113 protein-coding genes and 1 pseudogene (1 of these 114 only partly in view) are annotated in these 113,094 nt (G+C 68.9%); 41 read left to right on the top strand and 73 right to left on the bottom strand.

The features are described 5' to 3' along the window. Nucleotides 1–586, top strand: the 3' portion of a protein-coding gene (locus DL991_RS02760) for a glycosyltransferase (protein WP_125780605.1). Its footprint begins 323 nt before the window's first position; 586 of the gene's 909 nt are visible here — the last part of the coding sequence; its start codon lies off the left edge, out of view; its stop codon occupies nt 584–586. 88 nt (nt 587–674) lie between these two features. On the opposite strand, the gene DL991_RS02755 is transcribed toward DL991_RS02760, so the two are convergent. From DL991_RS02755 to DL991_RS02740, 4 genes are all read right to left on the bottom strand, one after another. After that, complete coding sequence (locus DL991_RS02755; RefSeq protein ID WP_125780604.1) at nt 675–2,132, bottom strand: hypothetical protein; 1,458 nt, start codon at nt 2,130–2,132, stop codon at nt 675–677. A 9-nt stretch (nt 2,133–2,141) separates the two neighbouring features. Then, entirely contained in the window at nt 2,142–2,693 is a 552-nt protein-coding gene (locus DL991_RS02750) for a DUF3558 domain-containing protein (RefSeq protein ID WP_125780603.1), read from the bottom strand. A 6-nt stretch (nt 2,694–2,699) separates the two neighbouring features. Beyond that, on the bottom strand, nt 2,700–3,176 hold the full coding sequence (locus DL991_RS02745) for a hypothetical protein (protein ID WP_233598648.1): 477 nt from the start codon (nt 3,174–3,176) through the stop codon (nt 2,700–2,702). Nucleotides 3,177–3,315: 139 nt separating this feature from the next. Then, the gene (locus DL991_RS02740; protein WP_199753796.1) at nt 3,316–4,080 is read right to left on the bottom strand and encodes an ESX secretion-associated protein EspG; all 765 of its coding nucleotides are present in this window, start codon (nt 4,078–4,080) and stop codon (nt 3,316–3,318) included. Nucleotides 4,081–4,195: 115 nt separating this feature from the next. On the opposite strand from DL991_RS02740, the gene DL991_RS02735 reads away from it, so the two are divergent. Then, the gene (locus tag DL991_RS02735) at nt 4,196–4,438 is read left to right on the top strand and encodes a hypothetical protein (protein WP_016330689.1); all 243 of its coding nucleotides are present in this window, start codon (nt 4,196–4,198) and stop codon (nt 4,436–4,438) included. On the opposite strand, the gene DL991_RS02730 is transcribed toward DL991_RS02735, so the two are convergent. The 3 genes from DL991_RS02730 to DL991_RS02720 all read right to left on the bottom strand — a co-directional run bounded on the left by DL991_RS02730 (nt 4,435) and on the right by DL991_RS02720 (nt 8,120). Continuing rightward, the gene (locus DL991_RS02730; protein WP_125780600.1) at nt 4,435–5,448 is read right to left on the bottom strand and encodes an acyl-CoA dehydrogenase family protein; all 1,014 of its coding nucleotides are present in this window, start codon (nt 5,446–5,448) and stop codon (nt 4,435–4,437) included. The two genes, DL991_RS02735 and DL991_RS02730, sit on opposite strands and share 4 nt — an antisense overlap. A 257-nt stretch (nt 5,449–5,705) precedes the next feature. After that, nucleotides 5,706–7,631, bottom strand: coding sequence for a glycosyltransferase (locus DL991_RS02725; protein WP_125780599.1), 1,926 nt, complete (start codon nt 7,629–7,631; stop codon nt 5,706–5,708). Nucleotides 7,632–7,637: 6 nt separating this feature from the next. Continuing rightward, nucleotides 7,638–8,120, bottom strand: a complete 483-nt coding sequence (locus DL991_RS02720) for a GtrA family protein (protein ID WP_125780598.1) — start codon at nt 8,118–8,120, stop codon at nt 7,638–7,640. Nucleotides 8,121–8,221: 101 nt separating this feature from the next. Between DL991_RS02720 and DL991_RS02715 the strand changes: the two genes are divergently transcribed. The 6 genes from DL991_RS02715 to DL991_RS02690 all read left to right on the top strand — a co-directional run bounded on the left by DL991_RS02715 (nt 8,222) and on the right by DL991_RS02690 (nt 13,678). Further along, the gene (locus DL991_RS02715; protein WP_125780596.1) at nt 8,222–9,592 is read left to right on the top strand and encodes an FAD-binding oxidoreductase; all 1,371 of its coding nucleotides are present in this window, start codon (nt 8,222–8,224) and stop codon (nt 9,590–9,592) included. Continuing rightward, nucleotides 9,589–10,344 (top strand): decaprenylphospho-beta-D-erythro-pentofuranosid-2-ulose 2-reductase, encoded by a 756-nt coding sequence (locus tag DL991_RS02710; RefSeq protein WP_125780594.1) that lies wholly within the window; start codon nt 9,589–9,591, stop codon nt 10,342–10,344. Before DL991_RS02715 ends, DL991_RS02710 begins: the two co-directional genes overlap by 4 nt. Before the next feature lie 70 nt (nt 10,345–10,414). Then, nucleotides 10,415–10,897 carry a YbaB/EbfC family nucleoid-associated protein gene (locus DL991_RS02705; protein WP_125780592.1) on the top strand — a complete coding sequence of 161 codons (483 nt, stop codon included), beginning with the start codon at nt 10,415–10,417 and terminating at the stop codon, nt 10,895–10,897. Continuing rightward, nucleotides 10,894–12,384, top strand: coding sequence for a WXG100 family type VII secretion target (locus tag DL991_RS02700; protein WP_125780590.1), 1,491 nt, complete (start codon nt 10,894–10,896; stop codon nt 12,382–12,384). The genes DL991_RS02705 and DL991_RS02700 overlap by 4 nt, the downstream gene beginning before the upstream one ends. Next, on the top strand, nt 12,381–13,091 hold the full coding sequence (locus DL991_RS02695) for a hypothetical protein (protein ID WP_125780588.1): 711 nt from the start codon (nt 12,381–12,383) through the stop codon (nt 13,089–13,091). The genes DL991_RS02700 and DL991_RS02695 overlap by 4 nt, the downstream gene beginning before the upstream one ends. Continuing rightward, nucleotides 13,091–13,678 carry a hypothetical protein gene (locus tag DL991_RS02690; protein ID WP_125780586.1) on the top strand — a complete coding sequence of 196 codons (588 nt, stop codon included), beginning with the start codon at nt 13,091–13,093 and terminating at the stop codon, nt 13,676–13,678. The genes DL991_RS02695 and DL991_RS02690 overlap by 1 nt, the downstream gene beginning before the upstream one ends. 75 nt (nt 13,679–13,753) lie before the next feature. On the opposite strand, the gene DL991_RS02685 is transcribed toward DL991_RS02690, so the two are convergent. The 5 genes from DL991_RS02685 to glf form a co-directional block, all read right to left on the bottom strand. After that, complete coding sequence (locus DL991_RS02685) at nt 13,754–15,259, bottom strand: hypothetical protein (RefSeq protein WP_199746216.1); 1,506 nt, start codon at nt 15,257–15,259, stop codon at nt 13,754–13,756. Between the two features lie 38 nt (nt 15,260–15,297). Beyond that, nucleotides 15,298–15,666, bottom strand: coding sequence for a hypothetical protein (locus DL991_RS02680; RefSeq protein ID WP_125780582.1), 369 nt, complete (start codon nt 15,664–15,666; stop codon nt 15,298–15,300). 98 nt (nt 15,667–15,764) lie between these two features. Next, entirely contained in the window at nt 15,765–16,724 is a 960-nt protein-coding gene (locus DL991_RS02675) for a decaprenyl-phosphate phosphoribosyltransferase (protein WP_125780580.1), read from the bottom strand. Further along, entirely contained in the window at nt 16,721–17,236 is a 516-nt protein-coding gene (locus DL991_RS02670; protein ID WP_125780578.1) for a phosphatase PAP2 family protein, read from the bottom strand. Before DL991_RS02670 ends, DL991_RS02675 begins: the two co-directional genes overlap by 4 nt. Next, nucleotides 17,229–18,455: a UDP-galactopyranose mutase gene (glf, locus tag DL991_RS02665; RefSeq protein WP_125780576.1), complete on the bottom strand. Its 1,227-nt coding sequence runs from the start codon at nt 18,453–18,455 to the stop codon at nt 17,229–17,231. Before glf ends, DL991_RS02670 begins: the two co-directional genes overlap by 8 nt. 81 nt (nt 18,456–18,536) lie before the next feature. Here glf and DL991_RS02660 point away from each other — a divergent pair, with 81 nt between their 5' ends. Then, a complete protein-coding gene (locus DL991_RS02660; RefSeq protein ID WP_125780574.1) occupies nt 18,537–20,546 on the top strand; it encodes a DUF6541 family protein in 2,010 nt (669 codons plus the stop codon). Between the two features lie 324 nt (nt 20,547–20,870). On the opposite strand, the gene DL991_RS02655 is transcribed toward DL991_RS02660, so the two are convergent. Continuing rightward, nucleotides 20,871–21,764 carry an LLM class flavin-dependent oxidoreductase gene (locus DL991_RS02655; RefSeq protein WP_125780572.1) on the bottom strand — a complete coding sequence of 298 codons (894 nt, stop codon included), beginning with the start codon at nt 21,762–21,764 and terminating at the stop codon, nt 20,871–20,873. 79 nt (nt 21,765–21,843) lie between these two features. Here DL991_RS02655 and DL991_RS02650 point away from each other — a divergent pair, with 79 nt between their 5' ends. After that, the gene (locus DL991_RS02650; RefSeq protein ID WP_199753802.1) at nt 21,844–22,644 is read left to right on the top strand and encodes an HAD family hydrolase; all 801 of its coding nucleotides are present in this window, start codon (nt 21,844–21,846) and stop codon (nt 22,642–22,644) included. A 94-nt stretch (nt 22,645–22,738) separates the two neighbouring features. On the opposite strand, the gene DL991_RS02645 is transcribed toward DL991_RS02650, so the two are convergent. From DL991_RS02645 to DL991_RS02635, 3 genes are all read right to left on the bottom strand, one after another. Next, a complete protein-coding gene (locus DL991_RS02645) occupies nt 22,739–23,473 on the bottom strand; it encodes a 1-acyl-sn-glycerol-3-phosphate acyltransferase (RefSeq protein WP_125780570.1) in 735 nt (244 codons plus the stop codon). 53 nt (nt 23,474–23,526) lie between these two features. Beyond that, a complete protein-coding gene (locus tag DL991_RS02640) occupies nt 23,527–24,897 on the bottom strand; it encodes a hypothetical protein (protein WP_370305395.1) in 1,371 nt (456 codons plus the stop codon). A 71-nt stretch (nt 24,898–24,968) separates the two neighbouring features. Next, nucleotides 24,969–26,579 carry a hypothetical protein gene (locus DL991_RS02635; protein WP_125780568.1) on the bottom strand — a complete coding sequence of 537 codons (1,611 nt, stop codon included), beginning with the start codon at nt 26,577–26,579 and terminating at the stop codon, nt 24,969–24,971. A gap of 262 nt (nt 26,580–26,841) precedes the next feature. Between DL991_RS02635 and DL991_RS02630 the strand changes: the two genes are divergently transcribed. Together DL991_RS02630 and DL991_RS02625 are read left to right on the top strand one after the other, a co-directional pair. Beyond that, nucleotides 26,842–28,785 carry a DUF6541 family protein gene (locus DL991_RS02630; RefSeq protein WP_125780567.1) on the top strand — a complete coding sequence of 648 codons (1,944 nt, stop codon included), beginning with the start codon at nt 26,842–26,844 and terminating at the stop codon, nt 28,783–28,785. A 48-nt stretch (nt 28,786–28,833) separates the two neighbouring features. Then, nucleotides 28,834–29,160 carry a hypothetical protein gene (locus DL991_RS02625; protein WP_125780564.1) on the top strand — a complete coding sequence of 109 codons (327 nt, stop codon included), beginning with the start codon at nt 28,834–28,836 and terminating at the stop codon, nt 29,158–29,160. Nucleotides 29,161–29,255: 95 nt separating this feature from the next. Here the strand turns inward: DL991_RS02625 and DL991_RS02620 are convergent, their stop codons facing one another. The 7 genes from DL991_RS02620 to DL991_RS02590 are packed head-to-tail and all read right to left on the bottom strand — an operon-like array spanning nt 29,256 to nt 35,653. Next, nucleotides 29,256–30,224, bottom strand: coding sequence for a lysylphosphatidylglycerol synthase transmembrane domain-containing protein (locus DL991_RS02620; protein ID WP_125780562.1), 969 nt, complete (start codon nt 30,222–30,224; stop codon nt 29,256–29,258). A 35-nt stretch (nt 30,225–30,259) separates the two neighbouring features. Continuing rightward, complete coding sequence (locus DL991_RS02615; protein ID WP_125780560.1) at nt 30,260–31,504, bottom strand: acyl-CoA reductase; 1,245 nt, start codon at nt 31,502–31,504, stop codon at nt 30,260–30,262. Continuing rightward, entirely contained in the window at nt 31,501–32,553 is a 1,053-nt protein-coding gene (locus DL991_RS02610; protein WP_125780558.1) for an acyl-protein synthetase, read from the bottom strand. Before DL991_RS02610 ends, DL991_RS02615 begins: the two co-directional genes overlap by 4 nt. Further along, nucleotides 32,550–33,947 (bottom strand): AMP-binding protein, encoded by a 1,398-nt coding sequence (locus DL991_RS02605; RefSeq protein WP_125780556.1) that lies wholly within the window; start codon nt 33,945–33,947, stop codon nt 32,550–32,552. Before DL991_RS02605 ends, DL991_RS02610 begins: the two co-directional genes overlap by 4 nt. After that, nucleotides 33,947–34,672, bottom strand: a complete 726-nt coding sequence (locus tag DL991_RS02600) for an SDR family NAD(P)-dependent oxidoreductase (protein ID WP_199753794.1) — start codon at nt 34,670–34,672, stop codon at nt 33,947–33,949. Before DL991_RS02600 ends, DL991_RS02605 begins: the two co-directional genes overlap by 1 nt. Next, nucleotides 34,672–34,911 (bottom strand): acyl carrier protein, encoded by a 240-nt coding sequence (locus DL991_RS02595; protein ID WP_061980346.1) that lies wholly within the window; start codon nt 34,909–34,911, stop codon nt 34,672–34,674. The genes DL991_RS02600 and DL991_RS02595 overlap by 1 nt, the downstream gene beginning before the upstream one ends. Nucleotides 34,912–34,927: 16 nt before the next feature. Continuing rightward, nucleotides 34,928–35,653: a UDP-N-acetylglucosamine acyltransferase gene (locus DL991_RS02590; RefSeq protein WP_125780552.1), complete on the bottom strand. Its 726-nt coding sequence runs from the start codon at nt 35,651–35,653 to the stop codon at nt 34,928–34,930. Nucleotides 35,654–35,810: 157 nt separating this feature from the next. On the opposite strand from DL991_RS02590, the gene DL991_RS02585 reads away from it, so the two are divergent. Continuing rightward, nucleotides 35,811–36,917 carry a DegT/DnrJ/EryC1/StrS aminotransferase family protein gene (locus tag DL991_RS02585; RefSeq protein ID WP_125780550.1) on the top strand — a complete coding sequence of 369 codons (1,107 nt, stop codon included), beginning with the start codon at nt 35,811–35,813 and terminating at the stop codon, nt 36,915–36,917. Then, the gene (locus DL991_RS02580; protein WP_125780548.1) at nt 36,914–37,873 is read left to right on the top strand and encodes a Gfo/Idh/MocA family protein; all 960 of its coding nucleotides are present in this window, start codon (nt 36,914–36,916) and stop codon (nt 37,871–37,873) included. The genes DL991_RS02585 and DL991_RS02580 overlap by 4 nt, the downstream gene beginning before the upstream one ends. A 72-nt stretch (nt 37,874–37,945) precedes the next feature. Here DL991_RS02580 and DL991_RS43930 read toward each other — a convergent pair whose 3' ends face one another. From DL991_RS43930 to DL991_RS02540, 9 genes are all read right to left on the bottom strand, one after another. Further along, nucleotides 37,946–38,332, bottom strand: coding sequence for a hypothetical protein (locus tag DL991_RS43930; RefSeq protein ID WP_370305389.1), 387 nt, complete (start codon nt 38,330–38,332; stop codon nt 37,946–37,948). A gap of 4 nt (nt 38,333–38,336) precedes the next feature. Continuing rightward, nucleotides 38,337–38,615, bottom strand: a complete 279-nt coding sequence (locus tag DL991_RS43925) for a hypothetical protein (RefSeq protein ID WP_370305387.1) — start codon at nt 38,613–38,615, stop codon at nt 38,337–38,339. After that, nucleotides 38,612–39,121 (bottom strand): SigE family RNA polymerase sigma factor, encoded by a 510-nt coding sequence (locus tag DL991_RS02570; protein WP_125780546.1) that lies wholly within the window; start codon nt 39,119–39,121, stop codon nt 38,612–38,614. Before DL991_RS02570 ends, DL991_RS43925 begins: the two co-directional genes overlap by 4 nt. A 71-nt stretch (nt 39,122–39,192) precedes the next feature. Then, nucleotides 39,193–39,756 (bottom strand): copper resistance CopC family protein, encoded by a 564-nt coding sequence (locus DL991_RS02565; RefSeq protein WP_125780544.1) that lies wholly within the window; start codon nt 39,754–39,756, stop codon nt 39,193–39,195. A 129-nt stretch (nt 39,757–39,885) separates the two neighbouring features. Continuing rightward, entirely contained in the window at nt 39,886–40,206 is a 321-nt protein-coding gene (locus DL991_RS02560) for a Uma2 family endonuclease (RefSeq protein ID WP_233598647.1), read from the bottom strand. Between the two features lie 90 nt (nt 40,207–40,296). Further along, nucleotides 40,297–40,923 carry a DapH/DapD/GlmU-related protein gene (locus DL991_RS02555; RefSeq protein ID WP_076164038.1) on the bottom strand — a complete coding sequence of 209 codons (627 nt, stop codon included), beginning with the start codon at nt 40,921–40,923 and terminating at the stop codon, nt 40,297–40,299. Beyond that, entirely contained in the window at nt 40,910–42,106 is a 1,197-nt protein-coding gene (locus DL991_RS02550; RefSeq protein ID WP_125780542.1) for a glycosyltransferase family 4 protein, read from the bottom strand. The genes DL991_RS02555 and DL991_RS02550 overlap by 14 nt, the downstream gene beginning before the upstream one ends. A gap of 64 nt (nt 42,107–42,170) precedes the next feature. Beyond that, nucleotides 42,171–43,103: an NAD-dependent epimerase/dehydratase family protein gene (locus tag DL991_RS02545; protein WP_125780540.1), complete on the bottom strand. Its 933-nt coding sequence runs from the start codon at nt 43,101–43,103 to the stop codon at nt 42,171–42,173. A 7-nt stretch (nt 43,104–43,110) separates the two neighbouring features. Further along, entirely contained in the window at nt 43,111–44,241 is a 1,131-nt protein-coding gene (locus DL991_RS02540; RefSeq protein ID WP_125780538.1) for a DegT/DnrJ/EryC1/StrS aminotransferase family protein, read from the bottom strand. 104 nt (nt 44,242–44,345) lie between these two features. On the opposite strand from DL991_RS02540, the gene DL991_RS02535 reads away from it, so the two are divergent. Next, nucleotides 44,346–47,468, top strand: coding sequence for a BTAD domain-containing putative transcriptional regulator (locus DL991_RS02535; RefSeq protein ID WP_125780536.1), 3,123 nt, complete (start codon nt 44,346–44,348; stop codon nt 47,466–47,468). 16 nt (nt 47,469–47,484) lie between these two features. Here the strand turns inward: DL991_RS02535 and DL991_RS02530 are convergent, their stop codons facing one another. After that, complete coding sequence (locus DL991_RS02530) at nt 47,485–48,153, bottom strand: hypothetical protein (RefSeq protein WP_125780534.1); 669 nt, start codon at nt 48,151–48,153, stop codon at nt 47,485–47,487. After that, nucleotides 48,150–48,368, bottom strand: coding sequence for a hypothetical protein (locus tag DL991_RS02525; protein WP_125780532.1), 219 nt, complete (start codon nt 48,366–48,368; stop codon nt 48,150–48,152). Before DL991_RS02525 ends, DL991_RS02530 begins: the two co-directional genes overlap by 4 nt. 154 nt (nt 48,369–48,522) lie before the next feature. Here DL991_RS02525 and DL991_RS02520 point away from each other — a divergent pair, with 154 nt between their 5' ends. Together DL991_RS02520 and DL991_RS02515 are read left to right on the top strand one after the other, a co-directional pair. Next, complete coding sequence (locus DL991_RS02520) at nt 48,523–49,620, top strand: C45 family peptidase (protein ID WP_125780530.1); 1,098 nt, start codon at nt 48,523–48,525, stop codon at nt 49,618–49,620. A gap of 8 nt (nt 49,621–49,628) precedes the next feature. Beyond that, nucleotides 49,629–51,176, top strand: coding sequence for an MFS transporter (locus DL991_RS02515; RefSeq protein WP_125780528.1), 1,548 nt, complete (start codon nt 49,629–49,631; stop codon nt 51,174–51,176). 61 nt (nt 51,177–51,237) lie between these two features. On the opposite strand, the gene DL991_RS02510 is transcribed toward DL991_RS02515, so the two are convergent. Both DL991_RS02510 and DL991_RS02505 read right to left on the bottom strand, forming a co-directional pair. Further along, nucleotides 51,238–51,726: a nuclear transport factor 2 family protein gene (locus DL991_RS02510; protein WP_125780526.1), complete on the bottom strand. Its 489-nt coding sequence runs from the start codon at nt 51,724–51,726 to the stop codon at nt 51,238–51,240. Further along, entirely contained in the window at nt 51,723–52,319 is a 597-nt protein-coding gene (locus tag DL991_RS02505; protein WP_125780524.1) for a TetR/AcrR family transcriptional regulator, read from the bottom strand. The genes DL991_RS02510 and DL991_RS02505 overlap by 4 nt, the downstream gene beginning before the upstream one ends. An 80-nt stretch (nt 52,320–52,399) precedes the next feature. On the opposite strand from DL991_RS02505, the gene lhgO reads away from it, so the two are divergent. After that, on the top strand, nt 52,400–53,584 hold the full coding sequence (lhgO, locus tag DL991_RS02500; RefSeq protein WP_125780522.1) for an L-2-hydroxyglutarate oxidase: 1,185 nt from the start codon (nt 52,400–52,402) through the stop codon (nt 53,582–53,584). A gap of 205 nt (nt 53,585–53,789) precedes the next feature. Here the strand turns inward: lhgO and DL991_RS02495 are convergent, their stop codons facing one another. From DL991_RS02495 to serS, 3 genes are read right to left on the bottom strand one after another with little or no spacing between them, the layout of a single operon-like run. After that, nucleotides 53,790–54,794 (bottom strand): DUF3558 family protein, encoded by a 1,005-nt coding sequence (locus DL991_RS02495; protein WP_125780520.1) that lies wholly within the window; start codon nt 54,792–54,794, stop codon nt 53,790–53,792. 47 nt (nt 54,795–54,841) lie between these two features. Beyond that, entirely contained in the window at nt 54,842–55,852 is a 1,011-nt protein-coding gene (locus tag DL991_RS02490) for a DUF3558 family protein (protein ID WP_125780518.1), read from the bottom strand. A gap of 2 nt (nt 55,853–55,854) precedes the next feature. Then, complete coding sequence (gene serS / locus DL991_RS02485) at nt 55,855–57,123, bottom strand: serine--tRNA ligase (RefSeq protein WP_125780516.1); 1,269 nt, start codon at nt 57,121–57,123, stop codon at nt 55,855–55,857. A 133-nt stretch (nt 57,124–57,256) separates the two neighbouring features. Here serS and DL991_RS02480 point away from each other — a divergent pair, with 133 nt between their 5' ends. Next, nucleotides 57,257–58,540 carry an aspartate aminotransferase family protein gene (locus DL991_RS02480; protein WP_125780514.1) on the top strand — a complete coding sequence of 428 codons (1,284 nt, stop codon included), beginning with the start codon at nt 57,257–57,259 and terminating at the stop codon, nt 58,538–58,540. Nucleotides 58,541–58,664: 124 nt separating this feature from the next. Here DL991_RS02480 and DL991_RS02475 read toward each other — a convergent pair whose 3' ends face one another. From DL991_RS02475 to DL991_RS02460, 4 genes are read right to left on the bottom strand one after another with little or no spacing between them, the layout of a single operon-like run. After that, nucleotides 58,665–59,570, bottom strand: a complete 906-nt coding sequence (locus tag DL991_RS02475; protein WP_125780512.1) for a haloalkane dehalogenase — start codon at nt 59,568–59,570, stop codon at nt 58,665–58,667. Nucleotides 59,571–59,625: 55 nt separating this feature from the next. Continuing rightward, the gene (locus DL991_RS02470) at nt 59,626–60,078 is read right to left on the bottom strand and encodes a DUF350 domain-containing protein (protein WP_101611747.1); all 453 of its coding nucleotides are present in this window, start codon (nt 60,076–60,078) and stop codon (nt 59,626–59,628) included. Nucleotides 60,079–60,126: 48 nt separating this feature from the next. Further along, entirely contained in the window at nt 60,127–61,293 is a 1,167-nt protein-coding gene (locus DL991_RS02465; RefSeq protein ID WP_125780510.1) for a glutathionylspermidine synthase family protein, read from the bottom strand. Beyond that, a complete protein-coding gene (locus DL991_RS02460) occupies nt 61,294–61,896 on the bottom strand; it encodes a hypothetical protein (RefSeq protein WP_233598646.1) in 603 nt (200 codons plus the stop codon). It lies immediately after the preceding gene. 94 nt (nt 61,897–61,990) lie between these two features. Here DL991_RS02460 and DL991_RS02455 point away from each other — a divergent pair, with 94 nt between their 5' ends. The 4 genes from DL991_RS02455 (at nt 61,991) to DL991_RS02440 (ending at nt 65,322) form a co-directional block, all read left to right on the top strand. Next, nucleotides 61,991–62,995, top strand: a complete 1,005-nt coding sequence (locus DL991_RS02455) for a septum formation family protein (RefSeq protein ID WP_125780508.1) — start codon at nt 61,991–61,993, stop codon at nt 62,993–62,995. A gap of 4 nt (nt 62,996–62,999) precedes the next feature. After that, nucleotides 63,000–63,350 (top strand): metallopeptidase family protein, encoded by a 351-nt coding sequence (locus DL991_RS02450; protein ID WP_007030570.1) that lies wholly within the window; start codon nt 63,000–63,002, stop codon nt 63,348–63,350. Between the two features lie 214 nt (nt 63,351–63,564). Further along, nucleotides 63,565–64,824, top strand: coding sequence for an MFS transporter (locus DL991_RS02445; RefSeq protein WP_125780506.1), 1,260 nt, complete (start codon nt 63,565–63,567; stop codon nt 64,822–64,824). Between the two features lie 60 nt (nt 64,825–64,884). Then, nucleotides 64,885–65,322 carry a hypothetical protein gene (locus DL991_RS02440; protein ID WP_125780504.1) on the top strand — a complete coding sequence of 146 codons (438 nt, stop codon included), beginning with the start codon at nt 64,885–64,887 and terminating at the stop codon, nt 65,320–65,322. Nucleotides 65,323–65,418: 96 nt separating this feature from the next. Here the strand turns inward: DL991_RS02440 and DL991_RS02435 are convergent, their stop codons facing one another. The 3 genes from DL991_RS02435 to pheA all read right to left on the bottom strand — a co-directional run bounded on the left by DL991_RS02435 (nt 65,419) and on the right by pheA (nt 67,749). Continuing rightward, on the bottom strand, nt 65,419–66,069 hold the full coding sequence (locus tag DL991_RS02435; RefSeq protein ID WP_125780502.1) for a DUF4232 domain-containing protein: 651 nt from the start codon (nt 66,067–66,069) through the stop codon (nt 65,419–65,421). A 154-nt stretch (nt 66,070–66,223) separates the two neighbouring features. Next, the gene (locus tag DL991_RS02430) at nt 66,224–66,844 is read right to left on the bottom strand and encodes a histidine phosphatase family protein (RefSeq protein ID WP_125780500.1); all 621 of its coding nucleotides are present in this window, start codon (nt 66,842–66,844) and stop codon (nt 66,224–66,226) included. After that, nucleotides 66,841–67,749 carry a prephenate dehydratase gene (gene pheA, locus DL991_RS02425; protein WP_125780498.1) on the bottom strand — a complete coding sequence of 303 codons (909 nt, stop codon included), beginning with the start codon at nt 67,747–67,749 and terminating at the stop codon, nt 66,841–66,843. Before pheA ends, DL991_RS02430 begins: the two co-directional genes overlap by 4 nt. 97 nt (nt 67,750–67,846) lie before the next feature. On the opposite strand from pheA, the gene DL991_RS02420 reads away from it, so the two are divergent. From DL991_RS02420 to DL991_RS42855, 3 genes are all read left to right on the top strand, one after another. Further along, nucleotides 67,847–68,488 carry a macro domain-containing protein gene (locus tag DL991_RS02420; protein ID WP_125780496.1) on the top strand — a complete coding sequence of 214 codons (642 nt, stop codon included), beginning with the start codon at nt 67,847–67,849 and terminating at the stop codon, nt 68,486–68,488. Between the two features lie 157 nt (nt 68,489–68,645). Continuing rightward, nucleotides 68,646–69,578: a type I pantothenate kinase gene (gene coaA, locus DL991_RS02415; protein ID WP_125780494.1), complete on the top strand. Its 933-nt coding sequence runs from the start codon at nt 68,646–68,648 to the stop codon at nt 69,576–69,578. A 707-nt stretch (nt 69,579–70,285) separates the two neighbouring features. Continuing rightward, nucleotides 70,286–70,456 (top strand): hypothetical protein, encoded by a 171-nt coding sequence (locus DL991_RS42855; protein ID WP_199746198.1) that lies wholly within the window; start codon nt 70,286–70,288, stop codon nt 70,454–70,456. 18 nt (nt 70,457–70,474) lie between these two features. Here DL991_RS42855 and DL991_RS02410 read toward each other — a convergent pair whose 3' ends face one another. From DL991_RS02410 to DL991_RS02390, 5 genes are all read right to left on the bottom strand, one after another. Then, nucleotides 70,475–70,891, bottom strand: coding sequence for a type II toxin-antitoxin system VapC family toxin (locus tag DL991_RS02410; RefSeq protein WP_125780493.1), 417 nt, complete (start codon nt 70,889–70,891; stop codon nt 70,475–70,477). Next, nucleotides 70,888–71,187, bottom strand: coding sequence for a type II toxin-antitoxin system Phd/YefM family antitoxin (locus DL991_RS02405; RefSeq protein ID WP_233598645.1), 300 nt, complete (start codon nt 71,185–71,187; stop codon nt 70,888–70,890). Before DL991_RS02405 ends, DL991_RS02410 begins: the two co-directional genes overlap by 4 nt. Before the next feature lie 59 nt (nt 71,188–71,246). Further along, a complete protein-coding gene (locus DL991_RS02400) occupies nt 71,247–72,803 on the bottom strand; it encodes a DUF1841 family protein (protein WP_125780491.1) in 1,557 nt (518 codons plus the stop codon). Nucleotides 72,804–72,992: 189 nt separating this feature from the next. Continuing rightward, nucleotides 72,993–74,306, bottom strand: a complete 1,314-nt coding sequence (locus DL991_RS02395) for a hypothetical protein (RefSeq protein WP_125780489.1) — start codon at nt 74,304–74,306, stop codon at nt 72,993–72,995. Beyond that, on the bottom strand, nt 74,303–75,196 hold the full coding sequence (locus DL991_RS02390) for a nitrate- and nitrite sensing domain-containing protein (protein WP_125780487.1): 894 nt from the start codon (nt 75,194–75,196) through the stop codon (nt 74,303–74,305). The genes DL991_RS02395 and DL991_RS02390 overlap by 4 nt, the downstream gene beginning before the upstream one ends. A gap of 151 nt (nt 75,197–75,347) precedes the next feature. On the opposite strand from DL991_RS02390, the gene DL991_RS02385 reads away from it, so the two are divergent. The 4 genes from DL991_RS02385 (at nt 75,348) to DL991_RS02370 (ending at nt 80,539) form a co-directional block, all read left to right on the top strand. Beyond that, nucleotides 75,348–75,665, top strand: coding sequence for a nucleotide pyrophosphohydrolase (locus DL991_RS02385; protein WP_125780485.1), 318 nt, complete (start codon nt 75,348–75,350; stop codon nt 75,663–75,665). Between the two features lie 68 nt (nt 75,666–75,733). Further along, nucleotides 75,734–78,256, top strand: coding sequence for a M14 family zinc carboxypeptidase (locus DL991_RS02380; RefSeq protein ID WP_125780483.1), 2,523 nt, complete (start codon nt 75,734–75,736; stop codon nt 78,254–78,256). A gap of 9 nt (nt 78,257–78,265) precedes the next feature. Continuing rightward, nucleotides 78,266–78,892 carry a response regulator transcription factor gene (locus DL991_RS02375; protein ID WP_016330621.1) on the top strand — a complete coding sequence of 209 codons (627 nt, stop codon included), beginning with the start codon at nt 78,266–78,268 and terminating at the stop codon, nt 78,890–78,892. A gap of 135 nt (nt 78,893–79,027) precedes the next feature. Further along, nucleotides 79,028–80,539: a hypothetical protein gene (locus tag DL991_RS02370; RefSeq protein WP_233598644.1), complete on the top strand. Its 1,512-nt coding sequence runs from the start codon at nt 79,028–79,030 to the stop codon at nt 80,537–80,539. Here DL991_RS02370 and DL991_RS02365 read toward each other — a convergent pair. From DL991_RS02365 to DL991_RS02320, 10 genes are all read right to left on the bottom strand, one after another. Further along, nucleotides 80,499–82,697 (bottom strand): tetratricopeptide repeat protein, encoded by a 2,199-nt coding sequence (locus DL991_RS02365; RefSeq protein WP_125780479.1) that lies wholly within the window; start codon nt 82,695–82,697, stop codon nt 80,499–80,501. The two genes, DL991_RS02370 and DL991_RS02365, sit on opposite strands and share 41 nt — an antisense overlap. Nucleotides 82,698–82,770: 73 nt before the next feature. Further along, nucleotides 82,771–84,045 (bottom strand): HAD family hydrolase, encoded by a 1,275-nt coding sequence (locus tag DL991_RS02360; protein WP_125780477.1) that lies wholly within the window; start codon nt 84,043–84,045, stop codon nt 82,771–82,773. Nucleotides 84,046–84,087: 42 nt separating this feature from the next. Next, nucleotides 84,088–84,696, bottom strand: coding sequence for a histidine phosphatase family protein (locus DL991_RS02355; protein ID WP_125780475.1), 609 nt, complete (start codon nt 84,694–84,696; stop codon nt 84,088–84,090). Between the two features lie 9 nt (nt 84,697–84,705). Then, entirely contained in the window at nt 84,706–85,326 is a 621-nt protein-coding gene (locus DL991_RS02350) for a class F sortase (RefSeq protein ID WP_125780473.1), read from the bottom strand. Next, nucleotides 85,323–85,931, bottom strand: coding sequence for an excalibur calcium-binding domain-containing protein (locus tag DL991_RS02345; protein ID WP_125780471.1), 609 nt, complete (start codon nt 85,929–85,931; stop codon nt 85,323–85,325). Before DL991_RS02345 ends, DL991_RS02350 begins: the two co-directional genes overlap by 4 nt. Nucleotides 85,932–86,058: 127 nt before the next feature. Then, nucleotides 86,059–87,210 carry a GAF domain-containing sensor histidine kinase gene (locus DL991_RS02340; protein ID WP_125780469.1) on the bottom strand — a complete coding sequence of 384 codons (1,152 nt, stop codon included), beginning with the start codon at nt 87,208–87,210 and terminating at the stop codon, nt 86,059–86,061. A gap of 14 nt (nt 87,211–87,224) precedes the next feature. Next, nucleotides 87,225–90,476 (bottom strand): thiol reductant ABC exporter subunit CydC, encoded by a 3,252-nt coding sequence (cydC, locus tag DL991_RS02335; protein ID WP_125780467.1) that lies wholly within the window; start codon nt 90,474–90,476, stop codon nt 87,225–87,227. Beyond that, nucleotides 90,473–91,480: a cytochrome d ubiquinol oxidase subunit II gene (cydB, locus tag DL991_RS02330; protein ID WP_125780769.1), complete on the bottom strand. Its 1,008-nt coding sequence runs from the start codon at nt 91,478–91,480 to the stop codon at nt 90,473–90,475. The genes cydC and cydB overlap by 4 nt, the downstream gene beginning before the upstream one ends. 300 nt (nt 91,481–91,780) lie before the next feature. Next, complete coding sequence (locus DL991_RS02325) at nt 91,781–93,292, bottom strand: cytochrome ubiquinol oxidase subunit I (RefSeq protein ID WP_125780465.1); 1,512 nt, start codon at nt 93,290–93,292, stop codon at nt 91,781–91,783. Between the two features lie 81 nt (nt 93,293–93,373). Beyond that, complete coding sequence (locus DL991_RS02320) at nt 93,374–93,826, bottom strand: hypothetical protein (RefSeq protein WP_233598643.1); 453 nt, start codon at nt 93,824–93,826, stop codon at nt 93,374–93,376. Between the two features lie 188 nt (nt 93,827–94,014). Between DL991_RS02320 and DL991_RS02315 the strand changes: the two genes are divergently transcribed. Then, nucleotides 94,015–94,602 (top strand): TMEM165/GDT1 family protein, encoded by a 588-nt coding sequence (locus DL991_RS02315; protein ID WP_125780766.1) that lies wholly within the window; start codon nt 94,015–94,017, stop codon nt 94,600–94,602. 88 nt (nt 94,603–94,690) lie between these two features. After that, nucleotides 94,691–95,362: a DUF998 domain-containing protein gene (locus DL991_RS02310; protein WP_125780463.1), complete on the top strand. Its 672-nt coding sequence runs from the start codon at nt 94,691–94,693 to the stop codon at nt 95,360–95,362. A 13-nt stretch (nt 95,363–95,375) separates the two neighbouring features. Here the strand turns inward: DL991_RS02310 and DL991_RS02305 are convergent, their stop codons facing one another. Then, complete coding sequence (locus tag DL991_RS02305; RefSeq protein ID WP_125780461.1) at nt 95,376–96,014, bottom strand: IclR family transcriptional regulator; 639 nt, start codon at nt 96,012–96,014, stop codon at nt 95,376–95,378. 253 nt (nt 96,015–96,267) lie between these two features. Next, entirely contained in the window at nt 96,268–97,125 is an 858-nt protein-coding gene (locus tag DL991_RS02300; protein ID WP_305016678.1) for a hypothetical protein, read from the bottom strand. Nucleotides 97,126–97,210: 85 nt separating this feature from the next. Between DL991_RS02300 and DL991_RS02295 the strand changes: the two genes are divergently transcribed. From DL991_RS02295 to DL991_RS02285, 3 genes are all read left to right on the top strand, one after another. Continuing rightward, nucleotides 97,211–98,386, top strand: coding sequence for a homogentisate 1,2-dioxygenase (locus DL991_RS02295; RefSeq protein ID WP_125780459.1), 1,176 nt, complete (start codon nt 97,211–97,213; stop codon nt 98,384–98,386). Between the two features lie 189 nt (nt 98,387–98,575). Continuing rightward, nucleotides 98,576–100,393, top strand: coding sequence for a substrate-binding and VWA domain-containing protein (locus DL991_RS02290; RefSeq protein ID WP_125780457.1), 1,818 nt, complete (start codon nt 98,576–98,578; stop codon nt 100,391–100,393). Nucleotides 100,394–100,404: 11 nt separating this feature from the next. Continuing rightward, on the top strand, nt 100,405–101,145 hold the full coding sequence (locus DL991_RS02285) for a hypothetical protein (RefSeq protein ID WP_125780455.1): 741 nt from the start codon (nt 100,405–100,407) through the stop codon (nt 101,143–101,145). Nucleotides 101,146–101,200: 55 nt separating this feature from the next. On the opposite strand, the gene DL991_RS02280 is transcribed toward DL991_RS02285, so the two are convergent. Further along, nucleotides 101,201–102,211: a hypothetical protein gene (locus DL991_RS02280; protein WP_125780453.1), complete on the bottom strand. Its 1,011-nt coding sequence runs from the start codon at nt 102,209–102,211 to the stop codon at nt 101,201–101,203. Between the two features lie 94 nt (nt 102,212–102,305). Here DL991_RS02280 and DL991_RS02275 point away from each other — a divergent pair, with 94 nt between their 5' ends. Then, on the top strand, nt 102,306–103,097 hold the full coding sequence (locus tag DL991_RS02275; protein ID WP_125780451.1) for a DUF2470 domain-containing protein: 792 nt from the start codon (nt 102,306–102,308) through the stop codon (nt 103,095–103,097). Here the strand turns inward: DL991_RS02275 and DL991_RS02270 are convergent. Then, nucleotides 103,094–103,555, bottom strand: coding sequence for a PPOX class F420-dependent oxidoreductase (locus tag DL991_RS02270; RefSeq protein WP_125780449.1), 462 nt, complete (start codon nt 103,553–103,555; stop codon nt 103,094–103,096). The genes DL991_RS02275 and DL991_RS02270 overlap by 4 nt on opposite strands. 92 nt (nt 103,556–103,647) lie before the next feature. Here DL991_RS02270 and DL991_RS02265 point away from each other — a divergent pair, with 92 nt between their 5' ends. From DL991_RS02265 to DL991_RS02255, 3 genes are all read left to right on the top strand, one after another. Beyond that, nucleotides 103,648–104,445: a CPBP family intramembrane glutamic endopeptidase gene (locus tag DL991_RS02265; RefSeq protein ID WP_125780447.1), complete on the top strand. Its 798-nt coding sequence runs from the start codon at nt 103,648–103,650 to the stop codon at nt 104,443–104,445. A gap of 13 nt (nt 104,446–104,458) precedes the next feature. After that, complete coding sequence (locus DL991_RS02260; protein ID WP_125780445.1) at nt 104,459–105,670, top strand: arginine deiminase; 1,212 nt, start codon at nt 104,459–104,461, stop codon at nt 105,668–105,670. Nucleotides 105,671–105,826: 156 nt separating this feature from the next. After that, complete coding sequence (locus tag DL991_RS02255; RefSeq protein ID WP_125780443.1) at nt 105,827–106,378, top strand: ferritin; 552 nt, start codon at nt 105,827–105,829, stop codon at nt 106,376–106,378. Nucleotides 106,379–106,459: 81 nt separating this feature from the next. Here DL991_RS02255 and DL991_RS02250 read toward each other — a convergent pair whose 3' ends face one another. The 4 genes from DL991_RS02250 to DL991_RS02235 form a co-directional block, all read right to left on the bottom strand. Next, the gene (locus DL991_RS02250) at nt 106,460–107,305 is read right to left on the bottom strand and encodes a hypothetical protein (RefSeq protein WP_125780441.1); all 846 of its coding nucleotides are present in this window, start codon (nt 107,303–107,305) and stop codon (nt 106,460–106,462) included. Next, the gene (locus DL991_RS02245; protein ID WP_125780762.1) at nt 107,302–107,814 is read right to left on the bottom strand and encodes a SigE family RNA polymerase sigma factor; all 513 of its coding nucleotides are present in this window, start codon (nt 107,812–107,814) and stop codon (nt 107,302–107,304) included. Before DL991_RS02245 ends, DL991_RS02250 begins: the two co-directional genes overlap by 4 nt. 205 nt (nt 107,815–108,019) lie before the next feature. Further along, nucleotides 108,020–108,373 carry a DUF952 domain-containing protein gene (locus DL991_RS02240; RefSeq protein WP_125780440.1) on the bottom strand — a complete coding sequence of 118 codons (354 nt, stop codon included), beginning with the start codon at nt 108,371–108,373 and terminating at the stop codon, nt 108,020–108,022. Nucleotides 108,374–108,461: 88 nt separating this feature from the next. Then, nucleotides 108,462–109,346 (bottom strand): DUF5926 family protein, encoded by an 885-nt coding sequence (locus DL991_RS02235; RefSeq protein WP_125780438.1) that lies wholly within the window; start codon nt 109,344–109,346, stop codon nt 108,462–108,464. A 290-nt stretch (nt 109,347–109,636) separates the two neighbouring features. On the opposite strand from DL991_RS02235, the gene DL991_RS02230 reads away from it, so the two are divergent. Both DL991_RS02230 and DL991_RS02225 read left to right on the top strand, forming a co-directional pair. Further along, a complete protein-coding gene (locus DL991_RS02230) occupies nt 109,637–109,849 on the top strand; it encodes a hypothetical protein (RefSeq protein ID WP_125780436.1) in 213 nt (70 codons plus the stop codon). A 49-nt stretch (nt 109,850–109,898) separates the two neighbouring features. Next, nucleotides 109,899–111,068 carry a cytochrome P450 gene (locus DL991_RS02225; protein ID WP_125780434.1) on the top strand — a complete coding sequence of 390 codons (1,170 nt, stop codon included), beginning with the start codon at nt 109,899–109,901 and terminating at the stop codon, nt 111,066–111,068. Here the strand turns inward: DL991_RS02225 and DL991_RS02220 are convergent. From DL991_RS02220 to DL991_RS02205, 4 genes and pseudogenes are all read right to left on the bottom strand, one after another. Then, a complete protein-coding gene (locus DL991_RS02220; protein WP_125780432.1) occupies nt 111,065–111,373 on the bottom strand; it encodes an antibiotic biosynthesis monooxygenase in 309 nt (102 codons plus the stop codon). The genes DL991_RS02225 and DL991_RS02220 overlap by 4 nt on opposite strands. A 179-nt stretch (nt 111,374–111,552) precedes the next feature. Then, nucleotides 111,553–112,455 carry a DUF4328 domain-containing protein gene (locus DL991_RS02215; protein WP_233598642.1) on the bottom strand — a complete coding sequence of 301 codons (903 nt, stop codon included), beginning with the start codon at nt 112,453–112,455 and terminating at the stop codon, nt 111,553–111,555. Nucleotides 112,456–112,523: 68 nt separating this feature from the next. Next, nucleotides 112,524–112,874 carry a rhodanese-like domain-containing protein gene (locus tag DL991_RS02210; protein ID WP_125780430.1) on the bottom strand — a complete coding sequence of 117 codons (351 nt, stop codon included), beginning with the start codon at nt 112,872–112,874 and terminating at the stop codon, nt 112,524–112,526. Between the two features lie 47 nt (nt 112,875–112,921). Continuing rightward, nucleotides 112,922–113,094: pseudogene (locus DL991_RS02205) on the bottom strand (cation acetate symporter); the annotation flags it as partial.

Raw genomic sequence — 113,094 nt, 5'->3', positions numbered from 1 at the left:
CGTCCTCGCGATCCTGCTGGACGAGGCCGAAAAGCGGGATCTGGCCGAGATCTCCCCCGTGGTGACCAACATCGACGCGCCGGACAAGCTCGCTTTCCCGTTGCGGCGAGGGCTGACCTGGAAGCGTTCGTCGGCGGAACTGGGCACCGACTTCCTGCCCGGTATCGCCTCGCTGATGAACGGCGCGTTGTTCCGCGCGTCCACTTTGGACGTTGTCGGCGTGCCCGATCTGCGGCTGTTCTTCCGCGGCGACGAGGTCGAACTGCACCGGCGCCTGGTGCGTTCGGGGCTGCCGTTCGGCACCTCGCTCAAGACCGCGTACCTGCACCCGGACGGCTCGGACGAGTTCAAGCCGATGCTGGGCGGCCGGTTCCACGCGCAGGACCCGGAGAACGAGGTCAAGCGCTACTACACCTACCGCAACCGCGGATATCTGCTGTCGCAGCCGGGTATGCGCAAGATCGGCGCGCTCGAAGTGGTGCGGTTCGGGCTGTACTTCATCGGGGTCAAACGGGACCCGAAGGCGTTCCTGCAGTGGCTCAAACTGGTGCGCCAGGGCCGCGCGGAGAAGTTCTACCGCTACTGAGGCGGTCCCCCACTTGAGATGAAAGGCCCCTTCATTGCAAATTTTGCAATGAAGGGGCCTTTCATCTCACTTCCGTCGAGGCGCTGCCCTATTCGCCGATGACCGGCGGCGCGGTGCGCATGTCGGTCCCGAAGACCTCGTCCGGGTCGCCCTCGACGAGGTACGTCGGACGCTGGTGCTCGGTGTCCTCGTCCCCGTCGGCCTGCTGACCGCGGCCACCCATGCCGCCGCCCATCCCGGGTCCGCCACGACCGGCGGCGCCACCGCCGAGGCCACCCATCCCGCGGCCTGCCGCCGATTCGGCCGCGCCGACACCACCGGGCCGGGCCGCGCCGGACGCGGAACCCGAACCGGGCGTGGAACCCGCGCCGCTACCGGGACCGAACCCGCCTCCGCCGCCACCACGGCCGCTTCGGCTGTTGTACTCCGAGTCGCCCATGCCGCCGCCCATCATGGGCGGCGCCATCGGCATGGGGCTCATCGGCATCGCGGTGTTGTTGTTGGGGCCGGGTGTGGTGATCGGCGCCGGCCCGTTCTGGAAGCCGGACGGCGTCGTACCCGACGGCAGGCTGCCGGACCCCGTGGTGCTGCCCGGACCAGGCAGGTTGGAGCCGTAGCCGCCGCCACCGCCGCCACCACCGCCGCTACCCCCGCCACCGCTGCCGGGCGGGATGTAGGTGTTGCCGGGGTTGTTGGAGCCGGGCGTGTTCGAGCCGGGCGGAACCTGGTACGGCTGCCGCTTGCCCGGGTCGTCGATACCGCCACCGCCGCCCTCGCCGAACTTCGGCGGCTCGGCGAACGCCGGCTGCTTCGACGCGGCCTCGTACAAGGACTTGTCGTAGCTGTTCATGGCGGAGGCCGCCTGGGTGTGCGCCTCCTGGCTGTCCTTCTGCTTCTGGATGGACTTGTCGATGTTGTCACCGAGATTGAACGGGTTCGACGTCATCCACCCCCCGACCTCGTCCTTCCAGTCGAAGGGGATCGGTTTGGGCATCGTGTTCTTCACCGTGGAAGCCGCGGTGCCCTGGTCGTAGATCGTTTCGGAGGCGAGCTTCGCGTTCTGGGAGTTCGACTCCGACCACTTGCTGAGGCTCTTGAAATAGCCCTGCGCGTTGCCGGCCGCGTCACCTTCCCAGGTGCCCTGGGAGGCGGTGACGGCCTGGTCCATCGTCCTCGAGAACGTGTCGAAGGCCTTGTGGATGTCGTGGTACGCGGTCGAGACCTCGGAGACCTGTTCGACGTTCAGGTTGCTGTTGACGAACTGTTCGAGCTTCTGGTGGTCGTAGCCGAGGTAGTCGCCGTTGGGCGGCTCGAGCCCCTCGACGTACTTGACGTCCTTGTTCTTGGTCAGCTCGTCGACGGTCTTGTCCCCGACGTTTTCGGAATGCTGCTGGGCTTTGCCCTGAGCGATCAACCGCTGGAAGATCGCGAACGGACCGTCGCCTGCCTCTCCGCTCGCCTTGTCCTGGTAGTACTGATCCCGGGCTTGGGGCGAGAGACCCGCGACATACTCTTCCTCGGTCACATGAGCCTTGTTCGTGGTCATCCTGTCCCCCTAGCCCTTCGGAAGCTTCGGTTCGACGATGTCGGCGATCTTCTCCGCCATCCCGCACGACTTCTCCGGATCCGTGCTGACGACCACGAGGTCGACCCGCGCCGAGGCACTGATTTCGAGCGCCATCAGACAGCTGCCGGGAGGTTTCGGGACGAGCACGGCTTTGCGTCCGTTGACGTTGCCGGTGGTCTTGCCGTTCCCGCCGTCGACGACACTGTCGATCCCCTGCTTGTCACGAACGCCGACGCTGAGGGTGACGCTGTCAGCCGCCGTCTGGGAGTCCTTGGTGAACTCGCAGCCGCGGGCACCGCCCACGTTCCCGGGGACGGGTGGCTCGAAAGTGCCGAACGACGCGAGATCGGCCGCGCCGAAGAGCGAACACGGATCGATCGACGCGGGATCGGCACCACCGGTGGCCGTCGTCGGGGCGGTGGACTCGCCGCCCTGCGCGGGCGACGACGGCGCCGCGGAGGGGGTGCCCGGCTTTTCGGTGGAACAGGCCGCGAGCACGAACGCGGCCGCGGTCAGCGGTACGAGGAGCAGCTTCTTCATTCCGCCTCAGCCCTTGAGCCGATCGAGCGCCTCGACCGTGTCTTGTTCTTTCTTCTTGTACTGCCCTGAGGCCCGTAACAGTGCTTCTTCGGTGTCCAGGACCACCTGCCGGAACTGACCGATCACCGCACTCGCCGAATTGGCCGACTGGGCGGCACCCTTGTGGTCGTGGGCGGCGACGGCCCTGCCGTACGGGTGGTCGCCGAGTTGCGGCGCTTGGGAAAGGTGGACCGTCTTGCTTTCCAGGCTGTTGAGCTCTTTCGCCATGTCGCGCACCGCCTGGAGGAGCGGCTTGACGCCTTCCTCGGTGATCTTGAAACCGCCGCCCTTGGCGGCCGAGACCAGCTTCTGGGTCTCGGCGCTCACCTGGGCGATCGCGGCCGCGTTCAGACCGCCCATCGCGACGTAGTTGGCCGCCGCGCCCATGGCGGAGCCGATCGAGAAGTCCGGTGCCGCCTGTCCGCCGTCCGCTTCGAAAGCCATCGCCCGCCCCACTGCATCGTCTGCTCGCCCGTATCGCCCGGCAGTCTACTAGCCGAGCACCCAGCGCAACGGTGATTCACCGATCACCGAAGATCTCCGGAACTGTGACGAAACGGGCGTCTGCCCGGTTCCCCACGGTTCAGAACTGGCCCTCGAGCTGGGCATACAGCTGTTGCGCGATCCTCGCGTTGTCGGCGGGAGCGTAAGTCAGCCAGCTTTGCCCGTCGGCCGCCTGGCGCGACGTCATCATGAACCGGCCGGCTTCGGTGTCGAACCACGCCAGCGGCGGGAACACCTGGCCGCCGCGGATGTACACGCTGAACTGGCCCACTCGCTTCATCGGCTTCTCGAAGATCCGCTCCACATGCCGCTGCTGCGGATTCGACCCGTGGGAACGGGGACCGCTGACCTGGGCGAAGGGGTCGTACGCGTCGTCGTTCCGAGCACGCTTCGGCGCGCGGGCGGGCTTCGCGATGGTGACCGACTGGCCGGGGCCCGCCGGGGTGAGCGGCAGCAGATCGACGATCGACGCGACGATCGCGGTCGGCCTGGTCTCCTCGAACACGAGCAGGTTTTCGTCCTGGCGCACGACGACCGCGAACTGCCCGTTCGTCGTCGCCCGCGCGAACAGCTGCTTGTCGTTGTCCATCTGCGCGACCGTCCAGACGGCCAGCTGCGGGTTGACGAAAGTGGCGAGCGCGAGTTCGACGTCGGCGTCGAGCCTGCCGCCGCGCATCAGGCCGCGGCCCTCGAGATCGCGGAAGACGGCCTCGCGCACCATCGCGCGCTGATCGGTCGTCGTGCCCATGTGCGGGACTTCGAACGGGGCGGGCGCCGTCCCCAACCGGCCGTATTCGAGCAGGATGTCCACCGCCGCCAGCGACAACGAAAACGAATGCGGCATCGCCATTTCCCCCCGCGGGTGTCTTGTCCGTCGGGGATGAACGTAGTCCACTCGCCCGATACGCCCGCAGCGAACCCGCTTGCCCGGTTGTGATCAAGGCTGGTGCGATGGATTCATGGCAGACCAGAAACCCGCGCTCGTCCTCCATCTCGCCACCGGCGGAGAGCCGCTGCTCTTCGCGCTCACGACGGAAGAAACCGAACGGCTGACCAAGGATCTCTCGCATTTCGTCCGCACCGGTTCGGTGCAGACGATCCAGACGAGGGACGACTCCGAGGTGGCGATCAACTTCTCCCACGTCGCCGCCGCCTACATCGACGACCTGAACCGCAAGACCCGTGTATTCGGTCTCCACTAGTTCCGGGAGAAAAGCTCCAGCAGACCGGTTTTGATCTCCGGGCGGCTGGCGGCGACCAGCAGGAAGGTGGCTTCCCGGACGAGCCGCTGGGGGTGTCGTCCGGCGAGTACCGACGTGCTGCCGTTGGCCGCGACCAGCGCGCCCGCGGCCCGGAACGCGAGCTCCGCGCCCGCCGCCCTGGCCGCGGGCAGCGACGGCGGATCGGCGAGCGCCGCGTCGAGCCGCCCGCGGACGGCGTCGATCTCGGCCCGGATCCCGGCGGCGACGTCGGCCTTGCCGAGATCCTCGATGAGCCTCGCGGCGCGGGCGGCCAAGCCGAGGGGCGCGCAGCCGTTGAGCCGGGACGCGAAGGTGTTGCCCGCGACGAAGTCCGCGTGCGGGGTCTTCCCGTAGACGCGTTCGTCGGCGAGGAAGTAGCGAGTGAAGCCGAGGTGCACGGTGGACGTGCCCTGCGCCGCGACGAGGTCGAGCGGCCGGACCTCCAGCCGCTCCCCCGCCACCGGGTCGATGATCGCGCTGATGACGGTGTCGCCGTCCCGGGCGCAGAGCTGGAGCAGGTCGATGACGCCCCAGCCGCTGACGAACGGGGCCTCGCCGTCGAGCAGGTAGCCGCCGTCGACGCGTTCCGCGCGCAGCCTGGGCGGGGTCGGGATCACCGCGGCGAACGCGGCGCCTGCCTTGAGTTCTCCGCTGATCAGCGCCGGGAGGTAGCGATCGCGCGGTTCGGCGCTGTCGGCTTGGCTCAGTGCCGCGACCAGGCCGTGGTGCTGGATCCAGGTGAACATCGTGCTGAGGCAGCCGCCCGCCATGACTTCGAGGACCTGGACGATCGTCGGGAGGTCGGCGCCCGGACCGCCTGCTTCCTTCGGCGCCGCGAGGCCGTAGAAGCCTTCGGCGGCGAGGGCGTCGAAGTGGCTTGAAGGGACTTCGCCCTTGGTGTCGACTTCGGTGGCTGCCGGGAAGAGGAGATCATCGGCGAGAGCGTGGGCGCGGGCGACCAGATCCGTCATGCCGGTAAGGCTACCCTTACTTGAACCTTCGTGGGTCTAGCGCCGCTAGGAAAGCTAGCGATACTAAAGGTCCCTTGCTCCCTTTTTCGAGGGCCTCGAGCGCTCCCGATGTGGCATTGGGGTCGTTGAGTGTCCCCAATGCCACATTGGGAGCACTTCGCGAGCGGTACCGGGGCCCGAGTGAGATGAAAGGCCCCTTCATTGCAAATTTTGCAATGAAGGGGCCTTTCATCTCACGCCAAGTGTGCGAAGCGGGCCTACAGCTCGTAGAGCCGCTTCCAGTTCTCCCGCGAGGTCAGCTCGGGCATGGAGCGCTTGTACTGCTCCTGCACCGCCGCGCCTTCCTTGCGGAGCCGCTGGATCACCTTCGCGCCCCGGCGCGCCAGGTCGAACATCTTCGCGCGGTCGTACGAGCGGACCCGCACGCCTTCCTGCGAAGCGTCGGTGACGACGGCGGTGTCGAAGGTCGCGACGTGCCACCAGTGGGCTTCGTCGATCGGGATCGCGCCGAGCGAGTGGCGGCTGCGGCCGAGTACCCGGTCGAGGATCCGCTTGATCAGCACCAGACGCTGCATGCTGGGCCGCGGCGCGCTGTTGATGATGCCGATGTCGTTCGACGCGATGCCCGGGACGTCGGTGGCCTTGTGCCGTTTGGTCTCGGGGTACTCGTCGCGGATCCGGCGGATCTCCTTCATCGCGGCGACGCCGCCGTCACGCAGGACCTCCGGCCCCTCGAGGAAGTCCTCGACGGCCTTGATCAGCGTGGCGGACAGGCCGTACTGCATGCCGAGCAGGTACCGGACCAGCTGCGCGATGAGCACGCGCGAGAGCAGGTTCAGGTTGAACGGCGAGTGCAGCGCGGCGGTGATGATCGAGTTCCGCAGGTTGAAGTAGCGGTGCCACTCGTCCCAGTCCTTCCAGTGGAAGTCGGCGTGCCAGACGCCGGCGCCCGGAAGGGTGACGGTGGGGAAGCCGTGCGCGCGGGCGCGGTAGCTGTACTCCGCGTCGTCCCACTGGAAGAAGAACGGCAGCGGGTAGCCCGTGGCCTTGACGACCTCGTACGGGATCAGGCACGACCACCAGCCGTTGTACCCGGCGTCGAGGCGGCGTTCCTGGCGGTTCGGCTTGAGGGTCTCCTCGTCGACGCCGAGCAGGTCGGCGGTCGACAGCGAGTGCTGCACCGGCTGGCCGGGTTCCAGGGTGTTCAGCCGGGCGTATTCGGCGCCGACGTGCAGCTGGTTCGGGTGCAGCAGGTTCAGCATCTGCCCGCCGACGATGACCGGGTTGACCGTGCGGTTGGAGAACGCGGTCATCCGGATCACCAGATCCGGCTCCAGCAGCACGTCGTCGTCCATGAACAGGACGTTCGCGTGCTCGGTCTCGGTGTGCCCGGCGACCTCGAAGAGGCCGCGGGTGAACCCGCCGGCGCCGCCGAGGTTCGGCTGCTTGATGTAGTGCAGTTTGTCGCCGAGGTCCTTCGTGACCTGCTCGAAGCCGTCGCGCGACTCGACGAGGTCGGTGCCCTGGTCGGCGACGTAGATCGCGTCGAGCGTCTCCAGCGAGGAGACGTCGGCGGCGAGCGCCTGCAGGTTCGACAGGCAGTCGTCGGCACGGTTCATCGTGCAGATGGTCACCGCGGTCGGGCGGATCTTCTCCGGCGCTTCGACCGTCCAGCGGACGTTCTCGACCCGCAGCGACTGGCCGCCCTCGGTTTCGAGGTCGAGCCAGAGCGCGCCGCCGTCGTAGAACTTGTCGAGCTTCGCGGTGAGCGTCACCTTCTGCTGCTTCGCGCCCGCGACGATCTCGGCGGCGACCACGCGCGCGTCGCCCTCGATGTCGGAGGCACCGACGGACAGCTGGCCGTCACCGGTGACGACGGCCTCGACCTGGACCTCGGTCACGTCGGTCCAGCGCTGCCAGTAGCTCGCGGGGAAGCGCCCGAAATAGGTGTTGCCGGACACCTTCGACGCCTGCTCGATGGCGATGCCCGCGCGGTCGCGCACGGCGGTGCCCCATTCGAGCTCGGCGTAGAGGTCCTTGCTGACGATGGGGGCCGGGCCGGCGTAGAGCCCGCGCTGCGCGGTGAGACGGCCCTGCGGGGTGCGTTCCGCGAAGCGGGTGTCGTCGATAGTGCTCACCATGGCGCTCGGGGCCTCTCCGGTGACGGCGGCTTTACCGGGCATGAATCCTCAGTTCTCCTCTGTGCTTGACACGACTGGGCGGGGCTCACGGAAGACGACCCACTTGAGCATGACGAAATTGATCACGGTCGCGGTTGCCTGCGAAACGACCCAACCGAGGGTGGCCTTCCAGGCCGACTCGGGCAGGACGTGCAGCATCGTGCGGTTGACGCCGACGGCGACGAGGAACGTCACGGCGTACAGGAGTACGAAGCTACCGATCTGACGTGCGCCCTCCTGGCGTCCACCGGCGAAGGTGAACTTGCGGTTCAGGAAGAAGGCGGTCGTGGTGCCCACGATGAAGCTGAGCGCGCGGGCGATGTCGACCCACGGCGTCGCGTCCATGCCGAGGGCACGGAGCCCCTGGTAAACACCGAAATCGACCAGGGCGCAGAAGCCGCCGATGAGGCCGAAGCGGATGAGCTGCCCGAGCAGCCCAGGGGAGGACGGCGCTGCTGCCGTCACGCCGGCTTTCGGGTCGGTCGCCACCACTGCTCTACCTCATAAACTGCTGGGGCTGATGCTCAAAGTGTAGAAGCGAGCACTTCAGGGTCACGTTCCGGGCATTGTTCGGCGTGGTTACCCTGGTCGGCGTGACCCAAGCACCCAAGACACAGCGGCAGACGCTCATGGGCTGGGCAAGGACGTCGCCGAGTATCGCGGACGTCCTGAGCACCCCCGACGTGGAGACCATCGCCCGCGCGGTGACGCAGGCCGGGGAACGCGGGGTCATCGCGCGCGGTCTCGGCCGGTCCTACGGCGACCCGGCGCAGAACGCGGGCGGCCTGGTCATCGACATGACCGCGCTGGACCGCATCCACTCGATCGACCCGGATTCGGGCATCGTCGACCTCGACGCGGGCGTCAGCCTCGACAAGCTGATGCGCGAGGGCCTGCCGTACGGCCTGTGGGTGCCGGTGCTGCCGGGGACGCGTCAGGTGACCATCGGCGGCGCGATCGCGAACGACATCCACGGCAAGAACCACCACTCGGCGGGCAGCTTCGGCAACCACGTCGTTTCGCTGGACCTCGTCACCGCCGACGGCCAGGTGCGCACGCTGACCCCGGAGGGCCCGGACTCCGAGCTGTTCTGGGCGACCGTCGCGGGCATCGGCCTGACCGGCGTCATCGTCCGCGCCAAGATCCGGATGACGAAGACGGAGACGGCCTACTTCAAGGCCGACATCCAGCGCACGGCGAACCTCGACGAGACCCTGGCGCTGGTCACCGACGGCTCCGAGGACAACTACACGTACTCCTCGGGCTGGTTCGACTCGATCTCCCGGGGCGCGAAGCTCGGCCGCGCCGCGTTCCAGCGCGGCTCGCTCGCGAAGCTGGACGAACTGCCGCCCAAGCTGCGGGCGGATCCGCTCAAGTTCAACCCGGGCACCCTGGCGACCCTGCCGGACGTGTTCCCGAACGGGCTCGCGAACAAGCTGTCGTTCTCCGCGATCGGCGAGCTGTACTACCGCAAGACCGCGAAGAACGCGCGCGACCAGATCCAGAGCTTGACCGCCTTCTACCACCCGCTCGATCTGTTCGGCGAGTGGAACCGCGCCTACGGCTCCAAGGGTTTCCTGCAGTACCAGTTCAGCACGCCGCTGAACGCGCACGAGCCGCTGCGCCGGATCATCCAGAAGGTCGCGGACTCCGGGCACGTGTCGTTCCTCAACGTGTTCAAGCAGATGGGCGAGGGCAACGCGGCACCGCTGTCGTTCCCGCACCCCGGCTGGATGGTCTGCCTCGACTTCCCGATCAAGGACGGGCTGAGCCGGTTCTGCCAGGAACTCGACGAGGACGTGCTCGCGATCGGCGGCCGTCTGTACACGGCGAAGGACTCGCGCACCTCGGCGGAGAACTTCGCGAAGATGTACCCGCGGCTCGAGGAATGGCGCAAGGTGCGCGCTTCCGTTGACCCCGAAGGCGTTTTCGCCTCTGACATGTCCCGAAGGTTGGAACTGTGATCGACGCTGTGGGCAACCCCCAGTCCCTGCTGCTGCTCGGCGGCACCTCCGACATCGCGCTCGCGATCGCGGAGAAGTACCTGGCCGAGAAGCCCCTTCGAGTCGTGTTGGCCGGACGCCAGTCGCCGCGGCTCGACGCCGCCGCGCAGCGCCTGAAGGACAAGGGCGCCGAAGTATCCACTGTGGACTTCGACGCGAAGGCCATGGAAACCCACCCCGCCGTGCTGGACAAGGCGTTCGAGGGTGGCGACATCGACGTCACCGTCGTGGCGTTCGGCCTGCTCGGCGACCAGGAAGAGCTGTGGCAGGACCACGCGAAGGCCGTCGAGGCGGCGACCGTCAACTACACGGCCGCGGTTTCGGTGGGTGTCGCGCTTTCGAACAAGCTCAAGAAGCAGGGGCACGGCAAGGTCATCGCGCTGTCCTCGGTCGCCGGTGAGCGGGTCCGCCGGTCGAACTTCGTCTACGGCTCCACGAAGGCCGGTTTCGACGGCTTCTACCTGGGCCTCGGCGAGGCCCTGTCCGAGTTCGGCGTGCAGATCACCGTCGTCCGCCCCGGGCACGTGAAGACCAAGATGACCGAGGGTCTCAAGGACGCCCCGCTGGCGCAGACCGCCGAGCAGGTCGCCGAGATCGCCGTCAACGCCTCGCGCGCCGGCAAGGAACTGGTGTGGGCTCCCGCGCCGTTCCGTCTGGTCATGTCGGCCCTGCGGCACGTGCCCCGGCCGATCTTCCGGAAACTGCCGATCTAGGGAACGAGCCCGCTACGCCATTCGTCTCACCCGGGCACGGACGCCTCCGTCCCCGGGTTGAGAGGAATCGATGGCTGACCAGGAAGCCAAGCTCGACGCGGCCATCCGGTCGTTTCAGGAGCAGGCCGCCAAAGCAGCGGAACTCAAGGACAAGATCGCCGGGCTGCGCGGATCCGCGCGCAACGCCGACGGCTCGGTGACGGTGACCGTCGCCCCGTCCGGCGCGCTGCTGGGACTCCAGCTGTCCCCCAAGGCGATGAACCGCACGCATACCGCGCTGCAGCAAGAGATCCTCACCGCGATCAGAGAAGCGACGCAGCAGGCGGCGGCCGCGATGCAGCAGACCGTCCAGCCGATCCTCGGCGACCGCGCGGAACAGTTCAAAGAGGCGTTCAACGCCCACGTCGAACCGCTCGGGCCGAGTGCTCCCCCGCCCGCGGAATCCCTCGCCGGGCCTGCTCTCCACCAGCCCGTCCGCACGTCTCGTCCGACGCGCCCCGCTCCCGCCGACGATGACGACTTCGGCGGCCCGATCCTGCGGAGGGACTCGTGACCGGCTTCGGCGTACAGACGGAAGCGCTCACAGCGCACGCCACGGGGTCCAAAGAGGCCTCGGGGAACTTCGGCAGCCTCGCGAGCCTGCTGGAGCAGGCCAGGGTCTCGGACGACTGCTTCGGCCCGCTCGGCGAGCTGATGGCGTTCAAGTACTTCGAAGGCCTGCAGGAATGCCAGGACCTCGCCGAGCAGGCGAAGTCCTTCATGGACCAGATCGCCGACAAGACCACCACCGCGGCGAAGACCTACCTCGACCACAACCAGGGCACCGCCGAGGTCATCACCGGACTCGGTGCCGGGCTGGACGACGGCGGCAGCGGCCCCGGCAGCCTGAGCGACCTCAACAGCGCCGGCGACTCGGGCCGCAAGGGTTTCTGGGAGCAGAACGGCGGCTACGGCAGCTCGTGGATCAGCACGTCCTCGGAGGTCGCCAGGGCGAGCAGCCCGCCCGACGTCGCGATCGCCACCGTGCACGCGCGGATGGAACAGCTTCAGCTCGTGACGAGCCCTGGACAGTCCTTTTTGGACAACGGGCTCGGCTTCCTGATCGGGATCGTGATCAGCCCGCTGGTCGAGCTGGTGCTCGAACCCGCGATCGGTGACCCCGAGCAGATGCGCAGCACCGCCAAGGGCTGGGAGCAGACGGCGAAATGGCTCGACGGCGTCGCCGAGCACGAGCAGAAGCGGGCCGACGCCACCAAGGAGCCCTGGAAGGGCCAGGCGGGCGACGCGTTCCGCGGCCAGATGACCGAGTTCTCTGGCGGCGCCAAGGCGTTCGCGAACGACGTCCGCGGGCTGCAGCAGATCCTGGAGATCGCCGCCGACCTGTTCGACGCGTTCGTCGAGATCGTCATCGACATCATCCAGGAACTGGTGATGGGCCTGATCATCGAGTGGCTGGCCGCGCTGGCCGCCTCGTGGATCACGGCGGGCGCCTCGGTCGGCGCGGCGGGCGCGGCCACGGCCGGCCAGGTCGCGGTGACCGGCGGACGGCTCGGGATGAAGGTCAAGCAGCTGCTCGGCAAGCTCAAGCCGTTGATCGACAAGCTCGAAGACATCCTGAAGATGCTCCGCAACGGGCCGCTGAAGAAGGTCGTCGAGCGCACCGAAGGGTTGCGCGACGGCAACTGGCTGCAGAAGCGGCTCGCCGACCAGATCGACAAGAACCCGCTGGCCAAGATCGTCACGAAGGCCAATCCGGCGACCGGGGCCTCCAAGACCGCCAACAGGTTCGCGGACCGCTACGGCGTCGGCGGCGAGGGCTCGGACGCGCTCACCACGAACCTCACCGAAGCCGGGCTGCGGGCGATGGGCATGAGCGGGACGACCAGTGTCGGCAAGGCCGCTTTCCGCGGCAGTGCCGGTAACCTGGCCGAACTGGGCGTCGAGCAGGGCGTCAAGGCGGGCTACCACGAGTCTCAGGATTCGTCGTCCGAGGAAGAGCGCCGCGCGGCGACCGACAGAGGGTTCACGATCGAAGAATGAATCTCGCCTCCCCGCTCGGGGCCGCGTCGCAAGCCCTGCCTTCGCTGCGTCAGGGCGAACGGTTGTTGTGGGCCGCGTACGGCCAGACGGTGAACTACGACGTACGCGGCCTCGATCCGTGGGGTGTGCCGAAGAAGAGCGTGTTGGGCAAGCTCGGCTCGGGCGCCGCGAACTTCGCCGGCGACGTGGTCAGCGCGGCGCTGGGCGGGGCAGACGAAACGGGGGCGTCCGCCCCACCATCGCCGCAGGTCGTCGTGCTCGGCGAGCAGTGCGGTCTGGCGCATACGGCGCTGCGAGAGCTGCCTACGAGCGGCTCGCCTTCGCGGCTGTGGGCGCTGACCAGCGCACGGCTGCTGATGCTGGAGAAGGCCGTTCCACCGGAGCCGGAGAAAGCCGGCAAGTCGTTCATCGGGAAGGCGATCGGCTTCGGCAAGGGCGTGGTCAAGACCGGCAAGGAGATCGCCACGATCATCACCACGAAGACCTACGGCGACAACGCCGCGGGTGTCCCGATCGCGCGGCGTGAGATGGTGCTGTGCGCCGAAATCCCGCGTGACCGGATCGCCGGCTTCGCGGTGGCCGAGCACGGCAAGAAGCGGGCCCCTTGCCTTCGTACGTCCTTTGTAGACGGATCGGGCCTGGACTTCCTGTTCTACAGCGACGATGCCCGGCATTTCGCCTGGCTCTATTCGTTGACGGTGAGCTGATGGACACCAAAGCGGCGAAGTCCGTCGACGAGATCGTCGAACGGGAACTGCACCAGTTCTGGCTCGCGCCCGGCGAGCGCCTGATCATCGGCTGCCCGCCCGCACACGGGTACGTCGGCCTGTTGCTGGACGGCAAGCTCACGCTGCCGTATTCACCGTCGCGGGAAACCCCCGCGGTGACCGGGAAACCGCGGTGGCCGCTGCCCGCGTCCGACGTCCTCGAAGCCGACTGGACCGATGACCCGACGATCGCCTACTGGGTCGTCGCCCAGACCGCGGAGCAGACCGCCGCGCGGCTCGCGGACCACCTCGCCGGTGGCCACGGTGAGGCGCGGCTGACGCTGTCCGATCGGCGGCTGGCCGTCGTGTACCCGGCGCGGATGCTGGAGGGCGAGGATCCCGCGCAGCCGTTCCGGACCTTCGACGAGCTGCCGTCGGGAGTGGTGCGGTCGGTGTCCGCGCAGTTCCTGGGGCGGAGTTTCCCGCCGCGGCCGGTGCTCCGGTTCGCTTTCGCCGACGGCTCCGTGGTCTTCCAGCGAGACCAGCTGGCGGTCGACAAAGCGGCCCGGGCCGACACACGCCGCTGACCCGCGCAATTCGGCACCAGGTTGCGATGGTCGGCATCGCGAACTATCGCAAGCAGGTGCCGAATTGCGAGGGGGTCATCGCGCGGGGAGCAGGTAGAGCTGCTGCGTGCCCATCCAGGGCGAGCTGATCGTCCAGGTCGCCAGCGCGTTCGGCGGCGGCGTCTTCCGGGTGGTGGCCAGCACCAGATCCGGGGTCGCGGGCGGGACGCTGTGGTCGAAGAACCGGAAGTTCGCCTCCAGCAGGGCCTTCCCGAGATCGCTGCTGCGGTTCTTCGTCTCGACGATGGCCGGGTCGACCGAGCCGCGGTCGGAGAACTGGTCGACGATGTCGCAATCGCAGGCGTAGGCGAGCGCGCCGACCTCGCCCGCGCTTTCCACCTTGCGTCCCTTGGTCAGTTCGCCCAGTTGCGCGCCGATCCGGCGGTACTCGTCGGACGCGGCGTGGTTGCTGGTGATGGGCGCGAACCGGCGCGGCAACTCAGGAGCCGCGTACGCGACGGCGCTCACGAGCAGGAACGCACCGGCGAGGAGCCCCGCACCGAGCCGCGCGCGACCGGGTACGGCGCAGGCAGCGGCGGCGAGGAAGACCGTCGCGCCGGTGATGCTCGGCGCGTAATACCAGTGGTACGGCGGGACGTTCAGCCAGCAGTAGGCCAGATAGTGCGCCGCGCCGGCGATCGCGAGCGTCGCGAACGGCAGCAGCTGCTTCGCCCGTTCCGAACCACGCCGGAAATGGAACGTCCACAGTAGACCGGCGAGCCCGCCGATGACGAGTGGCAGAAAGGAAAGCGTCGCGGCGAGCGGGAAGTTGCGCCAGTACAGCAGCGGGCCGTTGGTGAAGCTGAAATGACCCCACGATCGCTGCATGATCTTGATGACCAGGGTGTCCGGCACCGCCGAACCCAGCACCAGCCAGCTGAACAGGAACCACGGCAGCATCACCGCGAGCGCGGCGAACGTCATCCGCCAGATGCCCACCCAGAACTCGCGGCGCGCGAGGAACAGGACGAAGGCGATCAGCAGCAGATCGATCCGGATCAGCGCGATCAGGCCGATCACCGCGCCCGCGGCGACGGGACTGCGTTCGTGCAGGAACACCATCAGCCAGACGACCGCCGTCGCGCCGAGGGCGACTTCGAGACCGACGGACGACAGCAGGAGCGGGTTCACCAGGAGCAGGCCCAGCGCCAGCGGGGCGAACCAGCCGGAGAGGCCGGTCGCGGCGCCGATGCGGCGCAGACCGAGGACGAGCGCCACCTGACTGGCGACGAAGACGATCCCGGCGGCGAAGACGGCGTCCCGGACGATGAAGGTGACGAGCGCCAGCACGAGGACGTTCAGCGGCGACGTCGCGGTGTTGGCGGTGCCCTCTTCGATCAGGCCCCAGTGGCCGTGGAAGGCGAGGTTCTTCGCATACGACAGCGTGATGTACGTGTCGTCGATCAAATGCCCGCTGACCAGCACGAACACCAGGGCCGAAGCCACCGCCGCCCCGGCAGGGAGCACCCAGGGCCGGGCAAGGACGGCGGCTCCCGGCAGCGCACCGGGAGCCTGGGGCAGATCGGCGGAGGCGCTTCGCATCACGAACACCGTACACGGCGACGTGATGATTCCGTTATCTACCTGCCGTGGGACTCGTCACGCCAGCCGCGGTCTCCGGGGCCGTCACGGAAGTCACGGTGCATGCCGGGACCGCCATGACCACGGTGTTCACGGGAGAAACCGGGCCGGTCACCGTCGCGGGAGGCCAGGCCGACGGCGGTGCCGATGATGCCGCCGCCGAGGATGAAGCCGAGGGCGCCGACCGCGACCAGCTGCGTCGCGCGGTGTCCGGCGAAGCGGCGGAAACCGCCCTTCTTCGGCGGGACCTGCTGCACCGGAGGGGGCGCGGCGGGAGCCTCGGCGGGCTTCTTCGGGGTCTCGTCGCCCACGGCGGGCTGCTCGACCGTCTTGTCCTCGTCTTCGGACGGCCGCTGCGGGTCGCTCATCTTTCGCTCCTCGAGTAGATGGGGGCGGGCTGCGTGCCCGCCCCCATCACCGAGGATGCGTGCGCTTCCTATGGATGCGCTGTGCGTGAGCTGTCGAATCAGAGATAGAACGACAGGAACAGCGTGACGACCCAGCTCGCGCCGAGCACCTGGAGCACGCGGTCCTTGAGCGCGATCTCCTCCGGCTCGCCCGCGTTGCCGCCGTCGACGTCGACGGCGTAGCGCAGCACGGCCACCACGAACGGGACCATCGAGACGACCGCCCAGACCGAGTCGTGCTCGACCTGGCGGATCTCGAACGCCCACAGGCAGTACGACATGATCAGGATCGCCGCGGACGTCGCCCAGACGAACCGCAGGTAGCTCGCCGAGTACTTCTTGAGCGAAGACCGGATCTTCGCGCCGGTGCGCTCGAAGAGCATGATCTCGGCGTAGCGCTTGCCCGCCACCATGAACAGCGAGCCGAACGCGGTGACCAGCAGGAACCACTGCGAAAGCGCGATCCCCGCGGCCACGCCACCGGCGATCGACCGCATCAGGAAGCCCGAGCCGACGATGGCCAGGTCGACCACCGGCTGGTGCTTGAGGCCGAAGCAGTAGCCGAGCTGGACGGCCTCGTACACTGCCAGCACGACCGCGAGCTGCCAGCTGGCGAGGAACGAGATGCCGAGGCCGGCGGCGAAGAACACGCCCGCCGCGACGAAGGCCACCGGCACCGGCACGATCCCGGCCGCGATCGGCCGGTTCCGCTTGGTCGGGTGGGCCTTGTCCGCCTCGACGTCGATCGCGTCGTTGATGAGGTAGACCGAGGAGGCCACCAGCGAGAACGCCGCGAAGGCGATCAGCGCGGCGATCAGCAGGCCGGTCCGGTCCGTCGACTTCGAAAAGGCGAAGAACGGTGCGGCGAACACCAGCACGTTCTTCACCCACTGACGCGGGCGTGCCGTCTTGATGATGCCGCCGACGAGACCTCCGGCGACCTTCTTCGGTTCGGCGGCCTCGGCCACGGGTTCTACGTCGTCAGGCTTGGAATCGGCCTTCTCGGTCGTTTCACTCATCGTCGCTTCAGCTTCCTACGTATCAAGCCGCCGACTATGCCCCCTAGGGCCGCTCCGGCCAGAACGTCGGTCGGGTAATGGACGCCGAGCACGAGCCGGGAGGCCAGCATCGGCGGTACCAGGGCCGGGACCAGGTTACGCCCGGTCAATCCGGAGTAGAGCACCGCCGCCGCCGTAGTGGAGGTCGCGTGCGAGGACGGGAAGCTCAGCTTGCTCGGCGTGGAGACCAGGACCTCGACGCTCGGGTGGTCCGGTCGCGGCCGCCTGACCACGCGTTTCACCGCGATGGACGCGGCGTGGGCGCCGACGACGCCCGCCGCCGCGACCAGCCAGTCCTTGCGGCGCTTCTTGTCGACCGCGGCCCCGACGAGCCCCAGCGCGAACCATCCCGCGCTGTGCTCGCCGAAGTGCGAAAGACCCCGTGCCGCCTTGACCGTGACGTCACTCTTCAGGACGCCCTGAGCCTTCGAAAGAACCGCCACCTCGCCGGTGGGAGCGCCCTTCTCAAGCATCGAGGGACCCGTCGAGAGGCGCGCCATCGGTCAGGTGCGGCGCGATCTTGTTGTCGAACGCGGTCAGCGCCGAACCGATGGCCATGTGCATGTCGAGGTACTTGTAGGTACCGAGACGGCCGCCGAACAGGACGTTGCGCTCCTTGGCCTCGGTCTTCGCCAGCTCGCGGTAGGCCTCGAGCTTCTCGCGGTTGTCCGGGGTGTTGATCGGGTAGTACGGCTCGTCGGCCTCACCGGCGAACCGGGAGTACTCGCGGAACACGACCGTCTTGTCGTTCGGGTAGTGCTTGCGCTCCGGGTGGAAGTGCCGGAACTCGATGATCCGGGTGTAGGGCACTTCTTCGTCGTTGTAGTTGACGACCGAGGCTCCCTGGAAGTCGCCCGTCTCCACGACCTCGGACTCGAAGTCCACGGTGCGCCAGGTGAAGCGGCCCGCGGAGTAGTCGAAGTAGCGGTCCAGCGGCCCGGTGTAGACGGTCGGGGTGCCGGCGGGGATGTGCTCGCGGACGTCGAAGTAGTCGACGTTCAGCCGCACCTCGATGTTCTCGTGCTCGGCCATCTTCTCGAGCCACGCGGTGTAGCCGTCGACCGGCAGGCCCTCGTAGGTGTCGTTGAAGTACCGGTTGTCGAAGGTGTAGCGGACCGGGAGCCGGGTGATGATGTCGGCGCCGAGGTTCTTCGGGTCGTTCTCCCACTGCTTGGCCGTGTAGCCGCGGATGAACGCCTCGTACAGCGGACGGCCGACCAGCGAGATCGCCTTCTCTTCGAGGTTCTGCGCGTTCGCGGTCTCGAACTCCGACGCATGCTTGGCGATCAGCTCACGCGCCTCGTCGGGCGTGTGCGACTTGCCGAAGAACTGGTTGATCAGGCCCAGGTTCATCGGGAAGGAGTAGACCTGGTCCTTGACCTTGGCGAAGACCCGGTGCTGGTAGTTCGTGAAGTCGGTGAAGCGGTTGACGTACTCCCACACCCGCTTGTTGGAGGTGTGGAACAGGTGCGCACCGTAACGGTGCACCTCGATCCCGGTCTCGGGCTCGGCTTCGGAGTAGGCGTTGCCACCGAGGTGGTGGCGCCGCTCCAGCACGAGGACCTTCTTGCCGAGCTCGGCCGCGGCCCGTTCGGCAACGGTCAACCCGAAGAAACCGGACCCGACCACGATGAGGTCGTAGCCGGTGAAATCGGCTTCAGTAATCTTGTCGGGGTTCGTGTGCGCGCTCACGGGCGTCGAGGGTACGCACGTCGCCAGCGCGCCCTGCACCGAGCACCGATTTTCACCTTCGACAGACACATTTAGGAAGCAGTGCCTACTCCGGACACCTTCTGGTCGTACTTCGGTGCGACCCTGACCTACCTGGCCGTTCTGGCGATCCCCGGCGGGCTCGTCGGCCGGGCCGCGGGCCTGCGCGGCTGGGCCCTGGCAGGCCTGGCCCCGCTGTTGTCCTACACGGTAACCGGACTGGCCGGTCCGTGGCTGGCACTCGCCGGTGTGTCGTACAACCCGCTGACCGTGGCGGGCGTCACGGCCGTGCTCGCCGGACTGGGCTTCGGCCTGCGGAAGCTCGGCCAGAACCGAGGCTGGATCAAGGCGGGCTCCGAGGAGCCGCCGACGAAGTGGCACCCGCGCGCGCACTACGCCGTCGCCGCCTGCGTCGCGCTGGCCGTCGGGATCTCGATCCTCGTGGTGCTCTCCGCCCGCGGCGGCACGACGGCGGTCTTCCAGCGCTGGGACACCGTGTTCCACGCGAACGGCATCCGCTACATCGCCGAGACCGGCGACGGCTCGCTGACCGGCATGGGCACCGTCAACTGGTACCCGGACGGTTCGTTCTACCCGAACGCGTATCACCTGGTCGGCTCGCTCGTGTACTCGATTTCGGGGACGACGATCCCGGTCACGCTGAACGCCATCACCATGCCGGTCGCCGGGATCTTCGCGCTGTCGATGGTCGCGCTGATCCGCCAGCTCGGCGGGCGCGCGGTGTTCGCGGGCTGCACCGCGCTGGTGGCCGCCGCGGCCACCACCGGCGCGTACGAATCGGTGTCCAGCGGGCTGCTGCCGTTCGCGCTGGGGATCGTGCTGACGCCGCTGGCCGTGGTCGCGCTGGCCCGCTTCCTCGCGCGGCCCGGCCTCGACACCGGCTACGTGCTCGCGCTGACCGCCGTCGGCCTGCTCGCGGCGCACTCGTCGGCGCTGTTCGGCGCGCTGCTGTTCGCCTTCCCGGTGGTGGTGCAGCGCTGGTACCGCGCGCTGCGGCACAAACGGCTCGACGGCGTGCCGGAAGGCCGCGGCGGCTGGCGGGTCATCGGCGGCGACGTCGTCAAGATGGTGCCGGTGATGGTGGGGAGCGCGCTGCTCGCGGCCCCGCACATCCTCGGCGCCCTGAAATTCACTTCGGGTTCATACCCTTATTACGCGTGGGGTTCGGAACTGCCGGTGCTGAAGTCGCTGGCGCTGCTGGTGACCTTCCGGCAGGTGCTGAGCGCTCCGCAGGTGTGGCTGACGGTGTTGCTGGTCATCGGCGTCCTGAGCTTGTTCCGGCTCGGGCGGATGCGCTGGATCGGGCTCGCCGCGCTGGGCTTCTCGGCGCTGTTCGTGCTGGTCGCCTCGTTCGGCGCCGAACCGTGGGTGATCTCGCTGTCGCGGCCGTGGTGGAACGACCGCTACCGCCTGATGGCGCTCGCCGCGATCCCGCTCTGCCTGCTGGCCGGGCACGGGATGGCGGAACTGCAGCGCTGGTTCGCGAAGTGGGCGAGCGGGCGCTCCTTGGTCAAGAGCAGGCCCGCCCTGCCCGCCCGGCTCGGGCTGGCGACCGCCGTGTTCGTCGTCGCCGCGTCGGCCGTGCTGACCAAGGGCTTCTACACCGAGTCGAACGCGCACGCGGTGTCGTTCCTGTACTACAACGGGCCGGAGGGCGAGGTCACGCCGCCGGTCAGCGCCGACGAACTGGCCGCGATGAACGAGCTGACCAAGATGAACATCGGACCGGACGAGAAGGTGCTCAACGAGCGCTTCGACGGGACGGCCTGGCTGTACGCGATCACCGGCATCCACCCGGTCGCCGGGCACTACGACCCGGGCGTGCCGCCGCCGGACGCGAAGTACCTGGCGCTGCACTTCCGCGACTACGACACCGACCCCGAGGTGCGGGCGGCGGTCAGGCGGCTGAACATCAAGCACGTGCTGATCGGGAGCACGCCGATCAAGATCGGCGAGCCGCCGGCGCCGGGGCTGCGTGACCTGGACGGACTGAACTTCCTGCGCAAGGACTTCGGCAACGCGGGGGCGTCGATCTACACCCTGACCCGCTGAGGTCTTTCTCCCGCCAGTGCAATGAAAGGCCCCTTCATAGCAAATTTTGCTATGAAGGGGCCTTTCATTGCATTCGAGATCACGGAGTTCCGTCTCCGATCACGCGAGTCCCGGATCCGGACACCCGAATCGCGGCCAAAGATAAAGGCTCGCGTGGTCGCGGACTGCCCCTGCCGCGACCACGCGAGCCTCAGTCCCCCATTCACCCCCGGGGTGACCCATGAGGGGCAGCCGACTTCGGCCACACCCACTCGCTGTACTTGTCTGTCAGACGACCATGGGGCGGAACTGGTTTACCCGGCCCGCCAACGTCACCCGAACGGCCTAAGAACTTCTTCCCTGGAGTACTGGGAGTACGTCGCTGACGACCTCTTCAAGCGTCGACTCGCGGCCGACGTAGTAGTCGCCGGACCGCGGCCAGTGCGTGACGATGTCGGTGAACCCGAGTTCCTCGGCCCGCCCGGCCGCGTCGGTGAACGCGCCGACGCTGGAGAGCGAGAAGACCGGCGCCGAGTCGAGGCTCAGGAAGCGTTGCACGCCCGCCTTGTCCCGGCCGACGGCGTCGAGCCGCTCGTCGAAGGTCTTCACGAGTCCCGCGACGCCCTTCCACCACTCGTCCTGGGTGTCCGCCTTGACGCCGGTGGTGGCCCAGCCCGCACCGAACCGCGCGGCGAGCGTCATCGTGCGCGGGCCGTTCGCGGCCACCAGGAAAGGCAGCCGCGGCCGCTGCACGCAGCCAGGCAGGTTCCGTGCGCCTTTGGCCCGGTAGTACTCGCCCTCGAAATCGAAACCGTCGGTCATCAGCAGCCCGTCGAGCGCTTCGACGAACTCGGTGAAGCGGTCCGTGCGCTCCTTGACCGACAGCTCGGGGCCGTCGAGGACGGTCGCGTCGTAATTCGTGTTCGGGACGCCGGCGCCCACGCCGAGGATGAAGCGGCCGTCGGAGATGTCGTCGAGGGTGGTCAGCTCGCGGGTGAACGGCACGGGGTGCCGCGCGACCGGCGAAGCCACGAAGGTGCCGAGTCTGATCCGCGACGTCACCATCGCGGCCGCCGTCAACGTTGGCATCGCACTGAACCACGGGCCGTCGACGAGATTCCGCCAGCCGAGGTGGTCGTACGTCCAAGCGTGGTCGAAGCCGTATTCCTCGGCGGCCCGCCATTTCGGCTCGGCCGCCCACCAACGATCTTCCGGAAGGATCACGATGCCTACGCGCACACCCCGGAAGGTACCGCGAAGCGCGGCTTCGCCCGATGGGCGGATCATCGGGGACAATGCGCCGGTGGACAAACCCCTCTTGATCGCCTCCGACGTCGACGGCACCCTGCTCGGTCCGATGGAGACCCTGTCCGATCGCACGAACGACATCGTCCGGCGGGTCACCGAGGACGGAGTGCCGTTCGTGCTGGTCAGCGGCCGCCCGCCGCGGTGGATCGCCCCGATCGCGAACCCGCTGGACCTGACCGGGTACGCGGTATGCGCGAACGGCGCGGTGCTGTACGAGATCGGGACGGACCGGATCGTCGCGATCCACGGCCTCCTCGAACCCCAGCTGCTGCACGACACCGTCAGTGCTCTTGATCACGCTCTTCCCGGCTGCCGGTACGCCGCGGAACGGGTCGGCGAGTCAGCTCAGGATCCGGGCACGCGCAGTTTCGTGATCGAGCCGGACTACCACAATCCGTGGGGAAACCACGAGGGCGCGGAAGCGCCGAGGGCCGAGGTGCTCGGGCATCCGGCGATCAAACTCCTGATCAGCAGGCGCGGCATGAGCTCCGACGAGATGGCGCGGGCGGCGCGCGAGGTGCTCGACGGCTCGGTCGACATCACCTACTCGACCAACAGCGGCCTCATCGAGGTCGCCGCGCACGGCATCACGAAGGCGACCGGGCTGGCCGAAGTCGCCGAGCGGCTGGGCGTCCCGGCCGAGCGGGTGATCGCGTTCGGTGACATGCCCAACGACGTCGAGATGCTCGGCTGGGCCGGGCACGGTGTCGCGATGGCCAACGGGCACCGCTACGTGCTGGACGTCGCCGACGAGGTGACCGCGCCGAACTCGGAGGACGGCGTCGCGCAGGTGCTCGAGCGCTGGTTCTAGGTCGTGACGTCCATCTGGACACGCGTAACGGGACGGACGGCTCGGGCGTGACTGGACGGACGACACGCGTGATCAGACGGACGGCACAGGCGGTCTAGCGGCCTTCGCGGTCGAGCTTCGCGGCCTCTTCCGGGGTCGGCGCGGTGCCGCCGAGGTGCGCGGGCAGCCACCAGCGCTCGTCGTCGGAGTCCGGCTTGGCCGGGTAGCCGGCCTGGACGCGGTCCACGAGGGCGGACATCCGCACGCGAAGGTCCTTCGAAAGGACTTCGGCGTCCTCGTCGGCCTTCGGGTGCATGGGCTCGCCGACAAGGATCGAGATCGGCACGTGGCGCTTCGTGAGGTCCTTCGGGCGGCCCTTGGTCCACAGCCGCTGAGTGCCCCACAGCGCCATCGGCACGACGGGGACTCCGGCCTCGGCGGCCATCCGGACGGCGCCGGACTTGATGTCCTTCACGGTGAAAGACCGGCTGATCGTGGCTTCGGGGAACACGCCGACGACCTCTCCGGCCTTCAGGCGCTCGACGGCTTCCCGGTACGACGCGAGGCCCGCGCCGCGATCGACGGAGATGTGGTGCATCCCGCGCATGAGCGGTCCGGCGACGCGGTTGGAGAAGATCTCCTTTTTCGCCATGAACCTGACCAGGCGTTTCGCCGGCTGCGCGCCGAGCCCGCAGAAGATGAAATCGAGGTAGCTCACGTGGTTGCAGGCGATGACCGCCCCACCCGTCGACGGGATGTGCTCGGTCCCCTCCACCCGGATGCGGTTGTCCAGCACCCGGAACATCAGCTTCGCCGCCATGATGACGGGCGGGTAAACGAGCTCAGCCATTCGTCCAGGTTACGCTACCGTAGGGTAACCAACCTACGGTCGCGTAGGTCACATCACTCAGAGCGTTCTCGCCGCGCGAAGGTCACCAGCGCCAGGGCGACGCCGAGCACCGTGCAGAACAACGCGATCACCTGGTGCTTGACGTTCTCCAAGCCGTCGCCCAGCGCGGCCAGCGCGAACTGACCGACGGCGACCGCGAGCAGGAATCCCAGCGTGACGCCCACCGCCTCGCGCCGCGTCCTCCAGCCGCGCCACGCGATCAGTGCCCATATCGGCAGCAGGGCGAAGAAACCCAGTGGCGACAGCAGTTTCGTCACGGTCGAAACGATCGGGACGCGATATTCCTGTGTTTCCGGGGCGAAGCCCGCCGCCCGGTCGAAGCTGCCGAGGTAGGGCGGCCGCGCGGTGAGCAGGTCGCCCGCCGCGCGGTTCAGGATTTCCGTGGTGCGCAAGGGATGCGTCGCGAAGTACTCGACGACGTTGCGCCTGCTGATCTGTTCGCGGTACTTCGGGTACTCGGGATCCAGCGTCGCGGGTTTCGGATGCCACCAGCCGTTGCCCGCGTACTGGCCGAACGAGGCGGGCAGCCCCAGCGCGGCGAGGTCAGCTCGGGTGTCGTGCCGACCGTCCACAATGGTCAGGAAGATCGTGTTGAACATGTTGATCTCACGCGAATCGTCGCCTGGCCTCGCGGCGAGAGAGCCGTCGGGCAGCTTCGCCGGTTCGACGGTCTGCTGCGCGTAAGCCGTACCTCCGGCGAGCGCGCCGATGACGAACACCACGGGAAGCCAGCGCTTCAGGCCGCGAACATCCGCCGGGCGGACGAGCAGGGCGGCGAGCGCGAGCAACGGCAGGATCATCAGCGTCTGGACCTTGGCGTTGACCGCGATCACGCCGCCGAACAGCAGCACGGCGAGGCCCGCGTAACGCCACCAGCCGGGCCTCGCGGCCACCAGCAAGCCGCCGACGGCGAGCAGGAGACCGAGGAAGGCGGCACCTTCGCCGAGCACAGAGGCGAAGTAACCGAAGAACGCGGAGTCCGCGACGACCAGCAGCAACCCCAAGGCCGCGAAACCGCGGACGCGGCGCGAGTACGGCAGGCCGACGACGATCAACGCGACCGCCGCGGCGGCGAGGACGCTGGTGAGCACGCCGAGAACGACCAGGCTGAGCGTCGATTCGAGGCCGAGCACATCGCCGATCGACCGCGCGATCCGCGCGAACCAGCTCTGGGTCAGGAGATAAGTGGCGTCGCATTCGCCTGCCGGGACCGTGTAGGCGAGGTGGACGAACCCCTCCGGCTTGCCCTTCCACGGGATGCCCGCGCCGCACAGCACGCGGAAACCGTCACCGTTGTCGGCCATCCCGACCGGCCGCGGCACGAGGAAACGAACCAGCAGCACGGTGAGCGCGGCGGCGAACACGGAGAGACCGAACAGACGCGACGATGCTTCAAGCGCTGCTGGTCGGCTAGGGGAAACGCGTTCGTCGACACTCACGAAGGGCACGGTACGTGGCGGAAATCGGGTGAGCGGTCGAGGGCCGATCTGACCGACCGCTCGACGTCCGCCCGCAGGAACACGGTCAGCCACGACGAGGTTCCTTCACGCGCGAAGGTCGCGACGCGGTACCTCGCCGCGTACGCCGGGTCGATCACGCAGGACTGCTTCGCCGAGTAACCGCTGTCGGTGATGACGGCGATCGTCGGATGCCGCCGCGAGACGACGGCCTCACCCGCTTCCTCGGCCTGGCCACGGACGCCGACGATCTGCAGTTGCGTCCCGGCGTGGTACGACAGCACGCCGGGCGCGGACGTGCTCACCACCGAACCGGGCGGCAGATAGCCGTCGAGCCAGCGGCCGATCTCCTCCATCTGCGCGCCGTGGTCGTGCCAGGCACGCACGCGGGCGAGCATTTCCGGGCTGAACACCGAGACCAGCACCGCGAGCCCGGACAACGCCACCGCGGCGGCGGGCATCAGCCGCTGGACCGGCAGCCGCGGGCGGGGAGCCGGTTTCGCGGCCGCGGTCAGCACGCCGTAGACCGACACCGCCGCCACCGACAGCAGCGGCGGGATCGGCGCCAGCAGTCGCCAGGCCGGTCCGGCGTCACCGCCGAAGAACACCACGAACGCGGTGTGCGCGACGGCGGTGACGAGCATCAGCCAGGTCAGCGACCTGGCTTCGGCCTCGTGCGGAGTCCTTCCGGTGCGGCGCAGGAGCAGCGCCACCGCCGCGATCAGGCCGAGCAGCAGGAACCCTTGATGGGCCACCGAGAAGCCCGACAAGTACTGCCAGCCGTGGTCGATTCTGCCGCCGACATCGAGGTCGAAGGGGATGAGAACCGACGTCGGCAGGACGTGGTCGTAGTAGGTGACCCGCCACGCCGTCCACGGCACGACGAAGACCAGCCCGCCGAGCAGCCAGCCCGCCGGGGACCACCAGGTGTATCGGCCGCGGAAAGCGGCGATGACCAGCCAGATCCCGACCATGACCGCGAGCAGGAGCCCGGCCGGGCGCGTCATCATCGCGAACGCGACGAGCACCCCCGCGACCACCGGACGCCGGGCCGCGAGCGAGGCGAAGACGCCGAACACGAGCAGGACGAACAACGGCGTCTCGGTGCCGGATCCGCCGTACGCGGCAAGGCCGCCCGCGCCCGCGACGAGCACCGCGGCGGCCACCCCGTAGGCGGGCCGCGGCTCGCCTACGGCCCTCGCGACCACCCGGTTCACCGTCACATACGCGAGCAGGACGGCGCCGAGGGCGGAGAGGATGCTGAGCACTCTCGCGGAGGTTTCGATATCGGCCCCGAAAGCCGCCTTCGGCAACGCGATGAGGATCATCCAGAGGAAATTCGCGTAACCCTCGATCCGCTCGCCGGTGTTGAACACCGGGCCATTGCCGTCGGCGATGTGCTCGGCGTACCGGAAGGTGATGTACGCGTCTTCGGCGATGGTCGAGAACACCAGCTGATGCAGCAGCGAGAAAACGAGGGTGAGCGTCAGCGCGGCGGCACGCCAACCGCGGTCGGTGCCGATCTTCGGCCAGGCAACCATGACGAAGAGCGCGACCACGAGCCAGGCGACGACGAGCGCGATCACCACCTGATCCCACACCCTCCCGGGCCGAGCCACTCCGTGTGCGAAAGACTACGGTCAAGTATCGATCACCGCGCCGATGTGTTTCTTTCGGCGCAGTCAATTGACACGAACGGTCCAGCAAGTGTGCACAAAGTAGGCAACGTTCCGCCGTTTTGCCCGTGGGGATGTGACTCCTTCGGGTAACGGCCCTCGGTCGTTAATCTGGCTTCCCATTCCGTTCCGCACCCGCGGGTTCCGTGCGGATTCCCCACCCCCGAGGAAGCCCGTGCCCACCCACACCGCCCTGTCGGCCGACGTCCTCACAGTGTGCGTCGCGCTGCTCGTCATCGGCCTCCCCGGCCTGCTCACCGGCCTCGCGGCCGGCCTGCGCGGCTGGGTGCTCGCGGGGGTGACGCCGTTGCTGAGCTACGCGATCGGCGGTCTCGCCGGGCCGTGGGCGGCCGCGCTGGGACTCCCGTTCACCCCGGTGACGTACGCGGTGGCGACGGCCTTGTTCGCCGGAGTGGCGTACGGCCTGCGACGGCTCACGCTGCGCAAATGGCCGCCCGCGCCGGAAGAACCGCTGTGGGGGCGGGCCGGGCACTTCGCCGTCGGGGCGTGCGTGCTGCTCGCGGCCGCCGTCGGGATGTACGCGGTGGTGCGCGGGATGGGCAGGCTGGACGCCATCCCGCAGGGGTTCGACGCCGTGTACCACGCGAACGGCGTCCGGCAGATCGCCGAAACCGGGGACGGGAGCCTGTTCGGCACCGGCGAGGTCAACTGGTACGGCGACGCGGCACCGGTGTTCTACCCCAACGCGTACCACCTGCTCGCGTCCGTGGTGTACCTGCTCAGCCCGGCGAGCATCCCGCTGGCCCTCGACGTGAACACCGCGCTGCTACCGGCGTTGCTGGCGTTGTCGCTGGTCACGATGGTGCGCGTGTTCCGCGGGCGCGCGGTGTTCGCGGGCGCCGTCGCCCTCGTCTCCATCGCGCCGGTGATGGGCCTGTACGAATCGATGAGCAGGGGACCTTTGCTCCCGTTCCTGCTCGGCCTCGCGCTGACCCCGCTGGCCGCCGTCGCGGTGAAGCGGTACCTCGACCGGCCGGCGCCCGACACCGGCTTCGTGCTGCTGGTGAGCGCCGTCGGACTGCTGTGCGTGCATTCGTCGGCGTTGTTCGGCGCGATCCTGTTCGCCGGTCCGCTGCTGCTGCAACGCTGGCTCGCGCCCGGTGAACGGTGGCGGCGGATCGGCCGGGACCTGCGCGCGCTGGCGATCGTCGGGACCGGCGCGGTCGTCGTGGCGTGGCTGCAACTGTTCGGCGCGATCGGGCTCGCGAGCGGCGACGTGCCCTACCGCAGCTGGCCGGTCGAATGGCGGGCGACGACGGCGCTCGGCGCACTGCTGGGGTTCCAGCATTACGAGCCCCATCCGCAGATCTGGCTTTCGGTCACGTTGTTGCTGGGCTTCATCTTCTTCTCGCGCGCGGGCGCGCTGCGCTGGATCGGCGTGACGGCGTTGCTCACCGGGCTCGCCTACATCGCGGTGACGTCTTCGGAGCACCCTCTCGTGCTGGCGCTGTCGCGGCCGTGGTGGAACGACCCGTACCGGTTCATGTCGATGGCGGCGATCCCGCTGTCGATCATCGCGGCACACGGCCTCGCCGAGTCGCAGGCGTGGCTGCGGGACAACGTGGCACACCGGAAGGTGCCCGCGTTCGTCGTCGCGGTGGTGGTCTTCGGCGGGTTCGCCTTCCTGAGCAACGGTTTCTATGCGCCGTCCAACGCGGAAAAGGTCGCGCCCGGCTACGCGAACACGCCCGGCGTCGACCCGCACAAACTGCCGGTGAGCCCGGACGAAGTCGTCGCGATGGAGAAGCTCGCCGAGTTCGCGAAACCCGGCGAGCGCGCGGTGAACGACCGGCTGGACGGGACCGTGTGGACCTACGCGCTCTCCGGCGTCCGCACGACTTCCGGGCATTTCGACGAGACGCTGGCGCCGTCGGACGCGCGGCTGCTGGAGTGGCACTTCCGCGAGTACCCGTCGAACGCCCAGGTGCGGGCGGCGGTGGCGCGGCTGAACGTGCGGTGGGTGATCCTCGGGCAGTACGGCTACCCGACCGGCGCCCCGCGCCAGGCCGGGCTGCGCGATCTGGACGGGCTGAACTTCCTGACCGAGGTGTACCGCAACTCCGACGCCGTCGTTTACCGGGTAAACCCCCGCAATTAGTCACCTACTTGCGCGGGCTCTTGGCGTCTCTCGGTGCATGCTGTGTCCGTGACGCAGTGGATCCGCTATTTCTGGGCCGACGACGACACCGTGACTTTCCTGGAGATCGACGAAGACGGCTGGGCGCGACGGCAGGTGATCCTTCAAGGCGAGCTTCGCCTCCCGGTGTCGGCCGCGACTCTTGATGAGGTCATGCACCTCCGTGACCACGGCAAGCTCGCGGACATGACCGCCTACGAAGATCGCTACGGCGTGCTGGCCGAGGGCGACGTCCGAGACTGGGAGGACACCGACCAGATCGTCGAGATCACGCGAGCGGAATTCGACCAGGCTTGGGTACCGGCGCGGGAAACCCTCACGCGTTTCGTCCTCTGAACGCGGTAGTCGCACACGCAAGGATCGCAATTAGTCACCTACTTGCGGCCGTCACCCGGGCGACCAGCGCGAGGTGCCAGGCCGCAAGTAGGTGACTAATTGCGGTTCACGAGGCGGGCGGAGAGGGCGGCGGCGCCGGCGGTGATCAGGTCGGCGACGGTGAACATGACCCGCGAAGCGATGGCGAAAGCCGTCGCCTGGACGACGGTGAGACCCGACGCGGTGAGCACGGCGACCTGCGCGACCTCGCGGACGCCGACCCCGCTGGGCAGGATGAACGCGAACGTCCCGACGGTCATCGCGACGGCCATCGCGCCGACGCACAGCACGAAACCGCTGAAGCCGGGTGTGCCGACGGAGTTCGCCAGCAGCCACAGGTGCACGCCCTGGAGCGCCCACGCCGCCGTCGACGAGCCGAAGACCTTCCCGACGACCGACCAGCTCAGCCGGTGGTCCAGCGGCGGTCGGCGCAGGATCCGCAGCACCAGCGACGTACCCCAGGTGAGCACGCGCGGATGCAGCATCGCCAGGCCGACCGGGATCAGTACGAACAGCCACAGCGCCCGCGGGCTGTTGCTGAACACCGCGGGGGCCGCGAGCAGCGAGACGACCAGCGCCGACACCACGCCGACGCCGAGCTGGATCAGCGAGCCGGTGAAGATCCGTGCCCTGGCGAGCCCGGCCTTGCGGCCCAGTTCCATCTGCAGCAGGTACGCCCACACCGAACCCGGCACGTATTTACCGAGCGAGCCGACGAGGCAGATCTGCGCGCCGCGGGCGTAGCCGATCGGCTTTCCGAGGTCGTCGACCATGACCTGCCAGCCGTAGGTCGACACCATGATCGCGGCGATGAGCGCGAGCAGGCTCAACGTGGAGGATTCCCAGGCGACCTCGGACAGCGTGCGCCAGAATTCACCCCAATTGGTGACCAGGGTCTTCGCCGCGAATCCCACGACCAGCAGGATGGCGACCCAGCGGACGACGTCGAGGATCTTCGCCTTGGTGGATTTCGGCTGCTTTACCGCAACCGAAGACTCCTCTTCGGGCGTTTCGACTGTCGTCACTGAACCTCCTCTGCTGAAACCTCTGTCGCCGCAGGTCAGGCCTGTACGGTCACCAGGCGGCTGAACTCGGTCAGCAGATCGTAGCCGTCCCAAATCGCGGAGAACGTCAGGGCCGATCCGAAAGGAACGACACGGTCGACGCCGCGGCCGGCCAATTCCGTCACGAATTCGGTCAATTCTTCTTTGGTGAAGCCGAATTGACCGACGGTTTGATCTTTGCGGAGCACGATCGGGACGAGGTCGGAAAGCGTGTCGACCCGCGCGTTGGCGAAAGTACCCGCGCCGAGCCACTCGCGCGGCAGGATGGCGGGATCGGTCAGCTCCAGCGTCGCCAGGCCGTTGCCCTGGAAGTCGATGCCGTTGACGAGCCCGTCGACGGCCGCGCCGTACGCCGAAACCCGCTTCTGCACGGCCATGGCGGGCTCGGTGACGTGCTGTTTCGTCGCCAGCACCTCGGCGAGCAGCTTCCGGAACTCCTGCCCGGCTTCCTTGGCCCCGGTTTCGTCGCCGACCCAGAACACCGCGCGCGGCGACGAGCAGGCGGCCTGGTCGAACCAGTACGAGTCGTTGTAGAAGCCCTCGGCCGCGCCGCGACGCTCGGCTTCGGAGGCGTTCTGCCAGCCGCGCACCGACGCGACCGCGAACGAAGACCGGTCCGGGAAGGTCAGGTCGCGCGCGTGCGGGGCCAGCGGGTACTTGCGCAGGGCCGCGACCGAGGCGTCGCCGCCCCAGATGACCCGCAGATCCGCGGCGACCGACAGCGCGCTGCTGATCGCGTCGCTGCGGTCGTAGGTGACCATGCGCTGCGTCGCGGTGATCGCGGCGGCGGTGTCGGCGTCCACTTCGGACAGTGCGGCGTTCAGGGCCTCCAGCACCGTTTCCGCCGCACCGGCCGAACGCGACGACACCCGGACGACGTTGTGGTTACCGGCCAGCGCCGAAAGCGCCCACGAGTACACGAAGATCGTGTCGACGTTGGCGGGCGGAACGTGGAAGACCAACCCGCGCGGGAAGCGCAGCGCGTCGCCGGAAGTCTCCAAAGTGGACAGAGCCTTGGCGATCTCTCCCTTGCGCAGGAAGAAACCGAGCGACGCCAGCTCCGGGAACCGGCGCGCGGTCGCGGGCGCGAGCAACTTGCGCGCGAACTTCGTCAGGAACTCGACGACACGCGGATCGCCCACGCGCAGCCGTCCGCCGACGGGTTCGGCCCGCAGCTCCTCGACCAGAGAGGAGACCTCGATGGCTTCCGAAAGCGGGAATCGCTGGTTCAGTGTGCTCATGCCGCCGCCCCCTGGAAGGTGTCCGAGCAGCCGCGGGCCTCGGCCTTGGGCAGTCTGCCCATGACCGAGAAGTGCTTGCCCGGCCAGTCGCCGTCGTCGATTCCGTTGTAGACGCCGAGGTCTTCGGTGAGCAGGACATGGCCAGGGTACGAGTGCGGCAGCGTGCTGACGACCTCGATCACGCCGGGTTCGCCGACCGGCTGCTCTTCCCACGTCTCCGGGTTCCGGATCACGACGTCGGCGAAATCGGGGCAGTACAACGAGTTCCCGGACGGACCTTCGAGGAACACGGTGCCGATCTGCTCGATCATCCCGTAGTAGTTGTGGATCCGGGTGAGCCCGGTGTCCTCTTTGAACCGACGGCGGAACTCGGTGTTGTCGACCGCGCGGTCGATCAGCTTCTTCCAGCCGCCGGAGTGGATCAGGATCCCGTTGGACAGATCCAGCTTGTGCTCGCGCGCGACCTCGTAGAGGTACTGCCACACCATGAAGGTGAAGCCGAAGATCAGGAACGGCTTGTCGCCGTAGGTGGCAAGGAACGTCTTGACCGCCTCGACGTCCGGCTGGTCGTTCTCGTCGAGCACGTAGGTGTGCTTGCGGCCGAAGTTGGCCATGCCCAGCACGCCCGCGCCGCGCGCGGAGAACGAACGGCGGTTCTTGATGATGCCGATCGTGTCGACCATCAGCATCGGCAGCCGCTCGCCGCCGAGGACTTCCTGCAGGGTGGCGCCGAGCTGCTTGGTCTGCGCGCCTGCCGCGGCCTTGTCCAGGTAGATCCGGGACGCGCCCGCGCCGGTGGTGCCCGAGGACGTCAGCGTCTTGAAGATCTCGGACTCGGGGATGCTGCGCAGGTCGTGCGTCTTGAACATCCGCACCGGCAGCCACGGCAGATCCGCGATGGAGGCGAACTCCGCGTCCCGCGCGATGCCGAGCGAGGACAGGATGCGTTCGTATCCTTCCGAGTTCTCGCGGTGGTGCGCGGTCAGCTCGGCGAGCTGCGGAAGCAACGACTTCTCGCGCTCCGCCTGCGAAAGCGTGAACACACTCATACCTGGGCCTCCAGCGACCGGTAGTCGATCTTGCCGCTGGCCAGCAGCGGCACGGTGTCGATGGGGCGGACGTCGAACCCGCTGGTGTGCAGGTGCAGCCGCTCGGACAGCGCCTTCGACGCGTCCTTGCAGATGTCCTTGTCGGCGCCCTCGGCGAACAGGACGACCTTGTCCCCGGCCGGGACGGCGGCCACGACGTCGATCCCCACCGAGGCGGAACGCACGGCGTGCTCGAGATCATCCAGGCTGACCCGGTTGCCGAAGACCTTGCCGATCCGCTTGAGCCGTCCGGTGATGTAGAGGAACCCGTCCTCGTCGAGGTAGCCGAGATCGCCGGTGGCCAGCACGCCGCCGTACTCGTCACCCGCGGCCAGCCCGGCCTCGTCCTCGGCGTATCCCATCATCACGTTGGGCCCGCGGTAGACGACCTCGCCGACGATCTTCGGGTGCTTGGTCTCGGAACCGTCCTCGCGCCGGATCGCGAACGCGCCGCCGGGCAGCGCGGGCCCGGCCGAGCCGAGCTTCTCCGCGAGCCGTTCCGCCGGGACGGTGGTCATCCGCGGGGCGGCCTCGGTCTGCCCGTACATCACGAACATCCGCCCGCCGACCTCGCGGATCTTGTCGTTGAACTGGGCGACGAGGTCGTCGCGGAGCTTGCCGCCCGCCTGGGTCAGCGTGCGCAGCGTCGGGTACTTCGCCGGATCGAACTTGAGGCGCCGCAACATCTCGTAGTGGTACGGCACACCCGCGAGCGAGGTGACCTTGTGCTCGTTGACCGCGTCCCAGAACCCGCGCCCGAGCACACCCGACGGCTCGATGACCACGGTCGCGCCGCGGACGAGATGCGAGTTCAGCACGGACAGGCCGTAGCTGTAGTGCAGGGGGAGGCTGGTCGGCGCGACCTCGTCGCGGTCGATGCCGAGCACCTCGGCGATCGCGTCGGCGTTCGCGTAGACAGCATTGCGCGCGAGCCGGACCAGCTTCGGGTTGCCGGTGGAACCGCTGGTCGGGAGCAGGATCGCCAGGTGGGGATGCGGCTCGACGCCCTCGGTGGACTTCCGGACCCAGTGTCCGTCGGAAACGCCGTAACCCTCGGGTGCGGGCGCGTCCGGCGCGGACAGCACGGCCGCCGGGCGGAACCGCTCGATGAGCCCCGCCAGGACGTCGGCGTCCAGCGCCGGGTCGATCAGCGCGATCGCGCGGCCCGCCTCGAACGCGCCGAGGTAGTTCAGCACGCTTTCGAGGTCCACCGACATCCGCGCGAACAGCGCGCCCGGCGGCAGCAGCGACAACGCGGCACCCACGCGGGTGACCTCGGCGTCGAGTTCTTCACCCGCGAGCGTTTTGCCGCTGGTGACGTCGATCAGTCGTGCACCCACACCCAACAGGGTCATTACAGAACAAGTCCTCCATCGATGCCCAGCACCTGGCCGGTGATGAACGAGGCGTCATCACTGACGAGGAACCGGATCGCGTTCGCCACGTCTTCGGGCGTGCCGAGCCGCCCGAGCGGGGTCTTGCCGATGTTCTCGGCCTTGGCGTCCTCGGTGAGACCCGAGGTCAGGTCGGTGTCGATGACGCCGGGCGCCACCGCGTTGACCCGGATCCCGGACCGGCCGAGCTCCTTCGCGGCCGAACGCGCGATGTTCGCCACCGCCGCCTTCGAGGCCGCGTACACCGTCTGACCGGCGCTTCCGTGCTCGCCGACGATCGAAGCCAGCACCACGATCGATCCGGTCTTCTTGCGCATCATCGCCCTGGCGGCGGCCTGGACGGTGTGCAGCGTGCCGGCGACGTTCGTGCTCAGCGTGGTGTCGACCAGTTCCTCGCGGATCATGCCGAGGAGCGCGTCCTCCATGATCCCGGCGTTGGCGACCACGATGTCGAGCTTGCCGTGCTCCTTGGCCACGCCGCGGACCAGCGTCGACACGGCCTTGGCGTCGGTGACGTCCAGGGCGAGCCCGCTCGCGGCCCCCGCCGCGGCCGCCGCTTCCTTGGCCTTGGCCTCGTCGCGGCCGGTCAGGACGACGGTGGCGCCCGCCTCGGCGAGCGCCCGCGCGGTGGCCAGCCCGATGCCCCGGGTTCCGCCGGTGACCAGGGCGACCTTTCCGTCCAGCATCACTTGTTCTGGAGGTCGGTCACCATGTCGACGGCGACCTTGAAGCTGGACATGTCGATCACCTGGTCGGTGTCGAATTCCACGTCGAACTCGTCCTCGATGGCCGCGACCAGCGCCATGTGACCGACCGAGTCCCATGCCTCGATGTCGCGGTACTTCAGGTTTTCGACGTCGACGTCGCCATCGAGGTCCAGCGCCTCGACGAAGACCTCACGCAGCTTGCCGGCGACTTCCGCCATCTTCAGACTCCTAGTGTCACTCGCGCGGACGGGCGTCCCACGCCTTCACCAAGGTAGAGAGGTCGCCGGGCAGCCGGTCGGCCAGCCCGTCCTCAGGGAGACCGGCCTTACCCTTCAGCCACGGTCCCAGCGCCTCGATGGCCGCCTCGTCCAGGCCTCGGCGAGACAGGCCCACGGTGTTGACGCCGGTCACCCGCGCGGGGTTGCCCACGGCGATGGTGAACGCGCCCACCTCCTTGCGGACCGCGGAGCTCATCCCGACCATCGCGCCGGGGCCGACGACGACCCGCTGGTGCAGGATCGCGCCCATGCCCAGGTTCGCCCCGGACCAGATGTGGCAGTGGCCGCCGGTGATGACGTTCGAAGCGACCGTGACGGCGTCTTCGACGATGCAGTCGTGGGCGATGTGGGAGCCACGCAGGAAGTAGCCGCCGTCGCCGATGGTGGTGGTGCGCCAGGTGCCCTGGTGGACGCTCACGTACTCGCGGATCCGGTTGCGGCTGCCGATGACGACGCCGTGGCCGTCGTGATCGGGATCACCGTTCGGCGCGGATTCCCAGGCGGCGGGGTGCTCGCGGCCGCGATCCTCGCCGGGGGTCCCGATGGTCACGTGCGGGCCGATCCAGTTGCCGTCCCCGATCCGCGTGGGGCCCACGATGACCGTGAACGGTCCGATGACGTTGTCTTCACCGAGCTCGACACCCTCGCCGATGACTGCTGTCGGGTGGATGCGGTTCACCACGTGAGTTCCGTTCGTTGTGGCTGGAGGCAGCCTGGGGTATTGGGCGCTTCGGCGGTCCCGGTAACGTGTGGCCCGCGCCAGAGAGGGCGGCCGGGCGCAGAACCGGCGGCTCACTGTACCGGACGCACCAGAACGCCCAGTCGAGAGAGACTTGCAGATGATCCCCATTACCGTGGTCGACGTCCGTGACGCGGAGGACCTCGTCGTCGAGGTGCTGCGATCCGGCGCCATCGCACAGGGACCGATGGTCAAGCGCTTCGAGGACGCGTTCGCGAGCGTTTCCGGCACGAAGCACGCGATCGCCGTCAACAACGGCACCACCGCGCTGGTCGCCGCCATCCAGGCGCTCGGCCTTCAGCCGGGCGACGAGGTCGTCACCTCGCCGTTCACCTTCGTGGCGACGCTGAACGCGATCCTGGAAGCCGGCGCGACCGTCCGCTTCGCCGACATCCGGCGCGACGACTTCGCGATCGACCCGGACGCCGTCGCCGCCGCGATCACCGACCGCACCAAGGTCCTGATGCCCGTGCACCTCTACGGGCAGACCGCGGACATGGGCAAGCTCGCGCCGCTGGCCGCCGAGCACGGTCTCAAGGTCATCGAGGACTCCGCGCAGGCCGTCGGCGCGTCGTTCCAGGGCAAGCCGTCGGGCTCGTTCGGGATCGGCTGCTTCTCCTTGTACGCCACCAAGAACGTGACCACCGCCGAGGGCGGCGTGATCACCACGGACGACGACAAGCTCGCCGACGCGCTGCGGGTGCTGCGCAACCAGGGCATGCGCGCCCGCTACCAGTACGAGGTCGCCGGGCACAACTACCGGATGACCGACCTGCACGCCGCCGTCGGCATCCCGCAGCTGGAGAAGCTCGACCAGCTCACCGCCGCTCGCCAGGCCAACGCGAAGCGCCTCACCGAAGGCCTCGCCGGCACCCCGGGCCTCGACCTCCCGCAGGTCCTGCCGGGCCGCGAGCACGTGTGGCACCAGTACACCGTGCTGGTCGGCCCGCACGCCTTCCTCTCGCGCGACGAACTCGCCTCCGCCCTCACCGAGCGCGGCATCGGCAACGGGATCTACTACCCGAAGATCGTCTTCGACTACGACTGCTACCGGGACAACCCGCTGATCCCCGACGCGAAGGTCGAGGACTTCCCGGTGGCCGGTTCCGTCGCCGCGCAGGCGCTTTCCCTGCCGGTGCACCCGCATCTTTCCGAGTCCGACCTGGACACCATCATCGAAACGGTTCGCGAGGTTCTCGGCGCATGACCACGCACAAGATCGCCCTCATCGGCACCGGGAACATGGGTTCGCTGCACGCCCGTGTCCTCGCCGCGAACGAGCGCGTGGACCTCGTCCGCGTGATCGACCCGCGCGAAGAGGCGGGCCGCAAGGTCGCCGAACGCTACGAAACCCAGTGGACGCCCGAAATCGGCTCTCTGTCCGATGTGGACGCCGTCGTGCTCGCTTCGGCGACCGAGGCGCATTACGAGCTGGCGCAGGAGATCCTCGGCCAGGGCAAGCCGATGCTGGTCGAGAAGCCGGTGTGCAACAGCTTCGAGTTCTCCCAGGAGATCGTCGGGCTTTCGGCGAAGAAGGACGTCCCGCTGATGTGCGGGCTCCTGGAGCGCTACAACCCGGCCGTGATGACCGCGCGGGCGCTGGTCAACGAGCCGATCCACCTGATGGCCCGCCGCCACGGCCCGTACGCGCCGCGTATCAAGACCGGTGTCGCGTGGGACCTGCTGGTGCACGACGTCGACCTGGCGATCCAGTTCTTCGGCGGCGCGACCCCGCAGCGGGTCGCCTCCGGCGCCGGCTACTTCCACCCGAACTCGGTCGAAGGCGCCGAAGACACCATCGAGACGGTGCTGTCGTTCGAGTCCGGGCTCGCCACGGTCTCCGCGTCGCGTCTCGGCCAGCGCAAGGTCCGCTCGCTCTGGGTGTCCGAACTGGACCGCATGATCGAGATCGACCTGCTTCGCCGCGACGTCACCATCTACCGGCACGTCTCGCACGACTCGGTCACCGAGGACGGCCTCGGCTACCGGCAGCAGACGGTCATCGAGATCCCGGAACTGGTCACCGCGCGCGAACCCCTCGCCACCCAGCTGGACCGGTTCGTCGACCTGCTCGAAGGCAAGATCGACGCCGACACCGAGCGGGACCTGATCCTGCCGTCGCACGCCGTCGTCGACCAGGTGCTGACGCAGGCCGCGGCCTGATCTCTCCTCGCAATTCGGCACCTGGTTGCGATCCTTGCTCGTGCAACGATCGCAACCAGGTGCCGAATTGCGTTATTTGGTGAGGCGCTGGCCCTTCGCGTCGTAAGCGATGAGGGGGGTCAGCGCTCCCGCCGACTCCACCTGGGCGCCGTCGAACCAGAAGAGGACGATCGACGGGTCCTCGCTCCAGGGGATCGCCTTGGCCTCGACCGGTTTCCCGCGGACGGTGCTGGTGATCCGCGCCGCCGGACCGGCGAAGTAGCCGAACACGGGCACGAACGTCCCCCGGATCACGTCGCCGCCGTCCACCGCGTGGAAACCGAACGACCGATCGGATCCCTTGAACTCGTTGCTGGCCAGGAGCGCGTCGTACTCGCCCGTCTGGTTCCGGTACGCGACCTGGAGGCCGAACCTGACGTCCGGCATCTGCGGCTCGTCGATCGCGAAGGCGTAAAGCACCAGATCACGGCCGCCTTCTCCCTTGACCCCAAGCGAGATCGCCTCGCCGAAAGGCTGCTCGGACGGGGCTTCGGTGATCGTCGGGCTCGCCGGTGCCGGTATCGGTGCCGACGATGACCAGCACCGTCACCAGCGTGGCGGCGACCCCGCCCGCACCGGTCGCGAGACGGCGGCGACGCCGGATCCGCCTGCCCTTGGTCATGATCGCGCCGAGATCGGGTTCGGCGAACTCCTCGCCGGGAGGTTCCCGTAGAGCCGAGCGGAGCGTCTCGAGGTCGGTCATCGTCCCAGCCCCCCGATCAGTTCCGTTCCGTCCTCCGCGGTGATCCGCAGCTTGGTCAGGGCGCGGGAATTGGTGCTCTTCACGGTGCCGACCGAGACACCCAGTTCGCCGGCCACATCGGATTCCTTCAAGTCGAAGAAGTGCCTGAGCACCACGACGGCTCTCTCCCGGTCTGTGAGCGTACGCAACGCGTCAAGCAACCATTTCCGCTGGACAACGGCACCGGCGACATCCAGACCACTCGGCTGCTCGGGGATGTCCTCCGTGGCGTTCTCGCGGATCGGGCGCCGCCAGCCGTCGATGATGTGATTGACGAGGACCTGCCGCGCGTACGCGTAGGCGTCCTTGCGGCGCACGCGCGACCAGGCCGCGTACGTCTTCGCGAGCGCCGTCTGGGCGGCGTCCTCGGCCTGATGGCGGTCGCTGGTGAGCAGAAAGGCCGCATGCTGAAGACGGGTCGCCGAGTTCCGCACGAACTCGACGAACTCGTCATCGCCGCGAGCCACCCTGGTCCTCATCTCCGTTCGACGGTTGACCACCTGAAAGGTTGCCTCGACCGCTCCCGTTCCGTGAAGGCTCAGTCCTTCCGACTAGTGAACCGGAGCGCCACGACGAGACCGGCGACGACCACAGCGACCGCGAGGACGATCCACACCCAGGACGGCACCAGGTCTTCGGGAGCGGTCTCGTCGGCCTGCGGCGCGGGGGTGGCACTGCTCGCGGAGGCTTGGGCTTGGCTGCTCGGCTGGCTCTGGCTGCTCGGGGCGGCTACCGGGGCGCTGAGGTTGAACTTCACCGAGCCGCTCGCGGCGTGCGAGTCGTCGAAGGTCACCTTGTAGCGGAGGGTGTACTCGCCCGCGGGCCCGACGGCCTGGACCGGCGCCGTGACAACGGTGCCGGCGACCTCCGCGCGGCCGACCGTCCACGACGCGTTCTCCGGTCCGGTGATCTGGATCGGGTTGTCGGCGAGGGTGACCGGACCCGAGAAGGTCAGCTTGACCTGCGTCGGCGGCGTCGCCAGCGAAGCGCCCCTCGCCGGATCACTGCTCTTCAACTCCGAATGGGCCATCGCCGGGGCCGCGGCGCCCAGCAGGGCCAACCCGGCGACCAGCAACGACGCGCCGAACCGCTTGAACCTCATCTGACACCCTTCTCACCCCGGGGAACTCCCCGTCGAGCCTAGTAGTCGGCTCTGGAAGACGCCCCCAATGTGGCATTGGGGACGTTGAGCGACCCCAATGCCACATTGGGGGCACGGGTCGCCAACCAGTCAGGGGCGCTGCGCGTGGCGAGTGGTCAGCGCGTCGAGATCGAAGGTGAGCGGGGTGCCGTCGAAATCGAGGCTCGCTTTGCCGGTGTGCTCGCCGAAGTTCTCGTACTCGCCGTCGATCGGGCGGTAGGTGGTCATGCTCGCCGGGTCTTCGAGGTCGACGATCCAGTAGTGCTCGATGCCGACTTCGGCGTATTCGGAGAACTTGGTGACCCCCAGGTCACTCAGCTTCCCGGCGTCGGCGAGCAGGCCTTGTGGTGCAAGATTCCCAACGACGGGCCGGACCTCGACATTCTGGTGACCGTGGGGAAGCGTAGCCACGGCGAAACACGGGTCGCGACGCTGTACCTGTACGAGACCAGAACCGACGTCTACTCGTCGGTGGCGAAGCTGATGGCCGACCGGCTCTAGCTACTCCGTGAAATCGCCCGCCGGGGCACCCCAAGAGCCAGGGGTGTCCCCCCGTTCCTCGGCCAGCGCGCGCCGCCGCGCGTTCTCGCCGCGCACACGCTCCACTTCGGACTGGATGTACTCGTCGTCGTACTTCTGGAACACGCGGGCGGGGTTACCCGCCACCAGGGTGCGCGGCGGGACGTCCTTGGCGACCACGGAATTCGGCTGCACGGTGGCGAAATCGCCGATCGTGACGCCTGCCATGATCACGACGAGGCCGCCGATGAAGCAGCCTTTGCCGATTTTCACGGGTTTGCGTTCGATGAGGTCGCTGCCGGAGTGGTTCTGCAACGTCATGTTCGCGAGCCAGCTGGAATGCGTGAAGATCAGCGTGTTCAGGCCGATGCTGGTGTGTTCGCCGATCTCCAGCCCGCCGCTCGCGTCGAGGGCGGCGCCTTCGCCGATCCAGCAGTGTTCGCCGATCTTCAGGTTCTCCGGGCTGATGATCTTGACCCGTTCGCGGACCCTCGTCGACTCCGGCAGACCGTAGAAACGAGCGCGCTCGGCGTCGTTCATGTACTGCGAGACGAGTTCGGTCAGGATCTGCGGGCGCAGCCGGTTGCTGCGCTCGTCATCGAAGAACATCGGCCTCGGTCACCAGTTTCTCGAAGGTACGCAGGTGTTCTTCGGCGACGACGTCGAGGCCGAAGTTGGCCCGCACCATCGCGCTTTCCCGCTGTGCCACCAAAGCCCGCTTCTGGGGGTCGTCGAGCAGTTCGATGACGGTTTCCGCCACCGCCTCGCTGTCGTCCGGCCGCACCAGCAGGATGTTCTCGCCGTTGCGCAGTTCGATGCCGGGGTAGTTGTCCTCGGTGACCGACGCGATGGTCGCGGTGCCCGAGAGCATCGCCTCCAGCGACGCGGTGCCGCAGCCGCCGTTGAGGTCGTGCGTCACGATGTCTGCGGCGGCGAAGTACGCGGGGACATCGGCCTTCGGCACGGCGCCGGTGACGATGATGGCGTCCGCGACGCCGAGTTCTTCCGCGCGCTTCAGGAAAACGTCGTGATAGACGCGCCCGACGACGACCACCTTCACGCCGGGGTGCTTGTCCAAAATGGACGGAAGTGCCTCGACGAGCGGGAGCCGGTTGCGCAGCGGGATCACGTGCCCGAGCGAGACGATCAGCGGGCCGTCACCCAGGTCGTGCTCGGCGCGCACATCGAGAGTCAAGGGCTTCTCGAAGTTCCCGGTGTCGACGGCGATCGGGAAGTAGTCCGAGTTCGCGTCGCTGGTGCCGTAGCGCTCGACGCAGTAGTCGACCCCGAGCTTGTCGAGGATGACGTAACGCGGCTTGAGGTAGCGCAGGATCGGGTTCACCAGCACGGTGTCCAGGAACCGGAACACGCCGCCGTACAGCTTGTTGTCGCTGATCAGCAGGGTGTGGATGGTCAGCAGCATCGGCAGCTTGTGCCGCCGCGCGTATCGGCCTGCCAGCCACGACAGGTCGAAGAACTGCCCGTGCAGGTGGATCGCGTCCGGCTTGAACTCGTCCAGCAGCTTCCGCAGCCGCCGCCAGTTCCCCGGCCGCAGCGAGGCGAAGCTCATGTCGAAGTCGATCGACAGGCCCAGCTGCGGCATCTTCACCGCGGGCAGGCGGACGACGCGGTAGCCGTCCTTCGTCTCGTCGGCCGGGGCGTCGGCGTAGGCCGCGGTGATCGCGAGCACCTCGTGCCCGCGCGCCGCGTACTGCTCGGCCAGGGACGCCGCCATGTGCGCGCTTCCGCCCACCCTCGGCGGGAAGAAGTTGTTCACCACGGCGATACGCATGGGGCGGCTCTCCCCTGGCGCCATCACCATGCCGTCTCCGCGGAGAAGAGTGCGTCGACGGGGGTCATCCCTCCGAGGCCTTCACCAGTTCGTACATGCCCTCTTCCACGGAGATCTTCGGCTCCCAGCCGAGGACCTCGCGGGCACGGGTGATGTCGGCGGCACGGCGCGAAACCAGCACGTCGCGCTCGTTGAAGAGCGGCTCGACGTTGACGCCGACGGCGTCGATGAGGATCTTCGCCAGCGTCGCGATCGAGGTGTCGATCCCGGTGCCGATGTTGATCGGCACGTTCGCCTGCTCCGACTCGAGCGCCGCGACGACGGCGCGGGCGAGGTCCGTGACGTGCACGAAGTCCATCGACTGGTCGCCGCGGCCGTCGATGATCGGCGGCTGGCCGGCGCGCAGGCGCTGGATGAAGTGGTTGATCACCGACGTGTAGTAGGCCTCGATCTTCTGGCCGGGGCCGTACACGTTGAAGAACCGCAGCGCGTTCCAGGACAGGCCCTTGGTGCGCTCGTAGAAGCCGAGCATGTCCTCGCCCGCGCGCTTCGAGATGCAGTACGGCGTGAGCGGCTTGAGCTCGTCGTCCTCGTGCATCGGCAGCCGCTTCGGGTCGCCGTAGACGGACGCGGTCGAGGCGAACACGACCCGCTCGACACCCTCGTCCGCCGCGGCGGCGAAGACGTTGTGGTTGCCGACCATGTTGATGTCGATGGACTCGTGCGGGTCCGCGACCGACTTGTTGATCGACACGGTGGCGAAGTGGATCACGTGGGTGCAGCCGCGCATGGCCTCGCGCACGGCGCCGCCGTAGCGCACGTCCTTCTCGACCAGCTCGACCTTGCCGGTGGCGACGAACTCGTTGATCCGGGCGCGGTCGCCGCGGGTCATGTTGTCGAAGACGCGGACGGTGTAGCCGCCGTCGATCAGCATCGGGATGACGTGCGCGGCGATGAAACCGCCGCCCCCGGTGAAGAGGACCTTCTTGTCGGGCATTTCTCTCCTAGCTCGGCAGTGCGGCGCTGACGGTCCCGATGACCCGGTCGACCTGGGCATCGGTGAGGTTGGCGTGCATCGGGATGGCGAGATGACGGCCGAAGAGGTCCGCCGATACCGGCAAGGTCTGCGTCTTGCCGTAGATGGGCTGGAGGTGCGAGGCGTAGGTGCCGAAGTTGCACTGGACGCCCTGCTCGCGGATCCGCAGCGCGAGCGCGTCGCGGTCGATCTCCGGAGCCACCGTGAGGATGTAGGCCTGCCACGGGTGCTCGCGATCCGGCAATTCCACCGGCACGTCGAGACCGGGCAGGTTCTCGAACGCCTCGTGGTAGCGCTTCGCCACCGAACGGCGGGCCGAGAGCAGGTCCGGGAGGCGGTCCAGCTGGACGTTCATGATCGCGGCCTGCACGTCCGAGAGCCGGAAGTTGTAGCCCAGCTCGTGGAACTCCGGGATCGGCAGGGCACCGGAACCCTCGCGGGTGATGGCGGGCTCGATGCCGTAGGTGTGCAGCTTGCGCGCGTGTGCGATGAGGTCTTCGCGGTCCGAGACCAGCGCGCCACCCTCGCCCGCCGTGATGCCCTTGCGGCCGTGGAAGGAAAACGCGGCCAGGTCGGCGAGGCTGCCCGCCGGACGGGTCTTGTACGTCGCGCCCGCGGCGCAGGCGGCGTCTTCGAAGAGCCACAGGCCGTGCTTGTCGGCGATCGCGCGGTATTCGTCGAAGTCTCCGGGCTGACCGGCGACGTCGACGGCGAGGATGCCGACCGTGCGCGGGGTGATCAGCGCTTCGATCGACGCCGGGTCGGCGCTCCACACGTCGGGGCGGATGTCCGCGAACACCGGCGTCGCGCCCGCCTGGAGCACGGCGTGGCCGGTGGCGGGGAAGGTGTAGTCGCCGACGATGACCTCGTCGCCCGGCTTCACGCCGAGCACACGCAGCCCGAGGAAAAGTGCCGAGCCACAGTTGCTGGTGGTCAGGGCGTGCGCGGTGCCGACGGTCTTCGCGAAGCGTTCTTCGAAGCGGCGGCAAGCGGGGCCGGCACCGGCCAGCCAGCCGGACCGGAAGACCTCCGCCACGGCGGCGAGTTCTTCGTCGCCGACGGTCGGCTGACCGAGGACCACGGGTTCGTGCTCAGACATACCTCTCCCATTGCGTGGGGACCCGGCGAAGTGTATAGACGCCGATCGGCGTAGTTCGGGCGGGCTGGATCCGCCCAGGTCAACGACGCCCTAGTCTCTAACCCATGCGATTCGGCGTTCTGGGGGCGACGGAGGTGCGCCGCGAGGACGGCACCGCCGTGCCGGTCGGCGGGCCCAGGGTCCGGACGTTGTTCGCGTTGCTCGCGCTGGAGGCGGGCCGGGTGGTCCCGGCGGAGCGGCTCATCGACGGTCTGTACGGCGAGCAGCCACCCGAAGGTGTGGCGAACGCGCTGCAATCGCAGGTCTCGCGGTTGCGCGGCGCGCTGAAGGAGCTCGCGCCCGTCGAGTTCAGTCCGGCGGGTTACCGGCTGGCCGTGAACCCCGACGACGTCGATGTGCACCGGTTCGAGCGCCTTGCCGCCGAGGGGCGCCGCACTCTCGCGGCGGGAGACGCCACGAAGGCGGCCGAACTGCTTCACGACGCTCTCCGTCTCTGGCGCGGCCCGGCGTTCGCGGACATCACCGACGCACCGTTCCGCGATCCGCAGGTCACCAGGCTGAACGAGCTGAAGACGTCGGCGATCGAGGACCGCGTCGAAGCCGAGCTCAAGCTGGGAAGGCACGAAGACGTCCTCCCCGATCTTCGCGAAGTCGTTGACGCTCAACCGCTGCGGGAACGGCCGCGTGCGCTGCTGATCCGCGCGCTGCACGCCGCGGGACGCCACGCCGACGCGCTCACCGCGTTCGAGGACGCCCGCCGTGTCCTCGCCGACGAACTCGGCGCCGATCCCGGGCCGGATCTCGCCGCCGCGCATCTGGCCGTGCTGCGCGGGGAGACGCCGCCGGTCAAGACGGCACCCATCGAGACCACGCCGCTCCCCGCCCAGCTGACCAGCTTCATCGGCCGCGAAGGCGACCTCCGGCACGTGCTCGGCCAGCTGGACCGCTCGCGGCTGGTGACGCTGACCGGCCCCGGCGGGGCGGGCAAGACCCGGCTGGCCATCGAGACCGCGGCCGCGATGGACCTACCGACGGTCTTCGTGGAACTCGCGCCGTACACCGAAGACGCCGACGTCGCGCACGCCGTGCTGACCGCGCTCGGCCTGCGAACGGTCCCGCTCGGGACGGTCGCCGCCCCGGTGGAGAACGCGCCGCTGGAGCGGCTGATCGACGCGCTGACCGATCGGGCGGTCCTGCTGGTGCTCGACAACTGCGAGCATCTGATCGAGGCCGCCGCGAAACTGGCCGCCCGGCTGCTCGGCGCGGCCCCCGCGCTGCGGGTGCTCGCCACCAGCCGTGAACCGCTGGGCATCACCGGCGAGGTCGTCTCCCCCGTGCCGCGGCTCGCCGTGCCGCCGCCGGGTACGCCACCCGCCCGATCGCTGGAGTTCGCCGCCGTCCGGCTGTTCGCCGACCGCGCCCGGGCGGGCGATCCGGGCTTCGCCGTCGACGACTCCACCGCGGGTGACGTCCAGCGGGTCTGCGCCGCGCTCGACGGGCTGCCGCTGGCCATCGAACTCGCCGCCGCGCGCGTGCGGACCCTGACCGTCGGCGAGATCGCCTCCCGGCTGGACGACCGGTTCGGGTTGCTCTCGCGGGGCAGCCGGGTCGCCGAGAGCCGCCATCGCACCCTGCGCGCCGTCGTCGAATGGAGCTGGGATCTCCTGGAAGAGGACGAACGCCTGCTGGGCAGGCGGCTGACCGTCTTCGCGGGCGGCACGACCCTCGCCGACGCCGAAGCGGTCTGTGCCGTGCCGGACATCGCGGAGCTGCTTCCGTCCCTTGTGGACAGATCGCTGGTGGAGCGCACCGGTGACCGCTATCGGATGCTCGAAACGATCCGGGCCTTCTTCGCCGGGAAACTCGCCGAAGCGGGCGAAACCGAGCAGCTGCGGCGCGCGCACGCAGAGCACTTCCTTGCCCTCGCCGAGCAGGCGGATCCGCTCGTGCGGACGGGTGACCAACTGGTCTGGCTCGACCGTCTCGACGCCGCTTACGACGATCTCCTGGCCGCGTTGCGCTGGTCCGCCGAATCCGACGTGCGGATCGCGCTCCGACTTTCGTCTTCGCTGGTGACGTACTGGTGGATGCGCGGCCGCCGGTTCGAAGGTTCGACGCTGAGCCTGGAAGTGGTCAAGCGGCTCGGACAGCGACCGCCGGACGGCCTCGAAGAGGAGTACCAGCTCTGCGTGCTCACCGCCGCCGCCGGACTGCGGGGCCACGAAGCACTCGACAGGCACCTGCCGCTGGTGGACGGTCTCATGCTGTCCCTGGCCAAGGCACCACGAAACCCGGCGCTCCTGCTGTTGTTGGGCGTCGTGAGCGGGCCGCCCGGTGACGACGACGCGCTGATCAAACGCAGCCAGGCGTTGCTGGCGCACAGCGATGCCTGGAGTCTCGCGCTCGCGCCGACGGGCTACGGCCTCCGCGCGATGCTGCAGGGCGACCTCGAAACGGCGGAACAGTTCTTGCGCGAAGGGGCGGAGGAGTTCCGCCGGATCGGGGAACGCTGGGGCCTCTCGATGGCCCTCGACCACCTGTCACAGATCCTGATCTGGACGAACCGGCAGGCCGAGGCCCTCGAAACGATGAACGAGGCTCTGCGGCTGATCCGGGAACTCGGCGCGTCCGACGACAACGCCGACCTGCTGTGCCGTCGCGGCGGCAGCAAGCTGCTGCACGGCGACGCGGCGGGCGCGCGGGCGGATTTCGAGCTCGCCGTCGAGATCGCGCGCCGCGCCGGGATGCCGGAAAGCCGGGCGGCCGGGTACATCGGGCTGGCGTTCCTCGCCCGGCACGAGGGCGATCTGGCAGCGGCCAGGGCGTTGAGCGAACGCGCGCTCGCGGAGTGTTCCGGTGGTTCGTTCGCCGCGGAAGGCGTCCGTGCCGGCGCGAGGATCTCGCTCGGCTGGGTCCTGGCCGCGGAGGGCGACGCCGACGGGGCCGAGGAACTGCACCGGCTGGCGCTGGTGTCGGCGGACGGCTGGCACGACAGCACCACGGTGGCCCTCGCCGTCGAAGGCCTCGCCGGGGTCGCGCTGCTGCGGGGCGACGCCGAGCGGGCGGCGGTCCTGATCGGCGCCGCGGTGACCATCCGGGGCACCCCGTTCGCGGTCGATCTGGACGCCGCCCTGCTCCGGACGACCGTGCGGGAGCGGCTCGGCGACGACTTCGACCGGGCCTACCGCCGGGGGCTGGGCCTGCGCGGCGCCGCTCAGCTGGCCTAGGCACGGGTCAGCTGGCCTAGGCACGGGTCAGCTGCGTGCCCTGCGGTGCGAAGCGGCCGACGCCTTCGGCGAGGAGACGCTGGTCGAGTTCGGTGTCCTGGACGGCGACGTACAGCGGCGCCGCGTTGACCGGGACCGCGCCGAGCCGGGTCATCCCGGGGCCGACCGGGTCGATGGTGAGCCGGGTGACGTCACGCCACGGCACGACGGTCCGCTCGATCCGGACACCCACCGCGTCCAGTTCGAAGAGCACCCACTGCTGGTCGTGCAGCGACTTCACGTAGCCGATGGCCGCGCAACCGACGGCGATCGCGATGATCCGCAGCACGCCGGGCCCGTCCAGCGAGCCGACCAGTGCGATGAAGCCGAGGACGATCACGACCATTCCGGACAGCTTCGCGGCGCCGACCAGTCCCGCGTTCGGCTTGTGCACGCGGAACCGCACGGCGCGCATCAGGTGTTTGGTGAGCACGCCGCCACCGATCGCGGCGGCGAGCCCGAACATCGTCACCACCAGCGAAGCCGGGGAGAAGTCGACGAGGACGTTGTAACCGGCGACCAGCGCGACGAAGCCGCCTACGACGGTCAGCATCAGCGCGAGCTTTCCCTTGCGCACGTCCCGTTCGCGGCGGTCGAGCGAGGCCTGGTCGGGCGCGGCGAGGAAGCCGCCGTCGATGTTCCTCATCGGGCGTCACGCCCCGCTTCGGCGGCCGCGCGGCGCTCACGCTGACGGCGGTCGAGGACGTACAGCAGTGTGCCGGCGCCGGCACTCACCGCGGCGTAGAGGAGGTCCTGCAGGCCGTCGTCCGGGTAACCGGTGGAGAACTCGACCATCGCGAGCGCGACGAACAGGACGCTGATGACGCCCCCGGCGATGATGTACACCTTGTTGCTGAGCATGGCTTCCCTCGCATGTCGTTGCCTTGGTGAAACCACTTTCGCGCGGGGCACATGACATTCCGATGACAGGCACAGGCAGGCACAGGCAGACGCTGACAAGCACTGACAGCGTTCGGTGCGTGGACGGTCAGCGGTCGCGGAGATCCTCCCGTCCATGACTTACTCAGCGGGATCTCCCGAAGACTTCCTCGCCGTGCGGCATCTGACGTTGCGCGGCACCCAGGCCGAAATCGGCCAGGCGCTCGGCGCCGAAGCGAAGGCGCGCTCGGACTGGTCGCCACCGCCGATCGATCCGATCGTGGCCAGGGCGCGGCGCACCTGGTTCGCGCGGAACTGGCCGCAGTACGCCGAACGGACGGCCGGGTTCGCCGAGGCCTACGGGCTCCCTGCCGACGCGGCGGTCTCCTTCGACAACGCGAGTGCCCTGCCCGCCGGGTCGGGCTGTTCGGCGCTGTGGACGGGGAGCACGCTCGGCCGGAACTACGACTTCTTCACCATGAGCTGGACCCAGCTGGGTGCGGTGATGGCGGGTGAGGAGCCCGTCGACGACGGGACGGTGCCGATGGCGTCACGGCCCTACGTGCTGACGACGATCCCCGACGACGGCATCGCATCCACGTCCCTTTCGATGTCCACAATGGACGGCGCGACGGAAGGGGTCAACGAGGCGGGGCTGGTCGTCGCGCTGCTGATGGCCGACGTCGAAACGGCCGCGCCGCTGGCGGACGATCCCGGCCCGCAGGCGGGCCTGTCGGTCTTGCAGGTGTGCCGGTATCTGCTGGACACCTGCGAAACCGTCGACGAGGCCAAGGAAGCGCTGATGCTCGCCAAGCAGTACACGCACGGCGCGCCTTGCCATTACATCGTCGCCGACGCTTCCGGCCGCGGCTTCGTCCACGAGCGCGGGCAGCACGACATCGAGTACTTCGTCGAGGTCGCCGACGGACCGCTGTGCGTCACGAACCACCTGCTGCACCGTCATCCGGACCTCGACGCGCTGCCCGAGGACACACCGGACACCATGCTCACCTACCAGCGGCTTCGCACCATCACCAAGGAAGCGGACGCCGGGCCGCGCGAGGCGCTCGACGCGGTTTCGTTCGCGATCGAGCCCGGCGCGCCGTGGCGGACGTTGTGGCGCAGCGTCCTCGACCCGGCGGCCCGCACCATGAGCACCCGGTTCTATCTGGGCGACGGCGACAACCGCACCGCACGGCACTCGCCGGAACTCACCTTCGGCGTGTCGAGGTGAACGACGCGGTGACCATCGGGAAGGGCCGCAAGATCGGCACCGTCGTGGTCTGTGTGCTGGCGCAGCTGCTGATCGCGATCGACCTGACCGTGCTGCACCTGGTGCTGCCGTCGCTTTCGGAGCAGATGCACCCGTCGACCACGGAGCTGCTGTGGATCGCGGACGCGTACGGTTTCGCGCTCGCCGGGCTGCTGATCACGATGGGCAACATCGGTGACCGCGTCGGCCGGAAGAAGCTGCTGCTCATCGGGGCGTCGCTGTTCGGTGTCGCTTCGGTGATCACGGCGTACGCGCCGACGACGGAACTCCTGATCGCCGCCCGCGCGCTGCTCGGGATCGCCGCCGCGACACTGATGCCGTCGACGCTGTCGATCGTGCGGAACGTGTTCACCGGCAAGGAACGCGCGGCCGTGATCGGCGTTTCGAGCGGGCTGACGATCCTCGGTTTCGGCATGGGACCGCTCGTCGGCGGGGTGCTGCTCGAGCACTTCTGGTGGGGTTCGGTGTTCCTGGTCAACGTGCCGGTGGTGGTGGTCATGGTGATCGCCGGCGCGCTGATCCTGCCCGAATCGAAGAATCCGGTGTCCCATCGGATCGACGTGCCCAGCGTGCTGCTCTCCCTCGTCGGCATGGTCGGGATCGTCTACACGATCAAGGAAGTCGCGTACAAGGGCTGGGGACACTGGGACGTCGCGGTCGCCGCCGTGCTCGGCCTCGGCTGCCTGCTGGCATTCGTCCTGCGTCAGCCGCGGCTGGCCGAACCGCTGATGGACCTGCGGCTGTTCGCGCAGCGGGCGTTCTCGGCGACCGTCGGCACCACGATCCTGGCGATGTTCGCGCAGCTCGCGGTCTCGCTGATGTTCGCGCAGTACCTGCAGCTGGTGGCGGGCTGGTCGCCGCTGAAGGCCGGGCTCGCCGGGCTGCCAGGGATGGGCGGCGCGATCGTCGGCGGGGTGCTCGCGCCGCTGGCGATCAAGGCCTTCGGCCGCGCCGCGACGATCGCGCTCGGCTGTGCCCTGTCGGCCGTCGGTTTCGCGTTGTACTCGAACATCGGCGTGACGATCGTCTACACGGACCTGCTCGCCGCGATGATCGTCTTCGGGGTGGGGCTGGCGCTGATCCTCACCGTCGCGACGGACACGGTGCTCGGCGTCGTGCCGAAGGCCAGGGCGGGCGCGGCGTCGGCGATTTCCGAGACGGCGACCGAACTCGGCGGCGCGCTGGGGATCGCCGTCCTCGGCAGTGTGCTCGGCGCGCTGTACCGGAGCGAACTCGTCATCCCGGCGGGTGTGCCACCGGAGGCTTCGGCGGCGATCTCGGACACCCTCGGCGGTGCCGTCCAGGTCGCGGCACAGCTGCCGCCCGAGCAAGGAGCGTTGATCCTCGCCACCGCGAAACTGGCGTTCGTCGACGGGTTGCAGGTGACGATGCTGTGCTCGGCGGGGCTGATGGCGTTGCTCGCGGTGAGCGCGTTGTTCAGCCTGCGCGGGGTGCCGAAGGTCCTCGAAGACCCTGAGGAGGCTTCGGCCGCTACGCCTGTTTCCGCGGCGGTGTGAAGTGTCATGAACGACCCTTTCCTGACGTTTTTCGTCGGGAAAGGGTCCTTCGTGACACTCGTCAGCGAGGTCCGGCCAACGGAACCGCCCGCTTGTCGCCGGACCGCACCATGGCCAGCAGGGGTTTCGCGGCGAACTTCAGCAATCGGGCCGCGAAGGTGCGGCCGTTGCGGCGCGCGATGTCCGGGCCGAAGGCGTCCATCAGCGCGACGAGCCCGGGCAGCGGCCGCACGAACAGCGTCACTTCGGCGATGAGCCCGTCTTCGTCGAGTTTCAGCACCGCTGCCTCTTCGACGTCCTCGCCGCCGATTCGCGCGGTGTAGACGACGACCCGCGTCTTGCCGTCACCGGTGTCGGTGTGGAACCGGACGTCGCGCAGATGGGAGTAGGCGACTTCCAGCAGCGGCCTGAGTTCCACGTGCCCGGTGAACCGGACCCGGTCGGTCAGCGGCGAACGCACCACGGCGTCCGGCGCGAAGGCGCTCAGCCCGAGTTCGACGTCCCGGGTCTCGAGTGCCCGGCGGTACCGCTCGGTGGTGTCGGTGCTCATCTGTCCTCCTGGATCAGGTTCCCCAGTCCGCGCCACAACAGATCCGTCGTGAGCGCGACGACTTGCTCCCGCGGGATGTCGCGGTTGCTCCACCACCAGGTGGCGATGGCGTTCAGCGCGCTCTTCGCCGCTTCGGCGAGCGCTTCGTTCGCGCGGTCGCGCGGCAGGTCCGCGGTCAGCGCCAGGCCGGGCACGCGTGCGAACACCTCGGTCAGCCGCCCGGTGGCCCTGGCCTGCCCGCGCCGGTGCACCTCGGCGACACCCTCGTCGGACGGCGTCTCGGCGAAGATCATCCGCCAGCCGCGTTCGTTCGTCTCCATCCAGGCGAAGATCGCCGCCACCCGGCCGCGCAGTGACTCCTCGGCGGTGCCCGCGAGCGGCAACTCGGCCCAGCCGGCCAGCAGACTGTCCACTTCGGACTCCAGGAGTCCGGCGTACAGCGCCGCCTTGGACGAGAAATGGTCGTAGAGCACGGGCGTACTGATCCCGGCGGCCGTCGCGACCTCGCGCATCCCCGCCAGGTCGTACCCGGACGCGGCGAACACCCGCGCCGCCGCGGCCAGGATGCGTTCCCGGCGTTCGTCCCTGCTCAACCGCTTACCTGACATCGGTCAGGTACGCTACCAGGTAACCTAACGATTGTCAGGTAGCAGCCCGGGTAACCTGGTCGATCGTGCGTACTGTCGTGGTAATCGGGGGCGGGATCGTCGGGCTCGCCACCGCCTGGGAGCTGACCAAACGCGGTCTGGACGTCACGGTGCTCGAAAAGGAGGACCACTGGGCGGCCCACCAGACCGGGCGCAACTCGAACGTCGTGCACGCGGGGCTCTACTACAAGCCGGGTTCCTTCAAGGCCAGGATGTCCACCGCGGGCAATCGGTCCATTGTGGACTTCGCTCGGCAGTACGGGGTGCCGGTCGAGGTATGCGGCAAACTCGTCGTCGCCACCTCCGAAGCGGAGCTTCCGGCGCTGAAGGTGCTCGCCGAACGGGCCGAGGCGAACGGTGTCCCGGCCAAGCTGATCACCCCGAGCGAGGCCCGCGAGTACGAACCCGAGGTCTCCTGCGTCGCCGCGCTGCGCGTGGAATCCACCGGCATCATCGACTTCCCCGCCGTCTGCACGGCACTCGTGCGGCTGCTCGACGAATCCGACGCCGACCTGCGTCTCGGCACGCCCGCGCAGGGAATCCGCCCTGGCCGCACCGGCGGCGTCGAGGTGGCGACCGGCGACGACGTGATCCACGCCGACGGCCTCGTCAACTGCGCCGGCCTGCACGCGGACCGCGTCGCGCGACTCGCCGGGCTCACCCCGAGCGCGCGGATCGTGCCGTTCCGCGGTGAGTACTACGAACTGAAACCCGAACGCCGCCATCTGGTGCGCGGCCTGATCTACCCGGTCCCGGACGCGTCGCTGCCGTTCCTCGGCGTGCATCTGACCCGCATGCTCGACGGCAGTGTGCACGCCGGCCCCAACGCCGTGCTCGCGCTGCGCCGCGAGGGCTACACCTGGCGCGACTTCTCCGCGAAGGACCTCGCCGAGGTCGCCCGCTTCCCCGGCGTCTGGCGGCTCGCGCGCAAGTACGCGTACCCGACCGGGCTCGACGAGGTCCGCCGGTCGTTCTCCCGCCGCCGCTTCGCCGAAAGCCTCGCGCGGCTCGTGCCCGCCGTCACCGAGGACGACATCGTGCGGCACGGCTCCGGCGTCCGCGCGCAGGCACTGCGCCCGGACGGCGCGCTCGTCGACGACTTCCTGATCGAGACCGCGCGGAACCAGGTGCACGTCCTCAACGCGCCCTCACCGGCGGCGACCAGCGCACTGGAGATCGCGAAGCACATCGCCGACGAGGTGACGGACTAGCTTTCGCGTGATCGGGAGGGCGATGAGGGTGCCGGGATTCGCTCGCGGCCGTGGGGCACCCAGGTCTCGCGAAAACCCCTCTTCGCTACCGCACCCCTGCCCCGACGTTGCGAAAGCCACTTTCGCAACGTTGAAGGTTGCCAAAGTGGCTTTCGCAACCTGCCGCCTTTGCCTTACCCCGCACTAGACGGCGAACTCGCGTGAGTCAGGACGAGGGCGGCAGGTTCCCGTTCAGCATCGGAACGGCGGCCTTGATCACGTCGCACGCCTTCGCGGGATCGTCGAGGTTGCCCGCGATGATCGCCACCGTCGACGTCGGGGTGATCGCGAGACCCGCGGCGCACAGCTTGCTGCCCGCCTGGGTGTAGAGCTTCCACTTGCGGTCGCCCGAGTCGAAGTCCTGGGGGTCACCCTGCGTGATCAGCGTCGGAGTCTCGTCCATCGGCTTCGTCGTGTAGAACCACAGGTCGAGCGCCTTCTCGCCCTTGTCGCCGTCCGTGTCGGCCCACTCGCAGCCGAACTGGTTCGGGTCGGCGCTGGACTTCAGCGGCTCACCCGTGGGTCCGAGCCGCAACTGGGCGGTCTGTTCGGGCTTGAGCATGGCGCACGGGTCGGTGCTCAGGAGCGGTCCGCCCGGCTCGGCGGGCTTCTGCCCCGGCGGGGCGGTGATCTGCGGGTCCTGCTGCCCGCCCGGGAGCTTCGACGCCACGGCCGGGGCCGCCGCCTTGGCGAGGTCGCAGGAGTTGCCCTCGGTGTGGTCGGGGCTCTCGCTGGCGATCTCCACGAAGGAGTCCGGGGTGATTTCGGTGCTCAGCGAGCAGTACTTCGGGCCGAGGATGGTGGCGTACCGCGTCCAGGTGAACCCGCCGATCCCGAACTTCTCCCCGGCCTGCGCGCCGCTCATGTAGTCGTTCAAGGACAGGTCCTTGCTCAACGACACCTCGAGGTTCGACGCCTTGCGCACGTCCTCCAGTTTCCGGAACCGGCAGACCGCGGGCGTCTTCTGCTCGGGCTTCGCGGCGCGTTCCTCACCGGGGTACGTGACACCCAGCGCGTTCGCGTGCTCCTGCGTCAGCAGCTCGCACGGCTCGGCCTTCGTGTTCACCGGTCCCTGTCCGGGCACCGGCGAGGCCGTACCGCCGATCGTCGACGTGCAGCCGCCGACCGCCAGCACCGCCAGCCCGATCGCGAGCGAATTCCGAAACCGCATGCGTCCCCTCCTCATCGGCTCGCACACTACTTGTGCGCGGCCGCCGTTCACGAACCGGCGGGCAACGCCGCGCTCACCGTCGGCAGCGCGGCCCGCAGCAGGTCACAGGCCTTCTTCTCGTCGTCCCAGTGGCCACTGGAGACCTTCACCGTGGACGTCCCGCTGATCGGCAGGGCGGCCGTGCAGTACCTCGCGGTGGCTTCGAACCGGACCGTCCACTTGCGACCGCCGAGGTCGATCTCCTCGGGGGTGCCTTCGAGACCGGCCACGTCGGCGACGGCCGTCGCGAGGAAGAGCGTCACGTTGAGCGGTCGCTGCCCCTTGTCGCCGTCGGAGTCCTTCCACGAGCAGCCCTTGTCCTCGGGATTCGCGAGCTCGGCCGGGGCGATGGGGGTTCCCGGGGCGATGGCCAGCTTCGCTGCCTCGTCCGGCTTTAGCAGCGCACAGGGATCGACCTGCAGCAACGGCCCGGAGGGTTCGGGCTTTTTCTGCCCCGGTGGCGCGACGATCTTCGGATTCGGCTCGCCACCGGGCAGCCTCGACGCGATCGCGGGGGCCGCGGCGAGCGCGAGATCGCAGGCCGTCGCTTCGGGCGCGCCCGTCTGGGTCTCGCTGCCGAGCTCGACGAACGACGACGGTCCGAGTTCGGTGCTGAGGGAGCACGCGGTCGGGCCGAGCGGGGACGCGTAGCGCGTCCAGGTGAAACCGCCGATGCCGAACTTCTCCCCCGGCCGGGCGCCGGCGTAGAAGTCGTTCAGCGGGATGTCGACGCTGTGCGTGATCGAAAGGGACACCCCGCGCGGCGAATCGTCGCGTTCGGACAACAGGCACATCGGCGGGACCAGCTGGGCCTTGTTGCCCTTGGTCTCGACGCCGGGCAGTTTGAGGGCCAGCGCGTCGGCGTGTTCCGTGCTGAGCAACGAGCACGGCGCCGCCTTGGCGGGCACCGGCCGGTGGCCGGGCACCGGCGACGCCGTACCCGAGATCGTCTCGGCACATCCGCCGAGCAGGAGGACCGCCGCGAAGAGCGCGGTGAGCGGCTTGCTGCGGCGGTTCATGCCTACTTCGATGCCGGCGTGAGCACCTCGGTTCCGCCGAGGAAGGGACGAAGCGCCTCCGGCACCCGGACCGAGCCGTCTTCGAGCTGGTGGTTCTCCAGGATCGCGACGATCCACCTGGTGGTGGCGAGCGTGCCGTTCAGCGTGGCGACGGTCTGCGGGCGGCCGTCGGCGTCGCGGTAGCGGATGCCGAGACGACGGGCCTGGAACGTCGTGCAGTTCGACGTCGAGGTCAGCTCGCGATAGGTGTCCTGCGACGGCACCCACGCCTCACAGTCGAACTTCCGGTACGCCGACGTGCCGAGGTCGCCGGTGGCGGTGTCGATCACCCGGTACGGGACCTCGATCTTGGCGAGCATCTGCTCTTCCCAGTCCAGCAGGCGCGCGTGCTCGGCCTCGGCGTCCTCGGGACGCGTGTAGACGAACATCTCGACCTTGTCGAACTGGTGGACCCGGATGATGCCGCGGGTGTCCTTGCCGTACGAGCCGGCCTCGCGGCGGTAGCAGGACGACCAGCCCGCGTAGCGCTTCGGCCCCTTCGCCAGGTCGAGGATCTCGTCGGCGTGGTAGCCGGCGAGCGGGACCTCGGAGGTGCCTACGAGGTACAGGTCGTCGTCGCGCAGCCGGTAGACCTCCGACGAGTGCGCACCGAGGAAACCGGTGCCGGCCATGATCTCCGGCCGCACCAGGGTCGGCGTGATCATCGGGGTGAACCCGTTCGCGGTCGCCTGCGCGACGGCCATGTTCAGCAGGCCGAGCTGGAGCTGGGCGCCGATGCCGGTGAGGAAGTAGAACCGCGAGCCCGAGACCTTCGCGCCGCGCTCCATGTCGAGTGCGCCGAGGCCCTCGCAGAGTTCGAGGTGGTCCTTCGGCTTGAAGTCGAACTTCTTCGGCTCGCCGACGTGCTTGAGCACGACGTAGTCGTCCTCGCCGCCTTCGGGCGCGTCGGGGTGGACCAGGTTCGGCACCAGCCGGTGCAGCTGCTCGAACTCCTCCGAAGCCTCGGTCTGCTCGACCTCGGCCGTCTTGACCTGGGCGGCGAGGTCCTTCGCCTTGGCGAGCAGTTCGGCCCGCTCGTCGCCCTGCGCCTTGGGAATGAGCTTGCCCAGCGACTTCTGCTCGGCACGCAGCTTGTCGGCGGCGGCGATGGACGACCGGCGGCGGGAGTCGAGGGAGAGCAGCTTGTCGACCACTCCTTCGTCCTCGCCACGGGCGCGCTGCGAAGCGCGCACGACGTCCGGGTCATCGCGCAGAGTCCTGGGGTCAATCACGAGTGCTGAGAGTAGTCCGTGCGAGCCGCACAAAATGTGCGGGTCCGCGCGGATAACCCGACAGTCTGATCGTTGCCGCCCGTTTCGGGCCGTCCCCATACTGAGATCTCCCTGCTGCGGACGGAGAAACCCGATGACCGATGCGGACCTGCTGGCGCGGCACAAGGCGGTACTGCCGTCCTGGCTGGCGCTCTACTACGACGAGCCGATCGAGATCGTGCACGCGCAGGACCGCCGGGTCATCGACTCGTCCGGGCGCACCTACCTCGACTTCTTCGCGGGCATCCTGACGAACTCGATGGGCTACGACGTCTCGGCGATCAGCGACGCCGTGCGCAAGCAACTCGACACCGGCATCCTGCACACGTCGACGCTGTACCTGATCCGCTCGCAGGTCGAGCTGGCCGAACGCATCGCGAAGCTCTCCGGCATTCCCGACGCGAAGGTGTTCTTCACCAACTCCGGGACCGAAGCCAACGACACCGCGCTGATGCTCGCCACCCAGTACCGGCGTAGCAACCAGGTGCTGGCGATGCGGAACTCGTACCACGGCCGGTCGTTCGCGACGGTCGGCATCACCGGCAACCGCGGCTGGTCGGCTTCGTCGCTCAGCCCGGTGAAGGTGAGCTACGTGCACGGCGGCTACCAGTACCGCAGCCCGTTCCGGGCGCTGTCGGACACGGAGTACATCGACGCGTGCGTCGCGGACCTGGTCGACGTCCTGGAGACGGGCACTTCGGGCGACGTCGCCTGCATGATCGCCGAGCCGATCCAGGGCGTCGGCGGGTTCAGCTCACCGCCGGACGGCCTGTTCAAGGCGATGAAGGAGGTCCTCGACCAGTACGGGATCCTGTTCATCTCCGACGAGGTCCAGACCGGCTGGGGACGGACCGGGGAACACTACTGGGGGATCCAGGCGCACGACGTCGTCCCCGACGCGATGACCTTCGCCAAGGGCCTCGGCAACGGGCTCGCGATCGGCGGTCTCGTGGCACGCGGCGACCTCGTCGACTGCCTCACCGCGAACTCGATCTCGACCTTCGGCGGCAACCCGGTCGCGATGGCAGGCGCGGCCGCCGTGCTCGACCACATCGCCGAGGGCGACCTCCAGGCCAACGCGCTCGCCCGCGGCAACGAACTGCTCGACGGCCTGCGCGCGGCGGGGAACCCGCTGATCGGGGACGTGCGCGGCAAGGGGCTGATGATCGGCGTCGAACTGGTCGAGCCGGGCGGCATGAAGCCGAACCCGGGAGCCGCCGCGCGGATGATGGAGGAGACCAAGGCGCGCGGACTGCTGATCGGCAAGGGCGGGCTGCACGGCAACGTGCTGCGGATCGCGCCGCCGATGACGCTCACCGCGGAAGAGGCGGCGGAGGGCCTCGGGATCATCACCGACGCGCTGGCCGCCATCTCCTGACAAGTGAGATGAAAGGCCCCTTCATTGCAAATTTTGCGATGAAGGGGCCTTTCATCTCACGCGCCCGATGCTAGGAAAGGACCGTTCCTGGCAAATTTCGCAAGGAACGGTCCTTTCCTAGCGTTCAGGAGTGGACGAAGCGGGCGATGACCTCGCCCAGCCGACCACCGGCGTCCTCCTGGAGGAAGTGGCCGGCGCCGGTGATCGTCGGATGCTCGAGCTCCCGGGCGCCGCGCATCGAGCCCCGCAGTTCGAGGCCCCACGGCGCGGTGATCGGGTCGCCGTCGGAGAACGACACGAGGAACGGCTTGTTCAGTTCGGAGAGCACCTTCGTCGCGGCGCGGTTGGCCGCCGAGGCCGGGTCGTCCGGGGTGATCGGCACCAGCGACGGCATCGCCCGCGGCGCGGCCTTGTACATCTCGTTCGGGAAGGGCGCGTCGTAGGCGGCGCGGACGTCTTCCGGGAGCTTGGTCTGGCAACCCGACTGGACGAACCGCCCGACGTCGAGGACCTGGGCGTTCTCGACGGTGTCGCGGAACCTGTGCCAGAGCTCCGGCATGTCCGTGTCGCCGGTGGGGAGGCCGGTGTTGGCCGCGACGACCCTGGCGAACCGGTCGGGGTTCTCGGCGACCAGGCGCAGGCCGATCAGGCCGCCCCAGTCCTGGCCGACCAGGGTGACGTCGGTCAGGTCGAGCACGTCGAAGGCGAACGCGCGCATCCATTCGACGTGCCGCTGGTAGGTGTGGTCGACCATGTCGCCGGGTTTGTCGGACCGGCCGAAGCCGACCAGGTCGGGCGCGATGGCGCGCAGCCCGGCGTCGGCGAGCACCGGGATGACCTTGCGATAGAGATAGGACCAGGTCGGCTCGCCGTGCAGCAGGAGGACGGGTGGCCCGTCCTCGGGTCCGGCCTCCACGTAACCCACTCTGATCACGCCGCCGTGAAGGTCGACGAGTTCCGCGTAGCGCGGCTCGAAGTCGAAATCGGGCAGGTCCGAGAACCGGTCGTCCGGTGTCCTTAAAAGGCGCACGACTCCCACGTTAGTGGGAATCGTGCGCCTATGCCGTTTTCAGGTGGTCAAGAAGTCACGAGATGCCGACGGCCACGACCAGGCCGAGGGCCAGGTGCGCGGCCGCGACCACGACGCTGACCGGGGCGAACTTCTCGCTCTCGATGGTCGAGCGGACGTCGATGCGGGTCGCCCACTCCAGCAGCCGGACGGCCAGCACCTGCACCACGATGCCGAGCAGGCCGTAGACCAGCGAGGTGATGAGGCCTTCGGTCAGGTCGCTGGCGGAGTTCGCGATCGCCACGACGACGATGAACGCCATCGACAGCAGGCCCGACGCGGTGACGATGACCGCGTTCGGCAGGCCGCGGCTGACCAGCTGGGCCAGCTTGCCGGGCGTGGTCCAGTCGATCGCCCAGAACCCGGCGAACATCAGCAGCAGGCCGACGACGCCGTACAGCAGGATCGCGCCGATCCCTCGCACGAGGTCGGAGCCGAACGTGTCGGACAGCGCAAGGGTGGTGGTCACAGGGGTTCTCCAGAAGTCAGGAATGTCAGGTTTGTGCGGTTGCTTCTATCACGACTCGACGATGCGATGCGGGACGAACGCCGCACCGTCGTCTGTGACGAGTCCTGCCGTCTCACGGATGCCGAGACCGGCGGCCTGGTCCCCGACGATCCACGCGCCGAGCGCGGGCCGGTAACCCTGGAACTCCGGGAGCGGGTCGAACGCCTGGTAGACGAACCCTTCCGCCCCGTAGACGCCGTCGGTCTGCGTCTCGTACCCGGTGGCGACGATCTGCACGTTCGCGCCCTCGCGGCCGAGTTTCGGCTTGCGGACGTACTCGGTCAGCAGACCGGGGTCGTCGGCGAAGGCGGGCAGCAGGTTCGGGTGCCCCGGATAGTTCTCCCACAGGAGCGCGAGCAGCGTCTTGTTGGAGAGGATCATCTTCCACAGCGGCTCGACCCACAGCGTGCGCGGCATGGTCTCGACGGCGAAGCGGCCGAACTCCTCGTCGACCACCCATTCCCACGGGTAGAGCTTCACCACGGTCGCCATCTGCGCTTCTTCGAGGTCGACGAACCGCTTGAGCACCGGGTCCCAGCCGATCTCCTCGATCGACAGGCCGACGGTGTCGAGCCCGGCTTCGGCCGCGGTCTCCTGCAGGTACGCCGTCGTCACGTGGTCCTCACCGGACGGATCGGCGGACGACCAGGTGAAGTGCAGTTCGTTCGAGGGCAGCTTCTCGGCGAGTTCGGCCCAGCGCTCGACCAGCTTTTCGTGGATCGAGTTCCACTGGTCGTCCTCGGGGAAGACCGTGGTCTTCCAGTGCCACTGCAGTACGGCGGCCTCGAGCAGCGAGGTCGGGGTGTCGGCGTTGTACTCGAGCAGCTTCGCCGGGCTCTTGCCGTCGTAGCGCAGGTCGAAGCGGCCGTAGACGTGCGGATCCTGCCGCTTCCACGACTCCGCGATATGCGGCCAGACCCACTCGGGGATGCCGAAGCGGTGGTACTGCTCGGTGGTCACCACGTTGTCGACGGCTTCGAGGCACATCGAGTGCAGCAGCTCCACGTCCGCCTCGACGGACAGGATCTCGTCCATGTCGAAGACGTAGTGGACCGACTCGTCCCAGTACGGCCGGGACTTGCCGGAGCCGTCGCGGGCGGGGGTGCCGAAGACCAGGCCCTGTTCTTCGACGATGTTCTGCCAGTCCCGCCGGGGCGGCTTGGAATCCCGGTACACCTACGAGCCCCCGCTCTTACCGCTGCTGCCGCTCTTGCCGCTGATGCCGAACCCGCCGCGCTGGACGGACTTGCCCGATTTGGTGCTGACGTTGGCCCCCGGCGGCGCGGTGTACGAACCGCCGGACACGCGCTGCCCGATCTGGCCGGAGCCGCCGTAGTTGTAGCGGTAGCTGTTGTAACCGCCACCGACGATCGGCATGAAGAAGAATCCGCCGGACGAGTAACCGCCGTGCGACCGGACGTAGTTCTCGTCGCAGTTCTGGTCGTCCTGGACGATCTCCGTGTCCTTGGTGGCACAGACCGCCGTGACCTCGTCCGGCTTCGCGACCGTGTAGAACGTCGCGACCAAGCCGACCAGGCCGACGGTCACACCGGTTCCGATCAGGATCTTCTTCTTGGTCGAAGACTTCTTCTCGGCGGCACGAGCGGCTTCGGCTTGGAGCACCTCCTGGCGCTCCTGCTCCGCCATTGCCTGCTGCCGTGCCCGCTGCTCGGCCAGCGAAGGCTGGCGCGCCTGCGTGCTGTCGTCCTGGAAGCGCATCGAGCCGCGCCTCGGCGGCTCCTGGGGCGGCTGTGCCCCCTGGTTGTCATCCTGCGTCATCGAAGCTCCGTAAATCGCCCTCGCCACGAACCCGTGTCCAACACTAACCACCCGGTACGCGCACCTTACGTGCGGCGCGGGCATCATGGAGTGGATGTCTCAACAGGCCGAGCGGTTCCGTGACCCGCGAAACGCGCTGAGCACCCTGCGCACCCGGCTCGTCATGGCCGGTGTGTTCGTGGGCGCGATCATCGCGCTTTCGCTGAGTGTGGCGTTCTCGTGGAATGTAGGCCCGGAAGGCGGTGCGGGCGGCGGCCCTCCCAAACTGTCCCCCGCCGCGGTCGAAGCGTTCCAATCTCCCCCGGGCACCTGCCTGACCTGGAACAACCCGGACGCCACCGACGCGCGGCGCGTGCCGTGCGGGGAGGCGCACCTGTTCGAGGTCACCAGCATCGTCGACATCGGCACGCAGTACCCGCCGGGGGTACCGAGCCCGAACCTGGAGCAGTGGCAGGAGATCTCCCGCTCCCGTTGCACCATCGACGTCAAGCCGTATCTCGGCCGCAACCTGGATCCGTACGGCAAGCTGACCATGAACCTGCTCCGGCCGACGCCCGCACAGTGGGCGGACGGTGACCGGCAGTTGCGCTGCGGTCTGCAATGGGCGGGTCAGGGCGGCAAGCTCCAGCCGACCAAGGGGCCGGCGAAGGAGCAGAACCAGTCGGCGGTGTGGGAGCCGGGCACATGCCTCGCGCTGCTCAACAACAGCTTCGGCGACCCCATCGACTGCGCCCAGCCGCATTCGTACGAGATGATCGCGACGATCGACCTCAAGACGAAGTTCAAGGACGGCTACCCGTCGCAGGAGCAGCAGAACACCTGGCTGGACACCGAATGCTCGACGGCCGCGCAGGACTACACCGGCAACGCGGATCTGGCGGCGAAGAAGCTCATCCTCAGCTGGGACGTCCGCGAGCAGGAGAGCTGGGACGCCGGGTCGACGCTGGTGAACTGCAAGGTGGCGGCGGTCCTGCCGGACGACAAGGGGCTCGCACCGGTCACCGGGAGCGTGAAGGTCGGCAAGGGCGACGCCCCGCCGTCGGAGAGCGGCCAGACGAGCCCGCCGGCATCCTCTTCGGCCCCGAAGACCGGAGGGTGAGCCCGTGCCCGTCGAGATGACCCAGCAACGCTTCGAAGAGCTGGTTTCGGAGGCACTGGACGAGCTCCCGCCCGAATTCGCGGACGCCATGGACAACGTCGTGGTACTCGTGGAGGAGTTCAACGAGGAGTCGCCCACGATCCTCGGGCTCTACCACGGGGTCGCCCTGACGGAGCGGACCCACGAATACGGCGGGGTGCTGCCGGACCGGATCTCGATCTACCGGCGTCCGCTGCTGCAGATGTGCGACACCGAGGAGGACGTTGTCGAGGAGGTGCTGATCACAGTGGTCCACGAGGTCGGCCACCATTTCGGCATCGACGACGCGCGGCTGCACGAACTCGGCTGGGGCTGAGCCGGTGGACGGGCGATAGCAAAGGTCCCTTGCTCCTCCGCGGCGGATTCCGCGCCGGAGGCGGCATGGTCGGTGATCTTTGTGCGTCGGGCACCAGGAGTTCTTCGGATTCTTAACTCGGTGTAACAACCCTGCCACTTTGGGCGACAGCCCCGCTAAACTTTTCGACACGTTGTCGTCGGCCGGCGCCGGCGGATGCCTGGGGAGGCGGTGCATGGCCGAGTCGACGGTGCGCGGGAGGGGTGACCGCCGGTTGCGCTGGCTGCTCGCCTCCAGCGCGGCGTCGAACCTCGGCGACGGGATCGGCAAGGTCGCGTTCCCGCTGCTCGCGGTCACCCTGACCCGCGATCCGCTGCTCATCGCCGGTCTCTCCGCGACCCAATTCCTGCCGTGGCTGCTGTTCGCGCTCCCGGCGGGCGCGCTCCTCGACCGGATCGACCGCCGGCGCGCGATGATCCTCGCGAACGGTGCCCGCGCGGTGGTCGTCGGCGGGACGGCCGTCCTGGTCGCGATGGGCGGGGTGACGATCTGGGCGGTCTATGCCGCCGCCCTGCTCATCGGCGTCGCGGAGGTGGTCGCCGACAGCGCCGCGAACGTGCTCATTCCGGCGGTCGTCGGCAAGGAATCCCTCGACAGTGCGAACAGCAAGCTCCAGGCCTGCGAGATCGTCGGCCAGACCTTCCTCGGCGGGCCGGTCGGCAGCGCCACCTTCGCGCTCTTCGCGACGTTCCCGTTCTTGCTCAACTCGGTGGGTTTCGCGATCGCGGCGGCCGTGCTGATCGGCCTCGCCGGAAGCTACCGCCCGAAGGCCGCGGAAGGCGGCACCACCGACCTTCGCGCCGAACTGGCGGAAGGTTTCCGCTGGTTAAAGGGCAACCGGCTGGTCCTGCGCCTGGTCGTCATCGCGGGACTGATCAGCCTGGTCAGCGAACTCGCGCAGGCACAGCTGGTGCTGTACGCGATCGAGTACCTGCGTCTCAGCGAAGCGGCCTTCGGGCTCTTCGCGCTCGTCGGCGGCATCGGCGGTCTGCTCGGCGCGGCCATCGCCCCGCGGCTGGTGAAGGCGACCGGTCGGCGCGCGGTGCTCCTCGGGGGCACGGCCTGCTGCGGCGCGGCGTTCACCGGCATGGGCCTGACGACCTCGCCGGTGGCGGGCGCGGCGCTGTTCGGCCTGTTCGCGGCGGCCGTCGTCGCGGTGAACATCGTGCTCGGGACGGCGCGGCACACGCTCGTCCCCGGCGAACTGCTCGGCCGGGTCCTCGGCGTGTGGCGCACCGTCGTCTGGGGTGCGATCCCGATCGGCGCCCTGCTCGGCGGCGTCCTGACGCACGTCCTCGGTTCCTCTGCCCGGACCTTCCTCACGTCCGGGCTGCTGCTGTTCGGTGTGGCCGGTTTCGCAGTCGTCTCGTTACGCCGAGGAGCCTTCGGTGACGAATCGGCCACGGAGGTGCGGGTTCTCCACCAAGACCGGTGAAAACAAAGGACTTTGGTGCTGAAATAGCCCATCACCGCCACTGGTGACGGGAGGTCCGCGATGCAGCAGACACTGGTGCCGGAGGCCGGCGTGGGGACGACAGAACCTTCCAGACGCCCGCAAGTGCTCACCGCGGTCGCCGGTTTCGTGATCGGTGGCGGCGTGATCGGCATGCTGTGGGCGCTCTCGGGCGTCAACGCGGGAGCCCTCGAAGACGCGCAGGACGCGTGCCGGGCACTGGCCAGGGTCGGCACGATCCCGGACACCACCGACTCCGCGCCCGGCGAACGGACCGTCGCCGTACTGGCCCCCGAAGTCCTGCACCGGATGACGGCCGCCCGCGAACTCTCCGCCGCGGCGGCCGCCGCACACGACGCCTACCGGCCGCTGGCCGACCACATCGACGGCGCCAGCCGGATGGTGTTCAGCCTGCACTTCAACCAGATCGCCGGTCATCGGCATCTGGCGCAGGCCGAACAGCTCTGCACCCAGCTCTAGCCCGTGTCCTGTGAGTCTGTTCGATGGGCTTCGTGATCCAGGTGGTTCCTGACGGTGCGGGCGCGGAGACCGCGAACACGACTTGCAGGACACGGCCTAGCCCTTGTGGACGGTCCTGACGGTCAGCTGGTTGCCGGGGATCTTCCCCGCGCAGCCGAGGCCCTGCACCGGCACGAAGTTCGACGCCGTCTCCTGCGGCAGGTACACCCGCAGCCCTCGGGTCTCGGTGGGCTTGCAGACTGCCTCGTCGTAGTTGCGGACGTTCACGAAGCCGACGTCCGCGACCGCGCTCTCGCCGTTGCCGAGCTGGACCGGCGCGCCCTTCTCGCCGTCGCGGAACGCGGCATCGCCGACCTGGTGGCCGTCCGCTCCGGTCACGTACGAGACGCCGGGGAAGCCCTGGATGGTGCACGAGTGCCCGCTCGCGTTGGTGATGACGAGCTTCCGGTACACCGTGCCCGCGGCGGCGTCACTGTCCTTGACCGACAGTTTGACGTCGCCCGACTTGCAGAGCCCGTCGTTCTTCGGTGCCTGCGCGGGCGGCTGGACCGGTTGCGGGGACGGCGCCGGGCTCGACGAACTCGCGCTGGGCGCGACCGAGGTGTCCGGCGCCGAAGTGGACGGTGACGCGGATGTGTTCTGCGCGACGGGCGCGGTCTGCGAGCCGCAGGCGCTGAACAGCAGGAGTCCGGCGGTACCCGCGACGAGACCGCCGATGGAGATCATCTTCGAACGAACCATGGTCATTCGCCTCTCTCTGCCGGACGTTGCCGGGTGACCCACCAATCAGTAGACGTGTTGTCCGCCGTGCGGGTTGCGCTCCTCCGGTTAATTCCCCACAAGGTGTTAATCGATCTTGTGGGGCGTGTTCCCCGGCGGGCGTGGAGGCAAACGTTCCTGGTCAGGCCTCGACGGGGGCGCCCGCCCAGGTGAGGCAGGTCCAGCCGGTGGGGTTCGCGACGAGTTCGACGACGCCGGTGTTCGGGATGAGGCCCTGGTTGGCGATCTCGGCGGTCACGTTCCCGGCGAGCCACTCGCCGCCAAGCCGGATCGCGCCACCGTGGCTCACCAGCACCACCGTGCCGTCGGGGTCGGCCTGCTCGTGCTTGGCGCGCAGCCGGGCGACCGCGTCGAGCATCCGGGTGCGGACCTGCGCGCCGGTCTCACCGCCGGGGATCGGCGGGTCGAGTTCGCCGAGGGTCCACCGGCGCACGACGCTCATGTACGTCGTGACCGAGTCCTTGTCCGTCTTGCCTTCGAGGTCACCCGCGGCGACCTCGTGCACACCGTCGAGCACCTGGACCTCGAAGCCGAGCTCCGCGGCCAGCGGCGCGGCGGTCTGCTGGGCGCGGACCGCCTGCGAGGCGTACACCGCGACGATCGGCTCGCCGTCCAGCCGCGTCACGAGATCCCGGGCCTGCTCGCGACCCAGCTCGGTGAGCGGCGGACCGGGCAACGCGGTGTCGAGCGCTCCTCGCACGTTGCCCTCGGTCTGGCCGTGGCGGACAAGGAGAAGTTTCACGCCTGTACTCCCTTCCGTACCGACTCGACCCAGTCGATCGCGCCGGTGAAATCGTCGTTGGCGGCACCCTGCTCGATCTCGGTCGTGCTCCCATCCGCGCGCGGATGGGAGCCGAGGAACCGCACGTTGCTGCACCGGCGGCGCAACGCGGCCAGCGCGTCGCCGATCCGGGGCTCGGCCACATGCCCCTCGAAGTCGATGAAGAAGCGATACTCGCCGAAGTTGTTCCTGGTCGGGCGGGCGTCCAGCTTCGTCAGGTTGATGCCGCGGACCGCCAGTTCGGTGAGCAGTTCCGCCAGCGCGCCCGTCCGGTTCGTCGCGGCGGCGACGATCGACGTGCGATCGGCCCCGGTCGGCTCCGGCAGCACGCCGGGCGCGCGGACCAGCAGGAACCGCGTCTTGGCGTCGCGGACGTCGGCGACCTCCGTGGCCAGCACGTCCAGCGGATAGTGCTCGACGGCGACCGGCGCGGTGACGGCGGCGTCGAACTCGCCGGCGTCGACCGCGACCGCGGCCGCGGCGGTGGACGACGTCGCGACCGGATGCGCGCCGGGGAAGTTCGCTTCGACCCAGTGCCGGACCTGCGCGAGCGCGTGCGGATGGCTCGCCACGGTGCGGATCTCGGTCGTCCCCGGCCGGGTCAGCACGCTGAAGTGGACCGGCAGCAGCACCTCCGCCACCGCGACGAGCGGCTCGGCCTCGCTCAGACTGTCGAGGGTGGCCGTGACCGCGCCCTCCACGGAGTTCTCGATCGGGACGCAAGCCGCGTCGGCCGCACCCGAGCGCACCGCGGCGAGTGCCGCCGGGATGGTCTCCGCGGGGATCAGCTCCTCACCGGGGGCGAGCCGGCGCGCGGCCTGTTCGGTGAAGGTTCCCTGGGGGCCGAAGTACGCGATCCGTGACACCCCGCCAGATTACGCACGACACGAGTGGCGACTTTCACTCGGACAGCCGGTACGCGCACCGGTTACGCCGGGTGCCTTTTTTTGCCATGCTTAGGGCGTGACCGCCGAACCGGGCACGCACACCGGCCATGACGACGTCGGCTCTTCGTTTCCTCCCCTGCCCGACCGTCCCACTCCGGAGCTGGTGCTGTGCGCCGTCGATGACCTGCTCGCGCAAGCCTGGACCACCGTCGCCGACACCGTGGACGGCCGGGTCTTCGTGCACCGCGGGTCGGTGCTCGACGTCGTCGCGCAGGCCGTCGTCAGCCCCGCGAACTCCTACGGCTGGATGCGCGGCGGCATCGACGCGGTTTACGCCCGCGCCTATCCCGAGGTCGAGCAGAACGTGCGCAGCGCCGTCCTCGCCTACCACGGCGGGGAGCTCCCGATCGGCCAAGCGGTGATCGTGCCCACTGGCGAGGCGGAGCCCGCCTGGCTGATCAGCGCGCCGACGATGCGGGAACCCGGCGAACGCCTCCCGCGCGACACCGTGCACCCGTACCTCGCCGCCAGGGCGGTGTTCCAGCAGTGGCGCGACGGCAGGCTCGACCAGGGCCGGGTCCGTGATCTCGTGCACACGATCGCGATGCCGGGACTCGGTACCGGCGTCGGCGGGGTCGCGCCCGCCTCCTGCGCCCGGCAGGTCGCCGCGGCATGGGACGAGGTCTTCACCCCCGGCCGTCCTCGTCACGGACGGTAACGCCCCGAAGCGGGCTACATCACATCGCAGCGCGTTCACGAGCCGTAAGCCCTACCGTTAAAGCGGCTTCATCCGGTTCGAGGCACGTTCACCCGCCGAGAACTCGTCAACACGGTTTTGTACGGCGCCAGCGCTGGCGACGGGCGAGGAGTGTGCGATGCCGCGGGTCCGTGAGCTCAGTCCCTACGTCGAGCTGCACCGTGAGCAGTGGCGCGAGTTGCGCAGGTCGACTCCCCTGCCGCTGACCGCCGCGGAACTGCTGCGGCTGCGCGGTCTCGGCGAACAGGTCGACCTCGCCGAGGTCGCCGAGGTCTATCTGCCGCTCTCCCGGCTGATCAATCTCCAGGTCGCGGCCCGGCAACGGTTGTACGAAGCCACCACCACCTTTCTCGGCGAAGACAGCCGGGGCACCAAGGTGCCGTACATCATCGGCATCGCCGGCAGCGTCGCCGTCGGCAAATCGACCACCGCGCGCATCCTGCGCACCCTGCTCGCCCGCTGGCCGGATCACCCCAGGGTCGACCTGGTCACCACCGACGGATTCCTCCACCCGCGTGCGGAACTGGTCCGGCGCGGGATCATGCACCGCAAGGGTTTCCCGGAAAGCTACGACCGGCGGGCGCTGCTGCGGTTCGTCACCGACGTGAAGTCCGGCGCGGAACGGGTGAGCGCGCCGGTGTACTCGCACCTCGCCTACGACATCCTTCCCGACGAGGAGCAGGTCGTTCAGCGACCCGACATCCTGATCCTCGAAGGACTGAACGTCCTCCAGCCCGGCCCCCGGCTCACCGTCTCCGATCTGTTCGACTTCTCGATCTACGTGGACGCGCCGACGACCGACATCGAACGCTGGTACATCGAACGCTTCCTCAAGCTGCGGCACACCGCCTTCGCGGATCCGGCGTCACACTTCCACCACTTCGCCGGCCTCCCGGACGACGAGGCCCGTGCCGAGGCGCGCCACCTGTGGCGCACGATCAACGAGCCCAACCTGATGGAGAACATCAAGCCGACACGGCCCAGGGCGACCCTCGTCCTCCGCAAGGACGCCGACCACGCGATCAACCGGGTCCGCCTGCGCAAGCTCTGACGGGTCACTGTCCCCAGTGCATGAAGGATCCCTTCCTGTACCTAGGCGCCAGGGGCCCGGCAAAGTCGCATGGCCGCTGGTCGGTGTCGCTCTTGACGTGGGGGGTGTCGTGAGTGTTTTGGGTCGTTAGAACGACACTTAACACTCACGACCGCCTCCGCCACTCCAGCCCCACTTGACCAGCGGTTAGGCAACTTTGCCGGGACCCTTGCGCATAGGTGCAGAAGGGGTCCCTCATGTACTGCTGCGCGGGCAATGGACGCAGGCCGCGGTTGTCGTGAGTGTTTCGGGTCCCTGGGGCCGACCGTGTCTCAGCTACGTACTTGCCGTGCTCAGGTGATGGACGACTCGCGGCGGGACGCGACCGCAAGGCTTTGACTCACGACCCTGCGTGATCGGGCACCCTCGGATTCTCTACTCACGGCGAGCGTTCACGACGACTTCCAAGATCACGGAGCCGGAACCCGATCACCAGGGCGAATTCCGGCTGTTCCCTCACAAGGACCAGCCTTCGCACCACTGGCGAGCCGATCGTACGAGCCGGTCGCGCACCGCCACGGGCGGGCGGCGCCCCTCGGCCGATCGGCCGATCCACGCTCAGTACGTGTAACCGGTTGGCCGATACCGGCGACAGCCCCCCGACGCGACCCTTGTGTCAGGGGTTCACGAGGTCTCGAAAAGGACCTTGAGCAGGGAGGAGGGTCACGATGTTCTCGATCATCCTGACCTGGATCGGCTCGATTCTCGGCCTCGCTCTCTTGGTGGCCATGGCCGTCGGCGCCTTCTTTGTCGACTTCGACGACGCCCGCGGGGACCGCCGTTGGAAGAAGCCTGAAGTCACGGAGAGCAAAGGCACCCCGGCCGCACCTCTGGGCTGAACACCGGGCGAAGACGGCTCAGTCGAACGGATTGTGCAGCTGCGCACCGAGCCCGGCCATGTCGGCGAGGTTGCGGGTGACCAGGGTCAGCTCGTGGACCCTGGCGGTCGCGGCGATCAGCCCGTCGATGGACGGCACTTTCCGCGGCGCGTACTGCCTGCCCCATTCGGCCGCGATTTCGGCGGTCACCGGAAGGATCCGTTCCGAGAACTGCGTGGTGAGCCCGGCCAGCCAGTCGGCCAGCGCGTCCACCCGTTCCCTGTCCTGATCCCCTCGATGCCTGAGTTTGCTGATTCCCCTCTCGATCTCCCCCACGGTCAAAACGCTCAAATAGAGCCTGCTCGACGAAACCCCGCCCCACCACCGGGCGAAACCGGGGTTCTGGCTGCGGCGCCGAGCTTCGGACACGATGTTCGTGTCCAGCAGAAAGCTCACCCGCTGACCTCCGCGACATCTCTCGGCAGGTCCTCGGCGCGTTCGGCGGCGATCTCCTCCAGCACGTCGGCCAGCGCCTCCCCGTACTCGGGATGGTGCTGCTCACCGGAGAGCACGAGCTTGAAATCGACGGCTTCACCGCCTCCGGCCAGCCTGCGGTAATCCATGATGTCCAGCACCACGGCCACCTCTTCCCCATGTTTGGTGACGAACTGCGGCCCCTCCGCCGCGGCCCGGCGCAGCAGCTCACTCAGCCGCTGCTTGGCGTCCTGCACTTGCCAGGTTGCTGCTTCCATCTAGACAGACTAGACGGAACGAGGAGGGTTGGCAAGGATGTAGCCGGGGAAACGGCTGGTCAGGCGAGTTCGCCGAGCGCCTTCCGGTAGTCGTCGACGTCGTAGTCCATCTCGTGCTCGCCGGTTTCGGTCAGCTGGGCGGACAGCGCGTCGATGAGGCGGTCGAAGATCTCGTCGCGTTCCTGCCCGGTCTCGCTCAGCCGCCGCACGGCCTGCCAGACCTCGGCGGGCTCGTCGGCCCAGAGCTGGTCGACGATCGTGGTCTTGAGCGCCAGCCGCATCCTCGGCTCGCCGTCGAAGGTCTCCTCGGCCAGCGCCTCGTGGTACTCGGGGTGTTCGCCGATCACCAGCAGGCGACGCTGTTCGGGATCGGCGGGCTCGAGTTCCAGTTCCTCGTCGCCGATCTCCGTGTAGACCGTCGGGACGGCGAACATCCGGCGGGCGAGGGCTTCCGCGAGGTCGGCCGGGTCCTCGATGCCCTCGGAGCCGTCGAAGTAGACGTCGAGCGTGGAGTCCTCGTCCTGCGCGAACTCCTCCAGGAACTCGGTCGCGCCCTCGAGCAGCGCCACGCGTGCGGCCTCGGGGAGGCCCGCGCGGTCGGCGGCCCAGGTGACCCACCCGAGCACGGCGGGCTCCAGCGCGTCTTCGTACGCCTCGTCGATCTCCACCTCGCCGTCCAGCAGCGACTCGAGGAACCGGGCGAGCTTCTCGGGCCCGACGCGCAGGGGGCTGCCCGGCTCGGTCGCACAGCCGTGATCGACGAGCAGGCGCGCGTAGAACCGCGTCGCTTCGGTGTCGTCCACGAGCCCGGATCCGATGAAGTCGGCGACGACCTCTTCGCGGACCTGCTCGGGCCATTCGGTGACCTCGGGCGAAGGTTCGGGAGCGGGAAGCGCCTGGATCCAGGCCAGCGCGAGCGCGTGGAACCGCGCGTAGTCCTCGCTGACGTCGGGCTCTTCGACGACGTCAGTCGCGGCCAGCCCGTCCGCGAGCAGCTGGTGGGCACGCTCGGGCAGCACCCGCTCCAACGTGACCAGCTCCGGGTCGTCGGCGGCCTGCTGACGCATTTCGGCCAGCACCTCCTGCGGCTTGTCGACCACGACGACGTCGCGGATCCGGCCGCCCTCGGTGAAGTCGACCAGCGCGAGCAGCCCGTGCTCGACACCGCCGCGCGAGAAAACACAGAGAAGAGAGGACTCGTCACCGAAGACGTCACCGGTCCGCCAGCAGTCCCCGACGGTCACCGCGGCCAGGTCGCCCGCCCATTCCGGCTCCGGGATCCCCCGCGCCAGCACCGTGTTCAGCGCCGCGCCTGCCGCCTCACGCTCCTCCTCGGTCTCGGCGAAGACCCGCAACCCGGCCAGCAACGCGGCCGCGGCGGGCGTGATCTTCCGCTCGGCGAACGCGATGAGGTCCATGCCGAGCGGCTGTTCGCCCTCCTCGACCTCGATCTCCCACCACTGGCCGAGCACCTCGGAGGTCAGCAGTTCGACGTCGAGCACCTCGGGTTCGGCACCCAGGGTCGAGAAATCGCGGAGGACGTCCTTGAAGAGGCCCGTCACACTCGGAGTGGAGGGCTGGGCTGCCTTCTTGCGGGCACGGCTGACCGGACTCATGGCGACATGTTTTCACGCGGGTCCGGCCGGGCTCGTCGCGGTGGTCCTGGGCGCGAAACACGGTGTCCCGGACGCGGGCGGACACCGGTTTTCCGGACCACCGCGACGACAACGGCCCGCCAGAGTGGCTCGACCTGCTTCGCCGGGTTTCCTCGGTTCACTTCGAATAACGAAGGGCGGCGGGCGCGGTTACGCCCTGACCGGTTTCGGAATCGCGATCCTCGCCGCCTTGACCTCGGCGATCAGCCGCGTCTTGCGTTTGTGTATTTCCACCAATGTGTTCAGGTACGAGCTGAATTCTTCAGCCGTACCGGCCTTTTTGTGCACCGTGCGCAGTTTGCGGAGTTGCCGGGCCGCCGCACGGTAGGAGTTCGAATCTTTCCGGGTGATCAATTCTTCGACATGGTCCCGATACACGGGAATGGTTTCGGCGGGATGGGCGACGGAACGCGAATCCGCGAGTTCGACGCGCACCGGCAAAGAGGCCTCGAAACGCACCGCCGCCCGCCATGCCTCGTCGGCGCGATCCTCGCCGAGAAGCGCGCGGACGAGTTCGTCGGCGGCCTCCGTGCTTTCGGCGGCGAGCTCGCGCAACCGGGCCAGCGCGGTCTTCCGTTGCGCGACCCAGCGCCCCGTTTCCAGCGACTCCTCGCGCAGGGCGAGGTAGGTCACGGCCACGGGATTCTCGTCGAATTCCTTGCGCGACAAAGGAACCGGCTCCTCTTCGAGCGGCGGAGCCTCCTCCTTCTTGTCGTGCGTGAGTGCCCGCGCCGCGTGCGCGATGGCCTCGCTGTGCCGGCCCGCCGCGCGCAACACGCGCACGATCTTGAGGCTGACGTCGACCCGCGGCGGCTTGGCGGCGAGGATCGCGACGAGCGCGTCGACGTCGCCGGACACCTCCGCAAGCTCCTCGCGCAACCGTTCGGCCGTCTCGCGTTTCGCACCGGACGGCTGCTCGGCCAGCACGCTGTCCACAGTGGATCGAATTCGCGCGAGCCCCTTGTCTCCCAAGGCGGAGGCGAAGTCGGCCAGCTCGATGGCGGGCCAGCCGGGACCGTCGAACTCGACTTCGAGGATCCAGGCGGCCAGGCTCTCCGGATCCGGCGGGCGCGCGACGCAGGCCCGCGCGTACAGCTCGACGGCCCTGTCCAGCCTGTCCGCGACCTCGCCTGAAGTGTCGTCGATCTGCTCCAGCATCTCGCTGATGTCGTCCACGGTCCGGCGGGCGAGCGGGGCGAGGTCGGCGCGGCTGCCGGCGTCGAGAAGTCGCTGCAGCGTGTCGAGGACGGAGCCGACCTTCGCGGCGTACTCGACGTTGCCCGCCATCACCGCGGTGTCGAGTAGACGGTGTGCCTCGGCGAGATCACTCCCCTGGGTGGCGAAGCGGTTCTCCAGGGCCTGTCGTAACACAGGGTCACGCTCAGCGTGGGCGTGGAGCAGCTCCGCCAGCGTTTCCGCGTCCAAAGTACGCAGGTAGGGGCGCAGATCCGTCGGGGAACTCACCCGGACAAGTCTGCCCGACCGGTTCGCCGACTCGTGTGGGCCAACAGCGTGCTCTTTTCGGCGTAATCGCTCACCAGGTGTGACCAGGCCGGTGGCGTCGCTTCGAGCCGCGAAGGGCAGCGGATGATCGGGATCGGGAGACGGCAGGCGAGCTGCATGGCGATCGCCATCACCACCCCCGCGAGCAGCGAAATCGCCGAGGCGGCGGCGAGGGCGCCACCCAGCACGCGGCGTCCGCCGTCGATCGCGAGCTGCGCCGAATGCTCGATCTGCCGCGCGGTGAGGTCGCCGAGGGTCCGGCCGACGACGCCGGCCGAGGCGCGCCAGGCATCCTGGCCGACGGGCGGCGGCGTGGCCGCGCTCAACGCGGTCTCGACCGCGCCGAACCGGCCCCAGTCCTCGCTCGCGACGAGATCACGGTAAGTCCGGCGGCTACTTTCCGTCATCTTTCCGGCGACCGCGTCGAGCCTTGACCGGTAGGCACCGACGGCCGCGGCGTAGTCGTGCCTCCCTTCGTCGTCGATTCCGGCGACCGCGAGGGAATCGCTGCGGTCCAGTCCTTCGAAGGCGGTGAGCAGTTCGACGGCGATCGTCTGCTGATAGCCGACCTCGGCGTCGGGAGCGGCCCGTGCGATCTCGCGCAGGGAGGAAAGCGAGGTGTCGATGCGATCGGCGTACGCGGTGTAGGTGGCGGAACGGGTGCCCGGCACCTGCAACGCGACCGACCGCTCCCGCTGCAGCGAGGCGATCCCCCGGCTCGCCTCGGCCATGGTGACCGCTCCGGTTTCGGCGTCGTCGCGGTCCTGAATTGCTTGCTGAACAAGGAATCCGCCGATGAACAACGCGACGAGCACCAAGGCCGCGCTCGGCACGAAGGCGATGGAGAGCATGCGAGACCGAAGGCTTCGCTGATACGTCAAGACTTTCCTTCCGGATCGGTCTCCCGACGCCGAGCGACGTTATGCAATTTGCACTTTGCACGTCAACGCTCGTCCGCCATACGGCCGTTAGCGCACCGTGACGATCTGGTAGGCACGGCATGTGACTCTCGACGACCTCGACCAGCGCCTCCGCGACTTCGCCGCGGCACGCGCCTGGGAACCTTTCCACACGCCGAAAAACCTGGTCATGGCCCTGTCCGGCGAAGTCGGCGAGCTGACATCGCTGTTCCAGTGGCTCACCCCGGAGGAATCCGCGGAGTGGCGCACCGACCCTGAACTGGCACACAACGTCGTCGACGAGATCGCCGACGTCACGCTGTACCTCCTCCAGCTGGCGAACAGCCTCGGGGTGGACCTGATCGAAGCGGCCAACGCCAAGATCGACCGGAACGAAATCCGCTTCCCGGCGCCCGATTAGACGCCTTTCGGAGCTTGTAGGGCGTTCGATCCGCGGAAAGACTGAGCCGACGTCCCTGGAGGTGGCCCTTGTCGCGTTCGGCTCGCACCGTGGTCCTGGCCCTGATGCTGTCCCTGAGCGCGGTCGCCGCGCCGTCGTACGCGGCGCCACCGCCGACGTCGCCGCACCGGGAACCCGGCAACGGGCCGGAACGCAACGACGTCGCCGCGACCGACCCGCCGATGAGTGCCGCGCGGGCCGCGGCGGGCGAGAACGTCGCGGGCGACCGTTCCGGTTATCCGCGCAAGACCAAGCTGCGCGTGTACCCGGAGAACACGGCCGACAAGTCGATCAAGCTCGGGCTCGCGCCGTATCACGCGATCGCGCCGAAGCTGAACGCGTTGCAGGCGCGCAGCGATCGGATCTCGGTCGAGATCGCCGGGCAGTCCGGTCTCGGCCGCGACCTCTACCTGGTGACGCTCACCGCGCCGGAGCATCCGGGTGAGACGCGGCGGCAGGACGCGTGGCGCTCGCTGATCGAGAACGACCCGGCCCGCGCCGCGCGCGACCCGTTCCTGCGCCACGGCTACAAGGCGCCGGTGTGGATCAACAACAACATCCACGGCAACGAATGGGAAGGCACCGACGGCGCGCTCCGCGTCATCGAGAAGCTGGCGACGTCGAACGATCCCAAGACCGCCGAACTGCTGAAGCGGAACCGCTTCTACTTCAACGTCACGGCCAATCCGGACGGCCGCGTCGCCGGCACACGGCAGACGTCGCAGGGCTTCGACCCCAACCGCGACTTCGTCACCGCGTCGCAGCCCGAGGTGCGGGCCATGCGCGGGATCGCCATCGGCAAGCAGCCGCTGATGATGCTGGACGAACACGGCTACGTCGAGAACACGCTCATCGAGCCGACCACCCCGCCGCACGGCCAGAACTACGACTTCGACCTCTACATCAAGCACGGCTACGCCAACGGCCTCGGCATGGAGAAGGCGGTCAAGGCACTCGGACGGCCGGAGACGGCGAAGCCCGAGATCCCGTTCCGCGATTACGAACCCGGCAGCTGGGACGGCTGGGCGCCGATCTACACGGCCCAGTACGCGATGTACCACGGCGCGGTGTCCTTCACGATCGAGATCCCGATGCGGGTCAACAACGCGGACTACGAGGCGCAGCCGGTGCCGGAACTGCGGCGGCGCGCGGTGATCAACACCGAGGTCGTCGAGGCCACGATCGGCAGCACACTGGACTACGTCGACCGCAATCGCGGTGAGCTGATCGCGAACCAGATCGAGATGTTCCGCCGCGGCGGAGCCGGCGAAGCGCAGCGTGAGATCCCCGACGGGTTCGTGCCCGGTTTCGGGCAGGAAGACCGCTACCGCACGGAGTTCCCGCGCGCGTACGTCATCCCCAACGGCGCGGACCAGCGTTCGGGCGTCGCCGCTTCCCGTCTCGTCGACCATCTGGTGGCCAACGACATCCGCGTGCGGCAGGCGGATCGCCCGTTCTCGCTGGCCGGGCGCCGGTATCCGGCCGGTTCGTACCTGGTCGACATGCACCAGCCGAAACGCGGCCTGGCGAACGTGATGCTGGAGCAGGGCAGCGACATCTCGGCGAAGGTGCCGGTCATGTACGACATCTCCGGCTGGAGCCATCGCCTGCTGTGGGGCGCGTCGGTCGACATCGTGAAGCAGGGCAGGCTCGACGTCCGGGCGCACGACGTCGTCGCGGCGTCGCCGACCGGCGGCATCGACGCCGCACCCGGCCGTGACCTCGCGCTGAAGCTCGTCGACGGCAAGGACGTCAGCGCCGTCAACGACCTGCTGAACCGAGGCCTCGCCCTCGGCCGCACCGACGACGGCACGATCGTCGTCCCCGCGTCGGCGCGCCCGGCCGCCGCCGAGGTGGCGGACCGCTACGGCGTCCGGTTCACCGAGGCACGCGGGACGACGACGCCGTTGACCCGCAAGACGATCGCCGCCGCCGTCGGAGCGGACGAGCTGAAAGCACTGCGTGACATGGGCTTCGACGTGCGGCCGGTGTCGGCGTCGGTGCTCAACGCCGGCTTCGACTGGTCCAAGGTGGACCTGCTGTTCGTCTCTTCGGGACTGCGGTACACCGACCTCGACCCGGCCGCGAAAGACGCCTTACGCGCCTTCCTCTCCCGCGGCGGCGTGGTCACCCGCGGCGCGACGGGCGCCCGTTTCAACACCGACGTGGGACTTCTCGAAGCGCGTCCGGTGGAGGGCTGGGAAGACGGGAACGGCGTCGTCTCGGTCGTCAACGGGACCGGCCCGGTCGGCGGCGGCGCGCTGCCGGACTCGTTCGTCTACGGGCCGTTCTGGTTCACCGATCTCGGCTCCTCGGTCAGTGTCGAGCAGCGCTACGCGAGCGGGAATCCGCTGGTCGCGGGGCATTGGCGGACGAAGGACGACGGGACGGGCGGGCCGCTGCAGGCGGCGGGACAGGCCGCGGTCGTGTCCGGGACCTCGGGGCTCGGCGGGCGGGCGGTGCTGTTCGGCACCGAGCCGCTGTTCCGCGATCACCCGAAGGGCTTGTACTCGCAGGTGGCGCGGGCGATCTACTGGGCGGCCGCGAAGTAACGTGGGGGTATGCCGATCCAGGTGCTGCTCATCGACGACCACGAGGTGGTGAGGCGCGGTCTGCGTGACCTCCTCACCGACGAGCCCGACATCGAGGTCGTCGCCGAAGCGAGCGGGGTCGACGAGGCCCTGGCCGTGGCGATGCACGTCGAGCCGGACGTCGCGGTGGTCGACGTGCGGCTCGGCGACGGTGACGGCATCGCGCTCTGCCGTGAGCTGCGCTCGAAGCCGAATCCGCCGCAGTGCCTGATGCTGACCGCGTTCGACGACGAGGAGGCCATGGTCGGCGCGATCATGGCTGGCGCCGCCGGGTACCTGCTGAAACAGGTCCGCGGTCAGGACGTCGTCAACGCGGTCCGTGAGGTCGCGGCCGGCCGGTCGCTGCTCGACCCGCTGTCGACGGCGCGGGTGCTCGACAAGCTGCGTCATCCGCCCGAGGACGAACTCGGTTCCCTCACCGAACGCGAGCGCGAGGTGCTGGACCTGATCGGGCAGGGCATGTCGAATCGCGAGATCGCGGAGCGCCTGTTCCTCGCCGAGAAGACGGTGAAGAACTACGTGACGTCGGTGCTCGCGAAGCTGGGCATGCAGCGCCGCACGCAGGCCGCGGCGTGGATCGCGCGCCGGGACAGGTAGTGCGCGAAAAAGGTACCCCCCCCCCCGTCGTTTTGGGCGAAGGTCCCGGTTGATCCCGAGTACGACCAGTGGCTCACCATCGGCGTCGAACGCAAGGTCCTGGTCGTCGTCCGCACCGTCACGACGCTGACCAGGTTGCTGGACATCCTGTCGCTGATCGAGAACGACCGCCGTCTCCAGCTGGTCTTCACCTACGACGCGGACAGCACCGCGATCTTCGGCGCCGGCGTCCCCGAATTCCTCGGCACCCTCCGCGCCTCGGTCGTTCCGTGGCGGCAAGCCGTCCAAAGCCGCTTCGACCTGGTGATCGCGGCCAGCGAGAACGACGATCTCCATCTCTTCGACGCGCCGATCGTGCTGGTGCCGCATGGGATCGGCTACCAGAAGTACTACCCGCGGAGCCGGACGGTCGCCGGGATGAATCCGGACCGGCTCGTCCGCGACGGCCGGGTCGTCCCCGCCATGGTCGCGCTCTCCCATCCCGAGCAACGTGCCCACCTGCGGGAAGCGGGCTCGGACGCGGCGGCACGCGCGGTGATGGTCGGGGATCCGTGCCATGACCGCCTGCGCGCGGGCATCCATCGCGCTCCCGCCTATCGCGCGGCCTTCGGGGCTTCCGGCCACACGTTGGTGGTCATCGCCTCCACCTGGGGGCCTGGTTCCCTGCTGGGGACCGTGCCCGATCTCCCGCTGCGCCTGGTCTCCGAACTCGAGTACGACGATTACCGCTGCTGCGCCGTGCTCCATCCGGGAATCACCTCGGCTCACAGCCCCTGGCAGGTCGACGCGTGGCTCTCCGAAGCGCGGCAGGCGGGCCTTCAGGTGCTCCCGCCCGAAGCCGGCTGGCAGGCCGCGCTCACCGCCGCTTCGTGTGTCATCTCGGACTTCGGTTCGCTGGCGCTGTACGCCGCCGCGGTCGACCGGCCGTTGCTCCTGATCGGCGACGGCGGCGAAACCATGGTTCCCGGTTCCCCCATCGAAGCGCTCGCCGAACGGACCGCGCGGCTCGATCCGGACGACGCGCTGGGGCCGCAGATCGATCTCGCGATCCGGCGGCACAGCCCCGGTGACCACGCGACCGTCGTCAAACAGGCCGTCGGCGCCGCGGACATGTCCGCCGAGCTGCTGCGGCCGTGGCTGTACCGGCTGATGAAGCTTTCCGAGCCCGCCACCGAAGCCTCGTTCCCGCCCCACGAGGTCCCCGACGTCGCGCCGCGGGAGGTCGCCACCTTCGTCGTCGGCGCGGAGGAGGCCGGGCCGACGGTCAGGATCATGCGGTTCCCGAGTACCGGCCGACGGCACGACCTCGCGGGCAAACACCTGGTGGCGCACGAAACGCGGGCGACGCTGCGACAGCTGTCCGGCGCGGCGATCGTCTACCGCAGGCTGGAGGACCAGGAAGCCGAGGGCTTTCCCCAGTGGTCGGAGGAGATTCTCCGGCAGTGGCCGGACGCCGCCGTGGCCGCGGCGACCGTCGGCAGGAGCACTTGCCTGGTCCGCACCCGTGACGGTGGCCGCCGGGAGCTGACGCTGACGAACCCTTCCATCGACCCGCTGATCGCCGCCTCGCTGGCGTACCTCGGCCGGTTGTCGCCGACCGAATCGCTCAAGGTCGGCGACCGGCCGGTGACGATTCGAGTGCGGTGAAATACCGGTCGGCCCGGGGGTGACCGAGCTGAGTCGCGTCGTAGGCGAGACTCCCCCACACCTCGATCGCGCCGGGGTCACGTTCGGCGGTCATCAACCGTGCCTGTAGTTCCCTGAGTTCCCAGGCGTACTGGGTGGCTCGCTGCGACACCAGCTGATTCCACGCGGAGCCGAAGCGTGCCCGCGCTTCGGGAAGCTCGCCCAGCGCCAGGTAAGCGTTGGCGTAGACCATCTCGATCCGGGCCTGATTGCGCCCCTCGGCGGTCATCGTGCCGAGGACGGCGATCGCTTCGGCCGGTTCGCCGAGCTTGATCAGGACGTTCGCGAGCATCCGGGGATGGATGGCGAGAGCGGGGCCGTCTTCGAGTTCCATGCTGAGCGCGCACGCGAGGCGGAGCCGGCGGGCGGCCTCCGAGAGTTCGCGCTCGATCTCCGCTTTCCCGGCCTGACGATGGACGAGCAGATCCGCGCGCTCCTCGTGGAACCGTCCCCGGAACTCCGCCAGCGACGCCCGCAGCGTGCGCCATCTGCGGTCCGCGATGCCCACCGCCGGGCCCGCCAGGATCTCCGCCGCCCGGTCGAGATCCTCCAGCGCGGCCGGGAACCAGCGAGCCAGGTACCGGGCTTTGCCCCGCATCATCAACGCACGCGGCAGCTGACCGGGCTTCGCGTCCTCGTCCGCCTCGACGGCTTTGACGGCCCAATCACTGATCTCGACGAATTCGCGCCAGTACCAACGTTTGTTCACCAGCGCTTCGAAGGCCCCGGCCAGTTGCAGGGTTTCCTTGTAGCGGCGACGCAGACAGGCGAGCTTCACCAGCTCGCCGATCAGCGACCGGTGCCATTCCAGCCAGTCGATGTGATCGACCGGCAGTTCCCAAGTCCGCTTCGGCGGGACGACGTAGGTGCGCAGACGCCGGGGGTTCTCGCGGAAATCCGCCGCGACCGCCGTGTCCCGGACGTAGGCGAGCAGCCGGTCGAAGGCCGCGTCCCGATCCGCCGGTAGTTTGCGCGCGTAGTGCCCCACAAGGATTCTGAGCGAATACCAGTCACCGGACTGAACGGTCAGCTGCGCGGCGATCAGTTCGTCGAGGACCTTCGGGTCGCCGGTCATCGCCGCCGCGGTGGCCCGGGTGAAGAAGCCACCGGGATGCTCGGCCAGCAGAGCACAAGCCTCGGCAGCGGCATCGGAAAGCCGCGCGAACGTCCGCCGCATGGAATCCTGGATGGCGCCTTCGGCGTCGACGACACCCGTCGCGCGATACTCGTCGAGCAACGTCGCCACCGGCCGGGTTTCCCCGGCACGACCGGCGAGGGTGACGCCGACCTCGCGGAGCGCGAGGGGCATCCGGTCGCAGAGGCCGATCAGCTGATCGGCCTCGACCGGTTCGTCCAGCGGCCGGACCTTGCCGCAGAAGTCCACGAGCAGCTGACGAGCACCTTCGACGTCGAGCCCGGACAACTCGATCGCGGTGGGGTCACACGCTTTCAGTTCGCGGCTGTACACCGAAGCCGTCGCCAGCACCAGGCTGGTGCGGAACCGGGTGAACAAGGCCGGCTCGGCCGCCAGCCGGACGTCGTCCAGGATCAGCACGAACGACCTGGTGACCAGCACGGACAGGAACTGCCTGTCCAGCTGCTCGTCGTCGACCGGGATCTCGCCGCGGGGGATCCCGAATTCTTCGAGCACGTACCGTTTCACGGCGGCGGCGTCGAATTCGTCGCCGTCGCGATACCGGGCGAGCGGCACCTCCACCCGGCCCGACGGGAAGTCTTCCTGGACCCTGTCGGCGATCTGGCGGGCGAGTTCGGTCTTTCCCGAACCGCCAGGGCCGACGATCAGTTTCAACCCTGTCCGCGGCGGGTCGGCGAGGATGGCGAAGTGGTTACGGAAGTTCTCGATGCCGGCCGTCGCCGTCGAAGCGTTTTCGGCGTGGAGTTCCGACACCGCCTCGATCAGGCGATCCGCCCACTCCTTGTCCGCGCGGGCGACGGCGAGGGCACGGGAACTCAGCGTGTCCTTTCCGGACTTGCCCGTCCCGAGCCGTTCCCTGAGCAGCGACACGACGTTCCGCCCGGCCGTGGACACGGCGCCCACCGCCGAGGTCGCGGCCGCTTTCGCGGCTTCGTCCACGACGACCTGCAACAGGTCAACCACGGCCTCCCCCTCACTCAGCCAAGAACGCCACGGTAGCAGCGGGGCGACCGAGCGTCACGCATCGTGAACCCGCTCAGGGATGCACGGTGTCGCGCTGATCAGGGATGACCGTGCCGTCGTCGCGCAGCACCGGGCCGTGCGTGCCGTCGGCGTTTTCGTACGCCGTCGTCGAGCACGGGTAAGCGCGGTTCAACGCGGGGAAGGGCTCGATGAACATCGGGTTCACCGCCCATTTCCCGTCCGCGTCGTCGTAGGCGCGGCACATCAGCTCGTCCTTGTTGCGGTTGAGCGTGACGCGGACTCCGGTGGCGTCGCGCAGCATCGTGACGTCGGTGGTCGCGTCGCCGCCGGCGAGCGCCTGCCGCCGGTCCGCCGGTGCCGCTTCCATCGCCTTCGCGCCGCGGATGCCGAGGATGCGTTCGTTGATGTAGCACCGTTTGCCGTCGATGTAGGTCATGATCTCGTCGGCGCCGTCGGCGTGCCCGCCGCAGCCTTCGAGGTGCCCGTTGATCCGGCCGTTCGTGGTCTGCGAGTAGATCCCGAGCGTGCGGCTCGGCGGGATGCCGACCGCCGAACCCCAGACGTCCGCGAACTCCTTGGGCGAGGCGGAAACGACCCACGTCGAGAAGCCTGCTTTGTTCAGTGTCGCGATCAGGTCCTTGATCTCCGGGTAGTACCGGATCCACGCGACCTGCGTACTCGAACCGACCTTCTGGGTCGCCCCGATCGGCGCCAGCAGCGCCGCGGCCCTGGCCTGCCGGGCGATCGCGCGAACCTCGGACGGGCGGTATCCGGCGTTGATCTGCGCGACCCAGGCGTAGGCCGCCTCCATGTACCGCCGGTCGTTCCCCGCGAAGACCTCTTCGCCGGTGGTCGTCTTCGCGTTCTTCCGCACCGAGAGGAGCTCGTCGGCGCAGGCGACGTTCTCGCTGGTCGGAAGCGGTTTTCCGGCCGGAGTGGCGGTGCCGCACGCCTTGGTCAGCGCGTTCGCGCCGGCGTCGGTCATGAACCGGCTGGTCGTGCGCCAGTCCTTGTCGCGCGGTTGCAGGACCTTGTCGTGCCGGATCATCCAGAAGACGGTCTGGTCGGAGATGTCGTTCTTGATGACCGTGTTGTCCCAGTCGAACACCGCGATCGGCCGCTCGCCGTGCTTCGCGCCGCAGCGGCCGCGTTCGTCGATGACCTGCTGGATCTTCGCCGCGTTGTCGCCGTACCAGTGGTCGGCCAGTCGCAGCTGCGGGCAGCGCGACGTTGTCGACACGGTCGAAGCGGCGGACGTGCCGGGCACCGCCACCGGTACGACCGCCACGGCGGCGGCAAGGGCCACGGCTCGCAGGAACCTCGGCATGTCATCTCCCCACATCATGATCGACAGTTCGGGGAGATCCTGTCATTTCCCGGCGAGCGTAACGACCTGCCGGTTGTGGAAGTAGTCGTCCTCACGCAGCACCGTGACGCTGCCGGGTGAACCGCGGAAGTCGACGTATCCGGCCGACTCGAGCGGCATCCGGATCCAAGCGGCGATCACGAAGGTGAGCGCGCCGCCGTGTGTGACGACGATCTGGTGCTCGCAGCGGCTCTCCAGGATCGACTCCATGGCCGCGTACACCCTCGCGGCCATCGCGCCTTTCGTTTCGGCGCCGGGGATTCCTTCGTCGTGGCCGAGCCGGTCGCCGACGGCGGGAGGCGGGACGAACCGGCTGTCCAGCCACTCCTGCGGACGGCCACCGGCTTCTCCGTACGACTTCTCGCGCAGTCGCCGGTCCAGGATCGGTGTCACGCCGAGCCGGTCGCCGATCACTTCCGCCGTCCGGGCGGTGCGGCGCAGGTCCGAGGAGTAGAGCTCCACCTCTTCCGGCACCCTCGCGCGCAGCGACTCGGCGACCGCGGCGGCCGCGCGTTCACCCGCGGGTGTGAGTTCGGCGTCGAACCATCCACCCACGAGGCGATCGACGTGATGGGTGGCCTCCGGATGCGTGACGACGTAGACGGTGCGCATGCCTCGAATCTAGGCGCGGACGAGTTTCGCGTAGGCGATGACGTTGTCGAGGTAGTTGCCGGTCGAGGAGTCGAAATCCCCGCCGCAGGTGATCAGGCGCAGTTCGGGCCCGGTCGTGTCGCCGTAAACCTTCTCCGTCGGGAACGACGCCTTCGAATGCCGTTCGACCGCGTACACGGTGAACACCGCGGTGCTCCCGTCCACGCGGTGGACGAGGGCTTCGTCGCCGGTCTTCAGTTCCTTGAGCCGGACGAAGACACCGGGGACCTTCTTGTAGTCGACGTGCCCGGCGAGGATGGCGGGCCCGGTCTCGCCGGGTGCCGGGCCGCCGGTGAACCAGCCGGTGGTGATCGCGTCCCGCGGCACCTGCAGGGTGCCGTCACCGGCCAGGCCGAGGTCGACGATCTCGCCGGTGCGGACCCCGATCGCCGGGATCTCGAGTCTCGCCGGTTTCGCGGGCGCGAGCGGCGGCACTTCCGCGACCGAAGACACCGTGGAGGGCGACGCCGGCGACGCGACCTTGCCCGGCGGCGGGACGGCGCACGCGGTCAGCACGGCCGCGAGCACCACCCCGAGAAGTGTGCCGATGACCAGCGGAAACGGCCACCGGCGCCAGGAAGCGGAGGTCATCGTTCGGCACGCCGCCTGAGCACCAGGGACGCGCCCGCGGCTGTCGCGGTCAACAGCGCCGCGCCTGCCAGCGCGACCACGCCGATCTCCAGGGGACCACCGTTGGCTTCTCCGCCGCCGGTCGCGACCCCGCCGACCGGTTTGACCTTCACCTGGCCGGATTTCGCGGGTTCGCCGAACCGGGACTCGCAGGCGTATCCGTCATGGTCACCGTCGAGCTTGTGCGGGTCTCGCGGGTTTTTCTTGAGCTCGGCCTGTGCGGCGGCCTGCGAGGGGAAATCGGCGCAATCCTTGTCGGCGGATTGCGCCGGTTTGGTTTCCGTGACGATCGGCGGAACGGTGGGAGTGATCGTTTTGGTCGGCGCCGTTCCGCGTTTGGGCAGCGTTTCGCAAGCGATTCCGTCGTTGTCTTCGTCCAGGCGGTGCGGATCGGACCGATCTTTTTCGAGTTCGGCCTGTGCCTCTTCCTGGTACCGGAAGTCGCCACAGTCGAGATCGGCGATCGCGGGCGCCTCCACCAGCGCGAACGCGACGGAAGCGGGGCCGAACAAGGAGAATCCGGCAAGGATGGCGGCCGTGCCGATGGCGCGACGAACCGAGGACATGGGGAGTCCTTTCACTGGGAATCCGCGCTGCGAGCGCGTTCGATGCACTTAGAATCGCGCACCGGCCCCAGCCGTTACGGATTAATCCGAAAACGCTGACAGTCACTCTAACGAGCGACAAAGACCGTTAATTACACACGGTTTGGTCGAGCGGAACGTCGAAAGCGACCAAAGTACCCAGGCTCGGCGAAGAATTGATCGAAAAGCGCCCACCGGACGTCGTCGCGCGTTCGGCGAGATGGCGGAGACCGCGTTTGGCGACCCCCTGCGGGACACCGGATCCGTTGTCCCGCACGCGAAGTTTGACGCCTTCCGCGTCGCGGCTCAGTGTCACGCGGGTTTCGCTCGCCCCGGAGTGTCTGACCACATTGGACAGTGCTTCGCGCAGGGCGGCGCGGATGTGGTCCGCCTGTTCGGCCGGGATGTCGGCCAGTTCTCCCGAAAGTTCGAGGGTCGGCGGGTAGCCGAGCAGCTCGCCCGCGATCCGCACCTCGCCCCGCGCGGATTCGGCGAGGTCGGTGGCGGTGACCGTCTCGTTCTCGGGTTCCGGGCTGCGCAGGGCGCGCACGGTGCCGCGGATCTCTTCGATGGTCTGGTCGAGCTGGTCGATCGCCTCGGACAGCCGCGCGCCGTCGGCCTGCGCGAACCGCTTCCGCATGTTCTTGCGGACGCGGTCGAGCTGCATCCCGGCGCCGTAGAGACGCTGCACGATGACGTCGTGCAGCTCGCGCGCGATGCGTTCACGCTCTTGGTACAGAGTCACGCGGTGCCGCGCGTTGGCGCCTTCGGCCAGCGCGAGCACCACGCCCGCCTGGGCCGCGAAGGCCGTCAGGACCTCGACCGTGCTGGCGGAGAACGGTTCCCCGCCGTGGCGGCGGTACACGGTGAGCGCGCCGAGGACGCGCCCGCCCGCGCCGAACGCCGACGCCGCGAACGGCCCGAAGCCCTGGAGCTCCGGCGGCACGAACGGCGCCGTGCGGGGATCGACGGTGAAGTCCTCGCTGACCACCGGCTTCCCGCCCCTGGCCACCTGGCCCGCGGCGGAATCGGCGGAAAAGGCCAGCCCTCGAAGGCCTTGGGTGGTGTCCCCGTGCGCGGCCTCGGCGACCACCTGGCCGTCGTCCGCGCGCACCATGACGAGACCGAGGTCGGCCTCGGCCAGTTCGACGGCGCGGGCGACCACGGTCTCCAGCACGTCGCCCGGGTCTTCGCCGGACAGGGCGGTGCCGGTGATCTCGGTGGCGGCGGACAGTGCGCGCGCGGCAAGCGTGGGATCCATGAGCGCTATCGACATTAGACCGCTCCGGCCCTTGTGCGCGCTGTGACCCGGCCCTCCCGCACCTCCAGGATCACGTCCGCGTCACCGGCTTCGGCGGCGTTGTGCGTGACGTGGACGACGGTCTTCCCGGCGAGCGCCTCGCCGAGCCGTTCGCGGACGGTGCGCGCGGTCGGTTCGTCGAGATGGGCGGTTGGCTCGTCGAGCAGGACGAGATCGGCCCGCGCGGCACCGAGGACGGCGCGAGCCAGCGCGACCCGCTGCGCCTGCCCGCCCGACAGTCCGGCACCCGCGCTGTCGAGCATCGTGGTGAGCTCGACGTCCTCGAGAACGGCCTGGTACAAGGCATTCCGCAGCTCCGCCTCGGACGCCGCCGGTTTGGCGAGCCGCAGGTTCTCGGCGACCGTGGTCGAGACGAGCATCGGTTCCTGCGGCGCCCAGGCGACGTTCTCGGGAGTGGCCACCTCGCCTTTGCTCGGCTTGAGGAAGCCGAGCAGGGCCGCGACGAGCGTCGACTTCCCGGCGCCGCTCGGGCCGACGACGGCGACGTGCGTCCCGGGCGCGATGTCGAGGTCGACCCCGGTGAGGACCGGGCGTTCGGTGCCGGGCCAGCCGAGGTCGGCGTTCCGGATCCGCACCCCGCCGGTGCTATGAAAGGCCCCTTCATTGCAAATTTTGCTATGAAGGACTCCTTCATTGCACGCGGCGAGGCGCAGACGGGCCTGGCGCAAGGTGTCCCAGTGCTGCGCGGCGGGCGGAAGAAGGGAGAGGACCTCCGCCAGTGCGAGCGGCACCAGGGCGACCACGGGCGCGAGAACCGGGTTCAGCGCGCCGGCGGCGACGGAGCTCACGGCGAACCCGGTGCTCACGACGGTGGCGGCCCCCGTCGCCAGGATGATCAGGGCATCGGCCGCGCCCGCACCGAAAGCCTGTCGCCGTGCTTCGGCGGTCAGGGCCGCGTCGGTGGTGGCGATTCGGCGACGTCGCTCTTTGTCGGCCCCGTACGCGATCAACTCGGCGGCGGCTTCGAACAGGCTCAGCACCTGCGCCGACACCGAACGCCGTCCGGCGGCCAGCGCACTGGTCGCGCGGCGTTCCGCCCGGAGCGCGAGCAGCGGCGCGAAGGCGCTGACGAGCACGGCCGCGGCCAGCGCGAGTCCGGCTTCGGGCAGTACGGCGGCCTGGACCGCGATAGCGCCCACGGCCACCAGCGCGACCACGACCAGCGGCGTGATCACCCGCGGGAGCAGGTCGCGCACGGTGTCGGTGTCGCCGACCAGCCGCCGCTGCTCCTCACCGGCCCGAAGCGCGCGTGCCGGCCCGAGCCGCACCAGCGACTCCCATAGCCGGACGCGCAGGCTGCCGGCGATCCGGAACGCGGCGTCGTGCGTGACCAGCCGTTCGAGGTAGCGCAGCCCCGCGCGGCCGAGGCCGAACGTCCGCACGCCGACGATCAGCACCGTCAGGGTCAGGATCGGCGGCTGTTGCGACGCCTTGGCGATCAGCCAGCCCGAAAGCGCGGTCAGCGCGACCCCGGCGAGCAAGGCGGCGGCGCCGAGCAGTGCCCCGCCGAAGAACCTGGGGTGCAGCAGGTCGCGCCAGGGCAGCGGCTTGGTCGTCCGAGCCTCTTCCACGACTCCGGTTTCCGCTCGCACGTCAGTCGACATGTCGACACCGGACGTGCGTTCGTGTGCGGCGATGATCGCGGCGGCACCGTCGTCGACGGCTTCGCGGACCGCGGTCATGACCAGCCCGGCGTTGACCTCGTCGAGGTGGGCGGTGGGTTCGTCGAGCAGGAGCAGCCACGCGCCCGACCGGATCCGCACCAAGGCCCGCGCCACCGCGACGCGCTGCCGTTGTCCCTGCGACAGCTTCGAAACCGGTCGTCCGGCCAGCCCGGCCAGCCCGAGTTCGCCGAGGATGTCGTCGGCGCCGACCTCCTCACGAACCGTGCCTCCGCCGAACACCGGCGACTGAGGCACCCATGCGACGCTCTCGCGCCACCGCTCCAGATCGGCGTCGGCGAGGTCGGTACCGCCGACATCGATCGTCCCGTCGTGGGCCTGCACGAAGCCGAGCAGCGTGGCGAGCGTCGTCGATTTGCCGCCGCCGCTCGGCGCGCGCAGCCAGGTGATCCGACCGGGCCGGACGCTGAACGTTTCGCCGTCGGGCGCGAATCCGCCGCGCCTCGCGACACGTAGCCCGCCGACGTGGACCTCGCCCTTGGCCGGTGTCTCGGAACCGTTGGGCGGCAAGGGTTCCGCGAGCACGTCCGCGACCCGGCGCACGGCCTCGACGCCGTCTTCGCTGGCGTGGAACGCGGCACCGACCGCGCGCAGCGGCTGGTAGCACTCCGGCACGAGGATCAGCACGCCGAGCCCGATGGCCAGCGGCAGTTCGCCGGAGACCAGCCGGACGCCGATGACGACCGCGACCAGCGCGACCGAAAGCGTCGCGATCAGTTCCAGCGCGAAAGCCGACGCGAACGCGACCTTCAACGTTTTGAGCGTCGTGCGGCGATGCCGTTCGGAGATCTTCCGCACCGTCTCGGCCTGCGCTTCGGCGCGACGGAACGCGCTGAGGATCGGCAGCGCGCGGACGAGTTCCAGCAGATGCCCCGACAGCCGTTGTTCGGCGTCCGCGGCGTCGGCGACCCGCTCGGCGGTGTGCTTGCCGATGAGGATCGCGAACAGCGGAACCAGCGGCACGGTGATCACGACGAGCAGGGCCGACGGCCAGTCGACGAACAGGATCGCGGCACCGGCGGCGAGCGGCACGATCGCGGCGGTGACCAGCGCCGGGAGGTACTGGGTGAAGTAGGCGTCGAGCGCGTCGAGACCCTTGGTGGTCAACGACGTCAGCTCGCCGTGACCGCGGCGCGCGATCCACTCCGGGCCGAGTTTCAAGGCGTGGTCAAGGGCCTTCGCGCGTAGCTCCTCCTTCGCGCGGGCGGCCGCGCGAACGGAAACGATCCGCACCGCCCAGCCGGTCAACGCGCGTCCCGCGACGAGCGCGAGCAGCACGGCCAGTCCGGCGGTGCGGTCCCCCGGTGTTCCGCGGACGACCGCGGAGAGGACGTCGGCCAGCAGGAAAGCCTGGCCTACCAGCAAGATCGCGTTGACGAAGGAGAGGATTCCACTGAGGATCAACGCCCGGCGCGCCGCACTCGAAAGTGGAGCCAGCGCGCCGAGCGGACCCTTCCCCGGTCGCGCTGGGTCCATTGTGGACTCCGTGGCGGAAAGGGTGTCGCGGCCGGGAAGTTCGGTCATGGTGCGTGCACCGGTGGGATGTGCCGGGTGCCGATGCGCTTGCGGAACACCCAGTACGTCCAGCTCTGATAGATCAGGACGGCGGGCGCGCCGAACAGCGCGACCCAGGTCATCACGGTCAACGTGTACGGGCTCGACGCCTCGCCCGCGATCGTCAACGTGTTCGCCGGGTCCACAGTGGACGGAAGGACGTTCGGGTACAGCGCCACGAAGATCGCGACGGCGGAAGCCGCGATGACCCCGCCGAGCGCGGCGAACGCCTGCCCTTCGCGGCCCGCACGGATCCGGAACCACGCGACGACCGCGGCGACGACGGCGATGCCGATGAGGAGCAACGTCCACAGGTCACCCGTGCGCAGCTGGACGACGATGAGAAACGCGAGCAACGGCAGCAACGCGACCGGGAGGAGACGGGTGGCCAGGTTCCGCGCCCGGTGACGGAGGTCGCCTTCGGTCTTGAGCGCGAGGAACGCGGCGCCGTGGACCAGCGAGAACCCGACGACCGCGACCGCGCCGAGCAGGGTTTCGAAACGGACGGCGGCGAACGCGCCGCCGACCCGGTCGCCGTCGGCGTCGAGCGGGAGGCCGAGGACGGTGGTCGCGAGGAGGAGGCCGACGCCGAACGGCGGGATCCACGAGCCGATGCCGATGACGCGGTCCCAGTTGCGGCGCCAGCGATCGGAGTCGACCTTGCCGCGGTATTCGAACGCGACGCCGCGGCCGATGAGGGCGAGCAGGACCACCAGGAGCGGGAGATACGCGGCCGAGAACAGCGACGCGTACCAGCCGGGGAACGCGGCGAACATCGCGCCGCCGGCGACGATCAGCCAGACCTCGTTGCCGTCCCAGACCGGGCCGATCGTGTTCACCATGACGCGGCGCTCGGTGTTGTCCTTCGCGAGGACCGGCATGAGCATGCCTACGCCGAAGTCGAAGCCTTCGAGGAAGAGGTAGCCGAGCCAGAACAGGGCGATGACGCAGAACCAGATCGTTTCGAGGGTCATCGGGCACTCCTGCTTGCTTCGTTCACTTCGGCCTGCTGGCCCCTCGCGTCGCCGGCCCGAGCGTTGCGAAAGCCACTTTCGCAACGCTCAAGGTTGCGAAAGTGGCTTTCGCAACGCTCCCCCAGGCCGCCCTGCACCAACCGGCCGTCCCTTCCCCTGTTGCCCTGAGTTATCCACAACCAGTCGAGTTGTCCACAGATCGGCTGTGGGTAACCCACCCGAGCGATACCCCCGATACGCTGGGTGCGGGGCCGTCCCCCGGGAAGGGCGGGGGGCTGGGTAGGTGAGCTCAAGAGGCGATCAGTAGGCGAAGGCCAGCGCGTCGTCATCGCTGTCACCGCCTTCGGATTCGCCGTTCTTGCTGGTCGAGGCCGGTTTCTCGGGTGGCATGACGGCGTCGACGCCACCGCGGACGTACTTGCGCATCAGGAACACTTCGACCACGCCGAGTACCGCGTAGACGGTCGTCAGAGCGATCAGCGACGTCCACACCTCGCCTGTGGACAACTTCGAGACCGCTTGCGCGGTGAACATCCACACGCCGTCGACACCGGTCGGATTCGGCACCACCACGAACGGCTGACGGCCCATCTCGGTGAAGATCCAGCCGGCGCTGTTGCCGATGAACGGGGTCGCGATGCCGCCGAGCACGAGCCACGGGAACCACCGCTGCCCGGGGATCCGCCCGCGCCGGGTCAGCCACAGCGCGAGCAGGCCGATCCCGGCCGACATCGCGCCGAAGCCGATCATCGCGCGGAAGCCCCAGTAGGTCACCGGCAGGTTGGGCACGTAGTCGATCGGCTTGCCCGCGAGCGAACCGAGCTGCGGGTCGTCCGGGTAGTTCGTGCCGTACTTCGCCTGGTATTCGGTGATCAGGTCCTCCACGCCCTTGACCTCGGTCGAGAAGTCGTTGTGCGCCAAGAACGAGAGCAGGGCGGGCACGTTGAACGTCTTGACGTCCTCGCAGTTGGCGCCTCCGACATCCCCGATCGCGATGATCGAGAAGCTCGCCGGTTTCTCCGTGTGGCACAAGGCTTCCGCCGAGGCCATCTTCATCGGCTGCTGCTCGAACATCAGCTTGCCCTGCATGTCGCCGGTGATCGCGAGCACCGCGAACGCCACCACGCCGGTCCAGCCGCCGAGACGCAACGACGAACGCCACACGGAGCGGTGCTCGTCGTCCTCCGAACGCTTGCGCCACAGCTGCCAGCCCGCCACGCCGACCAGGAATGCCGCCGCCACCGAGAAGGCGCCCGCCAGCGTGTGCGGGATCGCGGCCAGCGCGGTGTTGTTCGTCAGCACCGCCCAGATCGAGTTCATCGTCGGTTTCCCGTCGACGAACTCGACCCCGACCGGATGCTGCATCCACGAGTTCGCCGCCAGGATGAAGTAGGCGGACGCCACGGTCGCCAGCGAGTACGCCCACGCACACGCCAGGTGGACCTTCTTCGGCAGCTTGTCCCAGCCGAAGATCCACAGCCCCAGGAAGGTCGACTCGACGAAGAACGCGACGAGCCCTTCCATCGCCAGCGGCGCGCCGAACACGTCGCCGACGAACCGCGAGTACGCGCTCCAGTTCATCCCGAACTGGAACTCCTGCACGATGCCGGTGACCACGCCCATCGCGAAGTTGACCAGCAGGAGTTTCCCCCAGAACTTGGTCATCTTCAGATAGCGCCGGTCGCCTGTCCGTACCCAGGCCGTCTGCATCCCGGCGACCAGGACGGAAAGCCCGATGGTCAGCGGGACCATCAGGAAGTGATAGACGGTGGTTATGCCGAACTGCCACCTAGCGAGATCGAGAACCTCCACGCCTCAAGCCTGCTCACCCCGGGGTGCGCCCGCCAGTTCAAGTGGTCCCGTTCTCTCCGGGACGTAGGTCCCGCGCCCTGGTCAGCCGAGGCCGGCGAGTGTGAGCCGTGCCTCGTCGGCGATCTGCCGCCGCACGCCCGAATCCCCCAGTGTCAGCACGTGGGCCAGCGCCAGCGCGTACGCGGCGTCGAAAGCGGCCTCGACGTCGACGGCGATGTCAGGCCGGACGCCGACGCCTTCCCAGTTGGTTCCCGTGACCGGGTTCACGGCCCGTCCACCCGGGACGGTGACATCCAGCTGGGTGTCCACTTTGTACTGTCGCCGTGGGCTGATCAGCAGCGCGACCGCCATCGGATCCCCGCTCCGGTTCTCCCGGACGTCGACGATCAGCGAGTCGGTGGTCGCGAGAGCGTCATCGCGGCGGCCAGCGATGTCCGGCCCGTAGAACGACTTGGTCTTCAGGTAGCCGACGTTCCCGGCCAGCCGTCGCGATGCCGTGGCCGCAGGTGTTCGTCCCCGTGACCTTCCGTCCATGCTCCCGGACGCTACCAGCGGAGCCTGAAAAAAGAATTCGGTTCACCGAAACCTCAATTCCGCCCCGCCATGAAAAACAATTCGCCCGCACATGCCGTGCGATTCGGAAAAGCCATCAGCTTGCCTTTCTCTGAATCGCCCCTTTATCGTTGCAGTGAAAGGGGTGACGAACCATCATGTCTAGCTCGATGCTGGCGCTGATCAGCGCGTTCGGCCTGGTGCTCGCGGTGGAACTGCCGGACAAGACCCTCGTCGCCACCCTGGTTCTCACCACCCGTTTCCGCGCGTGGCCGGTATTCGCCGGAGTCACCGCCGCATTCGCCGTGCAATGCGCGATCGCCGCCACCTTCGGCAGTGTGCTCACTTTGCTGCCGGAGACACTGGTGACCGCGATCGTCGCCGCGATGTTCGGTATCGGCGCGTTCATGCTCCTTCGCGAAGGGTTCCGTCCCGGCAAGGACGGCGGAGAGGACGCGTCGCGTTCCGGGCCGAGCCCCGCGACCTTCTTCCGCTCCGCGCTGACGTCGTTCGGTGTGCTGTTCGCCGCCGAATGGGGCGACGCCTCTCAGCTCGCGACGGCCAGCCTGACCGCCCGCTTCGGCAACCCGTTCGCTGTCGCGCTCGGCTCCTTCGTCGCGTTGGTCGCCGTCGCCGGGCTCGCCGTCTTCATCGGCGCGAAGGTGCGGAGCCGCATCCGCCCGAAGCTCATCCAGCGCGTCGCGGGCTTCGTCTTCGCCGGGTTCTCCCTGTTCGCGCTGGCCCAGCTCGCGTTCTGAGGCGCACGGGGTTTTCACAGGTTCGCCGGGTAACCTTTCGGAAACGAAAAGGTGAACACCCGCCCCGACGTGCCTGGAGAAACCGGTCGTGACCTCCCCGAAGATCCTCGCGGCCCGTGCCGTCTCCCCCGTGCACGGCAGGCTCGCGATCTTCGGCATGGCCGTCGCCGTCGCCATCTCGATCGACCTGCACCTGCGGCTGTCCGGCCAGGTCAGCCCGATCTGGCAGACGCTGTCCGAGTACGTCTACGGCTATCTCTCGCCCGGTTCGACGGCGGCGCCGCTGTTCGGCGCGATGTGCCTGGCGCTGGGGTTCGGTTCGCTCGCGCTGCTCGGCGGCATCGCGAAGGCACACCGCAGCGGCTACGAATCCGTTCTCGTCCTGCTCGGCGTGTGGTGTGCCGGGCTGTTCGTCCTCGCGCTCGTCCCCGTCGACCCCGAGGGACAGGCCCGTTCGCTGGCCGGGCAGATCCACAACTACGCCGCACTGGCGGCCTTCCTCGCGCTTCCCGCCGCCGCGTGGCTGCTGACCCGTCCCGGCCGGGCGCGCTGCCCGTGGGAGCCGCGCCGCACGACGATCCGGCGGCTTTCGGTGGCCAGCTTCGCCGCGGTGATGATCGTGCTCGGCGGCTTCGTCTGGACGATGCTCACCGGGCCGTCACAGCAGGAGGTGACGCTCGGCCTGTTCGAGCGGCTGCTGTTCGCGGTGGACCTCGCCCTGCTGGCGACCATGGTGCGCCCGCTGCTCAGCCACCGCTGAGCCTGTTGGCGCGCTACTCGGGCTGCTTCAGCACCTCGGCCAGCCGGACGGCGGCCGCGACGACCGCCGGGCCCACCACGGAGGCGTCCAGCGGCTCCAGCGACACGACGCCGAGGCTGGCCTTCAAGCCCGGCACCCCCCGCACGGGCGCGGCGACCCCGGACGCGCCCGCCTCCAGTTCACCGGACGAGGTGACCCAGCCTTCGCCGCCGGGACGCAGCGTGATCGCCTTGCCCGCGGCGCCGGCGGACAGTGGATGGCGGGTGCCGACGCGGTAGGCCACGTGGAAGCTCGTCCACGACGGCTCGACGACCGCGACGGCCTGCGCCTGGTCCCCCTGCGCGACCGACAGATGCGCGGTCGCGCCGACCTTCTCCGCCAGTTCGCGCAGGACCGGCCTTGCCGCCTCGCGCAGCTGCGGGAGGACCTGTCCGGCGAGCCGGAGCAGGCCGACACCCAGCCGCACCTTGTTGCCGTCGCGCCACACCAGACCGCGTTCGGACAGCGGGACGAGCAGCCGGTAGACGGCGGCCCGGCTCGCGCCGATGGCGACGGCGAGTTCGGAGATCGTCGCCGCCTCGCCACCCGCGTCCGCCACCGCCTGCAGCAACGCGAGCCCTCTGTCCAGGGTCAGCGACCCTTCACGAGTCACGGCCGACTCGCCCCAGCCCCACGCACCCCAGCCCCACGCACCCGAACCTCACGCAACCAAGCCTCACGCACCCGAGACTCACACGCCCGAGGCTCACGCACCCGAAGCTCACGCGACCAAAGGTCCCTTGATCCCTTGAAGTCGCGCCTTTTGGCCGAAGGCCCCGCTATCGCGATGACAGGGCGCCCTCCAAACACAGGCGACCTTCTACGGCCACCAGCGCCCTGGCAGCGCGATAGCGGCAGCGCGATGTTCAATGCAGCAGTCCGAGTTCCCCGAGGTCGGCGACGGGCTCGTCGAACGACGCCGCAGCGTACGAGGCGAAGAGCCCGCGAACGGCCTTCGCGGCCGGCTCCGACATGCCTTTGGCCTCGGCGGCCAGTGCGGCGCCGTCGGTCGATTCGAGCGCGGCGCGCACGTCACCGCCCGAAAGGCTCCGCGCGGACGCGACGATCAGGTTCAGGAACCCGTGGTGGGTGAAGCCGCTCGACTCCTCGGTGTGCCGGACGGCCCGGTGCAGGCTGTTCGTCGCCTTGAACGACGCCCCGGTCGAGCCGCTGACCACCGCGAGGAAGTCGGCGACCTCGTCGACGCTGGGGAAGTTCTCGCCGGCCTTGCCGCCGCAGCGGATCTTCGGCCAGCTGCCGTGCTCGATCACCTTCCGCACGCCGTCGAGCCAGCCGACGCCGCGCCGCGGCTCGACCACGCGGATGACGTCCTCGGGCACGAACTCGGAGACGCGCTCCAGCCAGACCTCGTCGACGTCCGACGGCGCCGGCATCTCCACCATGCGCAGCGCGAGGATCTCGCTGCGCGATTCGACAATGGAGATCGCCTTCGGGACCCCGCCGAGGCCGGTGTCGATGATCAGCGACAGCGGCAGCGGCTCCTTGGGTTTGATCTTGATGAGTTCGGTGATGAGCTCGGGCAGCCTCGACGCCTGGCACAGGAACACACCGAGGATGCCGGAGTGTTCACCGGCCCTCGACGCGAAGTGCGCACGCAGCGCTTCGGGCATGGACGCCTCGCCGGGCGGGAACAACGCCGAGTCGTCGACGAGCCGCGCGAACAGGGGAGGGATTCCTCGGGGGCCGGGTGGCGTGAGTTCCACAGCGCTTGACACGACTGACACGCTAGTAGCGTACGACATCAGGACAAAATCGTTCGCACAACGGACACGTTCCGGGGAGATTCCGATGCCTTACTACCGGCAGGTAGGCGAGATCCCGCACAAGCGCCACACCGCGTTCCGCAAGCCCGACGGGGGCCTGTACGCCGAGGAACTGATGGGTGTCGAGGGTTTCTCGGCGGACTCGGCGCTGCTCTATCACCGCGGGCTGCCCACCGCGATCGTCGACGCTGTCGCGATCGAGGACGAACGCGGCCCGATCGCCCCGAACCACCCGCTCAAGCCCCGCGCCTTCAAGACCCACGACCTCAAATTCGGCGACGCGGACGCGGTCACCGACCGGCGGCGGCTGTTCGGCAACGCCGACGTCACCATCGGCTTCGTGCACGCGACGCGCCCTTCGCCGCTGTACCGCAACGCGGCCGGAGACGAGCTCTTCTACGTCCAGGGCGGTAGCGCGACCGTCGAGACGATCTACGGCTCACTGGAGGTCGGTGACGGCGACTACCTCGTCATCCCGACGTCGTGCACCTATCGGGTGCTCCCGCACGACGCCGACGGGGTCAAGCTGCTGACCATCGAGGCACGCGGCCACATCGGCCCGCCGAAGCGGTACCTGTCGGCGAAGGGCCAGTTCCTGGAGCACTCGCCGTACTGCGAACGCGACATCCGCGGCCCGTCCGAGCCGCTGGTCGTCGATGGCACCGACGTCGAGGTCCTCGTGCGGCACCGCGCCGGGCTGACCCGCTACACCTACGCGACCCACCCGTTCGACGTCGTCGGCTGGGACGGCTGCCTGTACCCGTGGGTGTTCAACATCGACGACTTCGAGCCGATCACCGGCCGCGTGCACCAGCCGCCGCCCGTGCACCAGACGTTCGAGGGGCCGAACTTCGTGGTCTGCTCGTTCTGCCCGCGCAAGGTCGACTACCACCCCGAGTCGATCCCGGTGCCGTACAACCACGCGAACGTCGACTCCGACGAGCTGATGTTCTACGTGCGGGGGAACTACGAGGCGCGCAAGGGCTCCGGGATCGAGGTCGGCTCGCTTTCGCTGCACCCGTCGGGCTTCACGCACGGGCCGCAGCCCGGCGCGGCGGAGGCGTCGATCGGCGCCCAGTTCTTCGACGAGACCGCGGTCATGGTGGACACCTTCGCGCCGTTGGAACTCGGCGAAGCGGCCGACGCGTCGGAGGATCCCGGCTACGCGTGGACCTGGTCCGGACGCGGCCCCGGCGCGTGACGACCACGCAATTCGTCACCTACTTGCGGCGTTCGAAGACGTGCGCCGGCAAGTGCCCGCGCAAGTAGGTGACGAATTGCGCCGAAACGTGGCGGGATAAGTACCGCCACGGCCGCAACGGTTCGGCAACGCCAAGCCGGGCAAGGCGAAACCTCCGGATAATCGGTGTCCCCACCGCTGGAGGTCTCCATGGTCGTGAATCCCGGGCACTCCCGAGGCGGCCGGAAGGTCCTGGCGTTCGCGGCCGCGGCGGTGGTCGCCATCGGCCTGATCATCGGCTTGCGCGCGCTCACGAGCGACTCCGGCGAGGAGGCCGCGGAAGCGAAGTGCACGACGGGTGACGCGGTCAAGCTGCAGGTGTCGTCGTCGCCGGAGAAGGCAGGCGTCGTCACCGAGATCGCCAAGGGTTACAGCGGCCGCACGGTGGCCGGACGCTGCGTCGACGTACTGGTGCAGTCGAAGTCGTCCGGAACCGCGATGCAGGCGTTGTCCCGCGGCTGGAACGAGGCGGTGGACGGCCCGCGGCCGGACGTCTGGACACCCGCGGCGTCCGGCTGGGTGAACCTGCTCCGCCAGAACCTCACCGGCACCGATCATCCCGCTCTGGTGCCCGAGGGCGATCCGGAATCGGTCGCGAACGCGCCGCTGGTCGTCGCCATGCCGAAACCGATGGCCGAAGCGCTCGGCTGGCCAGGCAAGGGCATCGGCTGGAAGGATCTCGCCGCGCTCGCCACGGATCCGCAGGGCTGGGCGAAGTACGGCCACCCGGAATGGGGGAAATTCCGGCTGGGGAAGACGAATCCGAACATTTCGACCTCCGGCCTCAACGCCACCATCGGCGCCTACTACGCGGCGACGGGCACGTCTTCGGACCTCACCGCGAACGCGCTCGCGAAGCCGGAGGCGCGGACGTTCGTGCAGAACGTCGAGCAGGCCATCGTCCACTACGGCGACAACACGCTGACGTTCCTGACGAACCTGCAGAAGGCCGACGACCGCGGCGCCGCGATGTCGTACATCTCGGCGGTGACGGTCGAGGAGAACTCGCTCGTCGGCTACAACCAGGGCAATCCCACCAACGATCCGGAAAAGCGCGGGCAGCACGCACCGCCGAAGGTGCCGCTCGTCGGGATCTACCCGAGCGACGGCACGCTCAACTCCGATCACCCGTTCACCGTGCTGAACTGGGCCGACGATCTCCACAAGCAGGTCGCGGCGGACTTCCTCGCATATCTGCGCGGCGGCGAGGCGCAGCGGAAGTTCAGCGACATCGGCTTCCGCACGTTCGACGGGAAGCCCGGCTCGCAGACCACCACGGCGAACGGCGCCCAGCCGGACACGAAGCTCAACCTGATCCGCCCGCCGAGCCCGCCGGTGCTGACCGAGGTGCTGAAATCGTGGAAGGACCTGCGGAAGAAGGCGAACGTGCTGCTGGTCGTCGACGTCTCCGGCTCGATGGGCGACGGCGTCGGCGGCACGGGGAAGAACAAGATGGATCTCGCGAAACAGGCGGCCGTGGCGTCGTTGCCGCAGTTCAGCGACGCGGACAAGGTCGGGCTGTGGATGTTCTCGACGAAACTGAGTGGCGACAAGGACTACGTCGAACTCCGGCCGGTGTCGCCGATCGGCGGTGAGCCGGGCAGGCAGGAGCTCGCGTCGCGGCTGAACGGGCTGACCCCGCAGAACGGGACCGGGCTCTACGATTCGTCGCTCGCGGCCTACGAATTCATGAAGCAGCGGCTGGATCCGAACGCGATCAACGCCGTCGTCGTGCTCACCGACGGCCGGAACGAGGATCCGGGCGGGATCGATCTGCCGAACCTCGTCGGGCAGCTGCGAACCGAGGGCGGCGGCGAAGCGGTGCGGATGTTCACCATCGCCTACGGCTCCGACGCGGACTTGGACGTGCTCAAGGAGATCGCCGAGACCACCCAGGGCGTCGGGTACGACTCGTCCAAGCCGGACTCGATCGACCAGGTCTTCACCGCCGTCATCTCGAATTTCTGAGACCCTCGGCTATGCGCTTCGTCCGTGAGTTGGGTGAGCCGTGGGGACTGCTCCTCGCGGCGACGTCGGCCGGTGCGGCCTGGGCGGTGCAACTGCCGGTGCTCGCCGCGCTCGGCGTCGGCGTGACCGTGCTCGCCGCCCGCGCCGGGGTCGCCGCCGCCACACGGCCGAAACCGGAGCCCGAACCCGAAGAGCGGGCTCTCCCCGACGTCGAGCCGGGCTCACCGGAGGCGGGCTGGCTGCGGCGCGCGGAAGCCGCGGCCGAAGGATTCCGGTCGATCTCCGGCTCGCTCGACACCGGCCCGCTCGCCGACCGGGTGGCCGACATGGAACCGGTGGTGCGGGAAACCGTCGACACCCTCCGGCGGCTGGCCGGCCGCACGTCCGCCACCGGGAAGGCGTTGGCACGCGTGGATCTCGGCGCGGTATCGGCCGAGAAAGCCCGGCTGCGCAAGGAATTGAAGACCGCCGATGACGACATCCGCGGCGACCTGACCCAGTCGCTCGAGGCCGTGCAGGCACAGGAAGACGTGCACGCGCGGCTCTCGAGCGCGCAGCGGAAACTGCTGGCACAACTGCGATCCGGTGCGCTCGGACTCGACGGCCTTGTCGCCAGGGCGGCCGAACTTTCGGCCGCCACCGGCGATTCGCTGCTCGACACCACCACGATCGGCGAGCTGAGCGAGCAGCTGGAAGGGATCCGGCGGGGCGTCGTGGAGACAGAAGAGGCGACGCGACGCTCGCTCAGTTGACCGTTCGGTACAGGTGGTCGTGAGTGGCGATTCGGGTTAGAACCCGAATCGCCACTCACGACCGCCCGAACTTGACCTGCCCGAAAACCGCGTGACCGGGCACTCCGGCCTTCGCCATCTTCCCGGTCACCGGCTCGCCGAGCACCCACAGCCGTCCGGTCGCGGCGATGTTCGCGGCCAGGGACGGATCCGAGCCGGCGGCCTGGACGGTGACCTCGCGACCGCCGGGCAGGACCGTCCGGCCCTTCAGCGTCACCATGCCGAAGAGGTTGACCGACGCCGGTCCGGAAACGACGGCGAGTTCGGTCCATCGCGGTTCCGGTGACGGCCGCGCGACCACGAGTGCCGTGATGCCGAGTCCGATCGTCGCGAGACCACAGAGGACGGCGAGAACCCGCATGTTCGGCACGATGAGGCTGCCGCGATCCGGGAAGTCGAACGAGACCCAGAGCGCGAAAGCGCCCGCCACCACCGTGATCCCGACGCCGAGCAGGTAGTACGAAGCCAGCAGCCGTCGTTGCAGGGTGAGCATCCGTCCCGGCGTGACCGGCTCGGCCACCAGCGGCGCCGAATCCTTCACCGGGGCGTCCCGGAACGCGCCGCGCCGGGGGCCGATGACACCCGGCAGCAGGACGAACGGGCCGAGCACCCACAGCCGCCGCTGCGCCGCGAATTGCGCGCGGAGCGGGGCGGGCAGCCGGACGATCAGCCACCGGCCGTCGAGCGGGACGCTCACGCGAGAACCGGCGACGACGGCGCCGTCCAGCCCGCTCACCAGGCGGAACGGCTTAGCGCTGAGCTTCCGCATCGGCAAGGATCCGGCGAAGACGACGTAGCCGAAGTAGAGCGAAACCGGTGTCATGAAGCAGAGCAGGAAGGTGGGCGCGGCGATTCCGTACCGCCCCGACACCGCCTGGAGGACGCCCAGCACCACGAACACCCCGGCCGCGACCGACGTCGTGCCGAGGGTCGTGATGAGACGGTCGAGAAGGGGCCGCAGCACCGGCATGTTCGACGCCGGAATCCCTTCGGGTGGTTCGAGCACCCGGATTCTGTGGTCTTCCACCTGGTCAACGTATACGGACGCGGTGAGACGTGATCCAGACTACTTCCACTCGGCGGCCAGATCAGGTTAGGCTCACCTAACTAGGAGGTGAGCCGTGACCACACCGACGTCCATTCGCCGCCCGCCGGCGCCGAACCCCGCGGAACGCGCGAAGACGATCGCCACCCGAAACGGCCCGGCGACGCTGATGCCGACCGCCGAACAGCGTGACCGGCCAGGACCGCACGGCCGCGTGATCCCCGAGCTGCACCACGTGCACACGAGCGGCAGCGTCAGCATCCTGCTGCCGGACGAGCACCCTCTGGTCGAACGCGCGCACGAAGCCCAGCGCGGCGAGCTCGCGGTGATGGTCGAACTGACCGATCAGGCACCGGTCGACCTGCGGGAACCCATCCGCGGGCTGTTGTGGATCACGGGCTGGCTCCGCCCGCTCTCCGACGTCTCGGCCCGCGCCCGCGCCGTCTCCATCGCCGAAACCCGGCCGGACGAGCGGCTGCTGGACGTCGGGCACGGTCTGACGCTGCTGCGCCTGACCCCGGCGTCGCTGGTGCTCGCCGACGCCGAGGGCACGCATTCGCTCCGGCCGCATATGTTCAGCGCCGCGCCACCGGACCCGTTCCACGACTACGAGGCCGCGTGGCTGCGGCATCTCGAGACCGATCACGCCGACGTCGTCCAGCAGCTCGCCAAGCACGTGCCCGCCGAACTGCGCGGCGGCTGGATCCGGCCGCTCGGGCTGGACCGCTACGGGCTGCGGCTGCGCGTCGAGGCCGACTCCGGCGACCACGACGTCCGGCTCGCGTTCTCGCGTCCGGTCGAAGGGCCGCAGCAGTTGAGCGGCGAGATCCGCCGTCTCGTCGGCTGCCCGTTCTTTCCGGAGACCTAGGCCAGTTCCGGCGGGAAGCCGCCCTTGGCGATCGGACCCCACGAGTCGATGGTGACGCGGATGATGCTCTTACCCTGCTTCACCATCGCTTCGCGGTATTCGTCCCAGTCAGGGTGTTCGCCCGAGATCGCGCGGAAGTAGTCGACCAGCGGCTCGACCGAGTCGGGGAGGTCGAGCACCTCGGCGGTGCCGTTCAGCTGGACCCACTGGTCGTTCCACTCGTCGGAAAGGACGCAGGCGGACACCTTCGGCTCGCGTCGCACGTTCACGACCTTCGCGCGCTTCGGGTAAGTGGAGATGACCAGACGGCCTTCGGCGTCGACACCGCAGGTCACCGGGGAAAGCTGGGGGCCGCCGTCGGCCTTCGTGGTCATCAGGATGGCGCGGTGGCGGGTGGACAGGAAGTCGACGAGCGCGGCGCGGTCGACGGTTTCGTTGGTCGCGATGCTCCTTGGCATGCCCCGACGGTAGCTCGCGAACGTGTCTCCGACAGCGCGGCAGCGCGATGTTTCCGTCAGCGCGCGGCGATCAACACGGTAACGTGCGGCCGATGAGCTGGCTGCGTCCCGAACGCCCGGCGCTGCCGGAATTCGTGGAAGATCCGGCGCGCCGCCGCGCGATCGTCATCGAACTGGTCGTCGTCTTCGGCATCACCCTCGGCCTGTCCGGGCTGCGCAGTCTGCTGTCCCTTGTGGACTCGCTGCTGCAGCCGGTGCCGCTGGCGCAGCAACAGGCCCAGCTGAACGTCCCCCAGGCGACACTGAGCCTGGTCGACCTCCTCAAGCAGCTCCTGAGCGCCGGCCAGCTGGTCGGCTGGGGCGCGCTCGGGCTGTACCTGTTGTGGCGTGGCGGGATGAAGCTCGCGGAGATCGGGCTCGACAAGAAACGCCCCGGCCGCGACGTCGTGCACGGGCTGCTGCTCGCCGCGGTGATCGGGATTCCGGGGCTGGGGCTGTACTTCCTCTCCTACAGCCTCGGGTTCAGCCTGTCGGTGCAACCGTCCACTTTGGGCGAAACGTGGTGGCGTCCGATCACGCTCACGTTGTCGGCCTTCGGCAACGCGTTCGCCGAAGAGGTCCTCGTCGTCGCGTACTTGCTGACCAGGCTGCGCCAGCTCGGATGGCGTGAGAACACCTCGCTGGTCGCGTCTTCGGTGCTTCGCGGGTCGTATCACCTGTATCAGGGTTTCGGCGGTTTCGTCGGCAACGTCGTGATGGGCCTGGTGTTCGGCAGGCTGTGGCAGAAGACGAACCGGCTGTGGCCGCTGATCGCCGCGCACACCGCGCTGGATTTCGTTTCCTTCGTCGGATACGCGCTGCTCAAAGGGCGAGTTTCCTGGCTTCCCTAGTTAGGGTGAACCAGTGATTGACGAGACGACTCCACCCCGAGTTGACAGCGAAGTCGGCCCCCTGCGTGCGGTGCTCCTGCACAGGCCCGGCAACGAGCTCAAAAGGCTCACGCCTCGCAACAACGACCAGCTCCTGTTCGATTCCATCCCTTGGGTGGACCGCGCGCAGGAAGAGCACGACGCGTTCGCCGAGGTGCTGCGCGGCCGCGGTGTCGAGGTGCTGCTGCTGGCCGACGCGCTGCGCACGGCGCTCGCCGACACCCGCGCCCACGCGGCCGGGGTGCACGCGGCGGTCGACGAGCGGCGGCTCGGGCCCGATCTGGCCGATTCGCTCCGCTCCCATCTGTCGAGCGTCTCCCCGGCGGTGCTGGCCGAGGCCCTGATGGCGGGGATGACCTTCGAGGAGCTGCCCGCCGCCGAGGGCGCCTCACTGGTCCGGCTGATGAACCATCCGAACGACTTCGCCGTCGATCCGCTGCCGAACCTGCTGTTCACCCGTGACTCGTCGGCGTGGATCGGCGACCGGGTCGCGGTCTCCTCGCTCACCATGCCCGCCCGTGTCCGCGAGACCGCGGTGCTGGACCTGATCTACGCCTACCACCCGTGGTTCCGTCACGCGTCCCGCGCGTACGGCGCGCATTCGGCGCCGATCGAAGGCGGCGACGTCATGCTGCTCTCGCCCGGCGTCCTGGCCATCGGTGTCGGCGAGCGGACGACGGCGGCGGGCGCGGAGTCGCTGGCGCGGTCGGTGTTCGCCGACGGGATCGCGCACACCGTGCTCGCCGTCCCGATCCAGCAGACCCGCGCGACGATGCATCTGGACACCGTCTGCACGATGGTCGCGGCCGACGCCGTCGTCATGTATCCGCTTTCCCGTGATTCGCTGACCGCGTTCACCATGCGGCCGACCGACGACGGTTCCGTGAAGGTCGAAGGACCGGCCCCATTCCTCACGGCGGCGGCCGAAGCAATGGAAATCGAACGGCTTCGCGTCATCGACACCGGGCTCGATCCGGTCACCGCGGAACGCGAGCAATGGGACGACGGGAACAACACCCTCGCCCTCGCCCCCGGTGTCGTCGTCGGGTACGAACGCAATGTGGAAACCAACGCACGCCTGGCGGAAGCCGGGATCGAGGTACTCGCGATCACCGGCTCAGAGCTGGGCTCCGGCCGCGGCGGGCCACGCTGCATGTCGTGCCCGATCCGGCGCGAAAGCATCTGAAACAGAAATAAAGTAAGCCTTCCCTAATTGATTTGAATTAATTAGGGAAGGCTTACTTAATTGAGGTGGACCTATTGTCGGTAATGGTAACCTAATAGGGGGTACATCACCAGACATAAGTGGAAATCGAATAGGCGATGACGTATCTTTGTACGCATGGCCCTCATCAAGAAGCAACCGCGCTCGAAGTTCTATGAACTGCTGCAGGCGCAGATCCACAACGAGTTCAACGCCTCCCAGCAGTACATCGCGCTGGCGGTCTGGTTCGACGCCGAGGACCTGCCGCAGCTCGCGAAGCACTTCTACAAGCAGTCCGTCGAGGAGCGGAACCACGCGATGGCGCTGGTCCAGTACATGCTGGACACCGACCACCACGTGGAGATCCCCGGCACCGGCGACGTGCGCAACACCTTCTCCGACGTCACCGAGCTCATCGAGCTCGCGCTGCAGCAGGAGAAGGACGTCGCGACCGACATCCAGCAGCTGGCCAAGGCCGCCCGCGCCGAAGAGGACTACATCGGCGAGCAGTTCACGCAGTGGTTCCTCAAGGAGCAGGTCGAAGAGATCTCCCAGATGTCCACGCTGCTCAACATCGTCAAACGCGCGAACGGCAATCTGTTCGAGGTGGAGAACCACCTGCACCGCGAGTCCGTCGGCGACGGCGGCGCCGACTCGGGGATGCCCCCGGTCGCCGGCGGCGCGCTCTGACGCACTGACGCTCTCCCACCACAGGGAAAACCCGGGCTCTCCCCCTTGGAGCAGCCCGGGTTTTCCCGTTTCGCGGATGCCTCAGCTGAACTGGCACTCCTGGTTGATGCTGGTCAGCAGGATACTGACGGCCGCCCCGTCGTTGGACACGAAGATCCGGTACGCGCTGACCGCGCTGGCCGGTGCCACGTAGGCGCTGCCGTCCTTGGTGGTGCCGGGATACGCGGCGAGGATGTCCGCCTCGGTCGAACCGACACCGATCCCCTCCGGGGTGTGCACCGTGCCCGCCGGGTTGATGACGGTGATCCCGTCGCCCTCGGTCAGCGACACCGACGTCGGCCCAGGAACGGCCGCACCCTCCGCGTAGCCGTAGGTGCAGGCGCCCCGGACCTCTCTCGCCCGCAGCGGACCGGCGGTGGCCTCCGCCTCGGACTCGCTCATCCCGAGCCGGAGCTTGCCGAAGCCGACGGCGGTCAGGAGCGCACCGGAAGTCACCTTGCCCTGCGTCGGCGGCTTCGTGGCGGCAGTGCTCTTCGGCGGCTTGACAGGCCCATCGGGGGCCGTCGACGGTACAGGCGCGGACACCTGGCTCGTCGGTGCCGCGGGCGAGGACACCGGCTGCTGTGGGCTCCCCGGCCCGGGCTGCGCCGAACTCGACGAGGCCGCCGCCCCCATGGTGAGCTGGTCACCGCCGGGGAAGGCCGCGCCGTTGTCCTTGTCGTGGATCGTGAAGATCGCGAGCCCGCCGCCCAGCATGACCACCGCGGCGGCCATGCCGCTCGTCGTCTGCATCAGCTGGCGGCGCCGACGGCGACGACGGGCGCCCGCGACGATCGTCTCGGGATTCAGCGTGGAGCCCACGCCCAACCGGTCATCCGAGAACAGGTCACGCAGCTTCTGCTGCACGTCCTCTTCGGACATGTTCATCCCGCTTCCCTCCCTTCGTCCTTGGGCTCGCTCAAGGCGAGCTTCGTGCGCAGCGAAGCGATCGCCTTGCTCGCCTGGCTTTTGACGGTGCCCTGGCTGACCCCGAGCGAATCCGCGATCTCCGCCTCGGACAGCCCCTCGTAGTAACGCAGGACCATCACCGCGCGTTGCCGCGGCGGCAGCGCCCGTAACGCCTGCCACAGCGGCTCGTGCTCGAACGGGTCGGCCGGACTGTACGGCTGGGTCTCCGGCAGGTCGGCGACCAGGCTCTCGCGTTTGGTCCGGCGCCAGCGGCTGATGTGCGCGTTGGCCATCGAACGGCGGATGTAGGCCATCGGGTCGCCGGTCTTGTGCTGGACGTACGACCAGCGGGAACCGATCTTCTCCAGCACGGTCTGGACCAGATCGGCGGCGTCGTGCGGATTCCCGGTGAGGGCGTGCCCGTACCTCAGCAGACCCGGCAGGCCGGCCCGCACGAAGTCGCCGAAGTCGGTGAGCTCACCCGGCACAGCACTCTCCCGGCCCTCGCCGGCCCACTGGACGTCCGTCGCCGGCATGACCGTCGCGGCTACGGTCACCGTATCGCCTCCTCCCGGGGTCACCCGGCCAGGTTCGCCTGGCTCACCTCTCCCGAAACGCATGACCGCCCCCACAGGTTGTCTTCCGCCGCGAACCAATTCGAGAGACGCCCGTTCTCCTGAGGAGTTGCCTGCTTCAACGTCTCGACAGGGACTCGGGAATTCTGAACGAACCATCCTTCTGAACAGGGAATTCGTGTACGGCCACCACAGCGTTACGCGGGATCGAGCCGTAGACGTGCGGAAAGTGGATACCGGCCGGATGCGGCGGGTCGCCGTCCTCCCAGACGACGGGCGCGCCGACGAGCGCCGGGTCGATCTCCAGCAGCACCAGATCGGTGCGGCCGGAGAACACGGCGTTGGCGGGGATATGCGCCGTTCCCGGATCCGAGCAGTGGATGAAGCCGTCGGAATCGAGCGACGCGGCGGTGTAGACGCCGCCATCGGGCACCGCCGCCCAGTCACCCTTTGTGCAGATATGGAGGATCACGCACCCATCCTCGCGCAATTCGGCACCTGGTTGCGGTGGTTGCGCGCGCAACCACCGCAAGCAGGTGCCGAATTGCGACGGGGCGGGGTCAGCGGATGGTGAGCTGGCGGCCGATCAGGCCGTCGCGCGAGCGGCGCTCGGCGGCGTTGAGCGGCTCGGTGTCGAGGGACTTCAGCGCGGCCTCGAGCCGGACGCCGAGCTGGTCCTTCGCGTCGGCCCACTCGCGGGCGTGTGCCTCGGTGTCGAGATCCCACACCGGGACGAGCAGCCCGTGCGCACGGAACGAACCGGCGTAACGCGAGCCTTCGCCGAGGCCAAGTTCACCGGCCGCGGACAGCCGCGCAAGCGCTTGCAGCAGCAGGTTCTCCGGTTCGGGGCGGACCCAGCGCAGGTGCGCCTTCTCGCCGGCGAGCACCCAGTACGCGCCCGCGCCGAGGCGTTCGGTCGGCATGATCGCCGCGTTCGCGCGCTCGAGCGACAGCGCGACGTCGCCGCTCGCGTCGGCGTCCTCGGGGAGCCACCAGGCGAAGTCGTTGTAGAGCGTGACGTCGAGTTCGGCGTTCACGTCGAGCAGGTCCTGGAGCCGGGCCTTCTCGTCGGCGGTGGGCGGCGTCGTGGTGTCCGGCACGGACAGCACGTCACCCTCCTTGGCGTCCAGCACCCACCGCAGCGCGCGGCCGAGGTCGCGGCTGATGTCCGAGGACCGGGTCTGCACCTGCATGCCGATGTAGCGCTCGCCGTCGGACCGGACGAACGCGGCCGCCGCCATCGGCAGCACCGTGCCGAGGGTGACCTTCTCGCCGGAACCCGCCAGCGTGAGCGTCGCCGTCGCCGACGGGACGAACTCGCGCAGCGCGATCAGCTCGGTTTCCGCCGCGAGCCCCTCGAAGGGCTGGCCGACGAAGACGTCGCGCACCTTCGGCTTGCGATCCGAGGTCGTCTTGGGACCCTTCTTGCGCGAACCCTTGCCCACGTCAGCCTCCTCAAAGCTCGGTTCGGAACGCTATCGCGGGAAGGCACCCGCCCGGTAAGGCCCCCGGGGTTGGTGACGAAGACGGCGCGGACGACACCCGGCAGCCCGCCGGATCGACCGGATCGGCTGGCTTCAGCGGCCGTTCGGGTATCACGCGGACGTGACTGAAAACGGTTGTCATCATCCGGACGATCTAACCGCGGGTGATCAGCCTGCCGTTTTCCCCTCACCGCACCGAATACTCGATCACGGCGCCATTCCGGCGCCGTAGTGCGGAGAAGGGATCACAGATGAGCACCTCGAAGCGCCGGGCCGCCTTGGCCGCGTTGCCCGTGGCACTCGGCCTGATGCTGGCCGGGCCCGCGGTGGGCACGGCTTCGGCCGCGCCGCAGCCGGACAGAGCCGACCACGCCCGGCATTGCCTGCTGCTGTGCGTTGGCCACCACCACGGCCATCACCACCACGGCCTGCACCTGCACCTGGGGCTTTGGCTGCATCTGTAACTCCCGGCCGCGCCGGGGCGGACTCCCCGGCGCGGGTTACAGTCGGCGAGTGTTCGACGTCGCCGACCCGGCCTTCCTCGCGAATCCGTACCCGTATTTCGCCGACCTCCGCGAGCACGGCGAAGTCCACCGGCACGAAGGTCTCGGCATCGCCGTGGCGGTGTCGCACGCGGCGTCGGCCGCCGTCCTGCGGCATCGCGCGCTCGGCCGGATCTGGCAGGACGCGCTGCCGGTGGAGCGGTTCGCGTCGTTCAACCTGCTGCACCGCAACTCGCTGTTGGAGAACGAGCCGCCCGCCCACACGCGGCTGCGCCGGGTGATCGCGGGCGCGTTCGGACGCGGGCACGTCCAGCGCCTGCGACCGATGGTCACCGAACTCGCCGACGGCATGGTCGCCGGTCTCGCCGCCGAAATCGCCGAGACCGGCTCGGCCGACCTGCTGGCACATCTCGCGCAGCCGCTGCCGGTCGCGGTCATCGCGGAGCTCCTGGGCGTCCCGGTCGAGGACGGGCCGCGCATGGTCACGTGGTCGAACCACATCGTGAAGATGTACGAGTACGGCCTCGCCGAGGAGAAGCGCGACGCCGCCGAAGCGGCTGCCGCGGAGTTCGTCGACTACCTGCGTGACGTCGCGAAGCAGCGCGCGGCCTCCCCTGGCGACGACATCGTCAGCGATCTCCTGCGCGGCGAACTCACCGAAGACGAACTGGTCGCGACCGCGGTCCTGCTGCTGATGGCCGGGCACGAGGCGACGGTGAACGTCATCGGGAACGGTGTCAACGCGCTGCTGACCCACCGCGACCAGTGGGAGCGGCTGGTGGCCTCGCCGGATCTGCTGGACCCGTGCGTCGAGGAGCTGATCCGCTTCGACGCGCCGCTCCAGCTCTTCGAGCGCACGGCGACCGCCGACGTCGAGATCGCCGGCTTCCGGGTCGCCGAGGGCGAGAAGATCGGCGCGCTCCTCGGCGCCGCCGCACGCGACCCGAAGGTGTTCGACCGGCCTGACACCCTCGACATCGGCCGCACCCCGAACGCGCACCTCGGCTTCGGCATGGGCATCCACTACTGCGTCGGCGCCCCGCTCGCGCGAGTGGAGATCGCGGCCGCGCTGGCCGCCCTCGCCTCGAAACTGCCGGGCTTGAAACTCACCGAGACCCCGGAACGGCGGCCCGAGTTCGTGATCCGGGGGTTGCGCTCGCTGCCGGTCACCACGGGCTAGGGGTACTCGACGACGACCTCGTAGAGGGCGGCGTTGGGGGTCGCGACCTCCGCGGCGCGTTCGGTCGACGCCTTGAACACCTGGTTCTTGCCTGCCGCTTCCCAGGCTTCCTTGCTGTCGTAGTGCGTGACGTTGACCAGCTGGAAACGCGAATCCGGCAGCAGCGCCCGGTGGAGCTTGGCGTCACGGAAGCCGGGCGCGTCCCGCATCAGCTTCGCGCGCTCTCGCCACGTTTCGACGAACTCGTCCACCCGGTCGGCGGGGATCTCGAAGACATTGATGAAGGTGACGCCGTCGTCGCTCATGATCGTCAGTGTGGAACCTCCAGTGAACTGGAGGTCAACGGTGACCTGGCTCACCTCGTGGACGGCGGTGACAGCCCCTTCCCGAGGTACATGAAGGACCCCTTCCTTGCGCCTGGCGCAAGGAAGGGGTCCTTCATGTACCTCGGGCGGGCAAGAAAAACCGTCCAAGCCCTCGTGCGTCAGCGCAGTGCCGAGGCCGGACGTTCGCGCCGGTCCGGGTCCGGGGCCCCATCCACCTTCAGCACGCGAAGCAGCCGAAGCCGCTTCTCCGCCACAGGCGCGAGCAGGCCGGACATGCGCTTCACGAGCAGCGCCGTCACCACCGCCAGCCCCGCCGCGGCCAGATCGGTCAGCGCGACCAGCACGACGCCGTCGGCCAGCGCCTGGACGCCGTCACGGAACCGCCAGACGATGACGAGCCCGAGCAGCAGCCAGTTGAGCATCCAGACGCCCCACCAGATCAGCACGAGCCGCGACGGCTTCGGCCGCGTTTCCCGTGTCCGGCGCAGGACGGCGTGTTCGAGTTCGGCGACGATCGGCAGCACCATGATCAGGTTCACTACCGGCACCAGCGCGAACACCAGCACCTGCCATTGCGGCCTCGGCGGCACCTCGCCGGAGGCGTCCGCGGCGGCGTGCCTCGCCACGAGCAGCCACCACACGGTGAGCCCCGACGGCAGCAGCGAAAGGATCGTCGTGAGCAGGCCGGTGGTGATCACGAAGCTGTCGGAGACCGAGACGACGGACGTCGACAGCGCGGAGTCGCGGCTCTGCACGAGCAGGACGTAGCGCCAGATCTCCGACGCCGAGGCGGCGACGGCGAGGGCGGCGAAGGTCCACAGCACGGGCAGGACGCTGCGCGTGATCACTCGCAGCCGCTCCCCCGCGGTGACTTCACCGGACGCCGTCCCGGGAACGGCGGTCGGGCGGCGCCAGACCAGGTTCGGGAAGCCCCACCGCGGCGGGACCGGGTACGACGGCGGGCCGGAGTAGCGCTCGGCCACGGGTTTGCGCCGCTGCGGCCAGGCGCCAGGGGGCGGCGAAGCGACCCAGCGGACGCGATGGTGCGCTGGCTGCCGCATCGGCGCCGGACGCACCGGCGGCAGTGGCGGCACCGGTGTTCTCGGCGGGTAGTGGCCTGGCTGCACGGTTACAGCACTTCGGGTTCGACGCCGGGATGCTCGCCGACCATCGGGCGCCCCTCCTGCTTCCAGGACCCCATCCCGCCGGCGACGTTCACCGCGTCCCAGCCGCTCGCGTTGAGCCACGCGGCGGCGCGGGCGGACCGGCCGCCGCTGCGGCAGATCACGTAGACCGGCTGGTCGTCGGGCAGCTCGTCGAGTTCGCCGACCCGCGCGGGCAGATCACCCATCGGGATGTGCTTGGCGCCCGGGGCGTGTCCGGCGGCCCACTCGTCGTCCTCGCGGACGTCGAGCAGCGCGACGCCGTCCTTCGGCAGGTCACGGACGGCGACGGTCGGGATGTCAGCAGGGCTCACCACGCTGCCATCCTCGCATCCCGTCCCGTTGCGCGCGCGTGAAGAGGCACTCAGTGCCGGACGGCCTTTTCGGCACCGGCGCCGGTGAGCGAGCGAACCTCCATCTCGGCGTACTTCTTCTGGTTGTGCTCCTTGGACAGCACGGTGCCGAGCCAGCCGAGGAAGAACGCCACGGGGATCGAGACGATGCCCGGGTTGTCCAGCGGGAACCAGTGGAAGTCGA

Origin of the sequence: Amycolatopsis sp. WAC 01375 (assembly GCF_003947325.1) — a bacterium.
Classification (GTDB): Bacteria; Actinomycetota; Actinomycetes; order Mycobacteriales; family Pseudonocardiaceae; genus Amycolatopsis.
This window is presented reverse-complemented; position numbering and strand designations above follow the sequence as displayed.

Coding starts and splice junctions, on each gene's coding strand:
- DL991_RS02290 (WP_125780457.1), top strand. CDS start 98,576: ATGGTCGTGAATCCCGGGCACTCCCGAGGCGGCCGGAAGGTCCTGGCG.
- DL991_RS02555 (WP_076164038.1), bottom strand. CDS start 40,923: ATGTTCTTCGATGACGAGCGCAGCAACCGGCTGCGCCCGCAGATCCTG.
- DL991_RS02535 (WP_125780536.1), top strand. CDS start 44,346: ATGCGATTCGGCGTTCTGGGGGCGACGGAGGTGCGCCGCGAGGACGGC.
- DL991_RS02440 (WP_125780504.1), top strand. CDS start 64,885: ATGCAGCAGACACTGGTGCCGGAGGCCGGCGTGGGGACGACAGAACCT.
- DL991_RS02315 (WP_125780766.1), top strand. CDS start 94,015: ATGCTGGCGCTGATCAGCGCGTTCGGCCTGGTGCTCGCGGTGGAACTG.
- DL991_RS02530 (WP_125780534.1), bottom strand. CDS start 48,153: ATGAGGAACATCGACGGCGGCTTCCTCGCCGCGCCCGACCAGGCCTCG.
- DL991_RS02680 (WP_125780582.1), bottom strand. CDS start 15,666: ATGAGCGACCCGCAGCGGCCGTCCGAAGACGAGGACAAGACGGTCGAG.
- DL991_RS02545 (WP_125780540.1), bottom strand. CDS start 43,103: ATGCCCGACAAGAAGGTCCTCTTCACCGGGGGCGGCGGTTTCATCGCC.
- DL991_RS43925 (WP_370305387.1), bottom strand. CDS start 38,615: ATGACCGACCTCGAGACGCTCCGCTCGGCTCTACGGGAACCTCCCGGC.
- DL991_RS02525 (WP_125780532.1), bottom strand. CDS start 48,368: ATGCTCAGCAACAAGGTGTACATCATCGCCGGGGGCGTCATCAGCGTC.
- DL991_RS02580 (WP_125780548.1), top strand. CDS start 36,914: ATGACCACGCACAAGATCGCCCTCATCGGCACCGGGAACATGGGTTCG.
- DL991_RS02270 (WP_125780449.1), bottom strand. CDS start 103,555: ATGCCAAGGAGCATCGCGACCAACGAAACCGTCGACCGCGCCGCGCTC.
- DL991_RS02490 (WP_125780518.1), bottom strand. CDS start 55,852: ATGAACCGCCGCAGCAAGCCGCTCACCGCGCTCTTCGCGGCGGTCCTC.
- DL991_RS02540 (WP_125780538.1), bottom strand. CDS start 44,241: ATGTCTGAGCACGAACCCGTGGTCCTCGGTCAGCCGACCGTCGGCGAC.
- DL991_RS02645 (WP_125780570.1), bottom strand. CDS start 23,473: ATGGCTGAGCTCGTTTACCCGCCCGTCATCATGGCGGCGAAGCTGATG.
- DL991_RS02520 (WP_125780530.1), top strand. CDS start 48,523: ATGACTTACTCAGCGGGATCTCCCGAAGACTTCCTCGCCGTGCGGCAT.
- DL991_RS02455 (WP_125780508.1), top strand. CDS start 61,991: ATGTCTCAACAGGCCGAGCGGTTCCGTGACCCGCGAAACGCGCTGAGC.
- DL991_RS02510 (WP_125780526.1), bottom strand. CDS start 51,726: ATGAGCACCGACACCACCGAGCGGTACCGCCGGGCACTCGAGACCCGG.
- DL991_RS02340 (WP_125780469.1), bottom strand. CDS start 87,210: ATGGATCCCACGCTTGCCGCGCGCGCACTGTCCGCCGCCACCGAGATC.
- DL991_RS02390 (WP_125780487.1), bottom strand. CDS start 75,196: ATGCTCTCCATCGCCTTCGTGCCGAGCGCGGCCTTGGTGCTCGTCGCG.
- DL991_RS02445 (WP_125780506.1), top strand. CDS start 63,565: ATGGCCGAGTCGACGGTGCGCGGGAGGGGTGACCGCCGGTTGCGCTGG.
- DL991_RS02610 (WP_125780558.1), bottom strand. CDS start 32,553: ATGAGTGTGTTCACGCTTTCGCAGGCGGAGCGCGAGAAGTCGTTGCTT.
- DL991_RS02600 (WP_199753794.1), bottom strand. CDS start 34,672: ATGCTGGACGGAAAGGTCGCCCTGGTCACCGGCGGAACCCGGGGCATC.
- cydB (WP_125780769.1), bottom strand. CDS start 91,480: ATGACCCTCGAAACGATCTGGTTCTGCGTCATCGCCCTGTTCTGGCTC.
- DL991_RS02345 (WP_125780471.1), bottom strand. CDS start 85,931: ATGTCCTCGGTTCGTCGCGCCATCGGCACGGCCGCCATCCTTGCCGGA.
- DL991_RS02320 (WP_233598643.1), bottom strand. CDS start 93,826: ATGGACGGAAGGTCACGGGGACGAACACCTGCGGCCACGGCATCGCGA.
- DL991_RS02250 (WP_125780441.1), bottom strand. CDS start 107,305: ATGAACATGTCCGAAGAGGACGTGCAGCAGAAGCTGCGTGACCTGTTC.
- DL991_RS02355 (WP_125780475.1), bottom strand. CDS start 84,696: ATGCGCACCGTCTACGTCGTCACGCATCCGGAGGCCACCCATCACGTC.
- DL991_RS42855 (WP_199746198.1), top strand. CDS start 70,286: ATGTTCTCGATCATCCTGACCTGGATCGGCTCGATTCTCGGCCTCGCT.
- DL991_RS02605 (WP_125780556.1), bottom strand. CDS start 33,947: ATGACCCTGTTGGGTGTGGGTGCACGACTGATCGACGTCACCAGCGGC.
- DL991_RS02565 (WP_125780544.1), bottom strand. CDS start 39,756: ATGAGGTTCAAGCGGTTCGGCGCGTCGTTGCTGGTCGCCGGGTTGGCC.
- DL991_RS02400 (WP_125780491.1), bottom strand. CDS start 72,803: ATGAGTCCGGTCAGCCGTGCCCGCAAGAAGGCAGCCCAGCCCTCCACT.
- cydC (WP_125780467.1), bottom strand. CDS start 90,476: ATGACCGAACTTCCCGGCCGCGACACCCTTTCCGCCACGGAGTCCACA.
- DL991_RS02750 (WP_125780603.1), bottom strand. CDS start 2,693: ATGAAGAAGCTGCTCCTCGTACCGCTGACCGCGGCCGCGTTCGTGCTC.
- DL991_RS02480 (WP_125780514.1), top strand. CDS start 57,257: ATGACCGATGCGGACCTGCTGGCGCGGCACAAGGCGGTACTGCCGTCC.
- DL991_RS02690 (WP_125780586.1), top strand. CDS start 13,091: ATGGACACCAAAGCGGCGAAGTCCGTCGACGAGATCGTCGAACGGGAA.
- DL991_RS02435 (WP_125780502.1), bottom strand. CDS start 66,069: ATGACCATGGTTCGTTCGAAGATGATCTCCATCGGCGGTCTCGTCGCG.
- DL991_RS02285 (WP_125780455.1), top strand. CDS start 100,405: ATGCGCTTCGTCCGTGAGTTGGGTGAGCCGTGGGGACTGCTCCTCGCG.
- DL991_RS02755 (WP_125780604.1), bottom strand. CDS start 2,132: ATGACCACGAACAAGGCTCATGTGACCGAGGAAGAGTATGTCGCGGGT.
- DL991_RS02360 (WP_125780477.1), bottom strand. CDS start 84,045: ATGCCGAGGTTCCTGCGAGCCGTGGCCCTTGCCGCCGCCGTGGCGGTC.
- DL991_RS02230 (WP_125780436.1), top strand. CDS start 109,637: ATGAGCACCTCGAAGCGCCGGGCCGCCTTGGCCGCGTTGCCCGTGGCA.
- coaA (WP_125780494.1), top strand. CDS start 68,646: ATGCCGCGGGTCCGTGAGCTCAGTCCCTACGTCGAGCTGCACCGTGAG.
- DL991_RS02725 (WP_125780599.1), bottom strand. CDS start 7,631: ATGCCCGGTAAAGCCGCCGTCACCGGAGAGGCCCCGAGCGCCATGGTG.
- DL991_RS02615 (WP_125780560.1), bottom strand. CDS start 31,504: ATGAGCACACTGAACCAGCGATTCCCGCTTTCGGAAGCCATCGAGGTC.
- DL991_RS02745 (WP_233598648.1), bottom strand. CDS start 3,176: ATGGCTTTCGAAGCGGACGGCGGACAGGCGGCACCGGACTTCTCGATC.
- DL991_RS02705 (WP_125780592.1), top strand. CDS start 10,415: ATGGCTGACCAGGAAGCCAAGCTCGACGCGGCCATCCGGTCGTTTCAG.
- DL991_RS02220 (WP_125780432.1), bottom strand. CDS start 111,373: ATGAGCGACGACGGCGTCACCTTCATCAATGTCTTCGAGATCCCCGCC.
- DL991_RS02550 (WP_125780542.1), bottom strand. CDS start 42,106: ATGCGTATCGCCGTGGTGAACAACTTCTTCCCGCCGAGGGTGGGCGGA.
- DL991_RS02695 (WP_125780588.1), top strand. CDS start 12,381: ATGAATCTCGCCTCCCCGCTCGGGGCCGCGTCGCAAGCCCTGCCTTCG.
- DL991_RS02350 (WP_125780473.1), bottom strand. CDS start 85,326: ATGACCTCCGCTTCCTGGCGCCGGTGGCCGTTTCCGCTGGTCATCGGC.
- DL991_RS02675 (WP_125780580.1), bottom strand. CDS start 16,724: ATGAGTGAAACGACCGAGAAGGCCGATTCCAAGCCTGACGACGTAGAA.
- DL991_RS02670 (WP_125780578.1), bottom strand. CDS start 17,236: ATGCTTGAGAAGGGCGCTCCCACCGGCGAGGTGGCGGTTCTTTCGAAG.
- DL991_RS02215 (WP_233598642.1), bottom strand. CDS start 112,455: ATGCGGCAGCCAGCGCACCATCGCGTCCGCTGGGTCGCTTCGCCGCCC.
- DL991_RS02495 (WP_125780520.1), bottom strand. CDS start 54,794: ATGCGGTTTCGGAATTCGCTCGCGATCGGGCTGGCGGTGCTGGCGGTC.
- DL991_RS02730 (WP_125780600.1), bottom strand. CDS start 5,448: ATGACGGATCTGGTCGCCCGCGCCCACGCTCTCGCCGATGATCTCCTC.
- DL991_RS02685 (WP_199746216.1), bottom strand. CDS start 15,259: ATGCGAAGCGCCTCCGCCGATCTGCCCCAGGCTCCCGGTGCGCTGCCG.
- DL991_RS02735 (WP_016330689.1), top strand. CDS start 4,196: ATGGCAGACCAGAAACCCGCGCTCGTCCTCCATCTCGCCACCGGCGGA.
- DL991_RS02740 (WP_199753796.1), bottom strand. CDS start 4,080: ATGCCGCATTCGTTTTCGTTGTCGCTGGCGGCGGTGGACATCCTGCTC.
- DL991_RS02595 (WP_061980346.1), bottom strand. CDS start 34,911: ATGGCGGAAGTCGCCGGCAAGCTGCGTGAGGTCTTCGTCGAGGCGCTG.
- DL991_RS02375 (WP_016330621.1), top strand. CDS start 78,266: ATGCCGATCCAGGTGCTGCTCATCGACGACCACGAGGTGGTGAGGCGC.
- DL991_RS02295 (WP_125780459.1), top strand. CDS start 97,211: ATGCCTTACTACCGGCAGGTAGGCGAGATCCCGCACAAGCGCCACACC.
- DL991_RS02265 (WP_125780447.1), top strand. CDS start 103,648: ATGAGCTGGCTGCGTCCCGAACGCCCGGCGCTGCCGGAATTCGTGGAA.
- DL991_RS02585 (WP_125780550.1), top strand. CDS start 35,811: ATGATCCCCATTACCGTGGTCGACGTCCGTGACGCGGAGGACCTCGTC.
- DL991_RS02460 (WP_233598646.1), bottom strand. CDS start 61,896: ATGACGCAGGATGACAACCAGGGGGCACAGCCGCCCCAGGAGCCGCCG.
- DL991_RS02255 (WP_125780443.1), top strand. CDS start 105,827: ATGGCCCTCATCAAGAAGCAACCGCGCTCGAAGTTCTATGAACTGCTG.
- DL991_RS02405 (WP_233598645.1), bottom strand. CDS start 71,187: ATGGAAGCAGCAACCTGGCAAGTGCAGGACGCCAAGCAGCGGCTGAGT.